The sequence below is a fragment of the Amycolatopsis sp. NPDC051061 genome, assembly GCF_040682935.1.
Lineage (GTDB): Bacteria > Actinomycetota > Actinomycetes > Mycobacteriales > Pseudonocardiaceae > Amycolatopsis.
Genome location: NZ_JBFBBZ010000002.1, coordinates 232,139 through 345,737 on the forward strand (window position 1 = coordinate 232,139; position 113,599 = coordinate 345,737).

The 113,599-nt window shown below is 70.8% G+C and carries 104 protein-coding genes, 1 tRNA gene and 2 pseudogenes (2 of these 107 cut by a window edge); 49 read left to right on the top strand and 58 right to left on the bottom strand.

Translation table 11 applies throughout. From position 1 onward, the window contains the following. The 4 genes from AB0N03_RS03870 to AB0N03_RS03885 form a co-directional block, all read right to left on the bottom strand. On the bottom strand, positions 1-817 hold the beginning of the coding sequence (locus AB0N03_RS03870; protein WP_364364914.1) for a CHAT domain-containing tetratricopeptide repeat protein. The gene continues 1,700 nt to the left of window position 1, outside the view; 817 of the gene's 2,517 nt are visible here — the first part of the coding sequence; the start codon lies at positions 815-817; the stop codon falls past the left edge of the window. Between the two features lie 243 nt (positions 818-1,060). Continuing rightward, a complete protein-coding gene (locus tag AB0N03_RS03875) occupies positions 1,061-1,546 on the bottom strand; it encodes a hypothetical protein (RefSeq protein WP_364364917.1) in 486 nt (161 codons plus the stop codon). Continuing rightward, positions 1,543-2,118, bottom strand: a complete 576-nt coding sequence (locus tag AB0N03_RS03880) for a sigma-70 family RNA polymerase sigma factor (RefSeq protein WP_364364920.1) — start codon at positions 2,116-2,118, stop codon at positions 1,543-1,545. Before AB0N03_RS03880 ends, AB0N03_RS03875 begins: the two co-directional genes overlap by 4 nt. After that, positions 2,115-3,749: a S8 family serine peptidase gene (locus AB0N03_RS03885; RefSeq protein WP_364364923.1), complete on the bottom strand. Its 1,635-nt coding sequence runs from the start codon at positions 3,747-3,749 to the stop codon at positions 2,115-2,117. The genes AB0N03_RS03880 and AB0N03_RS03885 overlap by 4 nt, the downstream gene beginning before the upstream one ends. 184 nt (positions 3,750-3,933) lie before the next feature. Here AB0N03_RS03885 and AB0N03_RS03890 point away from each other — a divergent pair, with 184 nt between their 5' ends. Next, positions 3,934-7,083, top strand: coding sequence for a SpvB/TcaC N-terminal domain-containing protein (locus tag AB0N03_RS03890; RefSeq protein ID WP_364364926.1), 3,150 nt, complete (start codon positions 3,934-3,936; stop codon positions 7,081-7,083). A 52-nt stretch (positions 7,084-7,135) separates the two neighbouring features. On the opposite strand, the gene AB0N03_RS03895 is transcribed toward AB0N03_RS03890, so the two are convergent. Continuing rightward, positions 7,136-8,017 (bottom strand): sigma-70 family RNA polymerase sigma factor, encoded by an 882-nt coding sequence (locus tag AB0N03_RS03895; RefSeq protein ID WP_364364929.1) that lies wholly within the window; start codon positions 8,015-8,017, stop codon positions 7,136-7,138. Between the two features lie 153 nt (positions 8,018-8,170). On the opposite strand from AB0N03_RS03895, the gene AB0N03_RS03900 reads away from it, so the two are divergent. Beyond that, positions 8,171-10,984 (top strand): alpha-L-fucosidase, encoded by a 2,814-nt coding sequence (locus AB0N03_RS03900; RefSeq protein WP_364364931.1) that lies wholly within the window; start codon positions 8,171-8,173, stop codon positions 10,982-10,984. A 190-nt stretch (positions 10,985-11,174) separates the two neighbouring features. Here the strand turns inward: AB0N03_RS03900 and AB0N03_RS03905 are convergent, their stop codons facing one another. After that, entirely contained in the window at positions 11,175-12,407 is a 1,233-nt protein-coding gene (locus AB0N03_RS03905; protein ID WP_364364934.1) for a S53 family peptidase, read from the bottom strand. Between the two features lie 267 nt (positions 12,408-12,674). On the opposite strand from AB0N03_RS03905, the gene AB0N03_RS03910 reads away from it, so the two are divergent. After that, positions 12,675-14,999 (top strand): chitobiase/beta-hexosaminidase C-terminal domain-containing protein, encoded by a 2,325-nt coding sequence (locus AB0N03_RS03910; protein ID WP_364364937.1) that lies wholly within the window; start codon positions 12,675-12,677, stop codon positions 14,997-14,999. 60 nt (positions 15,000-15,059) lie between these two features. On the opposite strand, the gene AB0N03_RS03915 is transcribed toward AB0N03_RS03910, so the two are convergent. Then, positions 15,060-16,043 carry an erythromycin esterase family protein gene (locus AB0N03_RS03915; RefSeq protein WP_364364940.1) on the bottom strand — a complete coding sequence of 328 codons (984 nt, stop codon included), beginning with the start codon at positions 16,041-16,043 and terminating at the stop codon, positions 15,060-15,062. Positions 16,044-16,060: 17 nt separating this feature from the next. Between AB0N03_RS03915 and AB0N03_RS03920 the strand changes: the two genes are divergently transcribed. Beyond that, positions 16,061-16,777: a TioE family transcriptional regulator gene (locus tag AB0N03_RS03920; RefSeq protein WP_364364943.1), complete on the top strand. Its 717-nt coding sequence runs from the start codon at positions 16,061-16,063 to the stop codon at positions 16,775-16,777. Positions 16,778-16,855: 78 nt separating this feature from the next. Here AB0N03_RS03920 and AB0N03_RS03925 read toward each other — a convergent pair whose 3' ends face one another. Further along, positions 16,856-17,656 carry an ion transporter gene (locus AB0N03_RS03925; RefSeq protein WP_364365360.1) on the bottom strand — a complete coding sequence of 267 codons (801 nt, stop codon included), beginning with the start codon at positions 17,654-17,656 and terminating at the stop codon, positions 16,856-16,858. A 279-nt stretch (positions 17,657-17,935) separates the two neighbouring features. Between AB0N03_RS03925 and AB0N03_RS03930 the strand changes: the two genes are divergently transcribed. Next, complete coding sequence (locus AB0N03_RS03930; RefSeq protein WP_364364946.1) at positions 17,936-18,097, top strand: hypothetical protein; 162 nt, start codon at positions 17,936-17,938, stop codon at positions 18,095-18,097. Between the two features lie 91 nt (positions 18,098-18,188). Here the strand turns inward: AB0N03_RS03930 and AB0N03_RS03935 are convergent. From AB0N03_RS03935 to AB0N03_RS03960, 6 genes and pseudogenes are all read right to left on the bottom strand, one after another. Continuing rightward, positions 18,189-19,047, bottom strand: a pseudogene (locus AB0N03_RS03935) (alpha/beta hydrolase). 316 nt (positions 19,048-19,363) lie between these two features. Continuing rightward, positions 19,364-20,008: a response regulator transcription factor gene (locus AB0N03_RS03940; protein WP_364364949.1), complete on the bottom strand. Its 645-nt coding sequence runs from the start codon at positions 20,006-20,008 to the stop codon at positions 19,364-19,366. Continuing rightward, a complete protein-coding gene (locus AB0N03_RS03945) occupies positions 20,005-21,174 on the bottom strand; it encodes a histidine kinase (protein ID WP_364364952.1) in 1,170 nt (389 codons plus the stop codon). The genes AB0N03_RS03940 and AB0N03_RS03945 overlap by 4 nt, the downstream gene beginning before the upstream one ends. Then, complete coding sequence (locus AB0N03_RS03950; RefSeq protein WP_364364955.1) at positions 21,171-21,986, bottom strand: type II CAAX endopeptidase family protein; 816 nt, start codon at positions 21,984-21,986, stop codon at positions 21,171-21,173. Before AB0N03_RS03950 ends, AB0N03_RS03945 begins: the two co-directional genes overlap by 4 nt. 125 nt (positions 21,987-22,111) lie before the next feature. After that, the gene (locus AB0N03_RS03955) at positions 22,112-23,782 is read right to left on the bottom strand and encodes a hypothetical protein (RefSeq protein WP_364364957.1); all 1,671 of its coding nucleotides are present in this window, start codon (positions 23,780-23,782) and stop codon (positions 22,112-22,114) included. A 37-nt stretch (positions 23,783-23,819) separates the two neighbouring features. Then, positions 23,820-23,892 (bottom strand) — tRNA-Thr (locus AB0N03_RS03960). A 170-nt stretch (positions 23,893-24,062) separates the two neighbouring features. Here AB0N03_RS03960 and AB0N03_RS03965 point away from each other — a divergent pair. The 6 genes from AB0N03_RS03965 to AB0N03_RS03990 all read left to right on the top strand — a co-directional run bounded on the left by AB0N03_RS03965 (position 24,063) and on the right by AB0N03_RS03990 (position 32,333). Continuing rightward, entirely contained in the window at positions 24,063-25,574 is a 1,512-nt protein-coding gene (locus AB0N03_RS03965; protein WP_364364960.1) for a threonine/serine exporter family protein, read from the top strand. Positions 25,575-25,719: 145 nt separating this feature from the next. After that, on the top strand, positions 25,720-27,159 hold the full coding sequence (locus AB0N03_RS03970) for a trehalose-6-phosphate synthase (RefSeq protein ID WP_364364963.1): 1,440 nt from the start codon (positions 25,720-25,722) through the stop codon (positions 27,157-27,159). A gap of 37 nt (positions 27,160-27,196) precedes the next feature. Next, on the top strand, positions 27,197-29,731 hold the full coding sequence (gene otsB / locus AB0N03_RS03975) for a trehalose-phosphatase (protein WP_364364966.1): 2,535 nt from the start codon (positions 27,197-27,199) through the stop codon (positions 29,729-29,731). Between the two features lie 85 nt (positions 29,732-29,816). Further along, the gene (locus tag AB0N03_RS03980; protein ID WP_364364969.1) at positions 29,817-30,344 is read left to right on the top strand and encodes a hypothetical protein; all 528 of its coding nucleotides are present in this window, start codon (positions 29,817-29,819) and stop codon (positions 30,342-30,344) included. Between the two features lie 113 nt (positions 30,345-30,457). Further along, the gene (locus AB0N03_RS03985; RefSeq protein ID WP_364364971.1) at positions 30,458-31,024 is read left to right on the top strand and encodes a helix-turn-helix domain-containing protein; all 567 of its coding nucleotides are present in this window, start codon (positions 30,458-30,460) and stop codon (positions 31,022-31,024) included. Between the two features lie 49 nt (positions 31,025-31,073). Then, positions 31,074-32,333 carry a prolyl oligopeptidase family serine peptidase gene (locus AB0N03_RS03990; RefSeq protein WP_364365363.1) on the top strand — a complete coding sequence of 420 codons (1,260 nt, stop codon included), beginning with the start codon at positions 31,074-31,076 and terminating at the stop codon, positions 32,331-32,333. Here AB0N03_RS03990 and AB0N03_RS03995 read toward each other — a convergent pair. Next, complete coding sequence (locus AB0N03_RS03995) at positions 32,330-32,923, bottom strand: C39 family peptidase (RefSeq protein ID WP_364364974.1); 594 nt, start codon at positions 32,921-32,923, stop codon at positions 32,330-32,332. The genes AB0N03_RS03990 and AB0N03_RS03995 overlap by 4 nt on opposite strands. A 156-nt stretch (positions 32,924-33,079) precedes the next feature. Between AB0N03_RS03995 and AB0N03_RS04000 the strand changes: the two genes are divergently transcribed. After that, positions 33,080-33,673 (top strand): sigma-70 family RNA polymerase sigma factor, encoded by a 594-nt coding sequence (locus AB0N03_RS04000; protein WP_364364977.1) that lies wholly within the window; start codon positions 33,080-33,082, stop codon positions 33,671-33,673. Next, entirely contained in the window at positions 33,666-34,793 is a 1,128-nt protein-coding gene (locus AB0N03_RS04005) for a hypothetical protein (protein ID WP_364364980.1), read from the top strand. Before AB0N03_RS04000 ends, AB0N03_RS04005 begins: the two co-directional genes overlap by 8 nt. Here the strand turns inward: AB0N03_RS04005 and radA are convergent, their stop codons facing one another. Both radA and AB0N03_RS04015 read right to left on the bottom strand, forming a co-directional pair. Further along, positions 34,794-36,152 (bottom strand): DNA repair protein RadA, encoded by a 1,359-nt coding sequence (gene radA / locus AB0N03_RS04010; protein WP_364364983.1) that lies wholly within the window; start codon positions 36,150-36,152, stop codon positions 34,794-34,796. A gap of 39 nt (positions 36,153-36,191) precedes the next feature. Then, entirely contained in the window at positions 36,192-36,887 is a 696-nt protein-coding gene (locus AB0N03_RS04015) for a hypothetical protein (RefSeq protein ID WP_364364985.1), read from the bottom strand. Between the two features lie 275 nt (positions 36,888-37,162). Between AB0N03_RS04015 and AB0N03_RS04020 the strand changes: the two genes are divergently transcribed. The 15 genes from AB0N03_RS04020 to AB0N03_RS04090 all read left to right on the top strand — a co-directional run bounded on the left by AB0N03_RS04020 (position 37,163) and on the right by AB0N03_RS04090 (position 48,407). After that, entirely contained in the window at positions 37,163-37,654 is a 492-nt protein-coding gene (locus tag AB0N03_RS04020) for a CarD family transcriptional regulator (RefSeq protein WP_004559016.1), read from the top strand. Positions 37,655-37,798: 144 nt separating this feature from the next. Next, on the top strand, positions 37,799-38,413 hold the full coding sequence (locus AB0N03_RS04025) for a 2-C-methyl-D-erythritol 4-phosphate cytidylyltransferase (RefSeq protein WP_364364988.1): 615 nt from the start codon (positions 37,799-37,801) through the stop codon (positions 38,411-38,413). Then, positions 38,410-38,883, top strand: coding sequence for a 2-C-methyl-D-erythritol 2,4-cyclodiphosphate synthase (gene ispF / locus AB0N03_RS04030; RefSeq protein ID WP_364364991.1), 474 nt, complete (start codon positions 38,410-38,412; stop codon positions 38,881-38,883). Before AB0N03_RS04025 ends, ispF begins: the two co-directional genes overlap by 4 nt. Positions 38,884-38,945: 62 nt before the next feature. Then, positions 38,946-39,341 (top strand): PPOX class F420-dependent oxidoreductase, encoded by a 396-nt coding sequence (locus AB0N03_RS04035; RefSeq protein WP_364364993.1) that lies wholly within the window; start codon positions 38,946-38,948, stop codon positions 39,339-39,341. A 10-nt stretch (positions 39,342-39,351) separates the two neighbouring features. Continuing rightward, positions 39,352-39,747 carry a PPOX class F420-dependent oxidoreductase gene (locus AB0N03_RS04040; RefSeq protein WP_364364996.1) on the top strand — a complete coding sequence of 132 codons (396 nt, stop codon included), beginning with the start codon at positions 39,352-39,354 and terminating at the stop codon, positions 39,745-39,747. Positions 39,748-39,769: 22 nt separating this feature from the next. Then, positions 39,770-40,456, top strand: a complete 687-nt coding sequence (locus tag AB0N03_RS04045; RefSeq protein ID WP_364364999.1) for an HAD family hydrolase — start codon at positions 39,770-39,772, stop codon at positions 40,454-40,456. Between the two features lie 40 nt (positions 40,457-40,496). Further along, a complete protein-coding gene (cysS, locus tag AB0N03_RS04050) occupies positions 40,497-41,885 on the top strand; it encodes a cysteine--tRNA ligase (RefSeq protein WP_364365002.1) in 1,389 nt (462 codons plus the stop codon). A 28-nt stretch (positions 41,886-41,913) separates the two neighbouring features. Then, positions 41,914-42,870 (top strand): 23S rRNA (guanosine(2251)-2'-O)-methyltransferase RlmB, encoded by a 957-nt coding sequence (gene rlmB, locus AB0N03_RS04055; RefSeq protein WP_364365005.1) that lies wholly within the window; start codon positions 41,914-41,916, stop codon positions 42,868-42,870. 53 nt (positions 42,871-42,923) lie between these two features. Beyond that, positions 42,924-44,357 carry an MBOAT family protein gene (locus tag AB0N03_RS04060; RefSeq protein ID WP_364365008.1) on the top strand — a complete coding sequence of 478 codons (1,434 nt, stop codon included), beginning with the start codon at positions 42,924-42,926 and terminating at the stop codon, positions 44,355-44,357. A gap of 16 nt (positions 44,358-44,373) precedes the next feature. Further along, the gene (locus tag AB0N03_RS04065) at positions 44,374-44,565 is read left to right on the top strand and encodes a hypothetical protein (RefSeq protein WP_364365011.1); all 192 of its coding nucleotides are present in this window, start codon (positions 44,374-44,376) and stop codon (positions 44,563-44,565) included. Continuing rightward, complete coding sequence (locus AB0N03_RS04070; RefSeq protein ID WP_364365014.1) at positions 44,565-45,170, top strand: histidine phosphatase family protein; 606 nt, start codon at positions 44,565-44,567, stop codon at positions 45,168-45,170. Before AB0N03_RS04065 ends, AB0N03_RS04070 begins: the two co-directional genes overlap by 1 nt. A gap of 72 nt (positions 45,171-45,242) precedes the next feature. Further along, positions 45,243-45,824: a transglutaminase-like domain-containing protein gene (locus AB0N03_RS04075; RefSeq protein WP_364365017.1), complete on the top strand. Its 582-nt coding sequence runs from the start codon at positions 45,243-45,245 to the stop codon at positions 45,822-45,824. A gap of 183 nt (positions 45,825-46,007) precedes the next feature. Continuing rightward, on the top strand, positions 46,008-47,021 hold the full coding sequence (locus AB0N03_RS04080) for a hypothetical protein (RefSeq protein ID WP_364365020.1): 1,014 nt from the start codon (positions 46,008-46,010) through the stop codon (positions 47,019-47,021). Positions 47,022-47,023: 2 nt separating this feature from the next. Continuing rightward, complete coding sequence (locus tag AB0N03_RS04085; protein ID WP_364365022.1) at positions 47,024-47,662, top strand: hypothetical protein; 639 nt, start codon at positions 47,024-47,026, stop codon at positions 47,660-47,662. A 73-nt stretch (positions 47,663-47,735) separates the two neighbouring features. After that, positions 47,736-48,407 (top strand): HD domain-containing protein, encoded by a 672-nt coding sequence (locus AB0N03_RS04090; RefSeq protein ID WP_364365025.1) that lies wholly within the window; start codon positions 47,736-47,738, stop codon positions 48,405-48,407. Here AB0N03_RS04090 and AB0N03_RS04095 read toward each other — a convergent pair. Both AB0N03_RS04095 and AB0N03_RS04100 read right to left on the bottom strand, forming a co-directional pair. Next, a complete protein-coding gene (locus AB0N03_RS04095; protein ID WP_364365028.1) occupies positions 48,404-49,063 on the bottom strand; it encodes a class II aldolase/adducin family protein in 660 nt (219 codons plus the stop codon). The two genes, AB0N03_RS04090 and AB0N03_RS04095, sit on opposite strands and share 4 nt — an antisense overlap. A 173-nt stretch (positions 49,064-49,236) precedes the next feature. Further along, a complete protein-coding gene (locus tag AB0N03_RS04100) occupies positions 49,237-50,127 on the bottom strand; it encodes a hypothetical protein (protein WP_364365031.1) in 891 nt (296 codons plus the stop codon). 129 nt (positions 50,128-50,256) lie between these two features. Between AB0N03_RS04100 and AB0N03_RS04105 the strand changes: the two genes are divergently transcribed. The 3 genes from AB0N03_RS04105 to AB0N03_RS04115 are packed head-to-tail and all read left to right on the top strand — an operon-like array spanning position 50,257 to position 53,970. Beyond that, the gene (locus AB0N03_RS04105) at positions 50,257-51,486 is read left to right on the top strand and encodes a DUF445 family protein (RefSeq protein WP_364365034.1); all 1,230 of its coding nucleotides are present in this window, start codon (positions 50,257-50,259) and stop codon (positions 51,484-51,486) included. A gap of 59 nt (positions 51,487-51,545) precedes the next feature. After that, positions 51,546-52,721, top strand: coding sequence for a DUF445 family protein (locus tag AB0N03_RS04110; RefSeq protein WP_364365366.1), 1,176 nt, complete (start codon positions 51,546-51,548; stop codon positions 52,719-52,721). Between the two features lie 40 nt (positions 52,722-52,761). Continuing rightward, positions 52,762-53,970 (top strand): DUF445 domain-containing protein, encoded by a 1,209-nt coding sequence (locus AB0N03_RS04115; protein ID WP_364365037.1) that lies wholly within the window; start codon positions 52,762-52,764, stop codon positions 53,968-53,970. 93 nt (positions 53,971-54,063) lie between these two features. On the opposite strand, the gene AB0N03_RS04120 is transcribed toward AB0N03_RS04115, so the two are convergent. From AB0N03_RS04120 to AB0N03_RS04130, 3 genes are read right to left on the bottom strand one after another with little or no spacing between them, the layout of a single operon-like run. Continuing rightward, a complete protein-coding gene (locus AB0N03_RS04120; protein WP_364365040.1) occupies positions 54,064-54,945 on the bottom strand; it encodes a metal ABC transporter permease in 882 nt (293 codons plus the stop codon). Positions 54,946-54,948: 3 nt separating this feature from the next. Then, positions 54,949-55,800 (bottom strand): metal ABC transporter ATP-binding protein, encoded by an 852-nt coding sequence (locus AB0N03_RS04125; RefSeq protein WP_364365043.1) that lies wholly within the window; start codon positions 55,798-55,800, stop codon positions 54,949-54,951. Positions 55,801-55,802: 2 nt separating this feature from the next. After that, the gene (locus AB0N03_RS04130) at positions 55,803-56,714 is read right to left on the bottom strand and encodes a zinc ABC transporter substrate-binding protein (RefSeq protein ID WP_364365046.1); all 912 of its coding nucleotides are present in this window, start codon (positions 56,712-56,714) and stop codon (positions 55,803-55,805) included. Between the two features lie 177 nt (positions 56,715-56,891). On the opposite strand from AB0N03_RS04130, the gene AB0N03_RS04135 reads away from it, so the two are divergent. The 4 genes from AB0N03_RS04135 (at position 56,892) to AB0N03_RS04150 (ending at position 60,616) form a co-directional block, all read left to right on the top strand. Further along, the gene (locus AB0N03_RS04135; RefSeq protein ID WP_364365049.1) at positions 56,892-57,992 is read left to right on the top strand and encodes a LacI family DNA-binding transcriptional regulator; all 1,101 of its coding nucleotides are present in this window, start codon (positions 56,892-56,894) and stop codon (positions 57,990-57,992) included. 109 nt (positions 57,993-58,101) lie between these two features. Further along, on the top strand, positions 58,102-58,593 hold the full coding sequence (locus AB0N03_RS04140) for a carbonic anhydrase (protein WP_364365052.1): 492 nt from the start codon (positions 58,102-58,104) through the stop codon (positions 58,591-58,593). Positions 58,594-58,721: 128 nt separating this feature from the next. Continuing rightward, positions 58,722-59,597, top strand: a complete 876-nt coding sequence (locus AB0N03_RS04145) for an A/G-specific adenine glycosylase (protein ID WP_364365055.1) — start codon at positions 58,722-58,724, stop codon at positions 59,595-59,597. A 62-nt stretch (positions 59,598-59,659) separates the two neighbouring features. Beyond that, complete coding sequence (locus tag AB0N03_RS04150; RefSeq protein ID WP_364365058.1) at positions 59,660-60,616, top strand: N-acetylmuramoyl-L-alanine amidase; 957 nt, start codon at positions 59,660-59,662, stop codon at positions 60,614-60,616. 11 nt (positions 60,617-60,627) lie between these two features. On the opposite strand, the gene AB0N03_RS04155 is transcribed toward AB0N03_RS04150, so the two are convergent. After that, positions 60,628-61,374 carry an alpha/beta hydrolase gene (locus tag AB0N03_RS04155; RefSeq protein WP_364365060.1) on the bottom strand — a complete coding sequence of 249 codons (747 nt, stop codon included), beginning with the start codon at positions 61,372-61,374 and terminating at the stop codon, positions 60,628-60,630. Positions 61,375-61,449: 75 nt separating this feature from the next. Here AB0N03_RS04155 and AB0N03_RS04160 point away from each other — a divergent pair, with 75 nt between their 5' ends. Then, a complete protein-coding gene (locus AB0N03_RS04160) occupies positions 61,450-62,856 on the top strand; it encodes a M1 family metallopeptidase (RefSeq protein WP_364365063.1) in 1,407 nt (468 codons plus the stop codon). Here AB0N03_RS04160 and AB0N03_RS04165 read toward each other — a convergent pair. After that, positions 62,842-64,230, bottom strand: coding sequence for an ATP-binding protein (locus AB0N03_RS04165; RefSeq protein WP_364365066.1), 1,389 nt, complete (start codon positions 64,228-64,230; stop codon positions 62,842-62,844). The two genes, AB0N03_RS04160 and AB0N03_RS04165, sit on opposite strands and share 15 nt — an antisense overlap. Positions 64,231-64,281: 51 nt before the next feature. Between AB0N03_RS04165 and AB0N03_RS04170 the strand changes: the two genes are divergently transcribed. Continuing rightward, complete coding sequence (locus AB0N03_RS04170; RefSeq protein ID WP_086862154.1) at positions 64,282-64,593, top strand: antibiotic biosynthesis monooxygenase; 312 nt, start codon at positions 64,282-64,284, stop codon at positions 64,591-64,593. After that, entirely contained in the window at positions 64,586-65,392 is an 807-nt protein-coding gene (locus tag AB0N03_RS04175) for a Sir2 family NAD-dependent protein deacetylase (RefSeq protein WP_364365070.1), read from the top strand. The genes AB0N03_RS04170 and AB0N03_RS04175 overlap by 8 nt, the downstream gene beginning before the upstream one ends. Here the strand turns inward: AB0N03_RS04175 and AB0N03_RS04180 are convergent. Beyond that, positions 65,389-66,348, bottom strand: coding sequence for an endonuclease/exonuclease/phosphatase family protein (locus tag AB0N03_RS04180; protein WP_364365073.1), 960 nt, complete (start codon positions 66,346-66,348; stop codon positions 65,389-65,391). The two genes, AB0N03_RS04175 and AB0N03_RS04180, sit on opposite strands and share 4 nt — an antisense overlap. 163 nt (positions 66,349-66,511) lie before the next feature. On the opposite strand from AB0N03_RS04180, the gene AB0N03_RS04185 reads away from it, so the two are divergent. Further along, positions 66,512-67,495 (top strand): ATP-binding cassette domain-containing protein, encoded by a 984-nt coding sequence (locus AB0N03_RS04185; RefSeq protein WP_364365076.1) that lies wholly within the window; start codon positions 66,512-66,514, stop codon positions 67,493-67,495. Next, the gene (locus tag AB0N03_RS04190; protein WP_364365079.1) at positions 67,492-68,298 is read left to right on the top strand and encodes an ABC transporter permease; all 807 of its coding nucleotides are present in this window, start codon (positions 67,492-67,494) and stop codon (positions 68,296-68,298) included. Before AB0N03_RS04185 ends, AB0N03_RS04190 begins: the two co-directional genes overlap by 4 nt. A gap of 69 nt (positions 68,299-68,367) precedes the next feature. Here the strand turns inward: AB0N03_RS04190 and AB0N03_RS04195 are convergent, their stop codons facing one another. Continuing rightward, positions 68,368-71,532, bottom strand: a complete 3,165-nt coding sequence (locus AB0N03_RS04195) for a BTAD domain-containing putative transcriptional regulator (protein WP_364365082.1) — start codon at positions 71,530-71,532, stop codon at positions 68,368-68,370. 164 nt (positions 71,533-71,696) lie between these two features. Here AB0N03_RS04195 and AB0N03_RS04200 point away from each other — a divergent pair, with 164 nt between their 5' ends. The 3 genes from AB0N03_RS04200 (at position 71,697) to AB0N03_RS04210 (ending at position 74,377) form a co-directional block, all read left to right on the top strand. Continuing rightward, complete coding sequence (locus tag AB0N03_RS04200; protein ID WP_364365085.1) at positions 71,697-73,130, top strand: M1 family metallopeptidase; 1,434 nt, start codon at positions 71,697-71,699, stop codon at positions 73,128-73,130. Between the two features lie 76 nt (positions 73,131-73,206). Next, positions 73,207-73,845 carry a pyroglutamyl-peptidase I gene (gene pcp, locus AB0N03_RS04205; protein ID WP_364365088.1) on the top strand — a complete coding sequence of 213 codons (639 nt, stop codon included), beginning with the start codon at positions 73,207-73,209 and terminating at the stop codon, positions 73,843-73,845. A gap of 73 nt (positions 73,846-73,918) precedes the next feature. Then, positions 73,919-74,377 carry a YbaB/EbfC family nucleoid-associated protein gene (locus AB0N03_RS04210; protein ID WP_364365091.1) on the top strand — a complete coding sequence of 153 codons (459 nt, stop codon included), beginning with the start codon at positions 73,919-73,921 and terminating at the stop codon, positions 74,375-74,377. Positions 74,378-74,428: 51 nt separating this feature from the next. Here AB0N03_RS04210 and AB0N03_RS04215 read toward each other — a convergent pair. The 4 genes and pseudogenes from AB0N03_RS04215 to AB0N03_RS04230 all read right to left on the bottom strand — a co-directional run. Continuing rightward, a pseudogene (locus tag AB0N03_RS04215) lies at positions 74,429-75,697 on the bottom strand (Hsp70 family protein); the annotation flags it as partial. 59 nt (positions 75,698-75,756) lie between these two features. After that, the gene (locus AB0N03_RS04220; RefSeq protein ID WP_364365094.1) at positions 75,757-76,119 is read right to left on the bottom strand and encodes a helix-turn-helix domain-containing protein; all 363 of its coding nucleotides are present in this window, start codon (positions 76,117-76,119) and stop codon (positions 75,757-75,759) included. A gap of 1 nt (position 76,120) precedes the next feature. After that, positions 76,121-76,486 (bottom strand): type II toxin-antitoxin system RelE/ParE family toxin, encoded by a 366-nt coding sequence (locus tag AB0N03_RS04225; RefSeq protein WP_364365097.1) that lies wholly within the window; start codon positions 76,484-76,486, stop codon positions 76,121-76,123. A gap of 99 nt (positions 76,487-76,585) precedes the next feature. Then, positions 76,586-79,144: an ATP-dependent Clp protease ATP-binding subunit gene (locus AB0N03_RS04230; RefSeq protein ID WP_364365100.1), complete on the bottom strand. Its 2,559-nt coding sequence runs from the start codon at positions 79,142-79,144 to the stop codon at positions 76,586-76,588. A 344-nt stretch (positions 79,145-79,488) separates the two neighbouring features. On the opposite strand from AB0N03_RS04230, the gene AB0N03_RS04235 reads away from it, so the two are divergent. Next, on the top strand, positions 79,489-80,262 hold the full coding sequence (locus tag AB0N03_RS04235) for a (2Fe-2S)-binding protein (protein ID WP_364365103.1): 774 nt from the start codon (positions 79,489-79,491) through the stop codon (positions 80,260-80,262). Between the two features lies 1 nt (position 80,263). Here the strand turns inward: AB0N03_RS04235 and AB0N03_RS04240 are convergent, their stop codons facing one another. Continuing rightward, a complete protein-coding gene (locus AB0N03_RS04240) occupies positions 80,264-80,833 on the bottom strand; it encodes a TIGR03086 family metal-binding protein (protein ID WP_364365106.1) in 570 nt (189 codons plus the stop codon). A 65-nt stretch (positions 80,834-80,898) separates the two neighbouring features. Here AB0N03_RS04240 and AB0N03_RS04245 point away from each other — a divergent pair, with 65 nt between their 5' ends. Then, positions 80,899-81,732, top strand: coding sequence for a helix-turn-helix domain-containing protein (locus AB0N03_RS04245; RefSeq protein ID WP_364365109.1), 834 nt, complete (start codon positions 80,899-80,901; stop codon positions 81,730-81,732). Between the two features lie 108 nt (positions 81,733-81,840). Here the strand turns inward: AB0N03_RS04245 and AB0N03_RS04250 are convergent, their stop codons facing one another. Continuing rightward, positions 81,841-82,191 (bottom strand): Lsr2 family protein, encoded by a 351-nt coding sequence (locus tag AB0N03_RS04250; RefSeq protein WP_364365112.1) that lies wholly within the window; start codon positions 82,189-82,191, stop codon positions 81,841-81,843. Positions 82,192-82,337: 146 nt separating this feature from the next. Next, the gene (lysS, locus tag AB0N03_RS04255) at positions 82,338-83,849 is read right to left on the bottom strand and encodes a lysine--tRNA ligase (protein WP_364365115.1); all 1,512 of its coding nucleotides are present in this window, start codon (positions 83,847-83,849) and stop codon (positions 82,338-82,340) included. Positions 83,850-83,924: 75 nt separating this feature from the next. Here lysS and AB0N03_RS04260 point away from each other — a divergent pair, with 75 nt between their 5' ends. Together AB0N03_RS04260 and AB0N03_RS04265 are read left to right on the top strand one after the other, a co-directional pair. After that, the gene (locus AB0N03_RS04260; RefSeq protein WP_364365118.1) at positions 83,925-84,677 is read left to right on the top strand and encodes a class I SAM-dependent methyltransferase; all 753 of its coding nucleotides are present in this window, start codon (positions 83,925-83,927) and stop codon (positions 84,675-84,677) included. Positions 84,678-84,714: 37 nt separating this feature from the next. After that, entirely contained in the window at positions 84,715-85,116 is a 402-nt protein-coding gene (locus AB0N03_RS04265; protein ID WP_364365120.1) for a DUF6640 family protein, read from the top strand. Between the two features lie 26 nt (positions 85,117-85,142). On the opposite strand, the gene AB0N03_RS04270 is transcribed toward AB0N03_RS04265, so the two are convergent. The 7 genes from AB0N03_RS04270 to AB0N03_RS04300 all read right to left on the bottom strand — a co-directional run bounded on the left by AB0N03_RS04270 (position 85,143) and on the right by AB0N03_RS04300 (position 92,536). Continuing rightward, positions 85,143-85,919, bottom strand: coding sequence for a type III pantothenate kinase (locus tag AB0N03_RS04270; RefSeq protein WP_364365123.1), 777 nt, complete (start codon positions 85,917-85,919; stop codon positions 85,143-85,145). A gap of 5 nt (positions 85,920-85,924) precedes the next feature. Then, positions 85,925-86,422, bottom strand: a complete 498-nt coding sequence (panD, locus tag AB0N03_RS04275) for an aspartate 1-decarboxylase (RefSeq protein WP_364365126.1) — start codon at positions 86,420-86,422, stop codon at positions 85,925-85,927. Positions 86,423-86,431: 9 nt separating this feature from the next. Beyond that, a complete protein-coding gene (gene panC / locus AB0N03_RS04280; protein ID WP_364365128.1) occupies positions 86,432-87,337 on the bottom strand; it encodes a pantoate--beta-alanine ligase in 906 nt (301 codons plus the stop codon). Beyond that, positions 87,334-88,239 carry a DUF2520 domain-containing protein gene (locus tag AB0N03_RS04285; protein ID WP_364365131.1) on the bottom strand — a complete coding sequence of 302 codons (906 nt, stop codon included), beginning with the start codon at positions 88,237-88,239 and terminating at the stop codon, positions 87,334-87,336. Before AB0N03_RS04285 ends, panC begins: the two co-directional genes overlap by 4 nt. Positions 88,240-88,383: 144 nt before the next feature. After that, positions 88,384-89,487, bottom strand: coding sequence for a PrsW family intramembrane metalloprotease (locus AB0N03_RS04290; protein WP_364365368.1), 1,104 nt, complete (start codon positions 89,485-89,487; stop codon positions 88,384-88,386). A 253-nt stretch (positions 89,488-89,740) separates the two neighbouring features. Beyond that, positions 89,741-92,005 carry a DUF6779 domain-containing protein gene (locus tag AB0N03_RS04295; protein ID WP_364365134.1) on the bottom strand — a complete coding sequence of 755 codons (2,265 nt, stop codon included), beginning with the start codon at positions 92,003-92,005 and terminating at the stop codon, positions 89,741-89,743. A gap of 69 nt (positions 92,006-92,074) precedes the next feature. Next, on the bottom strand, positions 92,075-92,536 hold the full coding sequence (locus tag AB0N03_RS04300; protein ID WP_364365137.1) for a DUF3180 domain-containing protein: 462 nt from the start codon (positions 92,534-92,536) through the stop codon (positions 92,075-92,077). Between the two features lie 106 nt (positions 92,537-92,642). On the opposite strand from AB0N03_RS04300, the gene AB0N03_RS04305 reads away from it, so the two are divergent. Beyond that, a complete protein-coding gene (locus AB0N03_RS04305; protein WP_364365140.1) occupies positions 92,643-93,578 on the top strand; it encodes a MerR family transcriptional regulator in 936 nt (311 codons plus the stop codon). Between the two features lie 121 nt (positions 93,579-93,699). Here AB0N03_RS04305 and folK read toward each other — a convergent pair whose 3' ends face one another. The 13 genes from folK to dacB all read right to left on the bottom strand — a co-directional run bounded on the left by folK (position 93,700) and on the right by dacB (position 107,353). Beyond that, positions 93,700-94,191 (bottom strand): 2-amino-4-hydroxy-6-hydroxymethyldihydropteridine diphosphokinase, encoded by a 492-nt coding sequence (gene folK, locus AB0N03_RS04310; RefSeq protein WP_364365143.1) that lies wholly within the window; start codon positions 94,189-94,191, stop codon positions 93,700-93,702. Further along, the gene (gene folB / locus AB0N03_RS04315; RefSeq protein ID WP_364365145.1) at positions 94,188-94,547 is read right to left on the bottom strand and encodes a dihydroneopterin aldolase; all 360 of its coding nucleotides are present in this window, start codon (positions 94,545-94,547) and stop codon (positions 94,188-94,190) included. Before folB ends, folK begins: the two co-directional genes overlap by 4 nt. Continuing rightward, positions 94,540-95,346 carry a dihydropteroate synthase gene (gene folP / locus AB0N03_RS04320; RefSeq protein WP_364365371.1) on the bottom strand — a complete coding sequence of 269 codons (807 nt, stop codon included), beginning with the start codon at positions 95,344-95,346 and terminating at the stop codon, positions 94,540-94,542. Before folP ends, folB begins: the two co-directional genes overlap by 8 nt. Before the next feature lie 35 nt (positions 95,347-95,381). Then, the gene (folE, locus tag AB0N03_RS04325) at positions 95,382-95,987 is read right to left on the bottom strand and encodes a GTP cyclohydrolase I FolE (protein ID WP_364365148.1); all 606 of its coding nucleotides are present in this window, start codon (positions 95,985-95,987) and stop codon (positions 95,382-95,384) included. Then, a complete protein-coding gene (gene ftsH, locus AB0N03_RS04330; protein ID WP_364365151.1) occupies positions 95,965-98,373 on the bottom strand; it encodes an ATP-dependent zinc metalloprotease FtsH in 2,409 nt (802 codons plus the stop codon). Before ftsH ends, folE begins: the two co-directional genes overlap by 23 nt. Positions 98,374-98,576: 203 nt before the next feature. Then, positions 98,577-99,392: an ESX secretion-associated protein EspG gene (locus AB0N03_RS04335; RefSeq protein WP_364365154.1), complete on the bottom strand. Its 816-nt coding sequence runs from the start codon at positions 99,390-99,392 to the stop codon at positions 98,577-98,579. A 197-nt stretch (positions 99,393-99,589) separates the two neighbouring features. Beyond that, complete coding sequence (locus AB0N03_RS04340) at positions 99,590-100,369, bottom strand: ESX secretion-associated protein EspG (RefSeq protein ID WP_364365157.1); 780 nt, start codon at positions 100,367-100,369, stop codon at positions 99,590-99,592. Positions 100,370-100,427: 58 nt separating this feature from the next. Then, the gene (locus AB0N03_RS04345) at positions 100,428-101,849 is read right to left on the bottom strand and encodes a hypothetical protein (protein WP_364365160.1); all 1,422 of its coding nucleotides are present in this window, start codon (positions 101,847-101,849) and stop codon (positions 100,428-100,430) included. Positions 101,850-101,872: 23 nt separating this feature from the next. Beyond that, entirely contained in the window at positions 101,873-102,238 is a 366-nt protein-coding gene (locus AB0N03_RS04350; RefSeq protein ID WP_364365163.1) for a hypothetical protein, read from the bottom strand. 145 nt (positions 102,239-102,383) lie between these two features. Next, positions 102,384-102,935 carry a hypoxanthine phosphoribosyltransferase gene (gene hpt, locus AB0N03_RS04355; protein WP_364365166.1) on the bottom strand — a complete coding sequence of 184 codons (552 nt, stop codon included), beginning with the start codon at positions 102,933-102,935 and terminating at the stop codon, positions 102,384-102,386. 3 nt (positions 102,936-102,938) lie between these two features. Further along, positions 102,939-103,898 (bottom strand): tRNA lysidine(34) synthetase TilS, encoded by a 960-nt coding sequence (gene tilS, locus AB0N03_RS04360; RefSeq protein WP_364365169.1) that lies wholly within the window; start codon positions 103,896-103,898, stop codon positions 102,939-102,941. After that, positions 103,895-104,905, bottom strand: coding sequence for a zinc-dependent metalloprotease (locus tag AB0N03_RS04365; RefSeq protein ID WP_364365374.1), 1,011 nt, complete (start codon positions 104,903-104,905; stop codon positions 103,895-103,897). The genes tilS and AB0N03_RS04365 overlap by 4 nt, the downstream gene beginning before the upstream one ends. 102 nt (positions 104,906-105,007) lie before the next feature. Then, the gene (gene dacB, locus AB0N03_RS04370; RefSeq protein ID WP_364365172.1) at positions 105,008-107,353 is read right to left on the bottom strand and encodes a D-alanyl-D-alanine carboxypeptidase/D-alanyl-D-alanine-endopeptidase; all 2,346 of its coding nucleotides are present in this window, start codon (positions 107,351-107,353) and stop codon (positions 105,008-105,010) included. A 176-nt stretch (positions 107,354-107,529) separates the two neighbouring features. On the opposite strand from dacB, the gene AB0N03_RS04375 reads away from it, so the two are divergent. Then, positions 107,530-108,048 carry an inorganic diphosphatase gene (locus AB0N03_RS04375; RefSeq protein WP_360666903.1) on the top strand — a complete coding sequence of 173 codons (519 nt, stop codon included), beginning with the start codon at positions 107,530-107,532 and terminating at the stop codon, positions 108,046-108,048. Between the two features lie 72 nt (positions 108,049-108,120). On the opposite strand, the gene AB0N03_RS04380 is transcribed toward AB0N03_RS04375, so the two are convergent. From AB0N03_RS04380 to AB0N03_RS04400, 5 genes are all read right to left on the bottom strand, one after another. Further along, a complete protein-coding gene (locus AB0N03_RS04380) occupies positions 108,121-109,776 on the bottom strand; it encodes an MDR family MFS transporter (RefSeq protein ID WP_364365175.1) in 1,656 nt (551 codons plus the stop codon). Positions 109,777-109,961: 185 nt separating this feature from the next. Beyond that, positions 109,962-111,230 (bottom strand): serine hydroxymethyltransferase, encoded by a 1,269-nt coding sequence (gene glyA / locus AB0N03_RS04385; protein WP_364365178.1) that lies wholly within the window; start codon positions 111,228-111,230, stop codon positions 109,962-109,964. Between the two features lie 185 nt (positions 111,231-111,415). Next, positions 111,416-111,838 carry a 50S ribosomal protein L11 gene (gene rplK / locus AB0N03_RS04390; protein ID WP_364365181.1) on the bottom strand — a complete coding sequence of 141 codons (423 nt, stop codon included), beginning with the start codon at positions 111,836-111,838 and terminating at the stop codon, positions 111,416-111,418. Positions 111,839-111,877: 39 nt separating this feature from the next. Beyond that, positions 111,878-112,402, bottom strand: coding sequence for a gamma carbonic anhydrase family protein (locus AB0N03_RS04395; RefSeq protein ID WP_364365184.1), 525 nt, complete (start codon positions 112,400-112,402; stop codon positions 111,878-111,880). A gap of 94 nt (positions 112,403-112,496) precedes the next feature. Beyond that, on the bottom strand, positions 112,497-113,599 hold the 3' portion of the coding sequence (locus AB0N03_RS04400) for a M14 family metallopeptidase (protein ID WP_364365377.1). Its footprint extends 100 nt past the window's final position; the window shows 1,103 of its 1,203 coding nt (coding positions 101-1,203); the start codon falls outside the window, past its right edge; its stop codon occupies positions 112,497-112,499.

Sequence of the window (113,599 nt, forward strand, 5' to 3'; positions counted from 1 at the left end):
CGGCCCAGCTGCGCGCGATCGACGGGTCACCGCTCGCCAGCGCGGCCAGGGCGCGGGTCAGCTCGGCTTCGGCGTGTTCCTGGTTCATCCGCAGCCGCGGGAACTGCTCCAGAGCCGCGTCCAGCTCCGCCGCGGCCTCCTGCGGCAGCCCGGCCGCGAGCAGCGCGCGGGCTTTGTCGACCGCCAGCACCGAAAGCATCCCGACGCTCTGCTCGGCGTAGAACCCGCTCGCCGCGTCGAAGTCCCGCAGGGCGCCCGGGATGTCGCCGGTGAGCACACGCGCCTGGCCGCGGCCGTGCGCCGCCTTGGCGAAGATCCGGGCCAGGCCCTCTTCTCCGGGCTGGCCGGCGCTGATCTGCTCGCACTGGTCGAGATCGGCGAGCGCGAGCCGGACGCGCCCGGCGTACTGGTGCAGCATCGCGCGGTTGAGCAGGGTCCGGGCGAGCACGACGAACTCGCCGGCCTGCCGCAGCAGGGGGATCGCCTCGTCGAAGCACGTGAGGGCTTCGTCCATCCGGCCGATCAGGATGAAGACGAGACCCCGTTGCTGGCGCAGGATCCCGCGCCCGGCGTCGGACACGAGGACGTCGGCCTCGTCGAGCAGCGCGAGCCCGCGAGTGCTGTTGCCCAGCGCGGTTTCGACGGCGGCGTACGTGCCGAGCACGCGCGTGGCGAGGTCAGGCCAGGACGGCCATTCCGGCGGCGGCTGTTTCGCGGGCAGGCCGAGAAGCCGCGCGGCGGACCGGATCAGCCGGCCGCCGACCACGGGCTGGCCGTTGTTGGTCGCCGCGACCGCACGCCGATGCAGGTCGCGCACCCGATCTTCCGCCCTCGGCGACGCGACCACAGGCTGCCCTTCCGGCCGGGGCCGTCCCCCTCGGCCGAGAAGGACGTCCCGGATCGTACCTCCGGGCCGAGGTGGTCCGGGAGTTCTCGCCGGGTGGGCAGATTTTCACGTCAGGGCGCGGTATCCGGGCCGCCGACGACATGAACGACTCTTTCCTGTCGTCCGGCGCGGTGAACGACTCGTTCATGACGTCCGGCGAGCGGGCAACGCCCTTCAGAGCTCGATGGCCGGTGTGCTCACCGTCCTCGACCGACCCAGCGTCCGCACCAGCACCTGCACCATCCCGTGCGGCACCCCGCTCACCGCGAACCGCCCCTCGGCGTCCGAAGTGGTCGGCAAGGGGCCGTTCGCGGTGCGGACCTCGATCGGGTGCTCCGCCGGCGGCGTCAGCCAGCCGTCCAGGCGGATCGTCCCCCCGGGCTCGGGGCTCACGTTCACCATGATCGTCAAGCTCTCGCTGTCGAACGTGATGAGCCGGCCCTGCTCCGCCGCGCTGCGCGCGCCGACGAGCCCCTCCTGTTCGCGGATCCGCATCACTTCCAGATCGACGTCCTCCAGCTGGATCGCGAAGCGGATCTGCTCCACGAGCGTGGCGGGCATCGGGTCGGCGTCTTCCCACAGCTCGCGCAATCCGGTCAGCAGCCGGAAGTCGAGCTCGTCCAAGGGCTCGTTCGCGCCGGGTGGTTCGACGGTGGTCACAGCCAATCTCCTTCGCCGTTGGCGAGTAGCTGCTCGCGCAGGCGCGCGAGGCAACGTCCCCTGGTCGGGCCGATACTCCCCCTCGGCATTCCCAGCCGGGCGCCCACTTCGGCGTAGTCCGGCCGGTGCACGAACGCCACGATCCGCAGCAAGCTGCGGCAGCGTTCGGGCAAGGCGTCGACCGCGCGCCACAACCGCACGCGCTGATCGTCGCGCAGCACCCCCTCCTCGGGTGCCGGTGACGCTTCGGTCAGCCGCTCCGGAAGCTCCGGCAGCGGCCGCTCGACCTGGCGTTTTTCCCCAGCCCGCCAGGCCTCCCGCTTGGTGACGGTGATCAGCCAGCCGGTCAGCGCGACCGGCGAGCGGATCTCCGCGAAGGAGCCGAGCAGGCGCAGCCACGTCGTCTGCACGACGTCGGCGGCCTGATCGGCGTCCAGACCCTGATCACGCGCGACCTGCCAGAGCAGCGGCGTGAGCAGGGAAACCAGTTCGTTCAGCGCCGCGCGGTCGCCCTCCCGCGCGGCGTCGAACAGTGCCGCTACCCGGCTGTGGTCGGTCTTGGCCACGGTCACAGCGAGCCCAGCGCGGTCCAAGCGCGCTTGACGACGGTGTCGCGGTCGACCGTGGCCAAGTCGCCGGACTGGAACAGGGCCTTGGCGATCTCGGCGGCGGCGAGCGGCGCCGCGAACGACGTCCCGTCCCAGACCGCGAAACCGGCGCTGTAGTCGTCCGGGTCGAAGGAGTTCCGGCCGGGCAGCTCGTGGTCGGCGGCCGCGCTGCCGCGGACGTCGGTCGGGTAGGTGCTGACGACGCCGGCGCCGGTCGCCCAGCACCGCACCCACGGGCCTTCGTTGGAGAACAGCGCCTTGCTGGCGCCGACGTCGGGGTTGAGCGCGCCGACGCTGATCACCTGCGGGCCGCAGCCGCCGCCGAGCGGCTGGTCGGCGAAGGCCGCCGGGTAGAAGCGGCGGGTGGTGGCGTCGTTGCCCGCGGCCGCGACGACGACCACGCCCAGCCCGAGCAGCTCCGCGATGGCCGCGCCGAACTGGCCGGTGAAGGCGACGTCCGCCGGGTCTTCGACGTAGTAGCCCATCGAGATCGAGACGACGTCGACCATGTCCTGGGGCCGGTTGTTCGCCTGCGCGTCCCGGACGCGGTCGGCGAGCAGGTGCAGCGCCAGCAGGACGTCGCCCTCGTACGCGACACCGTCGCTGTGCACGACGCGGATCGCGAGGGTGTCGGCTTCGGGGCAGGCCTGCCGGATGATGCCGGCGATGAACAGGCCGTGCCCGGTGTCGGTGTCGACGTCGCCGATCAGCGGCTGGCCGGTCGTCGGCGCGTCCCAGTAGTCGGTGAGCAGCTGGGTCGGCAGGGTGGTGCCGGAGTCCTGCTCGGCCTGCAGGATCGCCGCCTGGATGCCGGGCGCGACGGTGAGGCCGGCGCCGGCGGGCGGCGGGCCGCTGCGATCGGCCAGCCCGAACCAGCGGTGCGGGCCGATGCCGGTGTCGAGCACGGCGACGACCGGCCGCCGCTGCGCGGGCAACTTGGCGCGATAGGGCGGGTCCGCGGCGAGCGTCACCGGGATCCGGTTGGCCCCGTGGGTGCGCCCGTAGGAACTGCCCGCGCCGAACCCGCTGGTCTCCCACGGCGTGCCGCCGAGACCGCTGGTTTCCCACGGCACCCCGCCGAACACCGGCGAGGTGAAGAGCAGGTGCTCGACGGAGATCTCCCGGACGATCTCCGGGTCGATCTCGGGCTTCTCGCCCGAAGCGGCCGACCGCAGCAGCTGCAGCGCCTTCCAGCAGTCGACGACGACGGGGTCGGAGTCCGGACGAACGTGCAGCAGGGCGCGGACGGGCACGTCGTCGAGCTGCCGGACGCGGGCGTGGGCCTTGCTCTCCCCGCCGCGGTCGGCCGGCTCGGCCTGGATGCCGATGCGCCCGAGGACGCGGTTGATCGCGGCCAGGGTCTCCTGGTCGCGCAGGTACCGGTTGGGGAGCAGGAAGGTGCCCGGCCGGTACACGGTCGTGCGCGGGACCGGCTGCCCGGCGGCGACGACCGCCGTCGCCGGGTCGAGCACCCGCGCGCCGTGCCGGTCGAGCAACTGTCTGGGCGGGGTCGGGAGCTCGTTGAGCGTGCTCGCGTCCTCCGCCGCCACTTCAGCCACTTCCGCGGTCTCGTCCCGCACGAACTTGACGACCATCGGGGTCCACCCTCCGCCATTGATCACTGATGGCACCCGGAAAAGACCGGTGAGCCGCCACCGGGATACGACACGGAAGTCACGAATGGGTAACGAGCGCGGCAAACGGGTGACGACGTATCTGGCGGCCCGGCCTCACCCACTTGGCCGTCCGTAGGTCACGGATCGAGTCGGGGAGATCAGCATGGTTCCGCTCCGGGTGAGCGCGCAGGAGGCAAGCCGGCCCGCGCCGGTGCGAGGGCTGGGCGGCGCGTTCACCCCGGAGCTCGCCACCGGCGGGGGCAGCTTCGCCGTGCCGCTCGACCTGCCGCCCGGTCCCGGCGGGCTCGCGCCCGCACTGGCGCTGCGCTACACCACCGGTACGCAGAACGGCGCCTTCGGCGGCGGGTTCGCGCTGCCGCTGCCGCACGTCCGGCTGGCCGACGGGCGCGCGAGCTCCGGCGCCGAGGGCCGGCTCACCCGCCGGGGCGACGGCTTCGTACTCACCACCCGATCGGGCGTCCGGCACGTCCTCGGCACGACCGACGGCGGCCGGTCCGCCGGCACCGCCTGGTACCTCGAACGGACCGAGGACGCGTTCGGCAACACCGCGGCGTTCGGCTGGGCGCACCACAGCGGGCAGGCGTACCTCGCGCGCGTGTCCTACGGGCCGTACGAGGTGGAGTTCACGTACGAACCGCGGCCGGACGTCCTGCGCTGGGGCCGCAGCGGCACCCTCGTGACGACGGCGTTGCGGTGCGCCCGGGTCGACCTGCGGGTGCCCGGGGACCCGCGGCCGCTCGTCCGGCGGTGGCGCTTCGGCTACGACGAAGACGACGTCACCGGCGCGTCCCTGCTGACGTCGGTCTCGCTGACCGGGTTCGACGCGCACGGCGCCGAAGCGGCCGCGCCGGCCCTGCGGCTGGCCTACGCCCGCACGGAAGCGCCGGCCCCGCGGCGGGTCCAGCTCGCCGCGAAGGCGCGGCCCGGCGGCGGCGTGCTGCTGCTCGACGACTCCGTGCCCGCCTTGTCCCTGGAGCTCGCCGACCTGACCCGCACCGGGTGGCTGAGCGAGATCGACAACGGGATCGGGCTGCACACGCGGGTCGAGTACGCCACCGTCGAGGCGACCCCGGTGGTCCGGCGCGTCACGCGGCGCGAAGCGGTCACCGGGCAGACGGGCGTGACCGAGTTCGAATACCACGACGGCCGCACCGCCGGCTTCGGCCGCGTCGTCCAAGACGAGCTGGGCGACGAATACGCGCCCACGCTGCGGACCGTGCGCTGGTTCGGCGACGGCGGCCTGCTCGACAAGGAAGAAACCTACGGCCTCGACGGATCCGCCGAGCAGGACCGGCCGTACCGCCGCGTCGAGCACGCTCGCCGTCCCAAGTGGACACGCTCGGTCGCGACCGTGTTCGAACGCCGGGAACGCCCGGTCTCGGTCACCACCACCGAGACGGCCTTCGACGCCGCCGGCAACCCGGTCCGGGAGGTGGAGACCACCAAGCGGCCCGGCCGCGAGCCGGTGGTCCGCGAGACGCGCACGACGTACGCGACCGCTCCCGAACGCCGCTTCACCGCCCTGCCCGCCCGCGTGCGCGAGCTGGACGGCGGTGGGAAAGTGCTGTGCGACCGGGTCTTCCGCTACGACGAGCGGCCCGACGGCAGTGCCGGCTCGCACGGCTTGCTCACCGCGCGGGAGGAGCTGGTGCTCACCGACGCGCTCGTCGCCGAGGTCTACGGCCCGATCCTGCCGGACTTCCGCCACCACGGCTACCACCGCCGTCCCGGCGAGGACGGCTGGTGGGCGACGACGTTCTACGGGCGGCTCGACACCGTCGCCGGGCTGCGCACCACGACGATCGGGCCGAACGGCCACACCCACGAGGTGCGTTACTCCGCCGACCGGTGCTTCCCCGAGGTGGCCTCGGACCCGCTCGGGAACGTGACGTCGACGCGGTACGACGTCCGCACGACGCACGTGTGCGAGGTGATCGATCCGGCGGGCGCGGTGACCACGGTGACCCTGGACCCGTTGGGGCGCCCCGAAACCGTCGTGCGACCGGGTGACTCGGCGGACCTGCCGACCGTCCGGTACCGCTACGCCGGGGCGCGGGTCACCACCGAGCAGCGGGCGGTTTCCGGCGAGGCCGAGGTGATCGTGACGTCGGAGCTGCGCGACGGCGCCGGCCGGCTGGTGCAGCGCCGGCACGCCGAGCTGCTCGGCGACGTCGTCGACGAGCACCACGAGTACTGCGCGCGCGGGCTGATTTACCGAACCAGCCGGGGGTTCCGGGACGGCCACCCCCCGGCCGCTCCCGAAGTCTTCCGCTACGACGCGCTGGGCCGCCCGGTTCGTGAAGGCCACCTTGAGGAACTTGTAGTTCGTGATGGTGGCCTTCACGAACCGGTGCGGGATCTGCTCGGGCGGGAACTGCGGGACGCCGAAGGTGTGGTGCACGCGCGGGACGCCGCCGGCAACCCGGTCGAGACGCGCACCGCGGGCGGGCACACGGTGTACCGCGTGCACGACGCGGCCGACCGGGTGGTCGCGGTGCTGGTCGACGACCCGGGCGGCACGCCGGTCACGACGTTCGCCTACCACGACGGCGGGCTCCCGGTGCCGCTCGAGGCGGGGCCGCACAGCTGCGGGCGGCTGGTGCGCGTCGCCGACGAATCCGGCGTGACGCTGTTCGGCTACGACGCGCTCGGCCACCCCGCCGAGCGGCGCTGGCGGCCGGCGCACGTGGCCGTCGAATACCGGCTCGACGTCGTGCGCCGCGCGGACGGGCGACTGTCCGAAGTGGTCTACCCCGACGCCGGCGACGGACGGCTGACCGTCCGCCACCAGTACGACGAGGTCGGACGGCTGGTGAGCGTGCCCGGTTTCGTCGACGCCGTCCAGTACGACCTGCACGGCCGCCGCACCGCGGTGCACCACGCGAACGGCGTCAGCGAGCTCTTCACCCCGGTGCACGTCATCGCCGGCCCGGGCGGGCTGCTGCACGAGGTGTCCCCGCGGGATCCCGGGCCACCGCCGTCGGGCAGCGAAATCCGCGACGCGTTCGACCGCCTGCGCGGGGTGCACGGCGACGACGGCGTCAACGCGCTCTACGGCTACGACCACACCGGCCGCCGGGTCCGCACGCTGATCACCAACGGCACGCGCATCCACGAGGTCCTGACCCCGGACGACCTGTACGCGGTCGAGGACGGCGAGCTGGTGGTCGTGGTGGCGGGCACGGTCCGCCGGTACGCGGACGGCCGCCGCCACCACCTGCACTTCGACGCGGCCGACGGCATCGCCCTGATCACCGACGAGACCGGCGCGGTGGTCGCCGAAACGCCATGAACGACTCTTTCATGTCGTCTGACGACAGGAAAGAGTCGTTCATGTCATCGGGTCAGTCGAGCACCGCCAAGTCGAGCCGCTCGAGCCGCGCCGGATCCGCGAGGATGTCGATCTCCACGATCCGCCCGCCGGTGACCGTGAACCCCAGCACCGAGAACGGCCGTCCGTCGCGTGTACCGACCACGCCCGCCGCGCCGTTGACCAGCGCCCGGCGGACCACGCCGCCGCCCGCGCCGAGCCGCGAGAACGTCAGCGCCTGGTCGGCCACCGCCGCCGGACCGCGCACCTCGACCGAGCCGCCCGCCGCCCCGCGGTCGGCGCGCAGCACGACCTCCGGGTCGAGGACCGAGACCAGCGCGTCGAAGTCACCGCCGCGGGCCGCCGCCAGGAAGGCGTCGACGACTTCGCGCTGCCGGGCCAGGTCCGGGTCCGGCGCGACCGGGGCGCCCTGGACCCGCCGCCGGGCGCGGCTCGCCAGCTGCCGGGTCGCCGCTTCGGACCGGCCGACGATCGGCGCGATCTCCTCGAACGGCATCGCGAACATGTCCCGCAGCACGAACGCCAGCCGCTCGCCCGGGGTGAGCGTGTCCAGCACGACCAGCAGCGCGAGGCCGACCGAGTCCGCCATCAGCGCCTCGTGCTCGGGCCCGGCGTCGTCGCGGCTGACGATCGGGTCGGGCACCAGGACGTCCCACGGTTCCTCGCGCCGGGCCTTGCGCGAGCGCAGCATGTCGAGGCAGACGCGCCCGACGACCGTCGTCAGCCAGCCGCCGAGGTTCTCGACGGCGGCGGAGTCGCTCCGGCTCAGCCGCAGCCACGACTCCTGGACGGCGTCCTCGGCCTCGCTCAGCGAGCCCAGCATCCGGTAGGCGACCGACCGGAGGTGGTCGCGGTGGGCTTCGAAGCTGCTGGCCAGGAGGTCGGCGTCGGTCACGGGGTTCGTCCTTTCACGTACGTCACCACCTTGACGTATCGCGTCGGGAGATTGTGACAGATCGGACGACTGGGTACCGCTGAGCGGCATCTACCCTTGACGTACGATATATGACCGCATAATCATCGGATCTCTCCGGACGAAGGAGCGGTCATGAGAGTCCGAGCCTGCCTCGCCGCGGTCATCGTGCTGCTGGCGAGCCTGGTCACCCCCGCGAACGCCGAGCTGTTCAACCCGCGCCAGGACTGGCTGCGGGCGTCGACGGCCGGGCTGTTCCTGCACTGGGGCATGTTCACCGCGCCGCGGCACACCGACTGCGCCGCCTGGGAGCACGACGTCACCGCCGGCGGCTGGACGCCGGACTACTGGATCGACGAGGCGACGAAGCTCGGCGCGTCCTACGTCGTCCTCACCACCTTCCACAGCCGGCTCGGCTACGCACGGCCGTGGCCGTCGAAGATCCCGGGCAGCTGCTCGACGCAACGCGATTTCCTCGGCGAGCTCATCGCCGCGGGCAAGGCCAAGGGCGTCCGGGTGATGCTCTACATGACCGACGATCCCCAGTGGCACAACGAAACCGGCCACGAGTCGCTCGATTCGGCCGCCTACTCGGCGTACCAGGGCCACCCGGTCGACCTGACGACGCGCCCGGGCTTCGGCGAGTTCAGCTACGACCTGTTCGACGAGGTCATGGACCGCTACTCCGACCTCGCCGGCTTCTGGATCGACAACGACAACGAGTACTGGGAGCAGCACGGGCTCTACGAGCACATCCGCGAGAAGCGGCCGTCCTGGTTGCTGAGCAACAACAACGAGGACACGCCGATCATGGACACGGTCAGCAACGAGCAGAAGACCGGCATGACGCCGTCGTACGACTACCCGCAGGCGATCTACACGCCGATGCCGCGGCTCACCGAGGCCGACTACAAGCTGCCGACCAACGGCGACTGGTGGTACAGCGGCGGCGACCAGGCCGTCGACGTCCGGCTCTCGACCGGCCGCTACATCACGAACGCGGGTTCGTCGATCAAGTCGCTGATGGCCGAAACCGCCATGCTGAACGGGAAGTTCCCGCCGCAGCAGGAGGCGTTCAACAATTTCATGGCGTCGTGGACCCAGCCGATCAAGGAGTCGTTGCGGGGCACCGAGGGCGGCGGCTACCTGTACGGCGGCCTACAACCCGGCTTCTGGAACGACGGCGCGCACGGCGTGATCACCGTCAAGCCCGGCGCGAGGACGCAGTACGTGCACGTCGTCACCCGGCCGTCGACGAACCTGGTCCGCCTGCGGGACAACGGTTATCGCGTCACCAAGGTGTCCGATGTGCGCACCGGCAAGCCGATGAAGTTCGCGCAGTCCGGCGGCTACCTGTCCATCTTGGACATCAAAGACTGGGACACGTACGACACGGTGTTCGAAGTGGACACCGCCGGTCAGCAGTACTTCTACGACAAGAGCACGATCAAGGCGACCGCGTCGGCCTCGGCGCCCGGGCACCCCGCGGCGAACCTCGTCGACGGCAGCTACCTGAACTACTGGGACGCGGGCGGGCAGCAGCCGGTGTCCGTGACGCTGGACCTGGGCCGGAAGCGCTCGACGGCGTACCTGGCGGTGCACGAGCGCGAGTCGTCGCCCACGGCCGCGCGCGAGTCCTTCGGCCGCGCCGAGGATTCCGCGCGGATCAAGGACTACCGCGTCTACGCCAGCGACGACGGGAAGAATTGGGGCACGCCGGTACGCACCGGCGCGCTGCCGAGCACCCGCGGCGTGCAGTTCGTCGACGTCGGCGAAGTGCACGCGCGCTACCTCAAGCTCGAGGTGCTGAACACGTGGTCCGGCCCGCAGGCCAAGCCGTTCTTCCACCAGCTCGCGCTCGACGAGATCGACGTCGCCTACGGCTACCCCGACCCCCGCGGTGAGGTGCCACTGGAGGCGGAGTCACCCCGCAACGGCTTCGAGGGCCAGGCATCGCCGGTGTGGTGCGAGGCGTGCTCGGGCACTTCCGCGGTCACCGGGCTCGACCGCGGCGCGGTCACCTTCCGCGGTGTCCAAGCGTCGGGACCGTCCCGGCTGCAGCTGGACACGACCGACCCGGGCTCTCTCGAAGTGAGCGTGAACGGCGCCGCGCCGATCACCGTCAGCGCCCCGGCGGCCATCGCCGTGCCACTGAACGCCGGAGCCAACACGATCAAGGTTTCCGGGAACGTCGGCCTCGACCGGATCGCGGTGGCACCACTGCCACCCGAGTCCTACACGCCGAAGACGACGCTGACCGTGGAACCCGCTGGCGTGCAATGGGTTTCGCCGGGCCAGCAGTCCTTGAAGATCACCGCGTCGCTGCGGCTCGACGTCGACGACCCGATCGACCAGGTGTCACTGGCCCCGGTCGTCCCGGCGGGCTGGACGCTCCAGGGTGCCCCGGTGACCGCGTCGCACCTGGCGCTCGGTCAGGTCCTCAGTGGATCATGGACCGTGACGGCTCCGGCGGCCCAGGACGTGACCATCCCGGTGACGGCGTCGTTCACGACGCTCGGCCGTGCGAAGTCGGTGAGCAAGCCGGTGCAGGTGAAGCAGCGTCCGGCCGACCGGGTGTTCATGCGCGAGGCGGAGGATTCGGCGAACGACATCGGCGACGCCGGCGTCACGAGCTGCTCGCCGTGCTCGGGCGGGCAGAAGGTGCGCAACATCGGCGGCAGCGCGGGGGCGGCGGTGACGTTCCCGGCCGTGACGGTGGCGTCGGCCGGGCAGTACGCGCTCTACCTCGACTTCACCGTCAACGGCGACCGGTCGTACTTCGTGTCGGTGAACGGCGGCGCGCCGGTGGAGGTGAAGGTCAGCGGCGTCGGCAACAGCGCGCCGTACACCACTTCGGTCCCGGTGACGCTGAACGCGGGCGCCAACACGATCCGGATCGGCAACGACCGGGCGGGCGCGCCGGATCTGGACCGGATCTCGGTGGGTTAGCTCGCGCGGCACCCGGGCGGGGTCGATGTCGATTTCCTTCCCCGTCCCGGGACCCGCGAAAATGCCGCGCGCGAACGTCACCCTCGGCACCTTCGGGCACCCGTGGGAGGAGATCGCCTGTGTGTTCGGCGAACTCCTCACACGGATCGAGGCCGAGTTGACCGCGGCACTCGGAGAGCCGGTCCGGCGGTCAGAACCCTGACGTGCCGTTCGGTGTGCCCAGGCCGGTGGGCCCGTCGTACCCGGCACCCGCCGTGCAGAGGTAGGTCCCGCCGCAGCTGCCGTTCGAGCCCGACGTCACGTCGTACAGCCCGCCGGTGTGCGCGTACGGGTACGACCCGGCGGTCACCGGGTTGCCCGCCAGCGCGTACACGCTCGCGATCACCGGCGACGACAGGCTCGTGCCGCCGACCTGGATCCAGCCGTCCGCGCCCTGCGCCAGGCCCAGCGCCAGCAGCAGGTCGCAGAACGACGAGCTGCCGCAGCTGTTGTACGTGTCGTAGACCCCGAGCCCGGTGGCCGGGTCCGCGACCGCCGAGACGTCCGCGACTGTCCTCTTCGCACACGCGGTGTCTTGCTGCCACGCGGGTTTCGCCTCCAGCGCGGAACATCCGGAGCCGCTGCCCTTCCACGCCGTCTCGGTCCAGCCGCGTGCGGTGCTCGTCGACTTCTTCAGCGTCGTACCGCCCACCGCTGTGACGTACGGCGAGGACGCCGGCCAGCTGACGCCGTAGCCCGAGTCGCCCGACGACGCTGTGACGGCGATGCCCGGGTGGTTCAGGTGCGCGTCCGCGGCGAGGATCGTCGAGTCCTCGGTGCCGCCGTAGCTGTTGGAGATCGCCACCACGCCCGGCGTGGCCGCGGCCGTGTCGACCGCCGTCATCAACGGGTCGGTGTCCGGGGAATCGGCTTCCACCAACAGGATGTTGCAGTCCGGGCAGGTCGCCGACACCGCGTCGAGGTCGAGGCTGATCTCCATCGCCCAGCCGTAGTCGGGCGCCGGCAGCGGGCTCGCCGCGCCGTTCTGGTTGACCTTCTTGAAGCAGCCGTTGGCCGTCGTGCACGGGGAAAGTCCGCGTGTGGACCGGAACTTGGCCAGGTCGGCTTCCGCGGTGGGCGCGTCCTGCGCGTCGACGATGGCCACGGTGCGACCGTTCGCGTGCAGGCCGCCGAGGTTGTACGCGGCCTGGATCTCGGCCGGCCCGTAGCCGACCGGGGTGGACGTGAGCAGCGGGCCGTTGCCCTGGGGCGAACGGATCGCCTTGCCGAGGCAGTGCAGCTTGCCGGCGGTGGCACAGCCGAAGTTGACGACACCGCCGCTCTGCAGCGGCGCGGCTTCAGCGGGAGAGGCGACGGCCACCGACAGCGGGGCCGCGACGAGTGAGAAAGCGATGAGGGACCGGAGCAGCCGCGAAGGGGCCATACCTACTCCTCGGTAGGGGACGAGGTGTGGCACGGGATCGTCGCATGTCACTCGTTCGAGGTCACCCGCTTGACGAGTGTTTCTCGGTTCAGTCATTCGCCCACCGCACCACCAATCGGACGAAAGGCCACGAACCGCCTCACCCACCCGAGGCATTGGTCCAGACAAGTGTTACCAAAAAGTAATCCAGGCTCCGCTGAGCGGGAGCTACTTTGTTGTGACTCGCAACAAATGCTCGTGGATCCCCAACGGCGGAGGTGTCACGGCGTGAACCGGACCCTGGACAAGCTTCGACGACGCGGCCCCAGGCTCGCGCTCGTCGCATCGGCACTGCTGGTGGCGGCCGGGCTCAGCGCCCCCGCCGCCCTCGCGGCCGACGACTACACCCAGAGCGTCACGCAGCTCAGTTCGACCCAGCTGCAGCTCAACTTCACCCCGACGACCCCCGCGGTGTACGTGGACGTCCACTACACCGGCGTCCCGGGCGTCGGCCAGCAGAACGTGCGGATGACCAACGGCTCCGGCACCTGGCGGACCACCGTCAACGGCCTGAGCACCGGGAACACGCTCGACTACTGGTTCACCTACGAGAAGAGCGGGCCGCAGTACGACACCCCGCACTTCACCTTCACCGTCGGCGGCAGCTCGACGACGGTCGCGGCGCCGACGTTCAGCCCGCCCGGCGGCACGTACTCCGCCGCCCAGACGGTGACGATCAGCAGCGCGACCTCCGGCGCGACCATCCGGTACACGGTGGACGGCTCGACGCCAACCGCGTCCTCGACGCTCTACAGCGGACCCATCAGCGTCCCGAACTCCCGCACGGTCAACGCGATCGCGCTCAAGTCCGGTTCGACGACGTCCCCGGTGTCCAGCGCGAGCTACACGATCGGCACCCAGGCCGGCTGCCCGACCCAGTCGGACACCCCGAACTTCGGGTCCAACGTGCGGATCTTCGACCCGAGCATGTCCGCGGCGACGATCCAGGCGCAGCTCGACACCGACTTCAACAACCAGAAGGACACGCTGACCGCGCAGTTCGCGGACCGGCGCGTCGCCCACCTGTTCAAGCCGGGCACGTACAACAACGTGCACGACAACGTCGGCTTCTACACCTCGGTCGCCGGCCTCGGGCAGAACCCCGGTGACGTCCTGATCAACGGCGACGTCACGGTGGACGCCTTCAACGCCTCCGACAACGGCGTCGCGCTGCAGAACTTCTGGCGCTCGGCGGAGAACCTGGCCGTCGTGCCCTCCGGCGGCCAGGAGCGCTGGGCGGTCGCGCAGGCCGCGCCGTTCCGCCGGATGGACGTCCGCGGCGGGCTGCAGCTGTACCCGGCGAGCTACGGCTTCGCCAGCGGCGGCTACATCGCCGACACGAAGGTGGCCGGCCAGGCCGCGTCGGTGTCGCAGCAGCAGTGGTACACCCGCGACTCGCAGCTCGGCAGCTGGAACGGCGGCGTGTGGAACATGGTCTTCTCCGGCACCAGCGGCGCGCCGGCGAACACGTTCCCGAACCCGCCGGAGACGACGCTGGCGACGACCCCGGTCTCGCGCGACGTGCCCTACCTCTACGTCGACGGCACCGGCAAGTACCGCGTGTTCCTGCCTTCCCTGCGCACCAACGCTTCCGGCCCGAGCTGGGCGAACGGCAGCACCCCGGGCACATCGGCGCCGATGAGCCAGTTCTACGTCGTCAAGTCCGGCGATACGGCTTCGTCGATCAACAACGCGCTCGCCGCGGGCTGCAACCTGTTCTTCACGCCGGGCATCTACCACCTCAACCAGACGCTCAACGTGACCAAGGCGAACACGACGATCCTCGGCATCGGCTACCCGACACTGGTGCCCGACAACGGCGTCAACGCGATGCAGGTGTCCGATGTGGACGGCGTACGGCTCAAGGGCCTGCTGTTCGACGCGGGCACGACGAACTCGCAGGCGCTGCTCACGGTCGGGCAGTCCGGTTCGTCGGCGTCGCACGCGTCCAACCCGACGACGGTCCAGGACGTGTTCTTCCGGATCGGCGGCGCGATCGCCGGCAAGGCCACGAACAGCCTGATCGTCAACAGCGCCAACACGATCATCGATCACATCTGGGCGTGGCGGGCCGACCACGGCAACGGCGGCACGGTCGGCTGGACCACCAACACGGCCGATACCGGGCTGGTGGTCAACGGCGCGAACGTGCTGGCGACCGGCCTGTTCGTCGAGCACTACCAGAAGTACCAGGTGATCTGGAACGGCCAGGGTGGGAAGACGATCTTCTTCCAGAACGAGATGCCCTACGACGTGCCGAACCAGGCGTCGTGGAACGCGCCATCGGGCGTCGCCGGGTACGCGGCCTACAAGGTCGGGGCGAACGTGACGTCCCATGAGGCCTGGGGTCTCGGGAGCTACTGCTTCTTCGACACGAACCCGGCGGTGTCCAGCTACCACGCGTTCGAGGTGCCGAACAACAGCGGCGTGAAGTTCCACAGCCTGCTGTCGGTGTCGCTCAACTACCGCGGCACGATCACCCACGTCATCAACGACACCGGCGGCGTCACGCCTTCGGGCACGGTGCCGGTGAACGTGGTGAGCTACCCGTAACCGGGTGAACCAGCGGCCCCCGGCACCGGACCCGACCCCGGTGCCGGGGGCCCGCTGTTTTCAGGCGACGTGCAGCACGGCGTCGGCGCCGTCGAGCAGCTCCCGGGTGAGCGGCGCGTACCTGTGGTCGATGTCGTCCCGGGTGCGACCAGCCGGAATTCCCGTGGTCAGCTTCCAGGTACCGGTGTCCCGCTGCAGGCGGCCTTCGTAGGTGTCTGCGGCCGGCCCGCCAAGGCCGAGGGCTTCGCTGTGGCCGAGGCTGCCGGCGATGAAGGCGTACCGGTCGCCGAGCCGCGACGCGACGATCGCCCCCGCGCCGGACCCCAGGTGGGCGTTGTGCGCGAACACCAGGGTCCGGCCGCGCGGGGCTTCGATGGCGCGGATGTCCAGGAGGTTTCGCGCCATCAGCACGGTGCGTACCCCTGCGAGGCGGGCGATCCTCGTGTCCCGATCGCCGGGCTGCGCCGACGCGGCGTGATAGCGCAGCAGATCGAGCCCGGCCAAGGCGTTGATCCTCGCGCGATCCCATTCGGCGCGTGAAACCTTCTCGACGCGGGCGTCGAGAGCCATGAGCAGGTCGTCGGCGAGGATCCGCAGCTCGCGGGCCTCGGCCGTGGCGCCGGGTGAAGCCGCGGGGTCGAGGATCGCCTCGGAGCGGCTCCACCGTTCGTCGTCCCCGGTCAGGGCCGCGATGTCGGCGTCCAGTCCCAGGTAGTCGCGCACGTGTTCGAGGTAGGTGCGCGGGCTGGGCGCGCTGAACATCTCGGTCGGGGCGTCGAAGCCGTGGAAGGCCAGCGGTTCCTCGGCGGTTTCGTTGTATTCGCGGATCCAAGCGAGCAGCTGCCGGTTGGCGTCCTGCTCGCCGAAGCCGTGTGAGAACCCGCCGTCGAGCGCGGCGACGCGGTCGGTCTCCAGCGCGATCGACCGGAAGCCGTGCTCGGCGAGCCGCGCGAAGAGCTCGTTGCGGATCCGCGCGAAGGCCGGTTCGAAGTGCGTCGGCTCGCCGAACGCGAGCAGTTCGGCCGTGAAGTCCGTGATGTCCATGTGGTTGAATCGTATCCTTGAACTCTCCATTGAGACCTGCGGACCTCGCCCGCGAGCACGGCATCTCCACGCAGGCGGTCCGCAACTACGAGCGTGAGGGCTTCCTCCCGCCGGCTTCGCGCACTCCGAGCGGCTACCGGGTTTACACCTCGATCCACGCGGCGGCCCTGCGTGCGTTCCTCGGGTTGGTCACAGCGTACGGGCACGCGACAGCCGGCGGGATCATGCACGCCGTCCACGACGACGACGTGGAGCGCGCCCTCACGCTCGTCGACCGCGGGCACCTGCGGTTGCTGCGCGACCGGGAAACCCTCAACGCGGTGCGAACGGCGATCGGCCACCTGACCACCGAGGCGGACCCGCGGCCGGCCGGGACCGACTGGTCGATCGGCGAGCTGGCCCACCGCCTCGACGTCACCGCGGCGACCATCCGGGCGTGGGAGCGCGCGGGCATCCTCGTCCCCGCTCGCAATCCCGCCACCGGCTACCGGGTCTTCCAGGCGGCCGACATCCGCGACGCGGAGCTGACCCACCTGCTCCGGCGCGGCGGCTATCCCCTGGAACACATCGCGACGGTGGTCGATCAGGTCCGCACCGCGGGCGGCACCGAATCGCTGGCGGCCGCGCTCGAGACCTGGCAGGAGAAGCTCACGGCACGGGGCGTCGCCATGCTGGACGCGGCGGCCCTGCTCAGCGAGTACTTGCGAGAGCGGCGTCCACGACCCGTTCGATGAACGCGTCTTCGAACGGTCGAGGAGATGCGCGCGCAGATCCGGTGGTTCGCCGACGAGGTCGTGGCCGCGTTCCCCTGATCAGCGCCGCGGGTGCAGCCGGTCGTACTCGAGCGCGGCCGAGTGCTGGGTGCGCACAGGCAGGGACTTCTCCATCTCGTCGTCGTCGACATCGTTGAGCCCGAGCTGCACGGCTTGGCGGATCTGCTCCCGGTTGTCGCGCACGACAGCGGAGAAGAAGTCGTCGATCCGCGGGTCGACGAGCACTTCGAGCAATACGCGGAACGACGTGTCGACGACGGTCCGCACGATCTCGTCGTGGAACGGGAGCCGCTTGAGCTTCCCGAGCTGCGGGTCCTCGGCGATCTTCTCGGCGATGATCGTGCGCAGCTCGCCCTTGTTGGCGTCGAGCGACTTGGCGAGGTTCTCGGGGTAGTTGCCGGTTTCCAGCACTTTGACGACCTCGTCGAGCACCGCGATGGTGATCGGCTTCTTGATGGCCTTGACGATCGGCTCGGACAGCTTGTCGACGAGCCGGTAGGTGAACTGCTCCCCGAGGGCCCGGTCCGCGGCCCGCCCGATCCGCACGAGCAGCAGCACGACGCTGACGAACTTGTGCGCGGCCATCGCGGGGTGCGCGACGGGGATCATGGCGAACAGCTCGTACCAGTTGCGCGCCAGGAACTTCTTGGCCCACCGGCGTTTCCGCCACCGCCACAGGAACTCGAGGAGGAAGACCCCGCAGATCCCGCAGTCGACGTAGAAGATGACGAGCCCGGCATCCCGGGCGGGCGGGCTGAGCACCATGAACCCGAGCAACCCGACCGACCCGGCGGCGAGGACGAGCATGATCCAGTCATCGGCCCGCACGTTCCCGGGCATGATCCCACTGTTGAGCTCCGGCTCGCGCGCGTGGCGAAGGGTGGCCATGCCCGATGATGGCACGCACGGTGCTGATCAGCCGGTTCGCCGCCCCGCGCGTCCCGCGCCCGCTCTGGTGCGGCCGACAACGCGGACGGTGGCGGGTTTCCCGGACACTCCTTCCCCGGCAACGGAAACAGAGAGTCGAATCAGCCCCTGGGCACGCACCATCAAGGTAGTCCCGAATTCCGCGGACACCGCGGAACCTTCGAAGCCCCTGTTGATCCGGAGCCTGCCATGATGGTCGTCTGTTCTTTCTCCGCCCTTGTCCGCACCGCGCTCTTCCTCGTGATGGTCGCGCTGGTGGCCGGTCTGGCCCTCGGGGGCCCCAGCACCCCGGCGAGCACGCCCGGCCAGGGCCAGGGCCCGGCGGTCTCCACCAGCGAGCCGGTCGAGCACTGACGCGCGGCAGCCGTCAGGCGGGCTTCCGGCCCCAGGTCGACCCGCACCGGCGAACCGCGCCCTCCTACTCCAGGCCCGGCCACGCATCCCGTCAGACGTCGAGGACCTCCCGGAGCTTTCGCGCGAAGGCCTCGGGCTGGCCGGCGTAGCCGAACTCACCGCCGAGGAAACCGCCGTGGTGGCTGGGGAACACCGTCGCCTCCTGACCGAGACGGCCGGCGGTGGCGAGCGCCGCGCGTCCGGTCATGACCTCCACGGACTCCTCGCCCACCGCGATCACGATCCGCGTCGGCGCGGCGTGCAGCGCGTCGACGTCGAGCTGGTACGCCGTGACCGCCAGGGAACGGTCGGTCAGCAACGGGTCGTCGCGGCGGCCGTCGTCCTCGGCCGGCATGCCGAACTGGGCCGGGTCCGCCGCCGGCAGCGCGAAGTAGTCGTCGGTGAACTCGCCCTTCCACGAGGTCATCGTGATGAAGGCCGCCATGCCGGCGCCGAAGCCCCGGGCCTGGTAGGCGTCCCGGAAGGCCTTCCCGGCCCGCTCGGCCGCGGCGGCGTCGGGCAGCACCCCGACGAGCGGCGGTTCGTGGGCGACGAGGGTGCTGACGTCATCGGGGTGGGCGGTGACGAGCGCGAGTGCGGCGACCGCGCCCCCGCTGCTCCCGAACACCTCGACCGGCCCCGCCCCGAGCGCCTGGATGACGCCGTGGAGGTCCCCGCCTGGGTGGCGGGGATGTGGTCTACACGGCCGTCCTTGCGGACGCTGCGCCCGAGCCCCCGCGGATCGTAGGTGACGACGGTCCGGTCGGGGAAGTACGCCGCCAGGGTGCTGAACCCACTGGCCTCCATGGGTTGCCCGACCATGAGCAGCGGTGGCCGAGAACCGTCAGCGGGCCCGTGCACGTCGTAGACGACGTCGGCCTCGGGTGTTCCAGTACGTGGGTGGTGGTCATGGTTCCTCCCCCGGGTTCGGGACTCGGGGGAAGCGTAGACCGGGGCACCGACAATTCCGGCGTTCCGCGGTCCGGTGGTACGGGCAGTGGTCGCGCGCCGTGGTGTCGATCCACGTCGGCGGGACTTATGAGGCCCCGCTGGTTGCCGAACCGCGCGCGTGGGGTGGCCGGCCGGACTCGCACCGGCTTTTCCCGGGGGGCGAGCAGCCGGTGGGAATGCACAAAGAGCCGCCTGGACCGGTTTCCCGATTCGCCGACTCCTCAGTCCGTGCTTGGGAAAACATCATCGCTCACCCCGCCGAGGCGGGTCAACGAATTAACGCACGAGCCCCGTGCGATAGGCGTAGACGACCGCCTGCACGCGGTCGCGCAGATCCAGCTTCGTCAGGATGCGCGACACGTACGTCTTGACGGTCTCCTGGCTGATCACCAGCGCCGCGGCGATCTCGCTGTTGGACAGCCCGTCCGCGATCAGCCGCAGCACCTCGAGTTCCCTTGGCGCCAAAGCGACTTCACCGGCCGCGGCCGGGCGGATCCGCGCCGCGTACTGGCCGACCAGCCGGCGCGTCACCTCCGGGTCCAGCAGCGCGGCGCCGGTCGCGACGGTCCGGATCCCGTGCAGCAGCTGCGCCGGCGGCGCGTCCTTGAGCAGGAATCCGCTGGCCCCGGCGCGCAACGCCTCGTAGACGTACTCGTCGAGGTTGAACGTCGTCACCACCAGCACCTTGACCGGCTGCGCCACCCCGGCGCCGGCGAGCAGGCGCGTCGCCTCGATGCCGTCCAGCACCGGCATCCGGACGTCCATCACGACGACGTCGGGCCGCAGCGACCCGGCGAGCTCGACCGCGGCACGCCCGTCCGCACAGTCGGCGACGACCTCGAGGTCGGGCTGGGCGTCGATGATCGTCGCGAACCCGGTGCGGATCAGCGCCTGGTCGTCGCACACGAGAACCTTGATCACGACGACCTTTCCGAAGGAATCCGGGCCCGGACGACGAACCCGCCGCCGTCACGATCGCCCGCGGTGAACTCGCCGCCGAGTGCGCCGACGCGGGCGCGGAGACCGGCCAGGCCCCGCCCGCTCCCGCCCACGGACACCGGCCCGCCGGGGGCGCCCCCGTTTTCGACGCTACCGGACGCCACCGACAGTTTCGGCTCCTCGGTGGCCACCTCCACGGAGATGTCCACATCTCCACGGCACACCCGGACCTCGGTACGGCTGCCGTGCGCGTACTTGAGCGCGTTCGTCAGCGCCTCCTGCACGACGCGGTAGACGACGGCTTCGGCGCCACCGCCGGCCGCCGGCGAACCGGTCTCGGTGAACTCGACCGGCTGGCCGGCGCGTCGCGTCTGCCCCACCAGGTCCCGCAGCGAGCCGACGGGCAGCCGTTCGGCGCCGTGGTCGGGGTTGAGCAGGTCGAGCAGCTGCCGCAGGTCCGCGATCGCCAGCCGGCCGGTGTCGGTGATCGCGGTCAAAGTCTCGTCGAGCCGCTCCGGCGCGGCGGTCAGGTAGCGCGCCGCCTCCGTCTGCACGACCATCGCCGTCACGTGGTGGGTCACGACGTCGTGGAGCTCGCGGGCGATGCGCGTCCGTTCGGCGGTGCGGGTCGACTCGGCGACGTGCCGGCGGCGATCCGCCTCGGCCGCGCGCGACTGCCGCAGCCACGCGCCGACGCCCCACGCGAGGGCCAGCGCGAAGTAGAACGTCACGAACCCGGTCCAGCCCTCGGTCGACCCGCGCGCGGCGAGCGCGACGGCGAGCGGCACGTACGCCGTCGAAGCGACGGTCACTGTCGTCCACCGGTACCGCTCCAGGTAGGCCGCCGCGCTCAGCAGCGCGATCGGCAGCGCGGAGCCCGAAACCGTGTGGTAGCCCCAAAGCTGGTCGGCGGCGAAGCCGGCCGACACGAGCGCGAGGCACCCGGCCGGCCACCGCCGGCGCACGGCCAGCGGCAGGCACTCGACGGCGACCACCACGAAGGCCAGGGCATCCATGGGCCGCGTCGGCAGGTTGCCGACCTGGGTTCCGTAGCCGCCGAACGCCGGGATCAGCGCCAGGCCGGCGAGCAGCAGCCCGAACGCGAGGTCCCGGACCGTGACGTCGAGCCGCCGCCAGTGGTCGATCACGGGACGAGGGTAGCGGCGTCGCGGCGCCGGAGCGGAACGATGTGGCCGCGCCTGCGGGCCAGCACCATGAAGACGGTCGTCACGATCACGCCGGCCAGCACCGAGTAGACGCTCCCCTCCGGCCCGAAATCGCCGCCGCTGAACGCGACCGGGCCGGACATGACGCCGTCCAGCAGGCCCTTCGGGGCGTCCGTGCCGGAGACCTGGGTGCCGAAGATCCCGCCCTCGGCGAAGTTCCACGCGAAGTGCAGCCCGATCGGCACCCAGAGGTTCCGGGTGGCGGCGTAGGCGGCGGCGAGCATGCCCCCGGCTTCGACGGCGATGGCGATGGCGCCCCACAGGGTGGCGTGGGCGTTGAAGAGGTGCGAAAGCCCGAAGAGCAGCCCGGTCAGCGTCAGGGCGGCCCAGGTACCGATGCGTCCCTCGACGATCCGGAAGAGGATGCCGCGGAAGATCAGCTCTTCGGTGACAGCGGCCGCAGCGCTGAACCCGAACAGCGCGATGGCCCCGGCGAGTGACCCCCAGCCGAGCACTTCGTAGCCGCCGACCAGGGCGATGTTCGCGATGACGAGCACGAACAACCCGAGCCCGATGGCGAGCCCGCGCCCGAGAGCGGCGTGGTTCTTGGCGATCTCCACCGGAACGCGGTGCTCGGTCTTCCGCACGATCCACCGGTAGGTGAGCACGGCGAGGACCGCGGTGCCGAGCCCGAGGATCAGGGTGAGCGGGGCGTTCCACTGCACGGCACCGACCGCGAAACTCCCGGCCAGCGCAACGGCGGCCACGGCCACGAGCTGCAAGAACAGACGCACGACGACTCCTTCGCGTTCCCCGCGGCAGGAGCGCCGCGGTCGTGGAGAACGCTAGGGATTTCGACGGCGGGAAACGTCACCGTGGAGTGGACATTCGCTTGTAGCTCGCGAGGGGGACAGCGGGTTCAGTCGCGTTTCAGCGCGTTGGTGACACCGGCGACGACGGCCGTGGTGAGCACCCAGCCCGCCCCGGTGAACACCCACGACCACGCCTGCGCCGGTCCCCGCGCGAACCAGGCCTTCTTCTGGCCCAGATCGACGATCGGCACAAGGACGTCGAGGCTGTAGGCGACGGGCTGGAACGCGGGCCCGGCGGGAGCCGTCGGACGCATGTTCGTGCGGTAGGCCCCGCCGAACAACAGGGTGCCCAGCGCGACCAGCAGGACGAGCCACAGCCCGGCCAGCCAGGTGCGGTAGCCGTAGCCGACAGTCACGGACAGCAGCCTGTTCCACAGCCTGCCCAAGGGGTTCAGCATGTCCCGGCGATGGCGTTGCTTGGCCAGGCCGACCCGGCGGGCGGCCTCGACCTGCCCGCCCCGCCGGTAGGCGGCGGACAGCTGGTCGTAGGCACCCGGGTCGTACTCGACAGTCGCGCGCCTCAGCCAGGACAACCGTTCCCGCACGGGCAGGAAGTCGTTGCGCAGTACCTGGTAGGTGAAACCGAACGCCGCCATTTCCGGCGACCAGCTCTCCGGCAGGTCGTAGAACTCCCGGACCTGTGCGCGGGACAGGTCCACCTTGCCCTGGAACGGTTCGCGAGGGAACAGGAGGAGGGAATCCGCGCGCAGGCGGGCCAGGTTGAGCGCCGTTTCGCCGGCGACAACCGAGCTGGTGCCGTTGAACCGCACGTGCCCGTCGACCCGCGCACCGTGCAGGCTGATCGAGCCGGCCGCCGTGAGTTCGGGGCCGAGCTCCAGGTCGTCGCCGACCGCGCAGCCGTCCGCCATCAGCGCTGCCTTCACCGTCGCGTCGGTGAAGAGGACCCGGCCCCCGATGTCCGCGTTGACCAGGTGAATCTCGCCATCCGCCGTGAACCCGCTGTCCGCGCGGAGATCGCGGCCCACGGTGACCTCACTCGCTTCCAAGGCGATACCGTCCGCATTGGACAGTCGGGCACCGGCGAGGTCGAGGTGGTTGCCGATCTTGGTTCCGGCCAGCCACATCGGGCCGGTTGCCGTGCACCCGCGGCAGGACACCGATCCGGCGACGGTCATGCTGCCGGCCCGGAGAGCACCGAGGTTCGCGTCTTCCAGGCTGACGTCACGCCCGACGTTCGCGTCCGACAGCAGGACCACGCCGCGGACGGTCAGGTCGGAGCCGATCAGGTGCCCGTCCACGACGACACCGTTGGCGATCAAAGCGCCTGGCCCGGATCCGCCCAGCTCGGCACCGGCCACTTCGAGGTGACCGCCGATGTGCGCGTTCATCAGCAGCACGATGTTGTCCGCGGTGAGCCCGTTCAGGTGCAGGCTCCCGCTGGTGCGAAGGTCTTGTGCCACGAGCGCGGGGACGTGGCTGTCGCGCAGGCTGATCGACTTCGCCTGCGTCTCGGCCAAGAGGACCGCTTGTTCGAAGAAGCACGAATCGAGCCAGAGCGGGCACTCGATGGTCAGCGCGCTCAGGTCCAGCTCTCCGGTGATCCGCGCGCCCTTCAGCCGCACGGCCCGCGGCCCACTCGCGAGCACCTCGGCGAGCATCGACGCGTCGACGGACTCGCGGTGCTCCGGGTCGCCATCGGTCAGATCGACCATCCGCCCGGCGCGGCCCGCCTCGACGAGCTCCTCCAACGTCGGCACGCGGCCCCCTTCACGTGTCGGACGGGGCCGGGAACGGAGCCGCCAAGGGGGCTCGAACCCCTGACCTTCTGTTTACAAGACAGATGCTCTACCAGCTGAGCTATAGCGGCCTGACGCCCAAGGCGCCGCACCGAGTATATCGGGCCCTCGTCATGATCCTCTCAAGAGGCACGATCCCCAGCTCCAGGCCACTATGGAGCAACGTGGTGCACGCCACTGCAACGGTGGACACACCCGCGTCGATGGTCCGGGCAGAGAGAGTAGAGCGAGGAGGTGGATCTTGCAGATCAACGAGCGCACCAACGGGGGCACCACGACCAGATGGCCCCTCCTCGAACCTCCGGAACAACGTCCCGAACAACGCCCCCGGGCCCACCGCCCCAACCTCCTCAAGCGCCGCCCCTGGCACGTCCTCGAGGCACCCACCGGCGAGTTCCCCGCCGTCGACGCCGAGGAGGCCATGGGGCCTCAGCTGCCCGATGAGGCCACCGTCAACTTCGTGCTCGACCTCTCGCTGCGCATCGGCGAGGTGCAGATGTCCAGCGGCGCCGGCGCCTCGGACGTCACCGCGACGATCATCGCCATCGCCGGCGCGCTCGGGTTGCCGCACTGCGAGGTCGATGTCATCTTCACCTCGATCACCGTCACCTGTCACCGGGGCAGCGACCTCTCGCCCGTCACCGCGCTGCGCGTCGTGCGGAGCCGGAGTCTCGACTACACCCGGCTGACCGAGACCGAGAAGCTCATCCGGCAGATCGTCCGCGGCAACGTCGGCGCCGAGCAGGCGCAGACCGAGCTCGAACGGATCACGCAGGCGCCGCACCCCTACCCGCGCTGGGTCGCGACGCTGTCCTGGGGCGGGGTCGCCGCCTTCATCACCCTCCTGCTCGGGGGCGGTCCCGACGTCGCGCTCGTCGCCTTCGTCATCAGTGGCGTCATCGACCGGATCGGGCGGCTCGTCAACCGGTACGGCCTGCCCTTCTTCTTCCAGCAGGTCATCGGCGGGGCGGTCGCGACGCTGTCGGCGATGGCCATCGTGAGCAGCAACCTCCTGACCACCGACAAACCGACGCTCGTCGTCGCCGCCGCGGTCACCGTGCTGCTGTCCGGGCTCTCCACCGTCTCCGCGGTCCAGGACGCCATCACCGGCTACAACGTCACCGCCGCCGGCCGGACCATGGAGACCGCGCTGATGTCGGCCGGTCTGATCGCCGGGGTCGTGCTCGCCCTGCGGATCGCCGTCATGCTCGGCCTGCCGCGGACGCCGTTGCCCGAGGTCAGCGGGTCGACGCCGCAGCAGCTGCCGCTCGTCGTGCTCGGCGGGGCCGGTGCCGCCGCCTGCTTCGCGCTCGCCAGCTACTCCAAGATGCGGGCCATGCTGGTCGCCGCGGCCGCCGGCGCGATCGGCGCCGCCGTCTACGGCTCGCTCATGCTGGCGCAGCTCGACGGCGTCAGCTCGTCCGCCATCGCCGCGACGCTCGTCGGTTTCTGCGGTGGCGTGCTCGCCCGGCGGCTCGGGGTTACTCCACTGGTGGTCGCCGTGTCCGGGATCACTCCGCTGCTTCCGGGCCTCTCGACCTACCGTGGTCTGTATCAGATCGGGGTCGAGCCCAGCGGGAACATCTCGACGCTCATGACGGCCGTCGCGATCGGGCTTGCGCTGGCAGCGGGCGTGGTACTCGGCGAATGGCTCGCCCAGCCGGTACGGACCGGCCTGGGCAGGCTCGAGCGGCGGTTCGCCGGACCACGCATGGCTGGTCCGCTCGAAGCGGCCGATCGACGCTTGGAGTAACCCGATGGTCACCGACTGTTCATCGCTCACGCGATAGGGTTTCACTCTGGGGCCGTGTCGTTCGGGGCCTAACCCCGAACCCCAGCCGGGGGCAAGCCCCCTGGACCCCCAAAGCCGGGGTCCCAGGACGCGAGGAGCAGCAGACGTGACTGAACAGGAGAACGGGAACCAGGCCGATTTCGTCGTGGTGGCGAACCGGCTACCGGTCGACCTCGAACGCAGCACCGACGGCGAACGCCGCTGGACGGCCAGCCCGGGTGGGCTCGTCTCCGCGCTGGAGCCGTTCCTGCGATCGAGGAAGGGCGCCTGGGTCGGCTGGCCGGGCATCCCGGACGTCGACGTGGACGAGTTCGACGACGACGGCCTGGTGCTCCACCCCGTCTCACTGAGCGCCGACGAGGTCCGCGACTACTACGAGGGCTTCTCCAACGCCACGCTCTGGCCGCTCTACCACGACGTCGTCGAGCGCCCGGTGTTCGACCGGGTGTGGTGGAACAGCTACGTCAAGGTGAACCAGCGGTTCGCGAAGGCCAGCGCCGAGGTCGCCGCCCAGGGCGCGACCGTCTGGATCCAGGACTACCAGCTCCAGCTGGTGCCGGCGATGCTGCGCGAGTTGAGACCGGACCTGCGCATCGGCTTCTTCCTGCACATCCCCTTCCCGCCGGTCGAGCTGTTCATGCAGATGCCGTGGCGCGCCGCGATCATCCGCGGCCTCACCGGCGCCGACCTCGTCGGCTTCCACCGCCCCGGCGGGGCGCAGAACTTCCTCTGGCTGTGCCGCCAGCTGATCGGCCTCGAGTCGACGCGCGGCGCGGTCGGTGTCCGGTCGCGGCCGGGCACCATGCAGGTCGGCGACCGGACCGTCCGGGTCGGCGCCTTCCCCATCTCCATCGACGCCGCCGGGCTCGACACGCTCGCCCGCACCAAGGGCGTCCAGGAGCGGGCCGCGCAGCTGCGGCGTGACCTCGGCAACCCCAAGACGGTCCTGCTGGGCGTCGACCGCCTCGACTACACCAAGGGCATCGACCTGCGGCTGCAGGCGCTGCACGAGCTGCTGCACGAAGGCAGGCTGCAGCCGGACGACGTCACGTTCGTCCAGCTCGCCACGCCCAGCCGCGAGCGCGTCGAGCACTACCAGCGGATGCGCGGCGAGATCGAGCAGATGGTCGGCCGGATCAACGGCGAGTTCTCCCGCGTCGGCCACCCGGTCGTCCACTACCTGCACCAATCGGTCGACCGCACCGAGCTGGCCGCCTTCTTCACCGCGGCGGACGTCATGGTCGTGACGCCCCTGCGTGACGGCATGAACCTCGTCTGCAAGGAGTACGTCGCCGCCCGGCACGACCTGGGGGGCGCGCTGGTGCTGTCCGAGTTCGCCGGCGCGGCCGCCGAGCTCTCTAGCGCATTCCTCGTCAACCCCCACGACCTGGACGGGGTTAAGGACGCTTTAGTAGCTGCCATTACGCTCGACCCGGCCGAGGGCCGTCGCCGGATGCGCGCCATGCGTCGCCAGGTCCTCACACATGACGTCGATCGATGGGCGCGCTCTTTCCTGCAGGCTTTGGGTGCGGAGGCGGTCGACTGACATAGTCCCCGACCCATGCACGAGCTCCTGAGGAGGAGTGTTGACTGCCGAGGCCCTGCCCGCCGAGTTGCGGCGCGCGATCGTCCAGATCGCCCGTACTCCGCGTCTGCTGGTTGCCTGCGACTACGACGGCACGCTGGCACCCATCACGCTCAACCCGGACGAGGCACGCCCTCTGCCCGAGTCCGTCGGGGCCCTCAGATCGCTCGCTGGTCTGCACGAGACCACCACGGCGGTCATTTCCGGCCGCGCCCTGCGTGACCTCGCGACGCTCTCGCGGCTGCCGTCGGAGGTGAACCTCGTCGGCAGCCACGGCTCGGAGTTCGACATCGGCTTCATCCACGCCCTCGACGAGAAGGCGCGGGAGCTGCACCGGCGGCTGGAGGCCGAGCTCGAACAACTCGTGCTGGACGTCCCGGGCGTGTCCCTGGAGGTCAAGCCGGCCAGCATCGCGGTGCACGTGCGCCGGGCCGAGCACGAGGCCGGGCGCCGCGTGCTCGCGGCCGTCCACTCCGGACCGTCCACATGGGACGGCGTGTCGACCACCGACGGCAAGGAGGTGGTCGAGCTCGCGGTCGTCCAGACGGACAAGGGACGCGCGCTCGACATCCTGCGCCACCAGGTCGGCGCCACCGCCGCGATCTTCCTCGGCGACGACGTCACCGACGAGAAGGCCTTCGCCCGGCTCTCCGGACCGGACCTGGGCATCAAGGTCGGCGACGGCGAGACGCTCGCCGGGTTCCGCGTGCCCGACACCGTCGACGTCGCGCTGGTCCTCGGCTTCCTGCTGGAGGAGCGGCGCAACTGGCTCTACGGCGAGTCGGCGCCGCCCATCGAGCGGCTGTCGATGCTGGCCAACGAGCGCTCGGTCGCGCTCGTGACCCCGGACGCCAAGCTGACCTGGCTCTGCCACCCCGGCCCCGACGCGCCCGCGGTGTTCGCGGACCTGCTCGGCGGCGAGGGCGCCGGCCACTTCTCCATCAAGCCGCACCGCAACGGCCTCCCGCTCGGCCAGCGCTACCTGCCGAACACGATGACGGTCGAGACGCGCTGGTCGCGCCTGCTCGTCACCGACTACCTCGAGCCGGAGAGCCCGCAGCACCGGACGGACCTGGTCCGCGTCATCTCCGGCGAGGCGGTGGCGAGCGTCAAGTTCGCGCCGCGTCCCGAGTTCGGCGGCGTGCCGGTGAAGCTGGAGATCGCCGAAGGCGGCCTGCGGGTGCTCGGCACGTCGGAGCCGTTCGTGCTCTATTCGCCGGGCGTCGAGTGGACCCTCACCTCCGACGGCCTGCACGACACGGCCACCGCGCTGGTGCAGCCGACGCCGACCCGGCCGGTCGTGCTGGAGCTGCGCTGCGGCACCACGGACCTCGGCGACCACGAACTGTCCGAAGTGGAACGCCGCGACCGCGCGGGCCGCTACTGGAGCGAGTGGACGTCGAAGCTGCAGCTGCCGAAGGTGCAGACCGACCTGGTGCTGCGCTCGGCGCTGACCCTGCGCGGCCTGGTCAACACCGACACCGGCGGCGTGCTCGCGGCGGCGACGTCGTCGCTGCCGGAGGAGATCGGCGGCGTCCGCAACTGGGACTACCGCTACTGCTGGATCCGCGACGCCGCGATGACCGTGCGGGAGCTCGCGCACCTGGGCTCGATCGAGGAGGCCGAGGGCTATCTCAAGTGGCTGCACGGCGTGCTCGCGACGCTGGCCGGCCCCGAGCGGCTCCACCCCCTGTACACGCTCGCGGGCGGCGTCATCGGCGCCGAAGCCGTGATCGAGTCGCTGCCCGGTTACGCCGGTTCTCGCCCGGTTCGCGTCGGTAACCTGGCGAACCACCAGGTGCAGCTGGACGTCTTCGGCCCGGTCGTCGAGCTCGTCGGCACGCTGGCCGCGGCGCGCGGCGACCTGCGCGACGAGGACTGGCAGATGGTCCGCGCCATGGCGGAAGCCGTGACGCGGCGCTGGAGCGAGCCGGACCACGGGATCTGGGAGGAACGGCACGTGCCGCGCCACCGGGTCTACTCCCGCGTCATGTGCTGGGTGACCATCGACCGCGCGATCAAGCTCGGCGAGCTGTACGGCCGGGGCGTCCCGGGCGCGTGGCCGACCCTGCGCGACGACATCAAGAACGACGTCCTCGAGCACGGCTGGAACGACGAGGTCCAGGCGTTCACCACGGCCTACGACGGCACGGACCTCGACGCGGCGTCGCTGTTCGTCGGGCTCACCGGCCTGATCGACCCGGCCGACGAGCGCTTCCAGCAGACGGTGACCGCGATCGAGGCGGAGCTGCGCAGTGGGTCCACTGTGTACCGTTACCGCCGCGACGACGGCCTGCCGGGCGGCGAGGGCGGCTTCCACATCTGCGCGGCGTGGCTGATCGAGGCGTACCTGCTCACCGGGCGCCGCACCGAGGCGCAGGAGCTGTTCGACCAGATCGTCGCGGCCGCCGGCCCGACGGGTCTGCTGCCCGAGCAGTACGACCCCATCGCCGAACGGTCCCTCGGCAACCACCCGCAGGCCTATTCGCACATCGGGCTCATCAGGTGCGCCAACTTGCTGGCGGCCGGCTAGCCCTTTCGGTCCGAACTGCCGTCAAGGCCACCTTGTGGGCGTCAGACGCCCGTAAGGTGGCCTTGACGGCATTCGGAGGTGGTGGATGCAAGGGACTTTCGGACAGGTCGAGTTCGTTCCGCTGCCACCCCGGTTCGCCGAGCGGGTGCGCTGGGGCTCGGTGGTCGTCGGGTGCTCGATGATCGCCGGGATGGTGCTGCTGTTCGGGCTCACGACGTTCCTGCAGGGCATCGTCCACGGCCACGCGTTCCCGGACGCGCTGGTCGGCAAGGCCGCGGCGGTGCTGCCCCCGCTGGGCGTGCTGGCGATCTCCGTGCTGGTGCTTTCGTCCCGCCGCTGCCTGCGCGGCGACTACCTGGTGGTCGCGATCGCCGCGTCGGCCCGCAACGCGCTCGTGTTCACGTACGTGCTGACGCTCGTGCTGATTCTCGGGTCGTTCGCGGTGCCGATCGTGTTCCGGGTGTGGCGCGACAGCTCGCAGTACCAGGCGCCGGACGTGCTCACGACGTTCTCGACGCTCGCCTTCGCCACCATGGGTTTCCTGGCGGGGATGTTCTACGTGCGGCCGTCGATGCAGACGCTCCGGAAGTTCAGCGACCACCCGATTTGGTGAGCCGCCCGACGGCTTGACCGTCCACAGTGGAGCAGACCTGCCCCTGACCCTCGCCTGGCCCGACATGCATAAATTTCTTTGCACAACTTTCTTTGCACGGCTACAGTGGCGTCATGACCAGCGCTCCACCACCGGAAGAGCTCAACCCGGACGCCCTCAAGGCCGTCACGCACCCGCTGCGCCGCCGGATACTCGGCGTGTTGTCGGCCGGGCCGGCGACAGCCACGAAGCTCGCCCAAGCCCTGGGCGAGAACAGCGGCGCGACCAGCTACCACCTGCGGGAGCTGGCGCGCTTCGGGTTCGTCGAGGACGTCCCGGAGCTCGCGCGGGGCAAGGAACGGTGGTGGCGGACGCGGCCGAAGGACATCCGCTGGCCGCGCCGCAGCGAGCAGAGCGCCGAATCCCGGGTGCTGTTCGACGACATGCAGCGCCAGGGGTTCGAGGAAGACCTCGAAAAGCTCAACCGGTTCGCGGAAAAGCGCGACGAGCTGCCCGGCGATTGGCCGGACGCGCTGCTCTACGCGCGCGGCGGCACCTGGCTCACCGCCGAGGAGCTGCACGCCTTCTGGAACGACTACATGGAGCTGTTCCGCCGGTACTGGCGAGCCGAGGACGACCGGTCACCGGAAGCGCGGCGCGTGCTCGTGCGCCTGCTCGCGTTCCCGGAACCAGGGGAATGACCATGACAGGGGAATCCACATGCGAAGAGGGGCTCTACTACTGGCCGGGGTGATCCTGGCGGTCACGGCGGGGGCGCCACCGGCATCGGCGGCGGACAGCTCGGACGTGACGTTCACGAACGGCGGGGTGACGTTGCACGGCACCGCCGTCGCACCACCCGGCGGCACGAAGCTGCCGGGCCTGGTGATGGTCGACGGCTCGGGGGCACACAGCCGGGACGACCACCGGTTCGAAGCGGAAGCCTTTGCGCGGCAAGGCATCGCGACACTCATCTACGACAAGCGCACCGAAGGCTACTCACAGTTCTCACGGTCGTACTCGACGCTGGCGGACGACGCTCTCGCCGCTGTCGAGGCGTTGCGGAAGCGGCCGGACGTCGATCCGGCGCGGGTCGGCGTCTGGGGGTTGAGCGAAGGAGGCTGGGTCGCGCCGCTGGCGGCTTCCCGTTCCGCTCACATCGCATTCGTCGTGACACTGGGGGCGAACGGCGTCGAACCGTCGCGGCAACAGGCGTGGGCGATCGAAAACCAGTTGCGACAGCTGGGAATGGACGGCTCGATGGTGCGGATGGCGTCGTCGACGATGATGCGCCAGCTCGTCGGCGGCGGCGTGTTCCCGGAGGCGCACTACGACCCGGTGCCGGTGCTGAAGAGCCTGCGTCAACCGGTACTCGGGTTGTGGGGCGCGAAGGACGTCCTGACGCCGCCGGGTGAAGCCATCCGGATCTTCCAGGAATCGTTGACGCACTACACGTTGCGCGTCTTCCCGGACGCGCAGCACCAGCTGCGACGCACGACGGACGGCTACGACAAGCTGCCCGGCTACGCACCCGGCTATCTGGAACTGGTGGGCACGTGGGTGCACGACTTGCCCGCCGCGTCTTCCGCCGGCGCGCCGCCTGCACAGGACCGGCCGAGCACCACGGTCACGCCGTTGAGCTGGTACGAGTCGACCTGGCTACAGCTCGCGGTGCTGGTTTTCCTGTTGGCGGCGTTCAGCTTCGGGCTGGGCCGCGGCGCGGCACGCCCGGCACGCTGGCTGGCGGCGACCGGCCTGCTCACGGTCCTCGGCTTCCTGGGCGTGGACGTGCTGATCCAGACGACCATGGGCAAGGGCCTGGGCCCGGTGCTCGCGGAACGGCCACTGGCATGGCTGGCGTTGCAGCTGCTGTCCCTGGGCGCGGTGGCCGCCGCCATCGGCACGGCAGTGGCGTGGTGGCGGCACCGCACCCCGCGGCTCGGCGTACTGCTGGCCGGCGGCGTGGTGTTCGTCCCCTGGGCGATCTACTGGGGACTGCTGGCGATCTAGGCGGAGTAGCCCTTCGGCGGGATCAGCGTCGCGAGCTGGTCGAAGCTGAGCCAGTAGAGCTGGTTCCCGCCGAAGCCGGCCGGGTCGGCGATCTTGACGGTCCGGTCGGAGCTGTCGTACCCGATGACGGTGAAGTAGTGGTAGATCGTGTAGTTCGGGTAGCCCGGCGGGTGGTTGTTCGCGGGGGCGACAATGTTGGCGACGATCGCGTAGCCGTTGTTGATGTCGAGCACGATGTCGTTCCACAGCAGGTCACGCTGGGCCTGCGTCGGCGGGTCGTTCGGCATCTCCTTGGTTTCGTACCAGGAGGTGCCGAGGTCGGCGTTGAGGACGCCGGTGACCTGCCCGACCCAGTCGGTGCCGTTGGTGGTGGTGCCGAGCTGAGCCGCGAGAGTGGCTTGGCTCGGCACGTTCCCGGTCCGCGCGGACAGGGCGATGCGGGTCGCGGCGGGCCCGCACCAGTAGCCGGTCTCCTGGACTTGGTACTGGACGTTGAGCACGGCTTCGGTGGTGGCGCTCGCGACGGCGGGCAGCCCGACGAGCCCCATGGCGGCGACGAGCGTGACAAACCCCAAGCGGAATCTGCGCATGACGATCCTTCCCCAGTTGTGACGTCGGTTGGCCAACGCCTCACCGAGGGATGATCCCGGCAGAGTCCGACTGCGTCTCTGGCCCCACCCTGAATGGATCACGACAAAGGTAGGTTCGCCCGTGAACGCTCGCAGGCGCTGCGGGCAACTGGGGGCATGCAGGTGATCCACGAGGGGTCGGAGATCTGGGGGCACGACCGCCCGGACCTGGGCGGAGCCGAGCCCGGGCCGGCGTTCGGGCGGCTCTTCGACGCCCATGCCGCGGCGTTGCGCCGGTACCTGGCGCGGCGGGTCGGCACCGAACCGGCGAACGACCTCGTCGCCGAGACCTTCCTCGTCGCGCTTCGGCGCCGCGAGAGCTACCGGCCGGAGCTGGGCACCGCGCGGTCGTGGCTCTACGGCATCGCGACCAACCTGCTGCGCCACCACATCCGGTCCGAAGTGCGCGGCCTGCAGGCCACCGCGCGGCTCGCCCGCACCCACGACACCAGCCACGCGGGCCACGACGGCCGCGTCGCCGAGCAGGTCGACGCCCAGGTCCGCGCCGCGCAGCTCGCTGGTGCGCTGGCCAACCTCAACCCCGCCGATCGCGACACGCTGCTGCTCGTGTCGTGGGCGGGGCTGGAACCGGCCGAGGTCGCGGAGGCGCTCGGCATCCCGCCGGGTACCGTCCGGTCCCGGCTGCACCGGATCAGACGCTGGCTCAGGACGAACGCCCCGGCTCAGGAGGAGGTGCAGGACCTTGCGTGAAGACAACGTCCGGAAGATCTGGTCCGAAGCCGAACTCGACGCGGCGCTGTCGGACCTGCACGGCGACGTCGACGAGGACGGTGGGCTGGCCTTCGCCCGCGCGTCCCTCATGGCCGCGGCCGGCTCGGCCGAGGCACCGCCGGCCGCTCCCCGCCGCGGGACCTGGCGGTGGATCGCGGTGGCCGCGGCCGTCGTCACGCTGGTGGGCGGGCTGGCGGTCGTGACGTCGCTGCGGCCGCCGGCCCCGGAGCCGGTCCGGCCCGCGGCGACCCTCGCCGACCTCGACCGCCCGCTCGAACCCGGCGAGTTCCACTACGCGCAGAAGCTCCAATGGCTGCGGGAGAACCTCGAGGGCCACCCGGCCGACATCCAGCAGAAGGTCGAGCTGTGGATCCCGGCCGATCCCACCGGCATCTGGCACCGGCGCACGAAGTGGACCGGCGCCGTGAAGGGGTTGTCGTCCGACGAACAGAAGAAGCTCCACGTGAGCCAGGCGCCCTTCGACGAGTACGGCCGGGGCGGCTGGTTCCCCGGGCCTCCGAACGTGGGCGGGACGAAACAGCCGACCTGGAACACGCCGTTCCAGAACTGGCTGACGCCGGACGCGGCCTTCATCGCCTCGCTCACCGCCGACCGGGCGAAGCTGGGCAAGCGCCTGAACTTCGACACCATCAGCTTCCACGACAACGGGAAGGCGCACACCGCCACGGAGGCGCTCAGCATGGTGCGAAGGGCGCTGGAGACGGGCCTGGTCCGGAAGGACATCCGGTTCGGGCTGCGCGACGCGTTCGCCGAGATCACCGGCGCGTTCGTGGTACCCGGGCAGACCTCGGACGGCCGGCCCGCCACGGTCCTCGGCGCGAAGGACACGGGTCAGCGAGTGTTCCTCGACCCGGCAACGGCGCAGCTGCTGGCCTGGGACGCCAACTCCGGGTCCACCCCGGTGCCCACCCGCAGCAGTGAGGTGGCCATGAGCACGAGCAGGAATCCGCCCGTTTCGAGCAGCGTCTCGGGTCCGCCGTCCACGCCGACCACCACGCCCGACGCCCCGTTTCCACCCCCGTCCGCGCATGACCCGGAGACGGTGTACTCCTTCGCGATCACCCGGGTTTCCGGGTGATCAGCGGGCGTGACCGGCCGCGTTCAGCGCGTCCGCGACGTTCGCGACCTCCAAGACCCGGATCCCCGCCGGCGGCTTCCCGGAGTCGGGGGGCACCAGCGCGTGCGTGAACCCCAGCCGGGCCGCCTCCGCCAGGCGGCGGCTCACGCTCGGCACCCGCCGGATCTCGCCGGCCAGCCCCACCTCGCCCACCGACACCAGCCGCGGTGACAACGCGACGTCTTCGAACGACGACGTCAGGGCGAGCACCAGCGCCAGGTCGATCCCCGGCTCGGTGATCTTCATGCCGCCGACCGTGGCCGTGTAGACGTCCTTGTCGCCGAGCTTCAGGCCGCCGCGCTTCTCCAGCACCGCCAGGACCATCGCCACCCGCGCGGAGTCGAGGCCGCTGACCGCGCGGCGCGGCTGCGGTGCCGACGTCGACGAGACCAGCGCCTGGACCTCGCCCAGCAGCGGCCGCTTGCCTTCCATCGACACCGTGATCGCCGTGCCCGGCACCGGCTCCGCCGTGTGGCTGATGAACAGCCCGGACGGGTCCGGCACCCCGACGATGCCTTCTTCCTGCAGCTCGAAGCAGCCGATTTCGTCGGAAGCGCCGAACCGGTTCTTGATGCCGCGCAGCATCCGCAGCGTGGAGTGCTTGTCGCCCTCGAACTGCAGCACCACGTCGACCAGGTGCTCCAGCACGCGCGGGCCGGCCACCGAACCGTCCTTCGTGACGTGGCCCACCAGCACCACCGGCAGCCCGCGCTCCTTGGCCAGCGCGACCAGCCCGGACGTCACCGCGCGGACCTGCGTCACCCCACCGGGTGAGCCCTCGACCTGCGGGGACGCCATGGTCTGCACCGAGTCGACGATCAGCATTCCCGGCTTGACGTCGTCGACGTGCCCGAGGATGGCGGCGAGGTCGCTCTCGGCGGCCAGGTACATGAGGTCGTGGACGTTGCCCGTGCGTTCGGCGCGCAACCGGACCTGGCCCGCGGACTCTTCGCCCGTGACGTACAGGGACCGGCCGACCGTCTTCGCCCATTGGTACGCGACTTCGAGCAGCAGAGTCGACTTGCCGACGCCCGGCTCACCCGCGAGCAGCACCACGGCGCCGGGCACCAGGCCACCGCCCAGCACCCGATCGAGCTCCGAGACCCCGGTGCGGCGAGCCCGCGCGGCTTCGACGTCGACCTCGCCGATCGGCCGGGCGGGCGCGCTCGGCGCCCCGGCGGCGACGCGCTGGATGGCCGGCCTGGTCGGAGCCCCGCGTTCCTCGAGGGTGCCCCACTCCTGGCACTCCGGACACCGGCCCAGCCACTTGGCCGCTTCGTACCCGCAGCTCGCGCAGCGGTAGGTGGTCCCCTTCTTCACCCCGCGAGGCTATCGGCGACCACCGACAAAATCGGGGACCTAGTCCCTGACGTGCGCCGGAGCCGCGACGGGCAGCTCGACGGTGACCGGGCCGGCGTTCTGGAAGACGAACGTCACCTTGATGGTCTGCCCCGGCCACAGCGCCTGCTTCAGCGCGCCCAGCTTCACCGTGGCCTTGCCCACGACCTCGGGCGCGGTCGGCGTCGCGGCCGGGCCGGACGACGGCGCCTCGGAGGTCGACGACGCGGTCCGGCTGCCCGGGGTGTTCGTCTCCGAGCCGGTGGCGGTCGAGCTCGTGCCGGTCGACGACGGGGCCGTCGACGACGAGCCCGGCGCGCTCGGCGGTGTGGTCTGCACCTCGTTGGTGGACTCGACGGCGTCGTCCGGGCCGATCACCAGGGAGTGCCCGGCGACGATGGTCTTCGAGCCGCCGAGGGCCGCCTGGGTGCCGTCCGCGGCCGTCACCGAAACGAGCGAGTCGTCCTGGGCGCCCTGGTTCACGACCGTCAGCACCAGCGCCGGGGTCGCGCCGGCCGGGTAGCCGGGGCCCGAAGTCGGGTACTGCACCGCGACGTCGCGCAGGACAATCGTCTTGACCTGGGCATACGTGCCGTTGACCGCGGGCTGCTGCGAGGCGGTCTGGGTGATCTGGCCGGCCCCGCACCCGGCGAGCGCGAGCGCGGCACCGAGCGCCAGCACGCCCGCGCCGAGCACGCGACGATTCTGCAGCCTCACGTCGCAGTCCTTCCCTTTTCACGGCCTCGTCCCCGCGAAGACTAGCCGGGCGCGATCTCCCGCACCGAACCGGTCCGCGTTGCGCTCAAGATCAACCGTCCACAAAGGATTTCCTTTTGCCCGGCGGAACCCGTCCCGGTCACCTGCATGAGCATGGGGGTCGGACGTTTGTCAACCCCCGCTCAGGCCGCTGACCTGCGAGGACGAGTCCGGCCCGCTAGGTGGGCACCGGCGGACCGTGATAGGATGGGGTCAGCGAAAGGGGCAGAGGACACATGGTTTTCAAGGTCGGAGAGACCGTCGTCTACCCGCACCACGGTGCCGCACTCATCGAAGCCATCGAGACCCGCGTGATCAAGGGCGAGGAAAAGAAGTACCTCGTCCTCAAGGTCGCGCAAGGGGATCTCACGGTTCGCGTGCCCGCTGACAACGCCGAGATCGTAGGCGTACGCGATGTCGTCGGGCAAGAGGGACTGGACAAGGTCTTCGATGTGCTGCGTGCTCCCCACACCGAGGAACCAACCAACTGGTCTCGTCGGTACAAGGCCAACCTCGAGAAGCTCGCCTCCGGCGATGTGAACAAGGTGGCCGAAGTGGTGCGCGACCTCTGGCGGCGAGAGAAGGACCGCGGACTTTCAGCCGGCGAGAAGCGCATGCTGGCGAAGGCGCGGCAAATTCTGGTCAGCGAGCTCGCGCTCGCGGAGGGCACCGACGAGGACAAGGCTGAAGTCCTCCTCGACGAAGTTCTGGAAACCGCGACGGTCTGAGAATCTTATTCTGGTTAGGACGGCGCCACGGACCGCAGGTGGCCTGCTTGCGGTGACTTTGCGACGGCCGACAGCTGAATAAGGTTCTCCAGCCCAGGGCATCCTGCCCGACGGGCGGGTGGGTGCCTCTACGATCGCGAACCGATGAACGTCATCGTGATCGTGACCGTCGCACATCATGCCTCCGACGGAGAGCTCGCTCTCACGCCGGTCCATGGTGAGGCGCTACTCACGCACACCGTGCGGGGGCTGCTCGGCGTACCGGAGATCGATCTGGTGCTCGTGGCGGCCCCCCAGCGGTGTGCGCAGTCGTTTTCGGAGGCCCTCCGCGGCCTCCCGTGCCGGGTCGTCCCCGGTTCGCTCCGGCAGGCGTTCGCCGCCGTCGAGCCCGATCTTCCCCGTGACACAGTTGTACTCCTTCACGACGCTCTGCGAGCCTTCATTCCTGCGGCGACCGTGCGTGATGTCCTCAAAGCCGTCGGTGACGCTCCGGTCGTCGTGCCGGTGCTGCCGATGGCGGACACGGTGAAGGTGACCGAGGCTTCGCTCATCGTCGGCACGGAGGACCGGTCGCGGCTGCGCACGGCCCAGACCCCGATCGGCTACACGCTCGCGGCCTTCCGGTCGGCCGAACCCTGGGACACCACCGGCGCGGCGACGGTGCCCGGGCACCCGGACGCGATGCGCGTCACGACGGATTTCGAACTTTCCCTGGCCGAGGCGATCGCGGCGGCACCGAAGAACGAGGAGACGCTGTGAGGATCGGCAACGGGGTCGACGTCCACCCGGTCGAAGCGGGCCGCGAGTGCTGGATGGCGGGCCTGTTGTGGCCGGGTGTGGACGGTTGCGCGGGCCACTCGGACGGCGACGTGGCCGCGCATGCGTTGTGCGACGCGCTGCTGTCGGCGGCGGGCTTGGGCGACGTGGGCGCGGTGTTCGGCACGGGCGACCCCCGGATGGACGGCGCCCACGGGGCGGACATGCTCGTGGAGGTCCGCGGGTTGATCTCGGCGGCGGGCTGGCGGGTGGGGAACGCGTCGGTCCAGATCGTGGGCAACGCACCGCGGGTCGGGAAGCGGCGTGAAGAGGCGCAGAAGGTGCTGTCGGAGGCGGTGGGCGGCCCGGTGAGCGTGTCGGGCACGACGTCGGACGGCTTGGGGCTGACCGGCCGCGGCGAGGGGATCGCGGCCTTCGCGACGGCGCTGCTGCTGGCTCGCCAAACGTCTTGAATGACTCATCAAGACACTCGGGCGGCCGGAATAGGCACCCGCCGGCGCCCGTTCGGCGTGATATGGCCCTCACCCTCTCGGACGATGTCCGCGCGCTGATCGACGGGAAGAACTTCGCCACCGTCGCCACGATCGACCCCGACGGCGGGCCGCAGACCTCCGTCATCTGGGTCGGTCTCGACGACGGCGATCTCGTCTTCAGCGCGACCGAGGACCGCCGGAAGGTCCGCAACCTGCGGCGCGACCCCCGCCTCAGCGTCTCCATCACCGACGCCGAGAACCCGTACCGGCACACGCAGCTGCGCGGCCGGGTCACCATCACCCCCGACCCGGGCAAGGCCCTCCCGAAAACCCTCAGCCAGAAGTACCTCGCCCAGGACCCGCCGCCGGAGGGCCCGGAGACCGAACGCGTGATCGTCCGCCTGGAAGTCGAGAAGATCGCCGGGAACGTGAAATAGGGTCCAGACCATGGGTGTGACATTCAACGAGGCCACCAAGGCCCTCCTCGACGGCCGCAACTACCCGGTCGTCGCCACCACCAACGCCGACGGCTCGCCGCAGAGCTCCGTCGTCTGGGCGCGCCGCGACGGCGACACCGTGGTCTTCGTCACCGTCCAGGGGCGGCGCAAGGAGCGCAACATCCGGCGCGATCCTCGCGTCTCCCTTTCCGTCTTCGACCTGGCCGACCCGGAGAACTACGTCGAAATCCGCGGCCGCGCCGAAGTCACCGTCGAGGGTGGCCGCGAGCTGAACGACGAGCTGGCCCGCAAGTACATCGGCACGGAGTTCCCGCCCGAGCCGCCGGAGGTCGTGCGCGTGCTCGTCCGCGTTGTTCCCGAACACATCACCGGGCATTCGGCCTGACGATCCCGTTAGGCTGAATCCCATGACGATCAGGGCGGTGTTGTTCGACTTCTCCGGCACGCTCTTCCGGCTCGAGCAGGACGAGTCGTGGCTCGCCGAACTGACCGACCACGAGGGCTCGCCGCTCGACATCGAGGCCCAGGCCGAGCTGATGCGCCGGATGACCGCGCCGGTCGGCCAGGTCGTCGAGCTGGACGCCGAGCACGTGCACGCCTGGCACAACCGCGACCGCGATCCCGGGCTGCACCGGAAGGTCTACCTCGAGGTGCTCAAGAAGTCCGGCGTCCCGCACGCCGGCCAGGCCCGGGCGCTCTACGACCGGCTCATCGATCCCAGCCAGTGGACGCCGTACCCGGACACCGAAGCCGCGCTGAAGGCCGCCGCCGAGCGGGGGCTCAAGGTGGGCGTGCTGAGCAACATCGCCTTCGACATCCGGCCGGCCTTCACCGCTCGCGGGTGGGACGCCTACGTCGACGAGTTCGTGCTGTCCTTCGAGGTCGGCGCCATCAAGCCGGAGCTGGAGATCTTCCGCAAGGCCGTGCAGTCGCTCGGCGTCCCGGCCACCGAGACGCTGATGGTCGGCGACAGCGAGGAGGCCGACGGCGGCGCCCGCGCGCTCGGCTGCGAGTTCGCGCTGGTCGACCCGCTGCCGACCGCCGAACGGCCGGACGCCCTGCTGACGGCGCTGCGCACACACGGCGTCGGCTAGGGGCTGCGACCTCGCTCACGCCACCCCGTACCCTTTCAGGGTGGCCCTACACCTTTTCGACACAGCGACCCGGAGCGTGCGGGAGTTCCACCCCGTCCGTAGCGGAACGGCGTCGATCTACGTGTGTGGTGCCACCGTGCAGGGCGTTCCGCACATCGGGCACGTCCGCGGCGTCCTGAACTACGACGTCCTGCGCCGCTGGCTCGTCCACAGTGGACTGGACGTGCTGCTGGTCCGCAACGTCACCGACATCGACGACAAGATCCTCACCAAGGCCGCCGAAGCCGGCCGGCCCTGGTGGGAGTGGGGCGCGACGCACGAGCGCGCCTTCGAGGAGGCGTACGAGCAGCTCGGCTGCCTGCCGCCGTCGGTCAACCCGCGCGCGACCGGGCACGTCACCCAGATGGTCGAGCTGATGGAGCGCCTCATCGAGGCGGGCCACGGCTACGTCGCGGACGGCGACGTCTACTTCTCGGTCAAGTCGTTCGAGGAGTACGGCAAGCTGTCCGGCCAGGTCCTCGAAGACGTCCAGCAGGGCGAGACGCCGACCCGCGGCAAGCGCGACCCGCGCGACTTCACGATGTGGAAGAGCGCGAAGCCGGGCGAGCCGTCGTGGCCGACGCCGTGGGGCCCCGGCCGGCCGGGCTGGCACCTGGAGTGCTCGGCGATGGCGACGTCGTACCTCGGCGCGGAGTTCGACATCCACGGCGGCGGCATCGACCTGGTCTTCCCGCACCACGAAAACGAGCGCGCCCAGTCGAACGCGGCGGGCGACGCCTTCGCGCGGTTCTGGCTGCACAACGCCTGGGTGACCATGTCGGGCGAGAAGATGTCGAAGTCGCTCGGCAACACCGTGTCGATCCCGTCGATGCTGGAGCGCTACCGGGCGCCGGAGCTGCGCTACTACCTGGTGCAGCCGCACTACCGCTCGACGATCGAGTACTCCGACGGCGCGCTGTCCGAAGCCGCGCAGGGCTACCGGCGGATCGAGACGTTCCTGCGTCGCGCCGCGCAGTCCGGCGAAGTGGCGATCGGCACGATCCCGGAAGCGTTCGCGAACGCGCTCGACGACGATCTGGCCACCCCGCAGGCGTTCGCCGTGGTCCACACCACGGTGCGGGACGGTAACGCCGCGCTCGACGCGGGCGACACCTCCAAGGCACTCGAATTCGCCGCGGCCGTCCGCGCGATGACCGACGTGCTGGGCCTCGACCCGCTGTCCGCGCGCTGGTCGGAGGCGGGCGGTTCCGAAACGCCCACCAAGGAGGCGCTGGGCTTCCTCGTCGACAGTCTGCTGGCCGAGCGCCAGCAGGCCCGCGCCGAGAAGGACTTCGCCCGCGCGGACGCCGCCCGTGACCGCCTCCAGCAGGCGGGCATCGTGGTGGAGGACACCCCCAACGGTCCTCAGTGGACAGTCAAGTCCGACTGATCCCGTTACACAGCAAGGAACTTTTACCATGGCAGGCAACTCGCGGCGCCAGGGCGCGATCCGCAAGACGGGCACCAAGAAGGGTGCCGTCGTCGGCTCGGGCGGTCAGCGCCGCAAGGCCCTCGAAGGCAAGGGGCCGACCCCGAAGGCGGAGGACCGTCCCGGGCACAAGGCCTACCGCTCGAACAACGCCGCGACCAAGCGCGACCAGGCCCGGCAGAAGAAGGCCGACAAGCCGGAGCTGATCGCCGGGCGCAACCCGGTGGTCGAGGCGCTGCGCGCGGACGTCCCCGCGACCGCGCTGTACGTCGCGCTGAACATCGAGATCGACGATCGCGTGAACGACGCCGTCCGGCTGGCCGGCGACAAGGGCATCTCGATCCTGGAGATCCCGCGCGAGGAGCTGGACCGCAAGACGAACCGGGCCGTGCACCAGGGCCTCGGCTTGCAGGTTCCGCCGTTCGAGTACGCCCACCCGGACGACCTGATGGCCGCGGCCCGCAACTCGGGCGAGATACCGCTGTTCGTCGCCCTCGACGGCGTCACCGACCCGCGAAACCTGGGCGCGGTGATCCGCTCGGCGGCCGCGTTCGGCGCCCACGGCGTGTTGCTGCCGGAGCGGCGCAGCGCGGGCATGACGGCGGTCGCGTGGCGCACGAGCGCCGGCACGGCGGCGAAGCTGCCGATCGCGGTGGCGACCAACCTGACCCGCCAGCTCAAGGCGTGGGCGAACGACGGCCTGATGCTGGTCGGCCTGGACGCCGACGGTTCGGTGGACATCGACGAGCTCGCGCTGGCGGCGGACCCGCTGGTGATCGTGCTGGGCTCGGAGGGCCGCGGTCTGTCGCGCCTGGTGCGCGAGACGTGCGACGCGACGGTGTCGATCCCGATGGCGGCAGGCGTGGAATCGCTCAACGCGTCGGTGGCGGCGGGTGTGCTGCTGGCCGAGGTGGCGCGGCGTCGTCGTCTCGCCGGTCGGGTCTGACCCGACCACCCGGTCGGGTTAAGGTCACCGTCGGATAAACCCGAGGGGACCCGATGTCGTTCGTTTCGCCACTGTTCCTGTGGTACTTCATGCCGGCGGTGCTCGTGGCCGTGCTGGTGTGCCCGCGGAACTGGCGCAACGGCATCGTCGCGGCCGGCAGCCTGCTGTTCTACACGATCGGCGCCGGGCCGTTCGTGTTCCTGCTGCTCGGCTGCATGGTCGTCAACTTCCTGGCCGGCCCGCTGCTGGCGCCGAACCCGTTCGACCTGAACAGCGGACGGCGGCGCAAGATCCTCATCGCGGTGGTGTCGCTCGACGTCACGGTGCTGGTGATCTGGAAGTACGCCGGGTTCGCGACGCAGCAGATCGCCGCCGTCGCGCACTGGTTCGGCGGCAGCGTGCCGGTGGCGAGCCTGGTCGTGCCGATCGGTATCTCGTTCTACACGTTCCACCACATTTCGTACGTGGTCGACATCTACCGCGGCGAGCGGCAGGCGCTGCGGAACCCGGTGTCGTTCGCCGCGTACATCGCGATGTTCCCGCAGCTGGTGGCGGGCCCGATCGTGCGCTACCGCGAGATCGCCGACCAGCTGCCGCAGCTGCGTTCCCACCGGCTCGACGACATCGCGGCCGGCTTCCCCCGGTTCGCGCTCGGGCTGTGCAAGAAGACGATCATCGCCGACTCGTTGAGCCCCCTGGTCGAGGCGTGCTTCAAGGTGCCACCGGACCAGATGACGTTCGCGACGGCGTGGCTCGGCGCGATCGGCTACACGCTCCAGCTGTTCTTCGACTTCTCGGGTTATTCGGACATGGCGATCGGTCTCGGCCGCATGCTGGGCTTCCGCCTGCCGGAGAACTTCGCGCGGCCGTATTCGTCGGTGACGATCACGGAGTTCTGGCGCCGCTGGCACATGAGCCTGTCCCGCTGGTTCCGCGACTACGTGTACATCCCCCTGGGCGGCAACCGGAACGGGGCGGCGCACACCTACCGCAACCTGTGCATCGTGTTCGTGCTGACGGGCTTCTGGCACGGCGCGCAGTGGACGTTCCTGGTGTGGGGCTGCTACCACGGAGCGCTGCTGGTGATCGAGCGCCGCTTCGGCCTCGACCTGGACCCGGCCGGACGCTGGCAGCGTTACGGACGTCGCGCCCTGACGATGCTCCTGGTGGTGTTCGGCTGGGTGTTCTTCCGGTCGGCCGACCTGGGCCACGCGCTGTCGATGATCGGCCACATGCTGATCCCGGACTTCGACGGCCTGGGCGCGGGCGTCGAGGAGGCGTTCACGAACCAGAGGCTGGTGCTGCTGCTGGCAGCGTTGGCGGTGTTCCTGCTTCCGGCGCACCCGGTGACGGGGCCGCTGCTGGAGTCGTCCCGAAGCCGCCCGGCGAACGCGTTGCGCATCGGCGTGATGACGGTAGGGCTGGTGTACGCGGCGATCCTGATCGCGACGGGAACGTTCAGCCCGTTCTTGTACTACCAGTTCTGAGTGGGAGCCCCGAAGGATGAGTGAGCTGGCCCAGCTGCCGGGCGTGATCCCCTACGTCAGCGTGCACCTGCAGACCAACAGCAGGCGCGACTACACCATCACTCCGTTCGCCTCGACCATCCTGCCGCCGCATCCCGCGCCGGTGCGGCTGGTCGCCCGGTTCGCGCCCAGCCAAGGCCCCGAAGGCGCGCTCCTCCCCGTCGGCTGATGCTCGCGACGCGGTATCTCTTCCTCACCCGCCACGGCGAAGCGGCCCCCACCGGCGACCTCACCGACGCCGGGCGGCAGCAGGCCGTCCTGCTCGGCCGGCGGCTGCGCGAGGTCCCCGTCTCCGCCGTCCACCACGGCCCCCTCCCGCGCGCCTCGCAAACCGCCGCGCTCCTCGCCACCCAGCTCCCCGGCGTCCCCATCTACGTCGACGACGCGGCCGGCGACTTCGTCCCCTACACGCCCATGCGCGAGGAGCTTCCCGAAACCTCCGCCGACCTCCTGCACGCCTTCACGCGGCAACTCCCGCCCGCCGACGAAGAACGAGCCGCCGACGCCGAGCGGCGGTTCACCGGACCCGTGCCCGGCACCGAGGCGCGGTTCGAAGTGCTCGTGACGCACAACTTCCTCGCCGGCTGGCTCGTGCGCGCCTCGCAGGACGCGCCGCCGTGGCGGTGGCTCACGCTCAACCACGCCAACGCCGCGCTCACCGTGATCCGCTACTCGCCCGGGCGCCCGGCCGCGCTGCTGACGTACAACGACGTCGGCCACCTGCCGGCGGAACTGCGCTGGACCGGCTCTTCGCCCGAGTTCTACCTTCCGTAACCGGCGGACGCGGAGCGTTGCCCCCTGGAAAACCAGGCTCGCCCGAATGGCCGAGCCTGTCAGGATGGCCGGATGAGTCCCGTTCCGTCGCCCACGTCCGATCGGCTGAGTGACTACCTCGCCGCCGATGCCGTCGTCGATCACGGACACCCGGAGATCCGGGCACGAGCCGACGCCCTGGCGGCGGCGAGCGGAGATCCCGCCGAGCGCGCGAAAGCCGCGTTCCTCTTCGTCCGGGACGAGATCGACCACGTGATCGACGCGCGCGACCCGCGCGTCACGTGGCGGGCGTCGGACGTCCTGCGCGAGCGCGTCGGGATCTGCCACGCGAAGGCGCACCTGCTCGCCGCTTTGCTGCGCGCACAAGGGATTCCGGCCGGGTTCTGCTACCAGGAGCTCTCCGCGCTGCACGGGCTGAATGCCGTGTACCTGCACGGCGGGTGGTCGCGCCTCGACGCCCGCGGCAACCGCACCGGTGCCCGCGCGGAGTTTTCGCTCGACGAGGAAAAACTGGCCTGGCCGGTCGACACCGCGCGCGGCGAACGCGATCACCCGGAGATCCACCCGGCGCCCGCACCGGTCGTCGTGGATTTCCTGATGACGGCCCAACCCGGTCCGGGCTGGTACGAAAAGGGCCTCCCGGCCGCTCTTTGAGCCGGGTTTTCCGCGATTTTCGGAAAACCCGGCAACCTGGTTAATTATTGCCGAGAGTGACGTCTGTCCGTCATCCTTGTCCCCCGAACTTCTTATTTCGCGCGTCCCGTCAGGCGCGTAAAGTAACTCCCCGCGCTCGAACAGACACTTTACGCACTCGTCCGTTCGGGTGGTTCGAGGGAGGTGAAGCAAGTGGCCGCGGATGGCGGATCCCGCCGCCGTACCCCACTGCAGGAGATCTTCTGGACCAGGACGAGCTTGCTCCTCACGGTGCTCGTCGTCGTCGCCGGCCTCAGCCTGTGGCTCGCCGGCCTGATGGACCCCGGCACCGGGAAGAACCTGGTGACGTCGCTGGGCACCGGCACCCTGATCTCCGCGATCGTGGGGTTCGGCACCACGCTGATCACCGCCAGCGCTTCGCAGAAGGCGCTGGTGACCCCGGTGATCGAAGAAAGCCGGCGCGCGCTGGAGGACCTGAGCGCCGAATACCGCGCGCTGAACAAGGAGTTCTTCCCCACCGACGTGTTCGAGGCGACCACCGACCCCGACCCCGCGTTCAACCGAGCGCTGATGGCCGACCTCAACGCGACCCGGCAGTACTTCTTCCGCGGCTTCTCCGGGCGGCACGCGGCCGCCCGCCTGCTGCTTTCCCGCACGGAACGCGAACTCCGGGCCGTCATCGCCGATCCGCGCGACGCCAGCTCGATCAGCGGGCGGGCCCGCTACCTGCTGCGCCGGGAAGCCGGCGACGTCGACTACGAACAGATCCAGACCCGGCTCGACGAAGAGATCCGGATCGGGCTCGTCGGCCTCTTCCTGGCGCGCAGCCGCTGCGCGCAGGTCGACATCACCGTGGTCGCCGACCCGCCGCTGGACCGGCTGGAGATGTTCGACGACAGCGTGTGGGTGTCGCTCTACAGCGACGTCCGCGGCGCCACGAAGCTGTACCCGCGATCCCTGCGGTTCACCGAAGGATCCTTCCTCTACAACATGGAACGCGCCGAGTTCGTGCGCGTCTCGCAGTCCCGGACCGGCCGCCACTTCCGCATCACGTCCGCCACGACGCGGACGGATTTCCTGGCGCTGTTCGAAAAGATCACCGGATCCCCCCTGTCCGAGGAGCAGTTCCACGAGCTGGAAAGCAAGTTCCACGCTTTCCGCGCGGAGTTCTCCGAAGTCGCCGAGCTAGGGAGCTGACCTTGCTCACCCGCCTGTCCCCCCTGTCCGAACTGGCCACGCGCCTGCGTGCGGCCCAGTTCCCGCTCGTCGCCGACTGGCGCGCGGTCGACGGCTGGTTCCGGCCGTGGGCCGCCCAGCCCGGCCTGCGCGACGAGCTGCGCTCGCAGCTTCGCACGTTGACCACCGCGGAATCCGTGAAAATCCTGCGTTCGTCCCGGGAAACGACCACGCACTTCGCCTGGTGCCTGCTCGATTCGCCGTCCGACCCGTTCTCCTTCTGGCTGCACGAATACAAGGCGCAGGCGGACTGGCGGGAGGGGTACGCGGATTCCGTGCACAACCACAGGTACCACTTCTGCACCACCATTCTCCGTGGTGACTACTTGCACGAAAGATACGAGACGACGATCGACGCTGCCACCGGGCTGATCGCGTCGGCGCGCCTGCGCAGACGGACGTTGTGCCAGGCCGGCGCCTGCGCGGCCATGCTGGCCGACGAATTCCACCGCATCCCCGAAGCGGCCGACGGCACGATGACGTTCCTGGTGAAATCACGGCCGGTGAGCAGTTTCAGCCTTTCTTTCGATCCCGCCACGGGAATCGGCCATCGTCACGTTCCGGTAGAGAGCCGATTGGGGGAATTGGCGGACCGCATCTAGCTACACACCGGCGTCAACGGCGCTTACCATTACTCCACCCGTCTGAACACCACGGCCGGGATCGGAGAGGTGTATGCGCACGCAGAAAAGCACGATCGACCACGTGATCATCGACGCCGTCGAAAACCGGGTTCACCGGCTATGCCGCCGGTACGCCGAGCGGTTGCCGTTCCACGGCTGGCACCACGTGAGCTTCGTCCGCGCGAAGGCGGCCGGCTTCGCCGAGCACAACGGGGCCGACCGCGCCGTGGTCGAGGTCGCCGCGCTGGTGCACGACGTCAACTACCTGGTGCTCCGCAACTCGCCCGCGGCGGCGGGCCGGAGCCTGCGGCTGGAGATCCTCGCGGAGTGCGGGGTCCCGTCGCGAGTGGCACGTTGGATCGACGGGATCATCGACGAGGCCGAAATGGCCACGCGCGGCCGCGACATTTCGCTGGAGGCGCAGGCCCTGAGCGACGCGGACACGCTGTTCAAGGCGCTGCCGGTGACGCCGGTGGTGCTCGCGCACCGGTACCTGCGCGAAAACGGGCTGAGCCTGCGCGAGCTGGCGCACAAGATCGTCGGCGAGCAGTGCGACGTCCACGACGAGGGGTACTACTTCTACAACCCCGAGGCGGCGGCGACGTATTCGCGCTGGGCGATGGCGAACCTCCAGCTGTGGCAGTGCATCAAGGAAGCGGTCGACGACCCGACGGTGGCGGAGCTGCTGGACGCGGTCCACGCGGTCGACGCGATGGCGTCCTAGGGCCGGCCGTTCTGGCCGTAGCCGCGAAGCCGGTCGACGACCTTCGCCACTTCGGGCGGCGGCAGCAGGCTCGGCCGGCCGGCGCTCTGCGCGAGCAACCACACCCGGCAGGCCCACTCGAGCTGCTGGGCCCGGTGGTAGGCGGCCTCGAGGCCGTCGCCGTAGGTGAGGGTGCCGTGGTTGGCCATCAGGCAGCCGCGGCGCCCTTCGAGGGCGTCGAGCACGGCGGCGGCCAGCTCGGGCGTGCCGTAGGTGGCGTAGCGCGCGACGCGCACCGAGGGGCCGATCGTGGCGACGATGTAGTGGATCGGCGGAACCTCGCGCACGAGGGTCGACACGGCGGTGGCGTGCGGCGAGTGCGTGTGGACGACGGCGGTGACGGGCTCTCTGTCGGGATCGCGCACGTCCCAGTAGACGGACAGGTGCATCGGCAGCTCACTGGTCGGCTTGAGCGAGCCGTCGACGACTTGGCCCCCGAGGTCGACGACGGCGACATCGGCCGGGTTCATGCTCGAGTAGGGGACGCCGGTGGGCGTGACGGCGACGAGATCCCCGGCCCGCAGGGAGACGTTCCCGGAGGTGCCGACGACCAGGCCGTCGCCGACCATCCGGCGCGCGTAGGCGCAGACGGCGGCCCGCTCGGTCTCGAGGATCATGTGCGGGTCCCGTCGTCTCGTGGGTGATCGGCAGCTGAGCTGAACACTGCCAGCCGCCCACGAGCTTCGGCCACCTCCCCGGCCGGGGGATTTGTGCGGGTTTCAAAATGGCCCGGCGCCTCCCGAGGATCCGAGAGGCGCCGGCGTTTGTGTGAAGGGTCGCGCTGAGCTGATCAGGCCTTCGCGGGAGCAGCCGGAGCCTTCGCCGCGGGAGCAGGAGTCGGCTTCCGGTCCCCGTTCCCAGCCGCGAGCGCCTCTTCGACCGGAGCCAGCAACCGCATGGCCTCCTGAACCGCCACATCCGTCGCCGCGATGCGCTCGGCGACCTTCGACCGCAGGTCCAGCGCCAGCTTCCGGTTCTGATCGGCCGTGGCCTGCTGGGACTTCGCCGACGCCAGCGCCGCCTCGGTCTCCTGCTTCTTCCGCGCGTTCTCCTCGTCGAACGCCTTCTTCCGCGCGGCCAGCTCCTCCGCCGCGACCCGGTCCGCCTCCGCGCGAGCCTCCGCCGCCGCGGCCTCGGCCTTCGCGTCCGCTTCCTTGCGGGAGCGCTCGGCCGCCGCCGCCAGCTCGACCCTCTTCGCGCCCGCCGCCGCGTTCAGCTTCTCGATCTCGCCCTTCGCCTCCGACCGCAGACGCGCGCGCTCATCCTCCGCGTCCTTCGCCAGCTTGTCGGCCGTGCGGCGGGTCTCGTGCGCGTACTTGTCGGCCTGCTCGCGGGTCGAAGCCGCGTCCGCCTCCGCCGCCGAGCGGAGGTCCGCGATCTCCTCCTCGGCCAGCTGCATCATCATCCGGACGCGCTCGGCCATCGCACCGGCGCCCGACGGGCTCGAGCTCATCCTGGCCAGGGCGGCCTTTGTCTCGGCCAGCTCCTTCTGCGCGTACGCGAGGGCCTTCGAGAGGTCCGACGACGTCGCGGCGGCTTCGTCGCGGCTGCGAGACGTCTCGCGCAGGTCCTTGCTCAGCTCGGCGAGGCGTTCGTCGACCTGACGCTGGTTGTAGCCGCGGACACCCACGGCGAACTGGGCGGTCTTCGGGGCAGGCTGGGGCTTCTGGGGCGCGACCATCGGGCCACCTTAATGAGCCAGGGTCCGTGCGCAAGTACCGCCAAACGGATGCATCACGAATTCGGGAACCCCCCGTAACGCATGGCATTCTGACCTCGGTTGACCAGCGGTTGACGCGAGGAGTTCAAAGTGGACGTACCGGCCGTCCTCGCGGACATCGGCGCGCACTGGCACGTCTACGCCACCATGCCGCTCATCGCCGCCCTGATCGGCTACGTCACCAAGCGCGTCGCCATCGAAATGATGTTCCGGCCCCTGGAGTTCACCGGGATCAGGCCGTTCCTCGGCTGGCAGGGCGTCATCCCGGCGAACTCGCGGCGGATGGCCACCACCGCCGTCGATCTGCTGACCCGCCACCTCGTCGACCCGCAGGAGATCTTCGCCCGGCTCGATCCGGAGGAAATGGTCAAAGAGCTCGAAGCGCCCCTGCTCAAGGCCGTCGAAGAGGTCACGCGCGAGGTCATGGAGACCTACCAGCCGCGCCTGTGGGAGCTGCTGCCGGCGCGGGCGCAGCAGTTGCTCGTCGACCAGGTCCGCGCGCAGGCCCCCGAGGTCGTCAAGCGGCTGCTGCGGGAGGTCTCGACCAACATCGACGACGTCCTCGACGTCAACGACATGCTCATCGGCGCCATGGTCCGCGACAAGTCGCTGACGTGCCGGCTGATCCGCGAGGTGGCCACGCCCGAGTTCAAGTTCATCGCGCGGTCGGGCATCTGGTTCGGGTTCGTGATCGGGCTCGTCCAGTTCGTCGCCTGGGCGCTGACGAAACAACCGCTGATCATGCCGATCTTCGGTTTCGTCACGGGCTTCGTCACGGACTGGCTCGCCCTGAAGATGATCTTCTACCCGCGCGAGCCCCGCGGGTTCGGCTTCTTCCGCTGGCAGGGGATGTTCCAGAAACGACGTCAGGAGGTCGCCGCCGACTACGGCGCGCTGATCGCCGACGAGGTGCTCACCGTGCGGAACGTCATGGAGGCCGTGCTCACCGGGCCGCGCGCGGACAAGCTGTTCGCGCTGGTCACCCGTGAGGTGCAGCGGACGATCGACGCGCAGACCAGCATCGCCAAACCGCTCGTGGCGCTGACCATGGGCGGCAAGCAGTACCAGGAGATGAAGCGCGCGGCAGCCGCCAAGGCGATCGAATACCTCCCCGAAACGGTGAAACACGTCGAGAGCTACGCCACCGGCGCGCTCGACGTCCGCAACACGATCGTCGAAAAGATGCAGCAGCTGACGCCGCTCGAGTTCGAAGGCATCCTGCGTCCGGCCTTCAAGCAGGACGAATGGAAGCTCATCGCCGTCGGCGCGGTCATCGGCGGGCTGGTGGGTGAACTCCAGGTGCTCCTCCTGCTGCACTGATCACGGGCCGATAGCGTGCGCGAGTGGACTTCGGCACGCACTGGCAGGTGTACGTCACCATGCCGTTCATCGCGGCGCTGATCGGCTACGTCACCAAGCGCGTTGCCATCGAAATGATGTTCCGGCCCCTCGAGTTCACCGGGATCAAGCCGTTCCCCGGCTGGCAGGGCGTGCTGCCGGCGAACGCGGAGCGCATGGCGGCGACGGCCACCGAGATGCTGACGACCAACCTCGTCGACCCCAAAGAGATCTTCTCCCGGCTAGACCCCGAGCAGGTCGCGAAGGAGATCGAGCAGCCGCTGCTGCGGGTCGTCGAGGACGTCACCCGCGAGGTGATGGAGACCTACCAGCCGCGGCTGTGGGAGGTCCTGCCGAACGGCGCCCAGCAGCTGCTGCTCAAGCGCGTGCAGGCCGAGGCGCCGAAGGCGATCACCAAGATCATGCGGGAGATCGCCGCCAACATCGACGACGTCCTCGACCTCCAGCACATGGTCGTGACGAACCTGGTCCGCGACAAGGCGCTGCTCAACCGGCTGATCCGCGACATCTCCCGGCCCGAGATGCGGTTCATCGCCCGCTCGGGGATCGGGTTCGGGTTCGTCCTCGGCTGCGTGCAGCTGGTGGTGTGGGCGCTGACGAAGTCGCCGGTCGTGCTGCCGCTGTTCGGCCTCCTCATCGGCTGGTTCACCGACTGGCTCGCCCTGAAGATGATCTTCCTGCCGCGCGAGCCGCGCCGGTTCTTCGGCGTCTACACCTGGCAGGGCATCTTCCAGAAGCGCCGCGACCAGGTCGCCGCCGACTACGGCGACATGATCGCGCGCGAGATCATCACCATCCCGAACCTCCTCGAAGCCGTGCTGCGCGGGCCGAAGTCCGACCGGCTCTTCGCGATGATCACCCGTGAGGTGCAGAAGACGATCGACGCGCAGGCGAGTGTCGTCAAGCCGTTCGTCGCCATCGCCGTCGGGACGAAGAAGTTCCAGGAGATGAAGCAGACGGCGGCCGCGAAGGCCGCGGAGCGCGTCCCGGAGACGATCCGGTACGCCGAGAACTACGCGATCAATGCCCTCGACGTGCGGAACACGATCGTCGACCGGATGAAGAAGCTGAGCGCGCTGGAGTTCGAGCAGCTGCTGCGCCCGGCGTTCCGGCAGGACGAGTGGAAGCTCATCGCGGTCGGCGCGGTGATCGGCGGGCTCGTCGGAGAACTGCAGGTGCTCGCCCTGCTCGGGTAGCCGGTACGGTTTCGCTCTCGGGTGTGCGAGGGAGGTCTGGATGGACGCTGTCCTGGACGACCTCGCGCTGCACTGGCCGCTCTACGCGGCGATGCCGTTCATCGCGGCGCTGATCGGGTACGTCACCAAGCGCGTCGCCATCGAAATGATGTTCCGGCCGCTGGACTTCATCGGGATCCCGCCGCTGCTCGGCTGGCAGGGCGTCGTCCCGAAGCACGGCGGGCGGATGGCGGCGGTGGCGACCGAGCTGCTGACGGCGAACCTGCTCGACCTGCGCGAGGTCTTCGGCCGGATCGACCCGGTGATCATCACGAGCGAGCTGGAGCAGCCGCTGCTGCGCGCGGTCGACCACACCGCGCGCGAGGTGCTCGCCGAGCACCACCCGCGGCTGTGGGAGGTCATGCCGACGCTGGCCCAGGAAATGCTGATCAAGCAGGTCCAGGCGTCGGCGCCGCGGCTGGTCCGGGAGTTCCTCGACGACGTCCGCGAGAACCTCGACGAGGTCCTCGACGTCCAGCACATGACGGTCCAGCGGCTGACGCGGGACAAGGCGCTGCTGGTGCGGCTGATCCGCGAGACGTCCCGCCCGGAGATGGCGTTCATCGCCCGGATGGGCATCTACTTCGGCTTCGGGCTGGGGTTGGTGCAGACGATCGTGTGGGCGTTCACGCGGGAGCCGTGGGTGCTCCCGGCCTTCGGCGGCGTGATCGGGCTGTGCACGGACTGGCTGGCGATCAAGCTGATCTTCGTCCCGCGCGAGCCGGTCCGCCTGGGCCGGGTGATCTTCCAGGGCAAGTTCCAGCGGCGGCGCGCGGAGGTGGCGCGGCAGTACGGCGAGCTGATCGCGACCGAGGTCCTGACCGTCCAGAACCTGCTCGACGCGGTCCTGCGCGGCCCGCGGGCCGACCGGCTCGCGGCGCTGGTGGAGAACCTCGTCTCGGAAACGGTCGACGCGCAGATGCCCCTGGCCTGGACGGTGGGCGGCACGCGGCTGCGGGAGATGAAGCACGCGGCGGCCCGCAAGGCGCTGGAGCAGCTGCCCGACACGGCCCGGTACGCCGAGGGGTACCTGACCGAGGCGATGGACGTCGCGAAGATGATCGAACAGCGGATGCTGGCCTTGACGCCGCTGGAGTTCGAGGGGCTGCTGCGGCCGGCGTTCCGGCAGGACGAGTGGAAGCTGATCGCCGTCGGCGGGGTGATCGGGTTCGTGGTGGGCGAACTACAAGTCCTGCTGATGCTGGGTTAGCAGCGCCCCAATGTGGCCTTCGGTGCGTTCAACGCAACCAAGGGCCCCTTCGGTGCGTTGAACGCAACCAAGGCCACATTGGGGCGCTTGGGGCTAGGCCGCCGCGATCAGGTTCGGGGCCGGTTCCACCGCGCGGACCCGGGTCCGGCGGTCGCGCCGCCAGGCGATCACCCGGCACACCACGTAGATCAGGAACGAAATCGCCGTCACGAACGCGCTCACCGGCAGCCCCGGTGCCAGCGACAGCACGATCCCGCCCAGGGCCGACACCTCGGCGAACACGATCGAAAGCACCGTGGCCTTCCACGGTGACGCCGTCACGCGGGCCGCAGCGGCCGCGGGCGTCACCATCAAGGCGACCACCAGCAGCGACCCGACCACCTTCACGCTCAACGCCGTCGAGACGCCGACCAGCAGCGCGAACACCACTGTCAGCGTCTTCACCGGGACCCCGCGCGCCACGGCCACGTTCCGGTCCACCGAAGCGAACAGCAGCGGCCGGTACACCAGCGCCAGCACCGCCAGCACCACCACCGACGACACCACGAACAACGTCAGGTTCGTCGAATCGATCGTGATGATCTGGCCGGTGAGGATCCCGAACTTGTTCCCGGACCGTCCTTTGTAGAACGACAGGAACAGCACGCCCATGCCGAGGCCGAATGACAGGATCACGCCGATCACGGCGTCGCGGTCGGCGTCCCGCGCGCCCAGGATGCCCAGCAGCAGCGCCGCCACCACCGCACCGACCAGCGCGCCGTACTCGACGCCGATCCCCAGCAGCAGGGCCGCCGCGCCGCCGGTGAACGCCAGCTCCGACGTCCCGTGCACCGCGAACGACATCCGCCGCATCACGATCAGCGGGCCCAGCACCCCCGCCACCAGGCCGAGGATCGCCGCCGCGAGCAGCGCCGTCCGGACGCCGTCGAGCTCGGTGATCAGCTCCCAGGTCTTGCCGAAGTCGAACAGATCCAAGACTCAGCCCACTTGCTCTTCGACGTCGTGTTCGTGGTGGTGCGGCTCCTCCTCGCACAACGCGCTCTGCGCGCCCGCGATGTGGATCTGCCCGCCCACCTTCAGCACCTCGACGCGGGTGCCGTACAGCTCCGACAGCGTGTCGGTGGTCATGACCTCGTCCGGCTTGCCGATCCGGAACGAGCCGTTGACCAGGTACAACACCCGGTCGACGAAGGGCAGCACCGGGTTGATCTCGTGCGTCACGAACAGCACCGCGGTGCCGGCCGTGCGCCGCCGGGCGTCGATCAGCTCGCTGATCGCGCGCTGGTGCGCCAGGTCCAGGGACAGCAGCGGCTCGTCGCAGAGCAGCACCTCGGGGTCGCCGACCAGGGCCTGCGCCACCCGCAGCCGCTGCTGCTCGCCGCCGGACAGGCGCCCGACGGGCTGCTTCGCGTACCGAGTCGCCCCCACCGCTTCGATGGCTTCGGAAACCCGGCGACGCCGGGCCGCCATGCCGAACAGGCCCGTGCCCCAGCGGTGGCCGTCGAGGCCCAGCCCGACCAGGTCGACACCCCGCAGCGTCAGCGACTCGTCGATCGCGCGCTGCTGCGGGATGTAGCCGACCTTGCGGTTCGCGCCGCCCGGGCGGCCGCCGGCGATCTCGACCGCGCCCGCCGACAGGCCCTGCATGCCGAGCAGCGCCTTCAGCAGGCTGCTCTTGCCGGAGCCGTTCGGGCCGAGCACGGCGAGGAACTCGCCCGGCTCGACGACGAGGTCCAGCCCCGACCACAGGGTCCGGGGACCGAACGCGAGCCCAGCTCCACGGACCCGGACCGCGGGGCGCACGTCGTCGGAGACGGAGAGAGGAGGCATGGCTACTTCAACGCTCCTGCCAGCGCGTCTACTTCCCCGGTCATCCAGCCAATGTAGTCGGTCACACCCTGCGGCAGCGTCTCGGTCACGTCGACGACGCCGATCCCGGCGGCCTTCGCCTGGCCGACGACGTCCTGGGTCAGCGGCGTGACCGTCTGCGCGTTGTTGATCAGCGCCTTGACCTGCTTGGTGGCGATGAGCTGCTTGTATTCGTTCACGGCGCCGGCCGGGACGTCCGTGTCGTTCTCCACGGCGTCCGAAAAGGCCTTCGGCGTCGCGTCCGTCAGCTTCGCGCTCTCGAGCAGGTAGTGCGCCACCGGCTCGGTGACGACGACCTTCGTACCCGGGTGGCTCGCACCCAGCTCGCCGAGCCGCTTCTCCAGCGCGTCGACCTTCGCCTTGAACGCCGTCGCGTTGTCGGTGAACGCCTGCTTCGACGCGGGCTCGAGCTCCCCGAGCTGCGCCGCGACCTGGTCGGCGACCTTGCCGACGCCCGGCAGGTCGTACCAGACGTGCTCGTTCTCGTCCCCGGTCGCGGCGATGTCGTAGGCGACGAGCTTCTTCGCGTCGCCTGCCTGCGCGGTGAGCTTGTCGAAGAACTCGTCGTAGCCGCCGCCGTTGGACAGCAGCAGCTTCGCGTCCTTCGCCGCCAGCGCGTCATCAGCCGTCGTCTCGTACGAGTGCGGGTCGGCCGACGGGTCGTGGATGATCGACTTGACCTCGACCTTGTCGCCGCCGACGGCGCTCACGACGCTGCCCCAGACGTCCGTCGAAGCCACGACGTCGATCTTGCCGGACCCGCCGGACTGCGCTCCGCCGTCGGATCCCGAAGTTCCGCCGGAGCACGCGGCCAGAGCGAAGAAGGACAGGGCCGAAGCGGCGGCGAGCACGCTCCTGGTGCGGCGGAAACTCATTCGAGAACTCCTGGAGACGCTAATGGAAACCGTTGTCAGATTCACCTTACCCCATCCGGATGACTTCCTGGCCATCCGATCACGGTTTGGTGTATGCGTCTTCGCGCATGCGGATCGAGACATCGACCACGCGGGGTGTCTCTTCATGAATTCGATCTGAACCGTTACGGTTTGCTGATGGGACGTCCTATTCGCACCCGGAGGCAGGCGACGCTGGCGTCGCTCGCGGCGGAGCTCGGTGTGTCCAGGACCACGGTGTCCAACGCCTACAACCGGCCGGACCAGCTGTCCCCGGAACTCCGCCGCCGCGTCCTCGAGACCGCGCGGCGCCTCGGTTACCCCGGCCCGGACCCCGTCGCCCGCTCCCTGCGCACCCGGCGAGCCGGCGCCGTCGGGCTGCTGCTCACCGAGAACCTCTCCTACGCCTTCCGCGACCCCGCCGCCGTCGGCGTCCTCGAAGGACTGGCCCTGGCCTGCGAAGACGCCAGCGTCGGCCTCCACCTGGTGCCGGCCAGCCCGGGCCGGGAGGACGTCGCCGCGGTGCACCGCGCGGGCGTCGACGGCTTCGTCGTCTACTCCGTGCCGGACGACGACCCGCACCTGGCCGCCGTGCTGGAGCGGCCGGTGCCGACGGTGATCATCGACCAGCCGAGCATCGAGGGGATCGACCGCGTCGGCCCGGACGACGCCGCCGCCGTCGGCAAGATCGCCGGGCACCTGGTCGGCCTCGGCCACCGGCAGGTCGGCGTCATCTGCATGCGGCTGGCCCGCGAGCGCAACGACGACTTCGTCTCCCCGGCGCGCCAGAGCGGCGCACACTTCCACGTCCAGCGCACCCGGCTCGAGGCTCTCGCCGTGGCGTTCTCGGCGGCCGGCGTCGACTGGGCCGGCGTCCCCGTGATCGAGCGCTTCGACCACACAGTGGACGACGGCGCGTCCGCGGCCCGGCAGCTCCTGGACGCGTACCCGCAGATCACGGCCGTGATCTGCACCTCGGACATCCTCGCGCTCGGCGCCATGGCCGAGGCCGAGCGGCGCGGGCTGCGGGTGCCACAGGACCTGACCGTCACCGGCTTCGACGGCATCGCCGAGGCCGAGCGGATCGGGCTCACCACGGTCCATCAGCCGGTGCTGGAGAAGGGCAAGATGGCCGGCCGGCTGCTGCTCGGTTCGGCCGAGCGGAGCGCGCCGAAGGTGATCACGCTGCCGACCGAGCTGCGCGTCGGGCGCACGTCGGCGCCGCCGCGCACCGTCGAGGAGCCCTGGTTCGGCGGCTGATTTCCAGGGGCCCGTGACATAGCTCGTAGTGCATTGCCCGACGGGGTACTCACCAGGTCAAATGGAGTGGTACGCCCGCGCCGCGGGGCCACTGGCCGGAAGGTGACCGATGACCTCGATCGACGTTCTGCTCAAACGCAACCAGGAACTCGGCGAAGTGACGCCGGGCGACCGCTCGTCGGCGAAGCCGTCACTGCACGTCGCCATCCTGACCTGCATGGACGCCCGGATCCGGGTGTTCGAGCTGTTCGGTCTGCTCCAAGGTGAGTCGCACGTCCTGCGCAACGCGGGCGGCGTGGTGACCGACGACATGATCCGGTCGCTGGCCCTTTCGCAGCGCAAGCTGGGCACGCGCGAGGTGCTGATCGTCCAGCACACCGAGTGCGGCCTCTCGACGGTCACCGAGGACGACTTCAAGGACGAGCTCGAGGAAGCCACCGGTCTGCGGCCGACGTGGGCGGTCGAGGCGTTCCGCAACGTCGAGAACAGCGTCCGGACGTCGGTGGAGCGGGTGCGGCGCAGCGCGTACCTGCCGCACACGGACAACGTCCGCGGATTCGTCTACGACGTGAAGACCGGGAAGCTCTCCGAGGTCGAGTAGGGCGGATCCCGGCGGGGGCTGCCGGACTCAGGTCGGTATGCCCCCGTTGCGCCAGATCCGGCCCGCGCCGAGCAGACGGGCTCCCCGGGCTGAAAGCCGCCTGACCGCCTGGGGTTAACCTCAGCGGCGTGGCTGTGGACGCTGACGTACTGCTCGACTGGTTCTCCACGCACGGCCGGGAGCTGCCCTGGCGCGAGCCGGACTGCTCGGCGTGGGGCGTGCTCGTCAGCGAAATCATGCTGCAGCAGACGCCGGTCGCGCGCGTCCAGCCGATCTGGCACGAGTGGATGGCGCGCTGGCCGGTGCCGTCCGCGCTGGCCGCGTCGACGCAGGGTGACGTCGTGCGGGCCTGGGGCAAGCTCGGCTACCCGCGGCGCGCATTGCGGCTCCACGAAGCGGCCGGGGTGATCGCGCGCGACCACGGGGACGTCGTTCCGTCCGATGTGGACACCCTGCTCGCGCTGCCCGGGATCGGCGCCTACACCGCGCGCGCCGTCGCCGCGTTCGCCTACGGGCGGCGGGCGCCCGTGGTCGACACGAACGTGCGGCGCGTCGTCGCGCGGGCCGTGCACGGGGCCGGGGACGCCGGGCCCGCGTCGAACACGCGGGACATGAACGACGTCGAAGCGCTCCTGCCGGCTGACGACGCGCCGGCCGCGCGCTTTTCCGCGGCGATCATGGAACTCGGCGCGCTGATCTGCACCGCACGGAGCCCGCGGTGCGCGGACTGCCCGGTCTACGACGCATGTGCGTGGCAACTCGCCGGCCGCCCCGAGTACGCGGGCCCGGCCAAGCCGGTGCAGAAGTTCGCCGGCACCGACCGGCAGGTCCGCGGGCTGCTGCTGGACGTCCTGCGCGGTTCCGAAGGCCCGGTGGAAAAGGCCCGGCTCGACCTCGTCTGGCACGACGGCGGCCAGCGCGACCGCTGCCTGGACTCCCTGCTCGCCGACGGCCTGCTGGAGCAGACCGGCGGTGGGCTCTTCGCACTGCCGGGCGAACACTGACGCGCTACGACCAAAGTTGGTCAATAGTTGTCATCGGCGCGGTCCGGGGCTACCTTTTCCGCATGGTCCACGTAGACCGCCGGACCCTGCTCAAGGCGGGGATGACCGCGACCGCGGCCGGCGCACTGGGGATGACGACCACGGGGACGGCCGCCGCGGCCGTGCCGACGCCGACGATCCACCCCACCTCCGAGTGGGGGGCCCGGGCCGCGACCGGCCCGATCGTCGTGGAGAACCACAAACCGACCTACATCGTCGTGCACCATGCCGTCGATCCGCCGATGAACAACGACTTCTCCCTGGCGCGCGCGTTCTACGTCGCGAAGTTCATCCAGGACCTGCACATGGACAAGAACGGCTGGATCGACAGCGGGCAGCAGTTCACGAACAGCCGCGGCGGGTTCGTCACCGAAGGCAGGCACCGCAGCCTGGAGATCCTGCGCGGCGGCACCCAGCACGTGCAGGGCGCGAACGTCGGCAACCACAACAGCGAGGTCATCGGCATCGAGAACGAGGGCCTGTACAGCACGGTCGACGTGCCGCAGGCGCTGTGGAACTCACTGGTGAACCTGGTTGCCTACATCGCGCACCAGTACGGCATCGCGCCCGAATTCATCAAGGGCCACCGCGACTTCAACTCGACCGAGTGCCCCGGCCAGGTGCTCTACAACCGGCTGCCGGAGCTGCGGACGGCGGTGGGCCGCGTCCTCGGCGTCGCGGTGGCGCGGTCCGAGGCCGAGTGGCCGCTGCTGAAGCCGGGCGACACGGGTCGCCAGGTGCGGCTGGCGCAGCAGTTCCTGCGCTCGTCCGGGTTCGGCGTGCCGACCGACGGCGTCTTCGGTAAGTCCACAAAGGACGCCGTGGCCGCTTTGTCCGTTCAGGCCGGGTTACCGCGCCACACGTGCACCGCGACGAAGGTGACGGACGAGACCGGCTTCCTCGGCGCGGACGTCTGGCCGCTGATCGTGCCGGCCGACCGCTCCACCGCGGCTTGGCGGGCCGACCTGACCCGCGCTTGAACCGCGTAGCGCTACCGGGCCAGCACCTGGCTGAGGAACGCCTCGACCGCGCCTCGGTAGGTCTCCGGGGCTTCGTCGTGGGGCAAGTGGGCCGAACCCGGCACCACCAGGTGTTTCGCGCCCGGCACCCGGGCGGCGACTTCGGCTTGCTGGCCCGCCGGCATGGCCGTGTGCTCGCCCTCGACCAGCAGCAGCGGGCAGCGGATCGCGTCGACGACGTCCCAGTAGTCCCGGCGACCCCACTCGGCGGCGATGACGTACAGGTCCTCGAGGTCGGCCACGAGGTGAAACCCGTCGGAACGCTCTTCGACGCAGTCGGCGAAGTACTCGCCCGCGTCGCCGAAGAACTCGCGGACGTGGTCCAGCGACTTGAACGGCACCGGCCAGCTCTCGAAGTACCCGCGCCACGTCTCGACGGTCCGGCCGCGCTGGTCCGGCGCGAAGTCCTCGGACACGACCGCGCGCACCAGCTCCGGGTAGCGCGCGGCGGTCGTCCACGCGTGCAGGCCGCCCATCGAGTGCCCGACGAGGACGGCCGGGCCGGCGTCCAGGGCCCGCAGCGCGGCGGCGACGTCCTCGGTGAACCGCTCGGTCGTCCAGGGCCCGACGCGCGGCGCGCTGCCGTGGCCGCGGGCATCGAGGCCGTACACCGCGCCGTAGGGCCGGAGCCACTCCGCGACGCGCCACCACGTCCGCGCGCGGCCCATCAGGCCGTGGAGCAGAACGATCGGCACGCCGGTGCCGCCGAAACAGAGCACGCGGCCACCTAACCACAAACCCGCAGGTGCGGAACGTGATCGAGTGATCGCAATCCATCACCTAAGGTGGTTCCCATGCGCCGCCGACCGACCGCCCTCGCCGTCTGCGCCGCGGTGATCGTCGCCGCGGCCTGCAGCGGTGACGCCGTCACAGCGGCGCCCCCGATGCCCCCGATGCACCCGGCACCGGGAGCGTCCGGCGCCGGCGATCCGTATTACCCGGACGACGGCAACGGCGGGTACGACGCCCTGAACTACCACGTCGACGCGACCTACGACCCGCCGAGCGGCCACCTCGACGGCGACACGACGGTCACCGCGAAGGCCACCCAGGACCTCAGCCGGTTCGACCTCGACCTGCGCGGGCTCGACGTCCACGGCGTCGAGGTCGACGGGCAGCCGGCCCGCTTCACCCGCGAGAAGGCGTTCGAACTCGTCATCACGCCGGCGGCGCCGATCCGCGCCGGGACGACTTTCCGCACCCGCGTCCGCTATGGCGGCGACCCGGCGAAGACCCCGCACGACGGCGGCAGCGAGAACGGCTGGCAGCACTCGGCCGACGGCGGCGCGTACATGGTCGGCGAGCCGCACTCGGCGGCGTTCTGGTACCCCGTGAACGAGACTCCGCGCGACAAGGCGTCCTTCACGCTCACCGCGCACGTCCCGGCCGGGTGGACGGTGATCTCGAACGGCCGGGAGGGTCCGCCGGGAACGTGGACCGAGCCGAACCCGGTGGCGAGCTACCTGACGACGATCGCGATCGGCAAGTTCGGTGTCGACAGGTCGACTTTGCCGGACGGGACGCCGGTCGTCACGGCGTACGCGCCCGGCACCGAAGACCGCCGCGCGATCGGCGACCGCCTGCCGGAGGTGCTCGGCTTCCTGAGCGCCAAGTTCGGGCCGTACCCGCAGTCGGCGGCCGGCGGGATCTTCCTGAACGAGGACGTCCACTTCTCGCTGGAGACGCAGACCCGGCCGACGTACGCGAAGTGGGCCGACCTGCCGACGCTGGTGCACGAGAACGCCCACGAGTGGTTCGGCGACTCGGTGTCGCTGCGCGACTGGTCCGACATTTGCCTGAACGAGTGCTTCGCGTCGTACGCGCAGTGGCTGTGGGCCGAGCGCGAGGGCCAGAGCCTGGACGACCGTTACCGCGCGGCGATCGAGATCACCCGCGGCAGCACGGACTTCTGGGCGCAGAAGCTGGTCGGCATGGGCCAGGGCCACGAGTTCGAGGGCGTGTACAACAAGGGAATCCTGGCGCTGCACGCGTTGCGCCGCCGGATCGGCGAGCCGGCGTTCACCCGGCTCCTGCACGACTGGCCGTCCCGCTACCGCCACGGCAACGCGTCGTGGGCCGACTTCGAGAAGATGGCTTCGCAGGTCAGCGGGCAGAACCTGCGGTCGTTCTTCGACGAGTGGTTCCGGGGGACGAAGCTGCCGGCGGATGCCGATCTCTTCCCCGGCTCACTGCGCAGCTGAGCTGCCCAGCAACGACCGCGTCAAGGCACTGCGCGCCTCCTGCATCTCCCGCAGCGCCGTCGTCAGCTCCTCGTCGCCCACCACGACGTCCTCCTCCGGCCGGGAAGCCAGCGCCAGCAGCGACGCCCGCCGCAGCAGCTCCTTCGCGAACGACGCCGTCATCCCGTTCGTCGCCTCGACGATCGGGCCGAGGTCCGCCGTCAGCGTCAAACCCCGCGCGTACAGGCGGAGGAGTGCTTCGCGCCCGGCAGCGTCCGGGAGCGGGATCTCGACGGCGAGGTCGACGCGGCCCGGCCGGTCCGCGAGGGCCTTCTCCAGCTCGCCGGCCCGGTTGGTGGTGAGCAGGAACGTGACGTCGGCGTCGCCGCCCACGCCGTCCATCGCGTCGAGCAGGGTGAACAGCAGCGGCTGGACCATCGGCCCGTAGCTGCGGTCCTGCGCGATCAGGTCGACGTCCTCCAGCACGACCACGCTCGGCTGCAGCCGCCGCGCCAGCTCCGCGGCCTTGCCGATGAACTTCATCGCCGCGCCGGTCAGAATGATCACCGTGGTGTCCGGCAGACGGCCCATCAGGTAGCGGACCGTGTGCGTCTTGCCGGTGCCGGGCAGGCCGTGCAGCAGCAGCCCGCGCTTGAGGTGCTGCCCCGCGGCCAGCAACCGCTCGCCGTGTTCCGCGATGCCGACCGTGTGCCGCTCGATCGCGTCGAGCACGCCGTCCGGCAGCACGACCTCCTCGCCGGTCAGCGCCGGCCGCGGGAGGAACGTGAGCAGCTCGTTGGCGCGGTGCTCACTGGTGCCGAAGGCCAGCACCTGCCCCCGCAGGAGGTCGTGTTCGGCCATCAGCCGCTCGACGTGGTTGCGCACTTCGGTGGCGGTCGCCCGGGACGTCGCGAGGACCTCCAGCCGGCACTGCTCGAGCCCCCACTGCGGGGTCGCACCGCGGATGGCGAGCAGCACCGGCTCGCCGCCGGGCGCGCTCGTGCCGACCAGCCCCAGCTGGACGGCTTCGGTCGCGTCGTGCGGGCCGGTCGCCGTGGTGGTGTAGTCCACGGAGCCGAGGTCGTACATCCCCCTGCTGCGCGCGGTGGCGAGCATCCCGATGAGGTCCTCGTGCGTGCGCTGACCGCCGGCGATGCCGAACCAGCCCACCGCCGTGCCGTGCTCGGCGAGGTAGGCGTCGACGCCGCGCTGGATGTTGGCGTGCTCCCACATCGGCCAGTTGCGGGTCACGACCACCACCTCCGGCAGCGGTGCCCCCAAATGGCCGGTCACGCGCTCGATCAGTTCATTGCCCTGCCCGCCCGCGACCTCGTCGGCGGTGGCGCGGACGATCCGGGCGATATCGGTGGCGAGGTCGCGCTCAGTACTCCCCATGGCATCAACAGTGGCACGGGTCACACCGTGGAGCCAACTAGGGTGGGAGCCATGAGTGTCGTGAAGATCAACGCGATCGAGGTCCCCGAAGGCGCCGGCCCCGAGCTGGAGAAGCGGTTCGCGGCGCGGATGCACGCCGTCGACCAGCAGCCCGGGTTCCTCGGGTTCGAGCTGCTGCGCCCGGTTTCCGGCGAGACGCGCTACTTCGTGTACACGAAGTGGGAGACCGAGGAGGCGTACCAGGCGTGGGCGAAAGGCGGCCCGGCCGCGGCGGCGCACTCGGGCGAGCGCGCCAAGCCCGTGTCGACCGGGGCGAACCTGCTGGAGTTCGAGGTCGTCCTCGGTTCGCAGCCGGGTGAGTGACGCTCTCGAACGGGGCAAGCAACTCCTGGAAGGCGCCGGCGCGCTGCTGATCTGCGCCGGCGCCGGGATGGGCGTCGACTCCGGGCTGCCGGACTTCCGCGGCGGCGAAGGGTTCTGGCGCGCGTACCCGCCGTACGCCCGGCTCGGGCTGCAGTTCGAGGAGCTGGCCGATCCGCGCCACTTCGCCGACGACCCCGAGCTGGCCTGGGGTTTCTACGGCCACCGGCTTTCGCTGTACCGGAAGACCGTGCCGCACGAGGGTTTCCGGCTCCTGCTCGAACTGGGCTCCCGCCTGCCCGGCGGCGCCCGCGTGTTCACGTCCAATGTGGACGGACAGTTCCAGCGGGCGGGCTTCTCGCACGTCGCCGAGGCGCACGGATCCATCCACCACCTGCAGTGCCTGGCCGGCTGCACTTCCGAGATCTGGCCGGCTTCCGGTGTCGACGTTTCGATCGACCCCGAAACGATGCGCGCGGTGCCGCCCCTGCCGTCGTGCCCTCGCTGCGGTGGCTTGGCCCGGCCCAACATCCTGATGTTCGGGGACTTCTCGTGGGTGCCGGACCGCAGCCAGGCCCAGCTGGACGAGCTGACGGCGTGGCGCCGGACGGCTCGCGACCTCGTCGTGGTGGAGCTGGGTGCCGGACAGGCGGTGCCGACGGTCCGCCGCTACGCCGAGCTGGCGAGCGCGGCGAGTGGTGCGCTGATCCGGATCAACCCGCGGGAACCGGAGATCCGCCACGGGCGGGGCGTGTCCATCGCGGCCGGCGCGCTCGAGACGTTGGCCGCCCTCCTGAGCTAAGGCAGCCGGACTTCGGCGAACACCGCTCGATGATCGCTGCCCGCGACGCCGAACACCCGGTAGTCCTCGACCGCCGCCCGGTTGTCGACCACCACGTGGTCGATCGTCACCACCGGCGACGACGACGGCCACGTCGGGGACAACCCCGCGCCGCGCTCTTCCGCCGCGTCGTTGTAGCCGCGGGACAACACCGTCCGGAACGCCGCGTGGTCCAGCGTCGCGTTGAAGTCGCCCGCCAGGATGCGCAGGCCGTGCTCGCCGGCCGCGCGGGAGAGGTCCTTGATCTCGCGCTCCCACTGCGGGGTGTCGACGTCCGGGGAGATCGGGTGGACGGCGACGATCTCGGCCACCACGCCGTCGCCGAGGTCGGCCTGCGCGCCCGGCTGCTTGGCCGCCGAGTCACCCGTCAGGTTGACCTCCTTCAGCGGGAAGCGCGACACGATCCCGGAGCCGAACGCGCCGGGCGCCGGGTGCAGCACTCGGAACGGCAGGGCCTGGAACAGCCCGGCCGCGGTCAGGCCGTCCACCGCGCGGGGCGTCAGCTCGACCAGGTTCAGCACGTCGATCCGCTGCTCGCGCACCAGGTCGACGACGGCCTTCGGGTCCGCTTGGCCGTAGAGCAGGTTGGAAGCGAGCACGCGCAGTGTCTTGCCGTGCACGTCGCGTTGGTCGCTCGCCGACAGCCGCGGCAGCACCAGGACGGCCAGCACGATCGCCAGCACCAGCGCGATCCCGCCGGCCCACCAGCGCCGCAGGGCCAGGGCCAGCCCGCCGAACACCACGCCCGCGGCCGCCACGTACGGCGTCAGCGACAACGCGACGAGGGTGTACCAGTCGCCGTCGTAGCCGATCAGGCGCAGCGCGACCAGGGCCGCCAGCGGCACCAGCGGCACCACCAGCAGGGCCGTGACCAGCGGGTTCTTCCGCCGGACGCGCGTCTCTTCCGCAACGGTCATGTGCCGAGTATGCCGAGGTGCCCGCCGCCGGGCCCGGGCGCCGACAACTCCTCCACAAGATCTCCACCAGCGGCTGCCAGCGCCTGCCAGCGCGCTGTGCGCGGCCTGCCAGCGCCATCGTCCAAAGTCATCCTCAGAAAGCGACAGTGAAGGAGGAACGCCCATGTCGCACGCGATCCAGGCCGAGGGCCTGGTCAAACACTTCGGGGACACCAAGGCGCTCGACGGGGTGGACCTCGAGGTCCCCTACGGCCAGGTGGTGGGGGTGCTCGGGCCGAACGGCGCGGGCAAGACGACCGCGATCCGCATCCTGGCGACACTGATGAAACCCGACTCCGGCAGAGCCACGGTCGGGGGCTTCGACGTCGTCACCGACCCGGTGCGGGTCCGCAGCCTGATCGGGCTGACCGGGCAGTACGCGTCGGTCGACGAGGACCTCAACGGCATCGAGAACCTCATGCTCATCGGCCGGCTCTACGGCCTGTCCCGCGCCCAGGCCAAGGCGCGGGCCGTCGAGCTGATCGAGCGGTTCGAGCTGACCGCCGCGGCCAAGCGGCCGATCCGGACGTATTCGGGCGGCATGCGGCGGCGGATCGACCTGGCCGCCAGCCTCGTCGGCCGGCCCGAGGTGCTCTACCTCGACGAGCCGACCACCGGGCTCGACCCGCACGCCCGCAACGAAGTCTGGGCCGTCGTCCGCAACCTCGTCGCCGAGGGCGCGACGGTGCTGCTGACCACGCAGTACCTCGAAGAGGCCGACCAGCTGGCCGACAAGATCACCGTGTTCGACCACGGCCGGGTCGTCGCCGACGGCCGCGCCGACGAGCTCAAGCGCCGCGTCGGCGGGCAGACGCTGCAGGTCCGGCCGACCCAGCTGTCCGACATGGACGCCGTCAACCGGATCCTCGGCGACCTGTCCGGCGTCAAGCCGACCCGGGACGACGCCAGCGGGCTGCTCACCGCGCCGGTCAACGACCCGGTGCTGCTGTCCACTTTGGTCCGCAAGCTGGACGAAGCCGGGATCACCGCGGACGAGCTGGCGCTGCGGCTGCCCAGCCTCGACGAGGTGTTCCTCGCCCTGACCGGGCACACCGCCGACGAGCCGACCGAAGACACCACCCGCGACCTCGAAGGGAGCCTGGCATGACGACGCTGGCGCTCGACCGCCCGGCCCCGCCGCGGCACATCAGCCCTGCGAAGGGCCTCCAGCACGCGCTTTCCCTGGCTTGGCGCGGCATCCTGAAGATCCGCAAGAACCCGGAACAGCTGGCCGACGTCACGCTGATGCCGATCATCTTCCTGGTCATCTTCGTCTACCTGTTCGGTGGCGCGCTGTCCGGGTCGACCGACGCGTACCTGCAGATGGTCGTGCCGGGCGTCATCGTGATGAACATCCTGCAGGCGTGCCTCACGGTCGGCACGAACCTCAACACCGACATCACCAAGGGCGTGTTCGACCGGTTCCGGAGCATGCCGATCGCCCGGTCGGCTCCGCTGATCGGCGCGGTGCTGGCCGACGTCGTCCGGTACGTCGTCTGCTTGGTCGTGCTGATGGTGGTGGCGACGATCATGGGCTACCGGATCGCGACCAGCCCCGGCGAGTTCGCCGTGGCGATCCTGCTGGCGCTGGCGTTCGGCCTGTGCTTCTGCTGGGGCTCGGTGTTCGTCGGCATGGTGATGAAGTCGCCGGGGTCGGCGCAGGCGCTGATGTTCGTCTTCATCATGCCGCTGACGTTCGGCAGCAACGTGTTCGTCAGCACGGCCACGATGCCGGGCTGGCTGAAGGCGTGGGCGGACATCAGCCCGGTGAGCCTGATGGCGAACGCGCTGCGCGGCCTGATGAACGGCGGCGCCGTCGCCGGGCCGCTGGCCGGGGCGCTGGCCTGGATGGCCGGTGCGGTGATCGTGTTCTTCCCGCTGGCCACCTGGGCCTACCGCCGGCGGGTCTGAAAGGCGCCGACGCACGGGGGTGAGTCGCGCCAGGGGGAGCTGGAGGGGACGTCCGCGAGGGCGTCCCCTTCAGCTTATCGCGGCGTACAGCTCGGCGATGGCGTCCTCTTTGGACATCGCGCGCACCGCCGCGATCAGCTCTTCGTACCGCGCGTCGGAAAGCTCCGCGCGCAGGTGGGCGATCAGCTCGCGCACCTCCGGGCTGCCGAGGTCGAACCGGCCGCGAATCAGGGCCGACGCGCCCAGCGTCCGGGCCGCCTCCTCCGGCCGGCCCTGCCGGTCGCGGACCAGCGCCAGCAGCTCGACGGCGCCGGCGAGGTCCGGCATGTCACCGCGATCCCGGCTCGTGGCGATGGCCTTGACCACGTGCGCCTCCGCCACGTCGGGCCGGTGCTCGGCCAGCGCGAGCCGCGCCTCGAACGCGCTCACCCACTCCTCGCCCATGCCCTCGGGGAACGCGGCTTCCCACGTCAGGGACCGGAGCTGGGTCAGCTGCGCGCGTGCGTCGGCCACCCGCCCGCTGCGCAGGCACAGCTCGATCCGGCCGAACATCAGGATCGCCCGCTGTTGCGGGTTCTCGAACGCCCGCCCGTAGCGCTCGGCGGCCTCCTGGTCGCGCCACGCGCCTTCGAGGTCGCCGAGGCGGGCGCGTTCGATGGCCAGGCGCCACCAGTGCTGGACGACGTCCTCGGGCGAGCGCAGCTCCATCGACAGCGCAAGTCCCTGCTCGTAGACGTCGATCGCGCTCTCGCCCTTGCCGGCCTGGGACAGCGCGTTCGCCTTGAAGCTCAACGTCATCGCCGTGCCCCAGCGGTCGCCGACTTCGAGGAAGCCCGCGTGCGCCAGGTCCCGGGCCCGGTCCGCGCCTTCGACGTCCCCGGTGTCGTCGAGCAGGAAGCTTTCGACCCAGTAGCCGCCCGAGCGGGTCCAGGTGTCGTCGTCGGCCTGCGCACGGTGCACCTCGCGCATCGCGAGCTCGCGATCGCCGCCAAGGAACGCCAGCATCGGCAGCGCCACGGACAACCCCGGGTACTTCCCCACCGCCCCGGTACGGACGCACTCGTCGACCACCTCCCGGACGCCGTCCATCGGGAACCGCGACGGCACCTGGTGGAACAGCCGCGAAATCGCGCGGTAGGCGGCGTTGACGTCAGGCGGCAGCCGGTCACCGAAGCCGAGCACCGCGTCGATGAGCTCCTCGGCCCGCTGGCCCTGCCCGAGGATGGTGAAGTACCAGAACATCCCGTTGAGCAGCCGCACCGAAGTGTCCACATCGGACATTTCGATGGCCGTACGCAGGGCGCCGGTCAGGTTGGCCGACTCCGCTTCGTAGACGTCGATCGCGGACAGCTGCTCGCCGGTGCGCAGCAACGGTTCCGCCCATTCGGCGAGGCCGACGTAGTAGTTCGCCATCGCGCGCTGGAACGCGTCCCGCTCGCCGGACTCGGCGAGCCGCTCGCCGGCGTAGGCCCGCAGTGTCTCGAGCATCCGGTACCGCGGCTCCCCGCCGCGGTTCACAGTGTCCACAATCGACTTCTCGACGAGCGTGCCGAGCACGTACGGGACGTCGGCGGCGGACAGCGACTCGTCCGCGCAGACCCGCTCGACGGCGTCCATCGGCGCACCGCTGGGGAACACCGCGAGCCGTCGCGCGAGCACCAGCTCCGGCTCGGTGAGCAGGTCCCAGCTCCACTCGACGACCGCGCGCAGCGTCCGCTGCCGCGGCAGCGCGGTGCGGCTGCCCGAGGTCAGGAGCCGGAACCGGTCGTCGAGCCGGGCGGCGATCTGGGCCGGCGTCATCGACCGCAGCCGCGCGGCGGCCAGCTCCAGGGCGAGTGGCATCCCGTCGAGCCGGCGGCAGATCTGGCCGACGTCGTCCACAGTGGACTCGTCGAGCACGAAGTCGGGCTTGACCGCGCTCGCGCGGTCGAGGAACAACCGCGTCGAGTCCAGTTCGGCGGATTCGGCGGGCGCCGCGCGTTCGGCCGGCACGGGCAGCGGCCCGAGCGGGCAGAGTGCCTCGCCGGTGATGGCCAGCGGCTCGCGGCTGGTCGCCAGGATCCGCAACCCGGGCGCGCGGCTCAGCAGGTCGTCGGCCAGCGTCGCGGCCGCGTCGATGACGTGCTCGCAGTTGTCCAGCACCAGCAGCGCTTCGCCGCCGGCCAGCACCTCGGCGGCCTGGCCGAGCAGGTCCGGCCGCCGCCGCACCTCGGTGTCGGCGCTGCGGATGTCGCGCACCTCCAGCGCGCCGGCCACCGCGCCGACGACATCGCCGGGATCGCGGACGCCGGCCAGCGGCACGAACCACACCCGGCCGCGTGCGTGCGCCGGGTGCCGCGAGGCCGCCTCGGTGGCCAGCCGCGTCTTGCCCGCCCCGCCCGGGCCGGCCAGGGTGACCAGCCGGGCGCCGCCGAGCAGCTCGGCCAGCAGCTTGAGCTCGTCGTCGCGGCCGATGAACGTGGTCAGCCGGGTCGGCAGCCGGTCGGTGACCGGTGCCGGCGGCGCGAACTCGCCGCGCAGCGCCGCGAGGTGGATCTCCTGCAGCTCGGCCGACGGGTCGACGCCGAGCTGGTCGGCCAGGGTGCGGCGGATCCCGGTGTACACGCTCAGCGCCTCCGACTGGCGCCCGGCCGCGCAGAGCGCGCGGATCCGCAGCCCGGCCAGCCGCTCGCGCAGCGGGTCGGCGTCGGCCGCGGCGGCCAGGTCGGCGAGGACGCCGGCGTGCTCGCCCAGCCGGATCAGGGCTTCGAACCGGTCTTCGGCCGCCTCGGCCCGCAGGTCGGCGAGGCGGCGGGCGGGCGCGGACGCGAACGGCGCGTCGAGGACGTCGGCGAGCGCGCCGCCCTGCCAGAGCCCGAGTGCTTCGGCCAGCAGCTCGGCCGCGTGGGCGTCCCGGCCCGCGGCGAGTTCCCGGCGGCCGTCGGCGGCGAGCCGTTCGAACCGCTCGGCGTCGACGTCTTCGCGGGCCACGGCGAGCCGGTAGCCGCCGGGGCCCGACTCGACGGCCACCGGCAACGCCTTCCGCAGCCGCGAGACCAGCGACTGCAGGGCGTTGGCGGCGTCGGCGGGCGGTTCGGCACCCCAGAGTCCGTCGACGAGCGCGTCGGCCGGGACCGCGCGCCCGGCGTCCAGCGCGAGCCGCGCCAGGAGCATGCGGAGGCGGGCTCCGCCGATGTCGATCGGCGTGCCTTCGTCGTCGGTCGCCCGCAGCGGGCCCAGCAGCGCAACGCGCATGCGTCCAGCTTTCCAGACCGCGCCCGGGCGCCGGGGGCGGATGGCCGGAGCGGCACCGACGTAAGTGCTGATTTTCCGGACAAATACGACGTCATACCGCCCGGCGGGACGTTCGTGGCGCTACGTTGCGGTTCCACGTCCACCCCAGACGGACAGGAGCGTTCATGAGGGGACAGAAACCGGTGGTGCTCGCCGCCGCGCTGCTCACCGGCATCTGCTTGAGCAGCGGGGTCGCGGCCGCCGGGAACGACTGGGGCGCCGCGAAGCCGGGCAGCGACGGCGCCGGCGACAGCTACTACCCGCAGGACGGCAACGGCGGCTACGACGTCGCCGACTACGACCTCAAGGTCGGCTACGACCCCGCCTCGCACCAGCTCAAGGGTGCGCAGGACATCTCCGCGCGGGCGACGCAGTCGCTCAGCTCGTTCAACCTCGACTTCCGCGGCCTGACCGTCGACTCGGTGAAGGTCGACGGCCGCGGCGCGAAGTTCAGCCGGACCGGCGACCACGAGCTGGTCGTCACGCCGTCGCGGTCGCTGCGGCGCGGTGAGCACTTCGAGGTCAAGATCGACTACCACGGCGTGCCCGCGCCGATCGAGGACCCGTCGCTCGGCAACAACGGCTGGCAGTACGCCCAGGCCGGCGGCGCGTTCGTCGCCGGCGAGCCGAAGTCGGCGACCACCTGGTACCCGGTCAACGACACCCCGCTCGACAAGGCCACGTTCCACCTCGCGATCACCGTGCCCGACGAGTGGGGGGTGATCGCGAACGGCCGCGAGAAGCCGTCGTTCAAGGCACCGGGCGGCACCACGCACGTCTGGGCCGAGGAAACGCCGATCGTGCCGTACATGACGACGGTCGCGATCGACAAGTGGACCTTCGACCGCCAGAAGCGCAAGGACGGCACGCCGATCGTCAGCGCGTTCGCCCCGGGTGTCCCCGACTCGACGAAGCAGGCCGAGGCGCGGCTGCCGGAGATCCTCGACTTCCTCGAGTCGAAGTTCGGCAAGTACCCGATCGACGCGGCGGGCGGCATCTTCCTCAACGAGCAGATCGGCTTCTCGCTGGAGACGATGAGCCGGCCGATCTACTCCGCGGGCTGGGCCGGCACGGTGCCGACGATCGTCCACGAGAACGCCCACCAGTGGTACGGCGACTCCGTGGCCGTGTCGCATTGGCGTGACGTCTGCCTGAACGAGTGCTTCGCGTCGTACGCGACGTGGCTCTGGGACGAGGCCAAGGAGGGCGTCGACCTGAACAAGCAGTACGCGGACGACGTCAAGAAGGCGTCGACGGCGTTCTGGAACGGCAAGCTGTACGACATGGGCGCCGGCAACGAGTTCACGTACGTGTACTCGAAGGGCCCGATGATGCTGCACGCGCTGCGCAACTACGTCGGGCAGGCCGCGTTCGACCGGGTGCTCAAGACCTGGCCGTCGCTGCACCGGAACGGGAACGCGAGCATGCAGGACTTCCAGCGGTACACCGAGAAGATCGCGCACCAGAACCTCCAGGGGTTCTTCGACGCGTGGGTGTACGGCGCCGGCAAGCCCGCGGACCAGTACCTCTTCCCGGGTGGGCTGAAGCCCGCCGCCTGATCCCGTAGTTCGTGAAGGGCACCCTCATGGCTTTAAAGTCCACGAGGGTGCCCTTCATGGCGATTGGGGAGGACAGATGGCCAAGGTGCTGATGACGGGGTTCGCGCCATTCGACGGGGAGTCGGTGAACCCGTCGTGGCAGGCGGTTTCCCTACTCGCCGCGCGCCGCGACGACGTCGCCGCGGTCGAGCTGCCGTGCGAGTTCGCCGCGTCGCTGCCGGCTTTGTTCGCTGCTGTGCAGGAACACCGGCCGTCGCTGGTGGTGTGCGTGGGCCAGGCGGGCGGCCGCCTCGAGGTGACGCCGGAGCGCGTCGCGGTCAACCTGATCGACGCGCGCATCCCCGACAACGCGGGCGAGCAGCCGGTGGACGTCCCGGTGGTCCCCGAGGGCCCGGCGGCGTACTTCACGACGTTGCCGGTGAAGGCGTGCGTGGCGGAGATCCGCGCGGCGGGCGTGCCGGCCTCGGTGTCCCACACCGCCGGGACGTACGTGTGCAACCAGGTCTTCTACGGGTTGATGCACTTGCTTTCGACCCTGCCGGACGTGCGCGGCGGGTTCGTGCACGTGCCGTTCAGCCCGGAGCAGGTGGCGGCGTCCGGCAAGGCCGCGCCGTCGCTGGGGGTGGACCGCATCGCCGACGCGCTGGAGGTGCTGGTGGACACGGCGCTGCGGACCACGGAAGACCTGGCCGTCAGCGCGGGCGCGGAACACTGACCGCTGCCGTGATCTGAGGCACACCCCTTGTGAAAGACCCTGACGGGCGGCTGAACGGTGTTTACATGATCGGATGGCCGACCGATCAGCGAAACCGGACCGCGAAAGCCTCCTAGGCGAGCTGTCCGCACTGTCGGCGACGGCGACGTCCGCCGACAGCGCCGTCTCGGTATCGGTCAACACCGACGGCGTACTGACCCAGCTTCGGCTCACTGACGCCGTCTCGCGGATGTCGCCGGACGAGATCGCCGACGCCGTGCTTCGCACCTACGTCGAAGCGCAGCGGGACTCGGCGAAGCGGACCAGTCAGCTGCTGGCGCCCCTGGGCAGCGGCGGTTACCTGATGGACCGGCTGCGCTGGCGGGAGCAGTTCGAGCCGGCGCCTCGGCCGTCTGTTCCGCGGCGCGAAGAGCGGACTGACACGGTGCTGCAGGACCGGTCGGCCGAGGCCCCGGCCGTCGCACCGCCGCCCGGCCCGATGGCGGACGACGACTTCTACCGCCAGGGCCCGCGGATGGACCAGGCCTGGTGAGCCGTCAGGCGGGTTTGAGCTCGCCGGTGAAGTACGCGAGTCGCACTAGGTGACGAGAACGAGCACGGTCACCACGATCGCGACGACCACGAGCACCGCCAGCGCGATGAGCCACGGCTTGGCGTTCTTCTCCGGCTTCGGCGGCGGCGCGTACTGAGGTGGCCGTTGCTGCGGTTGCGGTTGCGGTTGCTGCCAGGGCTGCGGCCGCGGCGGCGTCACGGGCGGGCGGACCGGCGCGAACGCGGGCACGGTGAGGTCGGCGGTGTTGCCCAGCGGCACGTGGTGAAGGCCGAACGCGACGGCCGTCTCGGGCTGGTCCTGCGTGGTCGGCGTGACGCCGAGCTGGCGCCCGAGCAGCGTGGCCAGCAGCGGCATCCGGCTCGGGCCGCCGACGAGGTAGACGCCGGCGAGTTGCCCGGGGTTCAGGCCGGCGCGGTGGATCGTCTCGGCGAGCAGCTCGGCGCTGCGCAGCAGGCTGGGCCGGACGAGCGCTTCGAGCTCGTCGCGGCTGACCAGGACGTCACCGAACGGCTCGGGCATCGGCACGTGGGTCTGCGTGTGGCGGGAGAGGCTTTCCTTGGCGTCACGGACGTCCTGCAGCAGCGCACGCCGGGCGCGGCGGTCGGTGGTGGACTGCGGGCGGAGAAGCCGTTGCCACTGCGCGGGATCGGCGTGCGAGACCGAGCGTCCGATGTGGACGAGCAGGGCCTGGTCGATGTCGAGGCTGCCGAGATCGGACAGGCCACCTTCGGCGAGTACGGCGAAGCCCTGCCGGGACACCCCGACAACGGCGCAGTCGAAAGTGCCGGCGCCGAGGTCGTAGATGCCGATCGGGCCGGTGTCGCGGTGGCCGATGCTCGCGTAGTGCGCGGCCGCGGCGACGGGCTCGGGAATCAGCCGGACATCGGTGAGCCCGGCCTTGGCGGCGGCGGTGCGGATCGCTTCCTGCCGGGTGCCGCCCCAGCCGGCGGGGTGCGAGATCCGCGTCTGCCCGGGCGGTCGCCCGAGCTGCCGTTCGGCTTCCTCACCCATCCTGCGCAAGACGGCGGCGAAGGCATCGGTGACGTCCACGGCGGTGTCGCCGAGCCGCAAGGTGCCTTCGTCGATGCGCCGCTTGGGGTTGGGCTCGAACCGGCCGGGATCGAGCCGCGCCCGCCGTTCGGCATCCTGCCCGACGACGAGCAGGCCGTCATCGTTGACGAAGACGGCGGAGGACATGGTGACGGACCCATCGACCTCGATGGCCCGCGGCCCGCGCCCGAAGGCGGAGAGGACGCCGACGGTGCTGGAAGTTCCGAAGTCGATCGACAGCACGTCCACGCGGATTCCCCTCCCAAGGCCCGCGGGCATCGTCTCACGGGTCCGGGGGCGTCCCTCGGTCAGGCGCAGGCGTCGGCGGAACCCCGCTCCGCGGCCGAAACGGTGACATCGTGGTCCTCGAAATCGGCGACCACCCGCATCCGTCCACCGAGCGCCGTGATGTAGCGGCGGAGGGTGTCCAGCTCCATCTGCCCGGGATCACCCTGCTCGAGCTGGCTGATCCGCGGCTGGCTGACGCCCATCCGCCGCGCCAGCTCGGTTTGGCTGATGCCGACGTCCTCGCGGAGCTGAGCCAGGCGAAACCCGAGCACGTAGGCCTGAGTGGCCTCGCGCGCGGCGGTTCGAGCGGCTTCGACGTCCCGGCCCGCCTCCCGATCGACGGCCGCCTTGTCCGCCTTCACTTCCTTCCAGGTCCGGCTCATCTCAGCCCTCCTCTCCGTGCCTCAGGTGCTCGCGGAACCGGTGCTCCGCGATCGGGATGTTCCGGTCGTACCAGCTCTTCCAGTTCCCGGCTTTGTCGCCGGCGACCAGGAGCAACGCGCGTCGGACGGGGTCGAACGCGAAGAGGATCCTGATCTCGCTGCTCCCCGCGGATGCCGGTCGTAGCTCTTTCAAGTTGTGCAGGCTCGAGCCTTTGATCCGGTCGACCAACGGGCGGCCGAGGCGAGGTCCTTCACGGGCGAGCACGTCGATCGCCTCTTCGACCCGGTCCGCCGAGATCGGGTCGTCCCGGCACAGGTCCCCGAACCACCGATCGACCTCGTCGTGCAGTTCGATCTCCCACTCCATCCGACGACTATAATGTACGCCTTATGGGCGGAACTCGCCAGACGCGAGAAGGGCGGCTCCCCGAGGGGAACCGCCCTTCCTGCGAACCAACTCAGCCGATCACTCGCTCTCGGCTTCGCCGCCCTGCTCCTCGTGGCCCGCGCCGATGCTGACCGGCGGGGCGTCCGGGATCGAGGACGGCCGGCGCTCACCGCGGAAGGTGAACTTGGCCTGGTCGTCCTTGTCCTCGGGGTTGCCGCTCCAGCCCTCGACGTCGACCAGGATGATCTGGCCGGGCTCGACCTCGCCGAAGAGGATCTTCTCCGACAGCTGGTCCTCGATCTCGCGCTGGATCGTGCGGCGCAGCGGCCGCGCACCCAGCACCGGGTCGAAGCCGCGCTTGGCCAGCAGGGCCTTCGCCTTCGACGTCAGCTCCAGCTCCATGTCCTTGGCCTTGAGCTGCTTCTCCACCCGGTTGATCATCAGGTCGACCATCATGATGATCTGGTCCTTGGTCAACTGGTGGAACACGATGATGTCATCGATCCGGTTCAGGAACTCCGGGCGGAAATGCTTCTTCATTTCCTCGTTGACCTTTTGCTTCATCTTCTCGTACTTCGTGCTGGAGTCGCTGCCTCCGGCGAAGCCGAGCGAGACGGACTTCGAGATGTCCGACGTGCCCAGGTTGGACGTGAAGATGAGGACCGTGTTCTTGAAGTCGACCGTGCGACCCTGACCGTCGGTCAGGCGGCCGTCCTCCAGCACCTGCAGGAGCGTGTTGTAGATCTCCTGGTGCGCCTTCTCGATCTCGTCGAACAGGACCACCGAGAACGGCTTGCGACGCACCTTCTCCGTCAGCTGGCCGCCCTCTTCGTAGCCGACGTAGCCCGGAGGGGCACCGAAGAGCCGCGAAGCGGTGTAGCGGTCGTGGAACTCGCCCATGTCGATCTGGATGAGCGCGTCGTCCTCGCCGAACAGGAACGCCGCCAGCGCCTTGGAGAGCTCGGTCTTACCGACACCGGACGGGCCGGCGAAGATGAACGAGCCCGACGGGCGCTTCGGGTCCTTCAGACCGGCACGCGTACGGCGGATCGCCTGCGAGACGGCCCTGACCGCGTCCTCCTGGCCGATGATGCGCTTGTGGAGCTCGTCCTCCATGCGCAGCAGCCGGGTGGTCTCCTCCTCGGTCAGCTTGAACACCGGGATGCCGGTCCAGTTGGCTAGCACCTCCGCGATCTGCTCGTCGTCGACCTCGGCGACGACGTCGAGGTCGCCGTCCTTCCACTGCTTCTCCCGCTCGCCCTTCTGGCCGAGGAGCGTCTTCTCCTCGTCACGCAGGCGGGCGGCCCGCTCGAAGTCCTGCGCGTCGATCGCGGACTCCTTGTCGCGGCGGACGTTCGCGATCTTCTCGTCGAACTCGCGCAGGTCCGGCGGCGCGGTCATCCGGCGGATGCGCATCCGCGCGCCGGCCTCGTCGATCAGGTCGATCGCCTTGTCCGGGAGGAACCGGTCGTTGATGTACCGGTCCGCCAGGGTCGCGGCGGCGACCAGCGCCGAGTCGGTGATCGAGACGCGGTGGTGCGCCTCGTACCGGTCGCGCAGGCCCTTGAGGATCTCGATCGTGTGCTCCAGCGACGGCTCGCCGACCTGGATCGGCTGGAACCGGCGCTCGAGGGCGGCGTCCTTCTCGATGTACTTGCGGTACTCCTCGAGCGTGGTCGCGCCGATCGTCTGCAGCTCACCGCGGGCGAGCATCGGCTTCAGGATCGAAGCCGCGTCGATCGCGCCCTCGGCGGCACCCGCCCCGACCAGCGTGTGCAGCTCGTCGATGAACAGGATGATGTCGCCGCGGGTCTTGATCTCCTTGAGCACCTTCTTCAGGCGCTCTTCGAAGTCACCGCGGTAGCGGGAGCCGGCGACCAGGGAGCCCAGGTCCAGCGTGTAGAGCTGCTTGTCCTTGAGCGTCTCGGGCACCTCGCCCTTGACGATGCTCTGCGCGAGGCCCTCGACGACGGCGGTCTTGCCGACGCCGGGCTCGCCGATGAGCACCGGGTTGTTCTTGGTCCGGCGGGACAGGACCTGCATGACCCGCTCGATCTCCTTGCCGCGCCCGATGACCGGGTCGAGCTTGCCCTCGCGGGCGAGCACGGTCATGTTGCGGCCGAACTGGTCCAGCACCAGCGACGACGACGGGGTGCCTTCACCACGGCCGCCGGAACCGGTTTCGGTGGACTCCTTGCCCTGGTAGCCCGAGAGCAGCTGCAGCACCTGCTGACGGACCCGGTTGAGGTCCGCACCCAGCTTGACCAGCACCTGCGCGGCGACGCCTTCGCCTTCGCGGATCAGGCCCAGCAGGATGTGCTCGGTGCCGATGTAGTTGTGGCCGAGCTGCAGCGCTTCGCGCAGCGACAGCTCCAGCACCTTCTTCGCCCGCGGCGTGAACGGGATGTGCCCGCTCGGCGCCTGCTGGCCCTGGCCGATGATCTCTTCGACCTGCTGACGCACGCCCTCCAGGGCGATGCCCAGCGACTCCAGCGCCTTGGCGGCGACACCCTCACCCTCGTGGATCAGACCCAGGAGGATGTGCTCGGTGCCGATGTAGTTGTGGTTGAGCATCCTGGCCTCTTCTTGAGCCAGCACAACCACCCGCCTCGCGCGGTCGGTGAACCTCTCAAACATGTGCACTCCCTCGACTGCTGCGCCGGCGGTCCGTTGTCCATCGTGCTTTCACCGCGATGGATTCAGCACCGTGAGACCACTCTAGTAGCCAACTGGTCGCGCTGGCGTACCACTACGGCTCTTCGCGGTCTTTCCCGCACCCGGACGTGGGGTCTTCCGGATGCTTCCATCATCAGGTTGCCCTGCACCTTTACGTCAACCCCAACGTGCGAGTGGCCACCCGGATTCCGCCATCCGCGCGGTGTCCGCTCACCGCGAACAGGTCCGCAACCTGGGAGTGACCGGGGTGACAGCCACCCGATCGGCGGATCCTGTTAGGTTAGGCAGACCTAAGGAGGATGTCGTTGACGCAGCCGAGCACCCGCCAGACAGACGGCCTCGCGCCGTCCCTGCGGCGGCTCCACCTGCGGCGGGACGTCCCGGCGGGCTGGATCCGCTGCTCGACGGCCCTGGCCGGACCCGGCTTCTTCGACGAGTGGCGCACACGGCTGACCGGGTGGTTGCGGCGCGAGTACGGCGAGGCGCCGCCCCGGACCGCCGACGCCTACCTGATCGCGTGGTACCTGCACGTCCCGGCCCAGGTCGGCGCGCTGCTGCTGCACCACGAGCGGCGGGTGCCCGCGCTCCGGCCCGTGGACCTGGCGTTCCGCGTCGGCGCCGGGCAGCCGTACCCGGACGCCCTGGCGGTGCTCGGCGACGGTTTCCGCTGCCTGCCGACCGACCCGGCCTCGGCCGCCCCGGGAGCGACGGTGGTCCGCGACGAGCGAGCCCTGGCGGCGGTCCTCCGGGCCCGCTACACGGCACACGCGGCCCAGTTCGTCCAGGCCTACGGGCCGCACAGCCGCTTCGGCCGCCGCACGCTCTGGGCCGCGGCGACCGACGCCCTGGAGAACGCCCTGTGGGGAGCGGGCCGGGCGGGCGGCACGGCGGAAGCGGAGGGCGCGGGCGTCGCCGACGCGGCCCTGGTCCTCGACACGCGGTACCCGCCGCTGACGTCGGCCTCGACGTTGCGCCTGGTGGACCGCGACTGGACGCGGCGGCGGGAGAGCTGTTGCTTTTCGTACCTGCTCCCGGCCGAGTCCGAGTGCGACGGCTGCCCCCGCACCTGTTCCCGGTGAGCTAGCGCGTCCAGGCCGGATCGCGCCCCGAGGCTCCCAGCGCCCGCTCGAGCACCGGAGCGTCCGGTGCCACCGGAACCGCGGGCCCGTATACCCCCATCGACCGCGCCTGCTCGCCCATGGCCACCGCCGACTCGTACACCGCCGTCGCCGCCCCTGGCGCGCAGCGGAGCTCCTGGCCGCTCGCCCGGGCCAGGTCCCAGCCGTGCAGGACGAACTCGCCCAGCACCATGTCGCCGACCACCGACGCCGGCAGCCGCGCGGTCCCCAGCGCCGTCGTGCCGGTCCACGCCGACGGCGTCCCGAAGACGTCCACGAGCGTCTCCGTCTGCTTCTCCAGCGCCGCCCGCCAGTCGTCGGTGACGAGCGCCGCCTCCGCCTCGCCCGCGGACGGCGACGGCGGGTCCTCGCGGCGTCCCGCGGCGACGAGCCACGGGCCCCAGTAGAGAAGGTGGTTGAGCAGCCCGCGGACGTCGTAGCCGGCACACGGCGTCGGGACGGTGAGGTCGGCCACGGCGTGGGCGACCCGGAGGAACCCGGCCGCGGCGGGCCGGATGAGCTCGGCAGTCATCCCGCGATCCAATCCTCCGGCCGAAGAAGCCGTCTTGAACGAACGCGACAGCTACCGTGGACAGCGTGGGCGAGCACCGGATCCCGCGCGGCATCGTGGCCGAGGCCACCGCGCGCACGATGTTCACGCTGACCCGGCACGCACCCGCACCCGAACTGGCGGAATTCGTCGACTACCACTGGGTACTGCGCTGGGACCGGCGCGGCAAGCCACCCCACGAACAGCGCGTCCTGCCGAACCTCGCGGTGCACGTGACGTTCTTCCCCGGGGCGTCCGGTGTGTACGGCCCGGCCCACGACGTTTTTTCCCACCACCTCGAAGGCCGCGTCCAGGGCCTCGGCGTGCGTTTCCGGCCCGGGTGCTTCCGCGCGTTCCTCGATGGCCCGGTGAGTGACATCGCCGACCGCGCTGTCCCGCTCGCGGACGTTTTCGGGCCGAAGGCGATCGAAGCCGCGGAATCGGTGCGGACCGCCGCCGATGACGCGCAAATGGTCCGCGCGGTCGACAACTTGCTGATCGCAAATCCCGCGGAGCGGTCGACGGCCGCGCGGCAGGCCGCCGGGGCCGTGGAATCAATCGCGCGCGATCCGGGAATTACCCAGGTGGCGCAACTCTGCGCCGATACTGGACTAACCACCCGGTCCGCGCAGCGGTTGTTCGCCGAACACGTCGGCTGCACACCCAAGTGGGCGATCCGGATATACCGCCTCAACGACGCGGCGCGGCGGATCGCCGCGGAAGGAGCGCCGGATTACGCCGGTCTGGCGGTTCGATTGGGCTATAGCGACCAGTCGCACTTCATCCGCGATTTCCGCGCGGTGACGGGTCAGCCGCCCGCCGAGTACGCCCGGATGGCCCGGGTGGACACCGAACGGACACCGGACAGCGACCGGACATGAACAAAGCCGCCGGGCGAATTCGCCCGGCGGCCTCGGCTGGAACCCCGCTTCGAGGAGTTTCCCCAGTCGTCCCGGTGACCTGCGGACACCCGGACAGCTGAAGGACCCTCAGTTCTTCTTGTGGTAGGCCTCGACGACCTCGGAGGGGATCCGGCCCCGGTCCGAAACGGCGTAACCGTTCTTGCGCGCCCACGACCGAATGGCCTGGTTCTGTTCCCGGTCGACGGCGGCGGGCCGGGCCGGGCCCTTGCCCGTGACCGGCCGCACCGAAGCGCGCTTGCGGCCACCCGCGCGCCGCGCGTGCTCCACATACTGGGCGAGCGCGTCCCGCAGCTCCTCGGCGTTATCCGAAGAGAGGTCGATCTGGTAGCTGACGCCGTCCAAACCGAACTCGACGGTCTCTTCCGCCTCACTGCCGTCGAGGTCGTCGACCAGCGAGACGAGCACCTTCTGTGCCATCCGATTCCTCCTGCGGGGACTTGCTCAATGATCTGGTTACGGGGCGAGCCCCGGGACAGAAGTCTTTGTCTAGAACATTAGTACCCGCTTCGGGAGAGCAGCGCAAATCTCATTGCCATAACTGGTGGCTATCCCACACGGCCGGGTTATTCGGGACGCACGAGCGGGAAGAGGATCGTCTCCCGGATACCGAGACCGGTCAGCGCCATGAGGAGCCGGTCGACTCCCATTCCGACGCCGCCGCTCGGCGGCATTCCGTACTCCAGGGCCCGCAGGAAATCCTCGTCGAGCCGCATGGCTTCGCTATCGCCCTGCGCCGCCAGCAGCGACTGTTCGGTGAGCCGTTCCCGTTCGACGACCGGATCGACCAGCTCGGAGTATCCGGTGGCGAGTTCGAATCCGCGCACGTAGAGGTCCCACTTCTCGGCCACGCCGGCCCGCGAGCGGTGCTGCCTCGTCAATGGCGACGTCTCCAGCGGAAAATCACGGACAAACGTGGGGGCGTGCAGGTGATCGCCGACGAGGTGTTCCCACAGTTCCTCCACCAGCTTCCCGTGCCCGAGCTTCGGATCCACTTCCAGGCCCCTGGCCTGCGCGAATCCGTGCAGTTTGGCGGCGGGCGTCTCCGGTGTCACCTCTTCGCCGAGGGAATCGGACAACGACTCGTACATTCCGAGGGTGGTCCATTCGCCGGACAGGTCGTACTCCGAACCGTCGGCCAGGGTGACGACCTGGGTGTCCAGCACCGCCTGCGCGGCCTCCTGGATCAGCTCCCGCGTCATCACCGCATTCGTGTCGTAGGTGGCGTAGGCCTCGTAGTACTCGAGCATCGCGAACTCCGGCGAGTGCGACGAGTCGCTGCCCTCGTTCCGGAAGTTGCGGTTGATCTCGAAGACCTTTTCGATGCCGCCGACGACGCAGCGCTTGAGGTAGAGCTCCGGCGCGATCCGCAGGAAAAGCTCGAGGTCGAACGCGTTCGAGTGCGTGACGAACGGGCGGGCCGCGGCGCCGCCGTGCAGCGTCTGCAGCATCGGCGTCTCGACCTCGGTGAACCCGCGGCGGTGGAACGACTCCCGCAGCGACCGGACCACGCCGGCGCGCGTGCGCACGACGTCCCGCGCGCGCGGGCGCAGGATGAGGTCGACGTAGCGCTGCCGGATCCGCGTTTCCTCGGCGAGGTCCTTGTAGGCGTTCGGCAGCGGGCGCAGCGCCTTCGACGTGATGCGCCAGGCGTCGGCCATCACGGACAGCTCGCCGCGCTTGGACGTGATGACCTCGCCCTGCACGAACACGTGGTCACCGAGGTCGACGTCGGACTTCCACGCCGCCAGCGCGTCCTCGCCGACCTTCGCCAGGCTGATCATGGCCTGCAGCTCGGTGCCGTCGCCCTCGCGGAGGCTGGCGAAGCACAGCTTGCCCGTGTTGCGCAGGAACATCACCCGGCCGGTGACGCCGACCGTCTCGCCGGTGGCGGTGTCGACGGGCAGTCCCTCGTGCGCCGCCCGCACCTCGGCGAGCGAGTGCGTCCGGGGGACCTCGACCGGGTAGGGATCGATACCCTCCGCGAGGATCCGGTCGCGCTTCTCCCGGCGCACCCGCATCTGCTCGGGCAGTTCGTCTTCGGCGGGCTCGCTGGTGGGAGGGGGCTTTTCGGTCATGGCCATAGGGTACGAACCCGGCCGCGCGCTACGCCAACCGGATTACCTTTCCTTTCCGTCCATTAACCTGGGCCGGTGAGTGATCCCACCCGCGCCCGGCGGGCTTCTTCCTTCGGCAGCCGCGCGGCCGCGTACGCCGAGCACCGGCCCGATTACCCGCGGGAAGCGCTCGCATGGGGCCTTTCGGGCGCGAGCGGAACGCCGCGGCGGGTGCTCGACCTGGGCGCCGGAACGGGCAAGCTCACCCTCGGCCTGGCCGAGCTCGGGCTCGACGTCACCGCGGTCGAACCCGACCCGGAAATGCGCGCCGAACTGGGGCGGCTGGTGCCGTCGGCGACGTCCTTGGCGGGCCAGGCGGAACGGATCCCGTTGCCCGACGCCGAAGTCGACGCGGTTTTCGTCGGCCAGGCGTTCCATTGGTTCGACGTGCCGGCGGCGATGACGGAGATCGGCCGCGTACTGCGCCCGGGCGGCGCACTGGTGCCGATGTGGAACTACGAAGACGATTCGGTGCCGTGGGTCGCGGAGTTCGCGAAACTCGGCCGGACCGGAGTGAGCCGGGCCTGGACCGACGGCAGCCAGGAACCCGCCACCCACGTGTCATTCGAGCCCTTCGAAAGCCAGGCGTTTCACCATGCGCAACGGCGCACGGCGGAAAGCCTCGTCGAAACGATCGCCACGCATTCGCACCTGATCGTCGCGGATCCGGCGGACGCGGCCGCGGTCTTGGCGGAGATCCGCCGTTTCCTCGCGGCGAATCCGCACACCGCGTCCGGCGAGTTCGAGCTGCCGTTGCGCACCTGGGTGTTCCGCGCCCGCCGCCGGTGATTGACCTCGATCGAGGTAGAGGTTCGATACTGGCGTGATGAGCAGGAAATCACTGGGGCGAACCCTGATCTCGCTGGTATCGGTGGTGACGGCCGTAGGCCCGTACCGCGCCGACTGGAACGAAACGCACGTGCTCAACCCGGCGTGGCCCCCGCACGCGAAGTTCCACAACGGCCAGACGATGAGCCTCGGGCTCGCGCTCGGGACCACCAGCCTCTGGCAGCTGTGGCGACGGCCGAGCCGGGCCGGTCTCGACGCCGGGGCGGTCCTGGCGTCGCTGTACTGGCTGACGCAGATCTCGGCGCTGGCCTATCCCGGGTCGAAGGCGGTGGACCCACCCGGAACGGCCAAGTTCCCCCAGGCGGTGGTGGCCTTCCCGGCGTTGGCGGTCACCGCGCTGGGCTACGTGCTGGAGCGGCGCCGGCTGGCCAAGGACTGACGAGCCGTCCGCCCCTGGCCACCCGGTCAGGGGCGGGTGTTCCGCTCGAAAACCAGCCGCAACCCCAGCAGCGTCAAATCCGGCACGTGATCGGTGATCGTCTCCGACTCGCCGATCACCAGCGGTGCCAAACCGCCGGTCGCCAGCACCGCCACCGGTTCCGTCCCGCCCGGGGACAGCTCGCGGACGATCCGGCGGACCAACCCGTCCACCTGCCCGGCGAAGCCGTACAGGATCCCGGATTGCAGACACTCCACAGTGTTCTTCCCGATCACCGACCGCGGCGGCACCAGTTCGACCTTCCGCAACGCCGCCGCGCGCAACGCCAGCGCGTCCACCGAGATCTCGATCCCCGGGGCGAACGCCCCGCCCAGGAACTCGCCCCGCGCGGAAATCGCGTCCACGTTCGTCGACGTCCCGAAGTCCACCACCACACAAGCCGTGTCGTGCAGGTGGTGCGCGGCCAGCGTGTTGACCAGCCGGTCCGCGCCCACCTCCTTCGGGTTGTCCACCAGCAGCGCCACGCCCGTGCGCACTCCCGGCTCGACGACGATCTTCGGAACGCGGGCGTAGTACCGCGAAAGCATCACCCGCAGCTCGCGCAGCACGGCCGGGACCGTCGACAAAGCACTGATCCCGGAAACCGAGTCCGCGTGCGGGCCCAGCAGGCCGCGCACCGTCAACGCCAGCTCGTCGGCCGTCATGCGCGCGTCCGTGCGCATGCGCCAGTCGCCGACCAGTTCGCTGCCGGAGTACAGCCCCAGCACGATGTTCGTGTTGCCGACGTCGACGGTGAGCAGCAAGCGGGTCAGCTTTCCGCGTGCAGCAGCGCGTCGAGGCGGCGCGCGTCCGCCGTCTCCGCGACCGGGAACACCGCCGTCTCCTCCTCCGGCGGCAGGGTCACCGTGCCGGACAGCAGCCCCGAACCCTCGGGCGCGTGGCCCGGGTCGGCGTGCCGGTGGACGACCCGGTTGTCCGCGTCGACGAACACCACGCGCGGCTCGTACGTCGCGGCTTCGGCGTCGTCCATCTGACCGTACGAAATGAGGATGACCAGGTCACCCGGGTGCACCAGGTGCGCCGCGGCGCCGTTGATGCCGAGCACGCCACTGCCGCGCTCGCCCTTGATGACGTAGGTCTCCAGCCGCGCCCCGTTGGTGACGTCCACAATGGACACCTGTTCTCCCGGCAGCAGGTCCGCGGCCTCCATCAGGTCCTCGTCGACGGTGACCGAGCCGACGTAGTGCAGGTCGGCCTGGGTCACGGTGACCCGGTGGATCTTCGACTTGAGCATGGTGCGGTACATAGTGGACTCCTATTCCCCTGCGTCCAGCCGCTCCGGGTGTTCCACGGCAGCGCCGAGCAACACCGGGACGTTGTCGATCAGCCGGGTACTCCCCACCCGGGCCGCGATCAACAGTCGTGCCTCACCGTCGACGGGCGCGGGCCCGAGGTCGGTTCCCCTCAACTCCAGGTAATCCACCTCGACCGCGGGCCGCGCGGCGAGGGTCTTCCACGCGGTCTCGAGGACCGCGTCGGCTCCGTCGCGCCCGACGAACGCGCCCGCGGTGAGGGCGGCCGACAGGACGACGGCGTCTTCACGCTGCTCGGGCGTCAGGTAGACGTTGCGCGACGACAGGGCCAGCCCGTCGCGCTCCCGCACGGTCGGCACGCCGATGACGTGCGTGTCGATGTTCAGGTCCCGCACCATCCGCTTGATCAGGACCAGCTGCTGGTAGTCCTTCTCGCCGAAGAGCGCGTAGTCCGGGCGGAGCAGGTTGAACAGCTTCGCCACGACGGTGAGCACGCCGGCGAAGTGACCGGGCCGGACAGCGCCCTCCAGCTCCTCGCCGAGCGGGCCCGGGTGCACGGTCACGACGGCGCCCTCGCCGTAGAGCGTGTCGGCGCTGGGCGTGAACGCGATTTCGACGCCGTCCTCGGTCAGCACGGCCAGGTCGTTCTCCAACGGCCGCGGGTAGGCCTCGAAGTCCTCGCCCTCGCCGAACTGCAGCGGGTTGACGAAGATCGAGGTCGCCACGACGTTGTTCGGCAGCCGCTTCGCGCGGCGGATCAGCTCGCGGTGCCCGGCGTGCAGCGCGCCCATGGTCGGCACGAGCGCCAGCTTGCGGCCGACGCCGTGCAGGGCCCGGCTGACCTGGCTCATCTGCTCGGGCGACGCGAACGTGTTCAACGTGCCGCGGCTGAATTTCGGTGTGGTCACTGGTCTTGGTGCCCTTCGGCGGGATCGTCGAGGAGTTCGGTGAGGCCTTTGGCGGCCGCGGTGTCCAGCAGCCCGGCGGCCGAGGAACGCGCCACCGTGCGCTTGGCCAGCGCCCGGTAGGCCGGCGCCACGTCCGGTGCCCGGTCCGCCAGCACCTCGAGGTGCTGGCGGACGGTGCCGACGTCGCCACGGGCGACCGGGCCGGTGAGCGCGCGGTCGCCGTGTCGGAGCACATTATCCAACGCCGCCGAAAGCAGTGGCGCCACCAGGCGTTCGGAATGCTCGATTCCCGCTTCCCGCAAGACTTCCGCGCAGTCGGCGACCAGCGTCATCAGGTGGTTCGCGCCGTGGGTCAACGCTGCGTGATAGAGCGCTCGCGCGGAGTCGGGGATGCGCACCGGCTCGGCGCCCATCTCGACCGCGAGGGCCTCGCCGACGCTCCAGGCGGCGTCGTCGTCGGCCGCGGCGGTGACGCCGATGCTGCAGGCCGCCAGCCGCTCGAGGTCCTCCTCGCGGCCGGTGAACGTCATCACCGGGTGCAGCGCGAGCGGCAGCGCCCCGGCCTCGGCGGCGGGCGCCAGCACGTCGATGCCCTGCGCGCCGGAGGTGTGCACGACGATCTGCCCGGGCCGCAGCGACCCGGTCGCGACCAGCCCGCGGACCATGCCGGCCAGCGCGTCGTCGGGGAGGGCGAGCACCACCAGGTCCGCCCGGCGGACAGTCTCGTCCGGCGGCAGCAGGGGCACGTCGGGGAGGAGGCGCTCGGCACGGGCCAGCGACGCGGCGGACAGCCCCGACGCGGCGACCACGGTGTGCCCCGCCCGGGCCAGCGCGGCGCCGAGCACGCTGCCCACCCGGCCGGCGGAGACGACCCCGACCGCGAGGCGAGCGGGCCTGTTCATGGCGTGCGCCTATGGACGCTCATGGTTGGCAGACTCCCTCTGCTCTCGTTCCAGTCCCGTTCCGGGTACCGGACGAACGGCGCGAGACTAACTCGATTGCGCGCGCGGCGTTGAGCCCGGGTGACGAGCTTCACCCGGACCGGGTCACCCTCGGGCGGCCTCGTCGGCGAGGCGCGTCGCCTCCGCCCGGGCGGCCTTCAACGTGCGCAGCAGCTCCTGCTGGCGTTGCCGGTCGGTGTCGGTGGTGAGCTCCCGCCGGTCCAGGAACGCGAGCTCCGTCACGCTCGCCTGGTACACGGCGACGGCCTTCGCGGCCCGCTTGCCGGACTGGCGTTTCGCCTGCCGCCGCCAGGCCCGCCGGCCGGGGAGGCTGGCCAGCAGGTCGACCTCCGACGGCGCGATCCACCGCGCCGTGGCCATGTGCGGCAGGGCGGTGGCGATGATCCGCTGCTCACGCCGTCGTTGCAGGACGACCAGGTAGACCACGCCGAGGAACAGCGGCAGCATGATCAGGAAGTAGACGGTGAGGAACTTCGACCCGCCGAGCAGCGCGGCGCTGTTCCACAGCGCGTGCAGGCAGACGGCGGCCAGGTAGCCGGCGAGCGGCGCCAGCACCTTCATCGCCTTCGTCGTCGTCCGCGCGGCGATGCCGATCCCGATGCCCGTGAGCACGGCGAACAGCGGGTGCGTGAACGGCGCGAGGACGCCGCGGAGGAAGAACGCCGTGATGACGCCCTGGCTGTGCCCGTCGCCGAAGCCGTAGTCGTTGAAGGCGCGGCCGAAGTAGTAGATGTTCTCGGTGAACGCGAAGCCGGCGGCGCTGAACCCGGCGTAGACGACCCCGTCCACGACGCCGTCGAACTCGCTGGAGCGGCGCCAGAGGATGAGGACGACGAAGAGGGCCTTCGCGGCCTCTTCGACGACGGGCGCGGACACCAGCGCGGCGACGGTGTTGCCGCTGCCCTTGCCGAGCAGCTCGTCCCCGACCGCCTCGGCGGTGGTGTTGATGAGCAGCGCGGTGATCGTCGCGATGCAGGCGCCCCAGGCGAAGGCGAGCAGCAGGAACTTCGCCGGTTCGGGCTCCCAGCGGTCGACCCAGAGGAACCCGGCGACGACGCCCGCGACCGGCACGAGCGCGGCGAGGACCCCGATGGTGACGGCGAGGGGGCCGACCCGCGCCGTGGCCAGGCCGAACAGGAACAGGCCGCACAGGGCGACCGCGATCAGCCCGAGCACCGGCAGCAGCACGGTGATCCGGCGAGGCCGCCGTCCGCGATCGAGTCTCGTCGCGGGCGAGAGGGTTCCGCTCACAGCCGGTCACCCTACGCAGACGGGACAGGAAGAGAAACGCCACCTGGCACACACAGCGCTCGCCCGGTGTGACATCGGCCGCGTCCCGAGCGCCCCAATGTGGCCTTCGGTGCGTTCAACGCACCCAAGGGGCCCTTCGGTGCGTTGAACGCAACCAAGGCCACATTGGGGCGTTGGGATCGAGCCGGCCTCAGTCCTCCGCGCGACGGCGGCGGCGGGGCGTCGAGCCCGTGCCGCCGTTCGCCGCCAGGAGCTCGCTCACCGAACGGCCCGCCGTGTGCGATCCGCTGCCCGGCTGCGGCTCGGCCGACCGGTGGCCGTTGCGGGCGTGGCCGTTGCTCGCGCCGTTGTGACCGTTGCCGTTGTGGCTGTTGTGGCCGTTGCCGTGGTGGCCGTTGCCGTTCTGCGGCACGTCCGCCGGGTCGACCGGGGCCATGTTGCGGCGCGACATCGACGCCCGCTCGGCGACCATGCCTTCCCACGCCGGGGGCTCGCCGTCCGGACGACGGCGACGGCCGCCGCCGGTCGGCTCCGGGGCCGGTACCGCCGGCATCTGCTGCGACTCGTCCGGCTTGCGGCGACGGCCACCCGAGCGGCCCTGGTAGTCGCGGACCGACTCCGGGAGCGTCGGGTTCGCCATCGGCGCGGCGGCCTGCGCGGCCTCGGCGGGCGCGCGGTGCGAGCCGCCGTGCCGGGAGGCCGGCTCGTCGAGGATCGGCGACATGTCCGCCCGCGAGAACTGCTCCAGCCGCGACGGACGGCGGCCGTCGGCGGCCGGGACCGGCGTGGTCGGCGGCACCACCGGCGGCAGGTTCGTCCGCGACGGCTGCCGCGCGGCCGGGCTGTTGTTCGGCACCGGTGTCGTCGGCGGGACGACCGGGGGGAGGTCACGACGCGAGGCCGAGGCGTCCCTCGGCGTCGGCGGGGCCTTCGGCTCGGGCGGCTTCGGCCGGTTGGGCCGCTGCCGCTCGGCGAAGTCGTCGCGGTTCTGGAAGGCCGCGCTCAGGTCGGTCACCGGCCGGAGGTCCGACCGGGACATCTCCGACGGCCTCACCGGCGGGGCCGGCCGGGGCGGCGCCGGCCGCGGCGGCTCGGGCGCCTTGCGCGGGTCGGGACGCGCGCCGTTCGGCTGACCGCCGACGCGGGGCAGGTCCGACCGCGACATCTCGACGCGAGGGATGTCGGGGCGCGACATCTCCACCCGCGGGATAGCGGGCATCGACCGCTCGACCCGCGGGATGTCCGGACGCGACATCTCCACCCGGGGAATGGCCGGCATCGACCGCTCGACGCGCGGAATGTCCGGACGGGACATCTCCACGCGGGGGATGTCCGAACGCGACACCTCGCCCGGGCGCACGGGCGGCCGTGACGGGTCGACCCGCGGCAGGTCCGAACGCGACACCTCGGCGGGCCGCATCGCCGGCCGCGACAGCTCCGCCCGGCGGGCGGGCGGCGGCTCGGGGCGGCGGATCTCCGTCTTCGGCTCCGGGGCGCGACGGATCTCGGTCTTGGGGTCGGGCCGCGGCACCTGGCGCGTCGGCTCGGCGGCGGCGTCGGGACGGCGCTCGGGCTGCTTCGCGACCTCTTCCGGCTCCGGCAGCCGCATGGGCTGCGACTCGGCCTGGCGGCGGGCCGCCTCGGCACGCAGCTCGGCGGCCTTCAGCTCGCGCTGCGCGGCGTTCAGGGCCGGGTCGACGGCCGGCACCGGCGGACGGCGTTCGCTCAGCGGCGCCGGCCGGGCGATCTGCTGGGTGCTCTGCGCGTTGACGTTCGCCGGGGCCTTCGGGGCCGGCTTGCCGCCGAAGCCCTTGCCCTTGCCGAGGCCCTTGCCGTTCGCGGGCTTCCCGCCCGACGCCTTGCGGCGACGCTCGTCGAGCACCCGGTCGATCAGCTCGGTCGGCCGCTCGCCCGACTCGGCGGGCTTCTTCCCGGCCATCAGCTGGGCCGGCCTCTTCTTCGGCGCGGCGTCGGGGATCATGCGGTTGTCGTCGGAGAGCTTGCGCATGCGGGTCGCCTGCGCGGTCAGCGCGACGCGTTCGAGCAGCACCTCGCCGCCGAACAGCGACTGGAGGCTGTCGCGCAGCGCGGACACCTCGACGCGCAGCGCCTCCAGCTCATCGCGGCCGCGGGAGTCGGCCTCGCTGCGGTTCTCCGCCTCCACCTCCAGCTCGTATTCGCGCCGGGCCGCGATCTCGCGTTCCAGCTCCAGCTCGTACACAGCCTGCGCCTCGGAGACCGCGTCCTCGCTCTGTGCCGCGTGCTTGCGGTACTTCACGGCGAGAAAAGCGCCGATCAGGGCCGCCCAGAGGGCGGCGACGATCCCGAGCCTGAGATAGCGGAGATCATCGCTGAGCACCAGTGCGAGGGTGGCTCCGATGGCGAGGACGAATCCGACGACGAGCCACGGCCTGCCCAGTAGGCGGCCGCGCGAGTCGTCACCCACGCCGGTCATGCCTGACACCGTACCTGCTCGTAATCCGAACGAGACCTACTCGGTCCCGCGAGCGGTGGGATTCCAGCGCTAACCGGTCGTCCCGCGGGTGTGCTCCCGGTCTTGGTCACGGGGGGTCCGGCAGCAGTGCTCGAGCCACAAACCCGCTGCTACCAGGGCCGCGGAGGACGCGACGCCGACCACGCCGGCGCGGGTGTCGAGCACCGCCGCGACGAATTCGTCACGTCGCGGCAAAACGTAGGCGAGCGCGGCCAGCCAGGCGCCGCCCATGAACGCTCCAGCGAGTGACGAAGCCTTGGCGAGGGCCACCGATCGGGCGATCCCGATAGCGGCAACGACGCGGCCGTTCTTGATCCGAGAGCGAATGGACAGCGCGAGCCCGGCCTCGACGGCGGCCAGCACGGCGAAGGTGACGCCGGCGAGCGTCGGCAGCTGGGGCAGCGAGCCGTACGCCACCAGGAAGAGCAGGTAGCCGAGGACCAGGCCGAGGGCTCCGGCCACCACCAGGTCGCGGGGCCGGGTGAAGTGCATGCTCCAACCGTACCGAGCTGCGCCGTCCGAGGCTCGGGGCTTCGCCATCGGGACCCTCGAGAGCTAGGTTGACTCTCCCCCGACTGGAGAGTTCACCATGCGTCTTGTGGGCACCACCGCGACCTTCACCATCGGCGAGCTGGCCCGGCGGACCGGCCTGCCGGTCAAGACCATCCGCTTCTATTCGGACGAGGGCCTGCTGCCCCCGACCGACCGGACGGACGCCGGCTACCGGCTCTACGACGCGGCGGCGATGGCCCGGCTCGAGCTGGTTCGCACCCTGCGGGAGCTGGGCCTGGGCCTCGCCGACGTCTCCGCGGCGCTGACGCAGTCGACGACCGTCGGCGAGCTGGCGACCCGGCACGTCGAGGCGCTGGACGAGCAGATCCGGCGGCTCCGGCTGCGCCGGGCGGTGTTGCGCGCGGTGGCCAAGCGGAATTCCGAGCTGGAGGAAGTGAACCTGATGAACCGTCTCGCGTCGATGTCCGACGAAGAGCGCAAACGGCTGGTCGACGAGTTCTGGGACGAGATGGTCTCCGGGCTCGAGATCGACGAAGAGTTCTACCGGCGCATGCGCGCGGGCAAGCCCGAACTGCCGGACGACCCGTCGCCCGAACAGCTCGAGGCCTGGATCGAGTTCGCCGAGCTGGTGCAGGACCGGGAGTTCCGGGCACTGATCCGGGGCATGAGCGAAACCCAGGCGCGGCAGATCCGCGAAGGCGAGTTCGAGCAGCCGTCTTCGGCCTGGCAGGAGAACTGGCCGGGCTGGGTCTCCCGCGCGGAGGCGGCCGTGACGGCCGGGGAATCGCCCACGTCAGAGGCAGGGCAAACGCTTGCGGCCGAGATCGCGGCGGCGACGGCTCGCCCGGACCAGGACCCGGCGTCGGCGGAGTTCCGCACGGAGATGGCGGACCGGTTCGCGACGAGCGGCGACCCACGGGCGGAGCGCTACTGGCAGCTGCTGGCGATCATCAACGGCTGGCCCCCGGTCCCGACGGCCCAGCCCGCGGTGCGGTTCATGATCGCCGCCCTGCGCGCCTGACCAGCACAAACGTCATGAACGACCCTTTCATGTCACCAGACGCCATGAAAGGGTCGTTCATGACATTCGCCGAACCGAGGCGGCGACTCGGCGATCCACCGGCCGCCGGGGGTTGACTTGCTCAGCGCAGCTCGAAGTCCGTGCGGCGGACCGAGGCCAGGTCGTCCGCCGGGCGCGCGGCCAGCAGCCCGGCGATCGGGCCGTGCCCCGGCAGCACCGCGGCCGGCTCGATCTCCGCCCAGGGCACCAGCACGCTCGCGCGATCCGGCGTCCCCGGGTGCGGCAGCAGCAGCTCCGGGTCGTCCGACTCGACGCCGTCCACCGTGACCACGTCGACGTCCAGCGTTCGCGGGCCCCAGCGCAGCTCCCGCACCCGGCCCGCCGCCTGCTCGGCCGCCTGGCCCGTGCGCAGCCACGCCCAGTGGTCGCGCGCCGGGTCGTCGACGACGCAGACCGCGTTCAGGAAGTCCGGCTGGTCCTCGACGCCCCACGCCTTGGTCTCGTACACGCCCGACACGGCGACCAGCGCGGGCCGCACGGTGTCCAGCGCCAGCTTGAGGAATCCGAGCCGGTCGCCGAGGTTCGAGCCCAGCGACAGCACCGCGCGGCTCACCGGTCCCGCCGCACCGTCACCGCGACGTCGTCGAAGGTCAGCGGGATCGGCGCCGCCGGCTTGTGCACCGTCACCTCGACCGCGGCCGGCCGCTCGTCGCGCATGACCTCGTCGGCGATCTTGCCCGCGACGCTCTCGATGAGGTCGTACGGCTCGCCCGCGACGATCCCCGCCGCCAGCTCGGCCAGCTCGCCGTAGTGCAGGGTCTTGGTCAGGTCGTCCGACGCGGCGGCCGGCCCGAGGTCCAGCCACACCGTGACGTCGACGACGAATTCCTGCCCGTCCCGCTTCTCGTGCTCGAACACGCCGTGGCGGCCGAACACGCGCAGGCCGGTCAACGTGATCCGGTCAGACATCCGGCGAACCCTTCCACCAGGCGGCGGCCACGGCGACCGCGTCCAGCGACGCCCCGACCTCGTGCACCCGCACGCCCCACGCCCCGGCGGCTGCGGCGAGCGCGGAGATCGCGGCGGTGGCGTCCTCACGACCGTCCGGCGGACGCGGCGTGCCGTCCTCTTCGGACAGCAAGCGGCCGAGGAACCGCTTGCGCGACGCACCGACGAGCACCGGGAAACCGAGGGAAAGCAGCGAGTCCAGCCCGCGCAGCAACGCCCAGTCGTGCTCGGCGTTCTTCGCGAAGCCCAGCCCGGGATCCAGCACGATCGCGCTCTCGGCGACGCCGGCCGCGAGCGCTTCGTCCACTCTGGACAGCAGCTCGGCGCGGACGTCGGCGACGACGTCTTCGTACTTCGCGAGGGCCTGCATGTCCTCGCTGTGCCCCCGCCAGTGCATCAGCACCCACGGCGACCCGGACTCCGCGGCGACGCGGCCCATGTCCGGGTCGGCCAGGCCGCCCGAAACGTCGTTGATCACCTGCGCCCCGGCTTCGAGCGCCTCGGCGGCGACGGAGGCGCGCGTGGTGTCGACCGACAGCCGGATGCCTTCACCGGCGAGCGTCCGGATCACGGGGATGACGCGCTTCAGCTCGGTGCCGGCGTCCACCCGGGCCGCGCCGGGCCGGGTCGACTCGCCGCCGACGTCGATCAGGTCGGCCCCGCGCGCCCACATCTCGCGGGCGTGCTCCAGCGCCTGATCGAGCCCGAGGTACCGGCCACCGTCCGAAAAGGAATCGGACGTCACGTTCAGCACGCCCATCACGACGCACCGGCCCGGAGCGGGAAGCCCCACGCTCACCGGCGTGCCCTGATCAGGTCGAGCGCCTCCGCCCGCGACGACGGGGAGTTCTTCAGCTGCCCGCGCACGGCGGAGGTGGTCGTGCGGGCGCCGGGCTTCCGGATGCCGCGCATGGCCATGCAGAGGTGTTCGGCCTCGATCACGACGATGACCCCGCGCGGTTCGAGCTTCCGCACGATGGCGTCGGCGACCTGGGAGGTCAGGCGCTCTTGGACCTGGGGTCGCTTGGCGTAGAGGTCGACGAGCCGGGCCAGCTTGGAGAGCCCGGTGACCTTCCCGCCGGCATTCGGGATGTACCCGACGTGGGCGACGCCGTGGAACGGCACCAGGTGATGCTCGCAGCTGCTGTACATCGGGATGTCCGTGACCAGCACCAGTTCTTCGTGCGACTCGTCGAACGTGCGGTCCAGCACCGAGTCCGGCTCGGTGTACAGCCCGGCGAACATCTCCTGGTACGCGCGGGCCACCCGGGCGGGGGTCTCCTTGAGACCGTCCCGCTCCGGGTCTTCGCCGCAGGCCAAAAGGAGCTCGCGGATCGCCTTCTCCGCCCGGTCGTGGTCGAAGACCGGGCGGTCGGCGTCACTGGGGCTTTTCTGGTCCATCCACGTCACGACGCTCCCCCTCGCTCTGCTGGTTGCCGGCTTGGTCGGCGAACCAGCCGTGCTCACGAGGGCGTTCTTCACCACCGGGCCGCCACGACTGGCCCGGCTGACCGCCCGGCGAGGTCGCGGGCGTCCAGCCCGGAGGGGCACCGTAGTTCGGGGGACCGCTCTGGGCCGCCGGGCCACCCGGGTAGCCGCCCGACTGCGGGCCACCGGCCTGCGGCCAGTGCGCCGTGCCGTTGGGGCCACCGTTCGAGCTGCCGTAGGGACGGCCGCCGTTCGGGTAGGCGCCCGGCTGCGGCGGGGCGTACGGGTTGGCGTTCGGGTCTGCCGGGGCCGGGTACGGCGGTCCGCCGGGCAGGTCGCCGGCGCCCGGGGCGGTGCCGACCGGGGTCGGCTCCGGCTTCAGGACCGGCTTCTCCTTCTCCGGCGGCGGCCACGGCTCGCCGCGCTCCATCGCCAGCTCGCCCGGGGTCTTGATCGGCGGCTTGTCCGACGGCGTCCGCTCACCGAACTCGTTGAACACGGTGATGTGCGGGCGCTTCTCGACCGTCGCGAAGATCCGCTCCAGGTCCTTGCGGGTCAGCGTCTCCTTCTCCAGGAGCTCGATGACCAGCTCGTCGAGCACGTCGCGGTAGGTGTTGAGCACGTGCCACGCCTCGGTGTGCGCCGTCTCGATGAGCTTGCGCACCTCCTCGTCGATCTCGTGCGCCACCTCGAGCGAGTAGTCCGCCTGACGGCCGGCCGAGCGGCCCAGGAACGGGTCGCCCTGCTCCTGGCCGTACTTGACCGCGCCCAGGCGGGCGCTCATGCCGTACTCGGTGACCATCGCGCGGGCGATCTTCGTCGCCTGCTCGATGTCCGAGGACGCGCCGGTGGTGGGCTCGTGGAAGACGAGCTCCTCCGCCGTGCGGCCACCCATCGCGAAGACCAGCCGCCCGATCATCTCGGAGCGGGTCATCAGCTCCTTGTCGTCCTCGGGGACGAGCAGCGCGTGCCCACCCGTGCGGCCGCGCGGCAGGATCGTCAGCTTGTAGACCGGTTCGATGTCCGGCATCGCCCACGCGGCGAGCGCGTGCCCGCCCTCGTGGTAGGCCGTGATCTTCTTCTCCTTCTCGGAGATGATCCGGCTCTTGCGGGCGGGGCCGCCGACCACGCGGTCGACGGACTCCTCGAGCTCGACGTCGCTGATCACGTGCCCGTTCTTGCGGGCGGTGAGCAGCGCGGCCTCGTTCAGCACGTTGGCCAGGTCGGCGCCGGACATGCCGACGGTCCGCTTGGCCAGGCTGCCCAGGTCGGTGCCCTGGGCGATCGGCTTGCCCTTGGCGTGCACCTCGAGGATCGCGCGACGGCCGCGCATGTCGGGCGCCGACACCGGGATCTGCCGGTCGAACCGGCCCGGGCGCAGCAGCGCCGGGTCGAGGATGTCGGGCCGGTTGGTGGCCGCGATCAGGATGATCCCGCCGCGGGCGTCGAAGCCGTCCATCTCGACGAGCAGCTGGTTCAGCGTCTGCTCGCGCTCGTCGTGCCCGCCGCCGAGGCCGGCGCCGCGCTGGCGGCCGACCGCGTCGATCTCGTCGACGAAGATGATGCAGGGCGCGTTCTGCTTGGCCTGTTCGAACAGGTCACGGACACGCGAAGCACCGACACCGACGAACATCTCGACGAAGTCCGAACCGGAGATCGTGTAGAACGGCACGCCCGCCTCGCCGGCGACGGCTCGTGCGAGCAGCGTCTTGCCGGTACCGGGCGGCCCGTAGAGCAGGACGCCCTTCGGGATCTTCGCGCCGAGCGCTTGATAGCGCGCCGGGTTCTGCAGGAAGTCCTTGATCTCGTACAGCTCTTCGACGGCCTCGTCGGCACCCGCGACGTCCCCGAAGGTCGTCTTGGGCATGTCCTTGTTCAGCTGCTTGGCCTTGGACTTGCCGAAGTTGAGGACGCGGTTGCCGCCGCCCTGCGAGTTGTTCATCATCCACATCAGCAGGCCCAGCACGAGGGCGAGCGGGATGGCGAAGATGAGGATCTGCGTCAGCACGCCCTGCTGGGTCACCTTGGTGGTGAACTTGATCGGCTGGCCGCCGGTCTTGGCCGCGGTCAGCGAGTCGTAGATCGGGCGGGTGGCATCCGCCGGATACTGCGAAATGATCTGGGTGACCTGCTGGCCGTCCACGTCGACGGGCTTGACCAGCAGTAGCTTGAGCTGCTGTTCCTTGTCCTCGAGGCTGGCTTCCTTGACGTTGTTCGAGGAGATCTGGGAGTTCGCCACCGAGATGGGTGCCTGGGTGTACCCACGATCACTGTCGAAGATCGTGTTGTACGCGAACAACGCCAGCAACCCCGCGACGATCCACAGCAGTGGGTTCCTGAGCACGCTCTTCCGGTTCATACGACTCGGCCCTGGTGGCCTCGACCCTCCCTGGTTGGGCGGCTCCTGTGATACCCGCCATCACGATCTTGACAACCCGTGGTGCCTGGACACCCGTTCTCATCAGGGTACCGTCCGCTGCCGCGTTCATCCCCTGTGAGCCTCTCGCAGGTCAACGGGCGATACCGCGCCCGGGTTCCCGCTCGGCGTCCGCGATGGTCACGCTATCGCGTGCCGTCCGACACACTGTTCACCATCTCGCCCAGCCGGGTCCGCAACGTCGCCGGGTCGGCGGGGGCGACCGTGACCCACTCGCGGCCGTCCGTACCTGCGCGGGAGAGGCTGAGGTAGCGCCCGGTCGCGGTGTCGAACCAGGCCAGCACGCGGGACCGTTGCTTGGCCCCGACCTGCGAACGGCTGTTCGCTGCCAGCTGACCGCCGCGTTGCCGCGGCTGCCCGGAGATGCGGCCGTAGGCCTCCCGCGGGTCGGCCGTGACGCGTTCGCTCAACGGCGTCCGGCGCCCCTTCCCGCGTTCCTCGACCGGGCTCGACGGCAGGGACACGGGGATCCGGATCGGCGCGGTGCGCAGCGCCTCGTCCAGTGGAAGTGTGACCGACGCCTCGCTCCCGCGGGGCCCGGCCGGGAGCACGCCGACGACCGCGGAGACCAGGCCGTCCGGTGGGACGTCCCGCAGCCAGATGCCGTCGGCGTCCTGGACCGCGAGGATGCCCTGGGTGCCGTCGGCCGCCGCGAGGACGCCGACGGCGGGCGCCTCGAACTGCGGGATGTGCAGGGCGTCGATGGTCAGCGGGGCGAAGGCCAGCAGCTGCAGCGCGTCCTCGATCGGCGGCGAAAGCCGGCCGCGTGCTTCGCGGATCCCGCGGGCCTTCAGCTCGGCGTCGACGCGGTGGCGCAGCGAGACGCGCTCGTCTTCGGTCGCGCCGTGCGACCGGACCAGCAGGGGGTATGGCAGCTCACCGGCCTGCGCCGACTCCCAGAGGAAGTCGAACGCGAGCGGCGAGAAGAACTCTTGCATCACTACTCTCCCGGATCGGACCCTTGCTCAGCGTAGCCCGCACCACCGACAAAAAGTGATCGTCGGTTCGGGCACGATCGGAGAAGCCGGAGCCCGATCTTGGCAGAGAGCGCGGACGCCCGCGGCGGCACTACCCGGGAAGGCCATGAAGGGCACCTTTATAGCCTTAAGTGCCAGGAGGGTGCCCCTCATGGACGAAGTCAGACGCCGGCGGTCGAACTCGCGAGCATCTCGCCGAGCCGGTGGCGCAGCGTCGCCGCGTCGGCCGGGGCGATCGTGATCCAGTCGCGGCCGTCGCGGCCGGTGGTCGCCTGGGTGAAGTAGCGGCCCGTCTCCGTGTCGAACCAGCTCAGCACCGGCGTCCGCGTGCGGCCGCCCATGCGCGAACGCGCGTTGGCCGCGATCTGACCGCCGCGCAGCCGCGGCTGCGCGTGCAGCTTCGCCAGCGCCTTGCGGTCCTCGTCAGCCGACGCTCGCTCGTCGCCGTTGCCGCGGCGGGACAGGAAGTCGACGCCGTGGGCGCCGACCAGCTGCTCCAGCGGAACCGTGACCGACTTCTCCGAACCGCGCGGGGCGCCCGGGAGCAGCGAGACGATCGCGCTCGCCAGCCCGTCCACTGGGCACGGCTGCAGGTGCAGGCCACGCGGGTCCTGCACCGCGAGCAGCCCCTGCCCGCCGAGCACGCCGGCGATCGCCAGCAGCGGCTCGGCGTCCGGGGCGATCAGCTGGATCGCGTCCAAGCTCAGCTCGGACTGCGCCAGCACGCCGAAGTAGTCCTCGATGTGCGGTTCCGGCCGACCTCGGCCGTCGGCCAGCCCGCGCGCGGCCAGCCCTTCCAACGTGCGCCGGCGCAGCATCGACCGCTCGTCCTCGGTCTCGCCGTGCGAGCGGATGCGCAGCGGGTACGGCAGCTCGCCCAGCCCGGCCGACTCCCACAGGAAGTCCACCTCGACCGGGGTGAGCAGCTCAGCGTTCGGCATCGAGCCACCCCCAAGAGAAACCGGCCGGGCCCGCCGTCGGCGTGCCCGGCCGAAAGGATCAGCGGTCTTCGTCGTCCTCGGACCACGCGCCGATGACCGGCGGCGGGGTCGCCTGGTTCGCGCCGAAGGCCGCGTCCGGGTCCGCCTCGATGAGGAACGACGCGTGCGTGTGCTCCTCGTCCTGCTCGCCCTGAGCACCGTGCGGAGCCATGCCGCCCATGCCGCCCGGGTTCATCGGCGGCGGGGTCTGCTGCCCGCCGATGGTGCCCGCCGACGAGACGAGGCCCTGCTGCGGTGCCTGGGCCGACGCGGCGCTCTGCCCCTGGCCGTCGGCCGAAGCGAGCGACGTCTCGTTCTCCGACTTCGCGCCGGACCGGTTGCCCTTGCCCAGCGCACGGGAAGCCAGCGCGCCGAGGCCGCCGGCGGCCCCGCCGAGGCCGAGGCCCATGCCGATCTTGCTCAGCGGGTTGCTGCCACCCGGCTGCCCGGCACCCGAGGTGACGTGGCCCGCGCCGGTGGTCGTTCCCGTACCCGTTCCCGTACCCGTACCCGAGCCCGCGACGGAGCCGCCGGCGCCGTCACTGCCGAGCGTCGCCGCCGCGTCCTGGCCGAAGCCACCGACGCCGCCGTGGACGCCGTTCGGGCCGACCCCCGCCTGCTGCGCGTCGAACGCGCCGCCGTGGCCGCCGAAGCCCGAGGTGCTGGAAGCGAACACCGCGCCGCCCGGGCCGGACAGGCCCTGCACCGGGCCCGCGTTGCCGATGGAGCTGATGCCGCTGAACGACACCGAGTTGTGCGAGCCCGTCGGTTTCATGCCGAGCGACTCCGGGCCGAAGCTCGGGGTCGAGCCGTCGACCTCGCTCATCGACTCGGTGTAGGCGTTGAAGAACGCGACCTGCTGCGCCTTGACGTCGTTGGCCGCGTCGGCCTGCGCCTTCTGGTCGGCGATCAGCGCCGCCGGGCCGCCGGCCAGCGCGGCCGCCATGGACTGCTTGGGGTCGTAGTCCTTGGGGGCCGGCATCTTCTTGACCTCGGCGGCCGCCGTGGCCTGCCGGGCGAGCCGGTCGGACATCGTGTGCGCGGCCTCGGACGCCTGCGAGCCCGAGTTGGCGATGGCCACCAGCGCGCCCTGCGCGCCCGCCGCACCCCGGCCGACCCACGCGTTGCCCAGCTCGGAGATCGCGTTGTACAGGTGGTCGGACGCCTGCTTCAGCTCGGTGCCGTGGTGCGCCCAGGCGTGCCCGGTCGCCTCGGCCGTGCCGGGGTCGTTGTTGTTGACCGCGCCGTCGTACAGCTGCTGGCTGGCCTGCGCGTTCCAGTTCGGCGGGTTCGCGATCGCGCGGTCGCTGCCCATGTCGAAGCCGTCGGAACGGCCGCGGGCGTCCGCGACGATGTTCTGCGCCGACGAGTTGTCGCCGAGCGGGACCAGCGAGCCCGGGTCGGTCGTGGTCGGCGGCTGGTCGCTGTGGTTCGGAGCCATGACTTCGAAATCCCCCTCTGGACTCAGGCGTTGCGGAACGGGTCGGCCGCGGCGTTGTCGATCTCGTGGTACCGGGACATCGCCGTGACGATGCCCTCCTCGGCGGCGGTGTACTGGCCGAGCAGGTTCTGCAGCGCGGCGGCGTAGGAGTCGTTCCCGCCGTCGGCGCGCTGGACGAACTTGGCGGCCATCGCGTTGCCGACCGGGTTGTCGCCGAGCTTCGGCGGCTGGGCAAGGGTGCCCGCTCCGCTGAGCAGGGCCTCGACCGCGTCCTTGCCGGTGCGGATCTTGTTCAGCACGGTCTGCGCGGCGTCGGGGTCGATTCCGACCTGACCTGCCGCGGCCGCGGCCTTGAAAGCGTTCGCGTCGGCAGCACTGCTGTTCGCCATCTGAGCTCTCTCCCGTTCCCCCCGACCCGGTCACCGCGGGCACGAATGGTCTTCGCATAGGTTAACGCACGTGATCAGAGCGTATGACGCGATCCGCGATGCCGGGGTTCCACAAAGCCGGTAGATGCGGTGAACGGTCGGTGAACTACGCCGTGTACACCTTCGGGTCCAGCGTCCCGATGTAGGGCAGGTCCCGGTACCGCTCGGCGTAGTCCAGGCCGTAGCCCACGACGAACTCGTTGGGGATGTCGAAGCCGATGTACTTCACCGGGACGTCCACCTTGACCGCCTCCGGCTTGCGGAGCAGCGAAACGACCTCGAGCGACGCGGGGTTGCGGCTGTGGAGGTTCTTCAGCAGCCACGAAAGCGTCAGGCCGGAGTCGACGATGTCCTCGACGATCAGCACGTCCCGGCCCGCGATGTCGCGGTCGAGGTCCTTGAGGATGCGGACGACACCGGACGACGACGTCGCGGAGCCGTAGGAGGAGACGGCCATGAATTCCAGCTGCGTCGGCAGCGGCAGCGCACGGGCGAAGTCGGTCATGAACATGACCGCGCCCTTCAGGACACCCACCAGCAGGAGTTCACCCTGCCCGTTGGGCGGATAGTCGGCGGCGATCTGCGCCGACAGCTCCGTGATCTTGTCCTTGATCTGCTGCTCGGTGACGAGCACGGAGGCGATTTCGCCCTCGTACACGGGTCATTCCCCTCGGGTGGTGGGTTGGGAGGTGACGCAGAGCCTGCCATGCGCCCGGCGCGCCTCCAAGTTGCCCGGCAGCCAGACACCGCCCTGACCACGCCACCGGGCGACGAGGTCGTCGACCGCGCGAAGGTGCGCGTCGGTGAGCTCGCGCACACCCGATTGCAGCAACCACCTGCGGATAACCCGCCGCCGGATCGCCGCGGGCTCGGCCGCGAGGACGCCGGCGTCCAGACCTTCGGAGCCGCCCGCGCGGGTGAAGATCATGTCCGCCATTGTGTCCAGCGCCTCACTGTCCTCGCGCAGTTGCGCGGCCGTGCGGGCGAGCGCGCCGGCGACGCCGCCGTTGAGGACGTCCTCCAGCAACGGCAGGACTTCGGTGCGCAAGCGGACGCGGGTGAAGCGCGATTCGGCGTTGTGCGGGTCGTCCCAGGGCTCGACGCCGAGTGCGGCGCAGGCGGCCCGGGTCGTCGCGCGGGGCACCGCCAGCAGCGGACGGCCCCACGGCGGGTCGTGCGGCCGCATCCCGGCGACGCTGCGGGGGCCGGAGCCGCGGCCGAGCCCGAGCAGAACGGTTTCGGCCTGGTCGTCGAGGGTGTGGCCGAGCAGGACGAGGTCGTGGCCGGCCAGCGCGCGGTAGCGGGCCTTGCGCGCAGCGGCTTCCGGGCCGCCCGGGCCGGTGACGTCGGTCCGGCGCACCTCGGCGTCGTCGGCGCCGAGGGACTTCGCGGCCGCGGCGGCGTCGCGCGCGATCTTCGCCGATCCCTCCTGCAGGCCGTGGTCGACGACCAGCGCGCGGACACGGTGACCGCGGTGGTGCCCGACGTACGCCGTGGCCTCGGCGAGTGCGAGGGAGTCGGCGCCGCCGGAGACCGCGACGCAGAGTTCAGGCGGGGCTTCGACCGCGTCCAGGAACGCGCGGACGGCCCGGCGGACGGCCGCGACCGCCTTGTCCGTCATCCGTGCAGGCGCCGGACCCACGCGGCCGGGTCGGCGATCTCGGCGCGCGAGGGCAGGGTGTTCGGCGACCGCCAGACGGCGTTGAAGCCTTCCATGCCGACGGCGTCCACGACGTGCTTCGTGAACTTCGCGCCTTCTTCGTACTGACGGATCTTCGCGTCGACGCCGAGCAGCGCGCGCAGCAGCCGGTCGAAGACGCCGCCGCCCTTGCGCCGGGCGGTGAACCGCGCGCGGATCGTGTCGACGCTCGGCACGACCTGCGGGCCGACGGCGTCCATCACGAAGTCGGCGTGGCCCTCGAGGAGCGTCGAAAGCGCCAGCAGCCTGTCGAAGACCGCGCGCTCCTTCGGCGACTGAAGCAGCTCGGCGAGGTTCAGCTTCGGCCCCTGCTTGATCGCCTCGGGCAGCCGGCCGACCAGGTCGGCGAGGCTGTCGGTGCCGCCGCCGGCGAGCCCGGAGACGAGCCGCTCGACCTCGTCGGCGAAGTAGTCGCGCAGCCAGGTGACCGCGGTGAACTGGAGGCGGTGGGTGCACTCGTGCAGGCAGACCCAGAGCCGGAAGTCGTGGGCGGGGACGTCCATCGCGCGCTCGGCGGCGACGACGTTGGGCGCGACCAGCAGCAGCCGGCCTTCCCGGTCGGGGCCGCCGAAGGGGTCGTACTGGCCGAGCACGCGGCTGGCCAGGAACGCGAGCACCAGCCCGGTCTGCACGCCGGCGCCACCGGCCAGGATCGGCCCGAAGGGGCCGCCCTGCTGCGGCAGCGCGCGCCCGGTGAGCGCGTCGAGCCCGGCCGCGGCCGAGCGCACCCAGCCGGGGCGGTCGACGACTTCGCCGGGCAGCAGCGGCAGGTCGAGGCCGAGGTTCGTCAGCTGCCGGACGTGCCCCTCGGCCTCCATGGTCAGCTCACGGAGGTCGGTGACGGCCGCCTCGGCCTCTTCGCGCGGAACCTGCGGGCCGCCGCGCACGAGCAGCGCGCCGGTCTGCGCGGCGAGCGCCCAGTCGACCATGGGCCGGGTCTCGGTTTCCTGACTCACCCTTCCGACGCTACCTGCCCGGGGCAGGTTTCCGGCCACGATCTTCGTACGGTTCGGCGTCCGAGGAGTGCACCGTTACGAGCAGCCGCACTTGCGGAGGCTCGTCGCCAGTGCGTCGATGGCGTCCCGGCCCGGCTGCTGGTCGGAGCCGTTGGACATGAACGCGAACACCAGCACCCGGCCGTCCTGGTCGAGGACCAGGCCGACGAGGGTGTTGACGCCGGTCAGCGTGCCCGTCTTCGCCCGCACCCACCCCCGGCCGGCCTGCGACGCGGCCGTCTCGAACCGCTTGTCCGCGAGGGTGCCGGAGCCGCCCGCCACCGGGAGGCCGGCCAGCATCGCGCGCAGCTTGGCCGTGTTCGGGTTCTTGCCCTCCGGCGCCGCCGCGGCCGCCATCAGCTGCGTCAGCAGCTTCGCCGGGATCTTGTTCTCCGTCGAGATGCCGCTGCCGTCGGAGAGCTTCACGCCGGTGGTGTCGAAGCCGTGGTCCTTGAGCACCTTGATGGTCGCCGCGGCGCCGCCGGCGAAGGTCGCCTCCTGGCCGGTGGCCAGCGCCACCTGCCGGGCGAGCGCCTCGGCGAGGACGTCGTCGGACAGCTCCATCGTGTCGGAGACCAGCTCGGTCAGCGGCGCCGACTTGACCTCGGCGAGGACCTTCGCGTCCTTCGGCGCGGCCGCCTGGCCGCCGCCCGAGGCGCTGAGCTTCGACGCGATCGTCGACGCCAGCGCGCTGCCCGCGTTGGCCACGCGGTGCGAGCCGTTGTTCTTCGGGTCCTCGCGCCCGGCGTCGGCCATCACCGACGAAATCTGGGTCGCGAACGTCGACGGCGCGTCGCCCGCGGCCCAGCCCGGCGCGGTCGTCGCGCCCTTGAAGAGGCTCAGGTCGACCTGCACCTTCTTGACGTTCGGGTTCGCCTTCTTGACCTGCGCGACGAGGTCGTCGACGTGCGCGGCGCCCGGGTACAGCGGCGACTCGGTGCCCAGCGGCAGCGCGGTGAGGGTGACGTCGCCGCCGCCGACCAGGATCACCGTGCCCGAATCGGCACCCTGGACGATCTTCGTCGACAGCCGCGTGTTCGGGTCCAGCGCGAGCAGCGCGGCCGCGGTGGTCAGCACCTTCGTCGTCGACGCGGGGGTCACCGCCGTCGCCGCGCTGTGGTCCCACAGCGTGGTGCCGCTCACCGGGTCGACGACGCTGCCGTTGAGCTGGCCGAGCGCGCTGTTCCCGGCCGGCCCGGTCAGCACGGACTTGACGCCGTTCGCGGTCGGCGCCTGCCCGGCGGTGTCCGGGCCCTGCAGCCGGCGCGTGGCCGCGGCGGGCTCGGGGCTGTCGCCCTTCGGCGCGTTCGGCGCCCACGGCAGGCCCAGGCGGTTCGACACCTTCGGCGTCGCCGCGGCGATCCCGCCGCCGGCCAGCACCAGCAGGACCACCACGACGAGCGCGATGATCTTGCCCTTGCGCCGCTTCTTCTTCGGCGGCTCCTCCGCGGAGGCGGACGCGGGCTCGGCCGGGGGCGGCGGCTCCGCGGGCGGCTCGGTGCGCGGTTGCGGTTGCTGCTGGAAGGCCCCGGGGAACTGGGTGGGCCGCTCGATCCCGACGGTCGCCTCGGCGTCGAACCGCTGCCCGTCCGGCTCGATCCGCATCGGCCGGGCCAGCGACCCGGCGGACGCCGGCGGGACGACCCCGCGCGGCGGCTCCGGCGGCAGTACGGGCCGGCGGTCGTCCGGCACGTCGAGGCGCTGTGCCCAAGTCTGCTGCTGGGGCTCCTCACGACGCTGCGGCTCCGAGCGCTTCAGCTGCTCTTCGCGGCGCTGCTGCTCCTCACGCCACAACTGCAGCTCTTCCCGCCACGGCTGCGCTTCGGGCTTGCCGGACTGCGGCTCGTCGTGCCGATCCCGCTGCTCACCGGACCAGACGTTGCGCTCGACGGGCACCACCGGCACCTTCCGCGGCTCCATCTGCTGGGTGCTCTGGACGTCCGGCTTCGCCTCGATGTACTGCGTGCTCTCGGCGGCCGGTGCCAGGGACTGCTTGACCTCGATGTACTGGGTGCTCTCCGCGACCGGCGGCGGCGCGGACTCGGGTGCGGGTTCGGGTTCGGGTGCGGGCTGAGGCTCGGCCGGCTCCTGCTTCGGCTGTCGCGAGCCGAGCCGGTCGGCCAGGTCCTGCTTGGCCTGGGTCGGCGGGGGCGGCGGCTCCTCCTCGGCGGGGGCGTTCAGGCCCGGGATCGGCTCGGGCTCGACGTTCGGCGCGAACCACGATCCCTTCGGCGCCTCACTGCTTGTGACCTTGGGCACGCCGGACCCCGCCGCAGCGCCGGCCGGCGGGTCGGGCAGCGACATCGGCGTGGTCTTCCGCGCGCGGGACGACGAGCGGTCTTCGTCCGACGAAGGCCACATCGGCTGGTCGTTTTCCGGCACCCACCACTCCTTCTCACCTGCCCCGGAAGGGGCCAAGCTCACATGCCGTGAGGCCGACATCGATGCGGCCCCCCGGCAGGGCGTAGTCCACACTAGGAGACGTCAAGACAGTCGTTGAGGTTGCCGCCCGCGACGTGCGGGCACGCCCGGATCTATAAAGAAGCAGTGAGGACGCCGTGGAGTTCGACGTCACGATCGAAATCCCCAAAGGGGAGCGCAACAAGTACGAGGTCGACCACAAGACGGGCCGCATCAAGCTGGACCGGACCCTGTTCACGGCCACGCAGTACCCGGCCGACTACGGCTTCATCGACGACACCCTCGGCCAGGACGGCGACCCGCTGGACGTGATGGTGCTGGTCCAGGAGCCCACCTTCCCGGGTTGCCTGATCCGCTGCCGCGCGATCGGCATGTTCCGGATGACCGACGAGAAGGGCCCGGACGACAAGGTCATCGCCGTCCCGTCGAACGACCCGCGCCTCGAGCACCTGCGCGACATCCACCACATGAATGAGTTCCACCGGCTGGAGATCCAGCACTTCTTCGAGGTCTACAAGGACCTCGAGCCCGGCAAGAGCGTCGAAGGCTCATCCTGGGTCGGCCGCACCGAGGCCGAGGCCGAGATCGGCCGTTCGTACGAGCGCGAGACCGACCGCCTGGCCAAGGAGAAGGCCGACGGCGGCGCGGCCCACTAAGACTCCAATGCCGTGAAGGCCCCCTTACCGGCGCTTATGGCCGGTAAGGGGGCCTTCACGGCATTCAGCGGGTCAGTGAGCCAGGGCCAGGGCCGGAGCGGCGTCCGCCTCGGCGTCCGCGCGCTGCTCCATCGCCGACTTGTCCGAGAGCGGCTTCTCCTTGAGGAACCACACCAGGGCGAACCCGACGGTCAGCACGATCCCGCCGACCAGGAACACCGTGCTCATCGACTCGGCGAAGCCCTGCAGGATCGGCCGGGCCAGCGTCGGGTCGAGCGAGGACAGGAACGACGTGTCGTTGACGTCCAGGCCGCTCTGCATCTGCTTCGCGAACTCCGGGTGCTGGGCCAGCGCCGAGACGTAGGCCGGCGTGGTCATCGCCGAGCGGATGGCGTTCGCGATCCGGTCGCCGACCGTGCCGAACAGGATCGACAGGAACACCGCGGTGCCCGCCGTGCCGCCGATCTGCCGGAAGAACGTCGCCGCCGAGGTGGCGACGCCGATGTCCTGCGGGCGGACGTCGTTGGTCGCGGCCAGCACCAGCGTCTGCATCGAGGCGCCGAGGCCGAGGCCGATCACGAAGGCGATCACCATGACGAAGGACAGCGAGGTGTCGACGCTGATCGTCGCCAGCGCGAACAGCGCCGCCGCCATCAGGCCGATCCCGGCCACCGCGAACATCTTGTAGCGCCCGGTCTTGGAGATCAGGCGGCCGCTGGTCAGGCTGGCGATCATGATGCCGAGCGTCAGCGGGAGCATCTGCAGGCCGGCCTGGGTCGGCGTCGCACCCTTGACGATCTGCAGGTACAACGGCAGTGACATCATCGCGCCGAACATCCCGGCGCCCTGCACGACCGTGACGAGCGTCGCCATCCGGAACACCGGGCGCTTGAACAGGCGCAGCGGCAGCAGGGCGGCGTCGCCCATCCGGCGTTCGATCCAGACGAACGCGGCCACGCCCAGCCCGCCGACGACGTACATGGCGATCGAGGCGGCGGAACCCCAGCCCCACTCGCGACCCTGCTCGGCGACGATCAGCAGCGGCACCAGTCCGGTGGCCAGCGCGACGGCGCCCCAGTAGTCGACCTTCTGGTCCACGCGGCTGTGCGGGAGGTTCAGCACCTTGGTGACGACGACCAGCGCGGCGAGCGCGATCGGGACGTTGACCAGGAACACCCAGCGCCAGCCGGTGATGCCGGCGAAGGAGTCGACACCGGCGAAGAAGCCGCCGACGACCGGGCCCAGGACGCTCGAGACACCGAAGACGGCCATGAAGTAGCCCTGGTACTTGCTGCGCTCACGCGGCGCGGTGATGTCGGTGATGATCGCCAGCGCCAGGGACATCAGGCCACCGGCGCCGAGGCCCTGGAACGCGCGGAACGCGGCGAGCTCGTACATCGACGTGGCCATGCCGCTGGCCAGCGAACCGACCAGGAACAGCGAAATCGCCGTCAGGTACATGGGCTTGCGGCCGTAGAGGTCGGACAGCTTGCCGTACAGCGGCGTCGAGAGCGTCGCGGTGATCAGGTACGCCGTGGTGGCCCAGGCCTGCAGGGACAGGCCGTGCAGCTCGTCGGCGATCGTGCGCATCGACGACGAGACGATCGTCTGGTCGAGCGCGGCGAGGAACATGCCGAGCATCAGCCCGGACAGGACGGTCAGGATCTGGCGGTGGGACAGTTTGCCGTTCGTCGCGGCTGCTCCTTCCGCCGTGGTGGTGTCGCTCATGGTGGTCTCCCTCGAAGTCTTCGTAGTTGCTTGTACCTCTCAACTACTTGCTTCGGCCAACTATTCCTCAGAAGCTTGTATGATGCAACCAACTTTTCTGTGAGCCGCGTCTCCCGGCCCCGGAAAGCCGTGAAGGCCACCTTCACGGCCATAAGAGCCGGTAAGGAGGCCTTCACGGACTTGCGTCAGGCGGAGTAGCCCGGGATCGGGAACGGCGCCAGGAACTCGCGGATCTCCGCGGCGATCGTGTCCAGCGAGGACTCGTCGGACGCGGCCGCGGCGGTGATCGTGCGGTCGATCCACGCCGCCACCTCGACCTGGTGCTCCGGCCGGAGGCCGCGGGTGGTGATCGCGGACGTGCCGAGCCGGATGCCGGACGGGTCGAACGGCTTGCGCGGGTCGAACGGCACCGTGTTGTAGTTCAGCTCGATGCCCGCGCGATCGAGGGCCTGCGCGGCCGGCTTGCCCGCGACCGCCTTGTTCGTCAGGTCGATCAGCAGCAGGTGGTTGTCCGTGCCGCCGGACACGAGGTCGTACCCGCACGCGAGCAATGCGTCGGCCAGCGCGCGGGCGTTCGCGACGACGGTGTGCGCGTAGTCGCTGAACGATGGCTGCTGCGCCTCGCCGAGCGCGACGGCGATCGCCGCGGTCGTGTGGTTGTGCGGGCCGCCCTGCAGACCCGGGAACACCGCCTTGTCGACGGCCTTCGCGTGCGAAGCGTCCGAAAGGATCATCGCGCCGCGCGGGCCGCGCAACGTCTTGTGCGTGGTCGTCGTGATCACCTGCGCGTGCCCGACCGGCGACGGGTGCGCGCCGCCCGCGACGAGCCCGGCGATGTGCGCGATGTCGGCGACGAGCACGGCGTCCACCTCGCGCGCGATCTCGGCGAACGCCGGGAAGTCGATCGTGCGCGGGATCGCCGTACCGCCGGCGAAGATCAGCTTCGGCCGGTGCCGGCGCGCGAGGTCGCGCACCTGGTCGAGGTCGACGCGGCCGGTCTCCTTGGCGACGCCGTAGCGCACCGGGTTGAACCACTTGCCGGTCGCGGAGACGCTCCAGCCGTGCGTGAGGTGGCCGCCGTCGGGCAGCGCCATGCCGAGCACGGTGTCGCCCGGCTGCGCGAAGGCCAGGTACACGGCCAGGTTCGCCGGAGACCCGGAGTACGGCTGGACGTTCGCGTGGTCGGCGCCGAACACGGCCTTCGCCCGGTCGATGGCCAGCTGCTCAATCTGGTCGATGAACTGCTGGCCCTCGTAGTAGCGCTTGCCCGCGTACCCCTCGGAGTACTTGTTGGTGAGCACGGTGCCGGTCGCTTCGAGCACGGCCTGCGAGACGTAGTTCTCCGACGCGATCAGGCGGATCTTGTCGTGCTGGCGCTTCGCCTCGTCCTCCACGAGCCCGGCGATCGCGGGGTCGGCGGCGGCGAGGGCGTTCAGTTTCGGCTGGTGTGTCATGGCGTACTCCGGCTCTGGAGTGGCCTTCACCCAGGCGCGCGGTGCCGGCCTCGTCGTCGCTTCCCGGTGGTGCTCCACCTCGATGGCGCCAGTCGCTGCTGCGGGGAAGAGCCTAGTCCACCGCGCTCGAGGCTCGACGGTGTTCGGCGCACGTGGAACGGCGGCGCGACCGGTGCTTGCGCACCTCAGCCGACGACCACGACGCCCATGGACCGGGCCGTGCCCGCGATCGTGCGCATCGCCATCTCGACGTCGGCGGTGTTCAGGTCCGGCAGCTTGCGCTCGGCGATCTCGCGCAGCTGCTGCGTCGTGATCTTGCCCGCGGCCTCGTGCCCGGGCCGCGAGGAACCCTTGTCCCCCAACGCCTTCTTGATAAGAAACGACGTCGGCGGCGTCTTGAGCCGCAGCGCGAACGAGCGGTCTTCGAACACCGAGACGACCACCGGCACGAGGTCGCCGCGCTGGGCCGCCGTCGCCGCGTCGTAGGCCTTCTTGATCTCGACGAGGTTGACCCCGGTCTGCCCCAGCATCTTGCCGAGGTCGACGACCGGGGCGTTGCCCGCGGTGAGCTCGAGGGTGACCTGGTGGGTGAGTTTCTTCGGAGCCATGCCCCGAAGCTAGAGTCTCCAGTTACTGGAGAGTCAATCTCAATCCAGGGCCTCGACGCCGGCCTTGTGCCGCTTCGCCAGGTCTTGGTAAACGGGCGCGTTGTGCTCGACCCACAGGCGCGCGGAGTCGGTCAGCGGCACGAACTTCTTCGCCGGGCTGCCCATCGCTACCACCTCGGACGGCACCTCGGTGCCCGGCGTCACGGTGGCGCCGGCCGCGACCAGCGTCCGCTCGCCGATCTTCGCGTCGTCCAGGATGGTCGAACCGTTCCCGATCAGGGCCTGCTCGCCGACCGTGCAGTCGTGCACCAGGCACTGGTGGCCGACGGTGGCGTTCTTGCCGATCTCGCACACCTTGCCGACGTTGACGTGCACGACCGAGTTGTCCTGGATGTTGGCACCCTCGCGGACGATGATCTTGCCGAAGTCGGCGCGCAGCACGGCGCCGTACCAGACCGAGGCGTCCTTCTCGACGACGACGTCGCCGATGAGCGTGGCGGTGGGCGCGATCCAGGCGTCCGGGTGGACCTGCGGGCGGAGCCCTTCGAACGAGAACAGAGGCATGCCCGCACCCTAGACCGCGCCCGCTGTGACATCCGAGGCTTCGCCTCGGGCCGGGGGCTCCGCCACCCGGAACCCCCGGCAAGCACCATGGGGGTCAGCCGGTGATCGCCGCGTTGATCAGGATGTCGACCGCTTTGTCGTTGCGCGTGGTCTGCGGGCCGATCTGGGTGTCGCGCGGGTAGAAGCCCGGGCTGCTGCCCTTCGGGTACATCTCGAAGGTGAAGCTCCAGATCTTGTGCGTCGCCCACATCCAGTCGTTGACGCTGCCGTCGGTGATGTAGAGGTCGCTGGACTGCTGCGGCGTGTAGCCGTTGGTCGCCGCCATCTGCTTGCCGAGCGTCTCGAACTTCGTCGCCTCGGCGGCGGTGAGGCCGGGCGCGGTCCGGTCGTAGGTGTAGCCGAACGGCCAGAGCACCAGCTCGGAGTAGGTGTGGAAGTCGATGTGCGTCTTGATCTGCTGGACGCCGCCGACCACCCGCGAGGTCACCCAGTTCGCGACGGCCTTGGCCTCCGGCGCCGAGAACGCCGCCGTGCCGCGGTAGGTCTCACTGGACGTCGAGCCCGACGAGCCGCCGCAGCAGCCCCACTTGTAGCCCCAGTTGCGGTTGGTGTCGGTGCCGGGGCCCTGGCGGTTCTTGCGCCAGCTGTGGAACGTGCCGCCGGAGATGTCGTACTCGGCGCCGTCCGGGTTGACGCTCGGCACGACCCAGATCTCGGTGCTGTCGACGAGCCGCTTGATCGCGCTGTCGGTGGCGTACCCGCTGGTCAGCCGCTGCACGATGTGCAGGCACATCTCGGTGGTGAGGTGCTCGCGCGCGTGCTGGTTGCAGGTGAAGAGCACCTCGGGCTCGTTCTCGTCGGTCGCGGCGTTGTCGGAGATCTTGATCAGCGACAGCGCGCGGCCTTCGTAGGAGGTGCCGGCGCTGCCGAGCTTCGTCAACGACGGATAGTTCGCGACGGCCTTCTGCAGCTCGGTCTGGGTTTCGGCGTAGGTGTGGTAGCCGGTGTAGCCGGCCGGGAAGTCCTCGACGGTCGCGGCGGTCTGCGGCCGGTCGACCGCACCGAGCGCCTTGACGCCGAAGCCGAGCGCGCGCAGCTGGGCGGCTTCGCCCGGGTTGGCGATGACGGTGGTCGTCGCGCCTTCGGCGTCGAGGATGTCGGCGCCGGTCCGGGCGACCTCGGTGCGCAGCTGGGCCG

Bases quoted from the DNA above. Each gene is read 5' to 3' on its own strand.
- AB0N03_RS03885 (WP_364364923.1), bottom strand. From the start codon at position 3,749: ATGGTCGTCAAGTTCGTGCGGGACGAGACCGCGGAAGTGGCTGAAGTG.
- AB0N03_RS03890 (WP_364364926.1), top strand. From the start codon at position 3,934: ATGGTTCCGCTCCGGGTGAGCGCGCAGGAGGCAAGCCGGCCCGCGCCG.
- AB0N03_RS03900 (WP_364364931.1), top strand. From the start codon at position 8,171: ATGAGAGTCCGAGCCTGCCTCGCCGCGGTCATCGTGCTGCTGGCGAGC.
- AB0N03_RS03905 (WP_364364934.1), bottom strand. From the start codon at position 12,407: ATGGCCCCTTCGCGGCTGCTCCGGTCCCTCATCGCTTTCTCACTCGTC.
- AB0N03_RS03915 (WP_364364940.1), bottom strand. From the start codon at position 16,043: ATGGACATCACGGACTTCACGGCCGAACTGCTCGCGTTCGGCGAGCCG.
- AB0N03_RS03925 (WP_364365360.1), bottom strand. From the start codon at position 17,656: ATGCCCGGGAACGTGCGGGCCGATGACTGGATCATGCTCGTCCTCGCC.
- AB0N03_RS03930 (WP_364364946.1), top strand. From the start codon at position 17,936: ATGGTCGTCTGTTCTTTCTCCGCCCTTGTCCGCACCGCGCTCTTCCTC.
- AB0N03_RS03980 (WP_364364969.1), top strand. From the start codon at position 29,817: ATGCAAGGGACTTTCGGACAGGTCGAGTTCGTTCCGCTGCCACCCCGG.
- AB0N03_RS03985 (WP_364364971.1), top strand. From the start codon at position 30,458: ATGACCAGCGCTCCACCACCGGAAGAGCTCAACCCGGACGCCCTCAAG.
- AB0N03_RS03995 (WP_364364974.1), bottom strand. From the start codon at position 32,923: ATGCGCAGATTCCGCTTGGGGTTTGTCACGCTCGTCGCCGCCATGGGG.
- AB0N03_RS04000 (WP_364364977.1), top strand. From the start codon at position 33,080: ATGCAGGTGATCCACGAGGGGTCGGAGATCTGGGGGCACGACCGCCCG.
- AB0N03_RS04020 (WP_004559016.1), top strand. From the start codon at position 37,163: ATGGTTTTCAAGGTCGGAGAGACCGTCGTCTACCCGCACCACGGTGCC.
- AB0N03_RS04025 (WP_364364988.1), top strand. From the start codon at position 37,799: ATGAACGTCATCGTGATCGTGACCGTCGCACATCATGCCTCCGACGGA.
- AB0N03_RS04035 (WP_364364993.1), top strand. From the start codon at position 38,946: ATGGCCCTCACCCTCTCGGACGATGTCCGCGCGCTGATCGACGGGAAG.
- AB0N03_RS04040 (WP_364364996.1), top strand. From the start codon at position 39,352: ATGGGTGTGACATTCAACGAGGCCACCAAGGCCCTCCTCGACGGCCGC.
- AB0N03_RS04045 (WP_364364999.1), top strand. From the start codon at position 39,770: ATGACGATCAGGGCGGTGTTGTTCGACTTCTCCGGCACGCTCTTCCGG.
- rlmB (WP_364365005.1), top strand. From the start codon at position 41,914: ATGGCAGGCAACTCGCGGCGCCAGGGCGCGATCCGCAAGACGGGCACC.
- AB0N03_RS04060 (WP_364365008.1), top strand. From the start codon at position 42,924: ATGTCGTTCGTTTCGCCACTGTTCCTGTGGTACTTCATGCCGGCGGTG.
- AB0N03_RS04065 (WP_364365011.1), top strand. From the start codon at position 44,374: ATGAGTGAGCTGGCCCAGCTGCCGGGCGTGATCCCCTACGTCAGCGTG.
- AB0N03_RS04070 (WP_364365014.1), top strand. From the start codon at position 44,565: ATGCTCGCGACGCGGTATCTCTTCCTCACCCGCCACGGCGAAGCGGCC.
- AB0N03_RS04075 (WP_364365017.1), top strand. From the start codon at position 45,243: ATGAGTCCCGTTCCGTCGCCCACGTCCGATCGGCTGAGTGACTACCTC.
- AB0N03_RS04090 (WP_364365025.1), top strand. From the start codon at position 47,736: ATGCGCACGCAGAAAAGCACGATCGACCACGTGATCATCGACGCCGTC.
- AB0N03_RS04095 (WP_364365028.1), bottom strand. From the start codon at position 49,063: ATGATCCTCGAGACCGAGCGGGCCGCCGTCTGCGCCTACGCGCGCCGG.
- AB0N03_RS04100 (WP_364365031.1), bottom strand. From the start codon at position 50,127: ATGGTCGCGCCCCAGAAGCCCCAGCCTGCCCCGAAGACCGCCCAGTTC.
- AB0N03_RS04110 (WP_364365366.1), top strand. From the start codon at position 51,546: ATGCCGTTCATCGCGGCGCTGATCGGCTACGTCACCAAGCGCGTTGCC.
- AB0N03_RS04115 (WP_364365037.1), top strand. From the start codon at position 52,762: ATGGACGCTGTCCTGGACGACCTCGCGCTGCACTGGCCGCTCTACGCG.
- AB0N03_RS04125 (WP_364365043.1), bottom strand. From the start codon at position 55,800: ATGCCTCCTCTCTCCGTCTCCGACGACGTGCGCCCCGCGGTCCGGGTC.
- AB0N03_RS04130 (WP_364365046.1), bottom strand. From the start codon at position 56,714: ATGAGTTTCCGCCGCACCAGGAGCGTGCTCGCCGCCGCTTCGGCCCTG.
- AB0N03_RS04135 (WP_364365049.1), top strand. From the start codon at position 56,892: ATGGGACGTCCTATTCGCACCCGGAGGCAGGCGACGCTGGCGTCGCTC.
- AB0N03_RS04140 (WP_364365052.1), top strand. From the start codon at position 58,102: ATGACCTCGATCGACGTTCTGCTCAAACGCAACCAGGAACTCGGCGAA.
- AB0N03_RS04150 (WP_364365058.1), top strand. From the start codon at position 59,660: ATGGTCCACGTAGACCGCCGGACCCTGCTCAAGGCGGGGATGACCGCG.
- AB0N03_RS04160 (WP_364365063.1), top strand. From the start codon at position 61,450: ATGCGCCGCCGACCGACCGCCCTCGCCGTCTGCGCCGCGGTGATCGTC.
- AB0N03_RS04165 (WP_364365066.1), bottom strand. From the start codon at position 64,230: ATGGGGAGTACTGAGCGCGACCTCGCCACCGATATCGCCCGGATCGTC.
- AB0N03_RS04170 (WP_086862154.1), top strand. From the start codon at position 64,282: ATGAGTGTCGTGAAGATCAACGCGATCGAGGTCCCCGAAGGCGCCGGC.
- AB0N03_RS04180 (WP_364365073.1), bottom strand. From the start codon at position 66,348: ATGACCGTTGCGGAAGAGACGCGCGTCCGGCGGAAGAACCCGCTGGTC.
- AB0N03_RS04185 (WP_364365076.1), top strand. From the start codon at position 66,512: ATGTCGCACGCGATCCAGGCCGAGGGCCTGGTCAAACACTTCGGGGAC.
- AB0N03_RS04190 (WP_364365079.1), top strand. From the start codon at position 67,492: ATGACGACGCTGGCGCTCGACCGCCCGGCCCCGCCGCGGCACATCAGC.
- AB0N03_RS04195 (WP_364365082.1), bottom strand. From the start codon at position 71,532: ATGCGCGTTGCGCTGCTGGGCCCGCTGCGGGCGACCGACGACGAAGGC.
- AB0N03_RS04200 (WP_364365085.1), top strand. From the start codon at position 71,697: ATGAGGGGACAGAAACCGGTGGTGCTCGCCGCCGCGCTGCTCACCGGC.
- pcp (WP_364365088.1), top strand. From the start codon at position 73,207: ATGGCCAAGGTGCTGATGACGGGGTTCGCGCCATTCGACGGGGAGTCG.
- AB0N03_RS04210 (WP_364365091.1), top strand. From the start codon at position 73,919: ATGGCCGACCGATCAGCGAAACCGGACCGCGAAAGCCTCCTAGGCGAG.
- AB0N03_RS04220 (WP_364365094.1), bottom strand. From the start codon at position 76,119: ATGAGCCGGACCTGGAAGGAAGTGAAGGCGGACAAGGCGGCCGTCGAT.
- AB0N03_RS04225 (WP_364365097.1), bottom strand. From the start codon at position 76,486: ATGGAGTGGGAGATCGAACTGCACGACGAGGTCGATCGGTGGTTCGGG.
- AB0N03_RS04230 (WP_364365100.1), bottom strand. From the start codon at position 79,144: ATGTTTGAGAGGTTCACCGACCGCGCGAGGCGGGTGGTTGTGCTGGCT.
- AB0N03_RS04240 (WP_364365106.1), bottom strand. From the start codon at position 80,833: ATGACTGCCGAGCTCATCCGGCCCGCCGCGGCCGGGTTCCTCCGGGTC.
- AB0N03_RS04250 (WP_364365112.1), bottom strand. From the start codon at position 82,191: ATGGCACAGAAGGTGCTCGTCTCGCTGGTCGACGACCTCGACGGCAGT.
- lysS (WP_364365115.1), bottom strand. From the start codon at position 83,849: ATGACCGAAAAGCCCCCTCCCACCAGCGAGCCCGCCGAAGACGAACTG.
- AB0N03_RS04265 (WP_364365120.1), top strand. From the start codon at position 84,715: ATGAGCAGGAAATCACTGGGGCGAACCCTGATCTCGCTGGTATCGGTG.
- panD (WP_364365126.1), bottom strand. From the start codon at position 86,422: ATGTACCGCACCATGCTCAAGTCGAAGATCCACCGGGTCACCGTGACC.
- AB0N03_RS04285 (WP_364365131.1), bottom strand. From the start codon at position 88,239: ATGAACAGGCCCGCTCGCCTCGCGGTCGGGGTCGTCTCCGCCGGCCGG.
- AB0N03_RS04295 (WP_364365134.1), bottom strand. From the start codon at position 92,005: ATGACCGGCGTGGGTGACGACTCGCGCGGCCGCCTACTGGGCAGGCCG.
- AB0N03_RS04300 (WP_364365137.1), bottom strand. From the start codon at position 92,536: ATGCACTTCACCCGGCCCCGCGACCTGGTGGTGGCCGGAGCCCTCGGC.
- folB (WP_364365145.1), bottom strand. From the start codon at position 94,547: ATGTCTGACCGGATCACGTTGACCGGCCTGCGCGTGTTCGGCCGCCAC.
- folP (WP_364365371.1), bottom strand. From the start codon at position 95,346: ATGGGCGTGCTGAACGTGACGTCCGATTCCTTTTCGGACGGTGGCCGG.
- folE (WP_364365148.1), bottom strand. From the start codon at position 95,987: ATGGACCAGAAAAGCCCCAGTGACGCCGACCGCCCGGTCTTCGACCAC.
- ftsH (WP_364365151.1), bottom strand. From the start codon at position 98,373: ATGAACCGGAAGAGCGTGCTCAGGAACCCACTGCTGTGGATCGTCGCG.
- AB0N03_RS04340 (WP_364365157.1), bottom strand. From the start codon at position 100,369: ATGCCGAACGCTGAGCTGCTCACCCCGGTCGAGGTGGACTTCCTGTGG.
- AB0N03_RS04345 (WP_364365160.1), bottom strand. From the start codon at position 101,849: ATGGCTCCGAACCACAGCGACCAGCCGCCGACCACGACCGACCCGGGC.
- AB0N03_RS04350 (WP_364365163.1), bottom strand. From the start codon at position 102,238: ATGGCGAACAGCAGTGCTGCCGACGCGAACGCTTTCAAGGCCGCGGCC.
- tilS (WP_364365169.1), bottom strand. From the start codon at position 103,898: ATGACGGACAAGGCGGTCGCGGCCGTCCGCCGGGCCGTCCGCGCGTTC.
- AB0N03_RS04365 (WP_364365374.1), bottom strand. From the start codon at position 104,905: ATGGTCGACTGGGCGCTCGCCGCGCAGACCGGCGCGCTGCTCGTGCGC.
- AB0N03_RS04380 (WP_364365175.1), bottom strand. From the start codon at position 109,776: ATGAGCGACACCACCACGGCGGAAGGAGCAGCCGCGACGAACGGCAAA.
- glyA (WP_364365178.1), bottom strand. From the start codon at position 111,230: ATGACACACCAGCCGAAACTGAACGCCCTCGCCGCCGCCGACCCCGCG.
- rplK (WP_364365181.1), bottom strand. From the start codon at position 111,838: ATGGCTCCGAAGAAACTCACCCACCAGGTCACCCTCGAGCTCACCGCG.
- AB0N03_RS04395 (WP_364365184.1), bottom strand. From the start codon at position 112,402: ATGCCTCTGTTCTCGTTCGAAGGGCTCCGCCCGCAGGTCCACCCGGAC.